This is a genomic window from Citrobacter sp. MGH104, assembly GCF_001034485.1.
GTDB lineage: Bacteria > Pseudomonadota > Gammaproteobacteria > Enterobacterales > Enterobacteriaceae > Citrobacter > Citrobacter freundii.
This window is the reverse complement of sequence record NZ_KQ089818.1, coordinates 2,034,320-2,149,662: the sequence shown is the minus strand read 5'-3', so window position 1 is coordinate 2,149,662 and position 115,343 is coordinate 2,034,320. Positions and strand designations below refer to the sequence as shown.

Here is a 115,343-nt window from a genome sequence, read left to right as displayed (position 1 = left end):
CTGTGGAAGTTCACCAAATCCTTTCGCAGGTGTTGCCCCTGCCATTTGCTCAGCAAAAATCTGTTTACCTTCAGTATGTTGAATAACGCCGGGTACGGCATCGAGATTTTGTACGGTAGTGGCAAAAGCTGGGGAGAGCGAGGCCAGTAAAACCAGGGGAACAAACTTTTTCACTATTGCGTCCTTTCAATAAGCAGGGCGATAAGACTCGCCCTTAAATTTATTTCACGCGTGCCATAAAATATGCATCCACGTACTCGCCGTTGCGCAGGCCGTATTTCTTACCTGTCCCTTCGATCTCAAAGCCATGCTTTTTATAGACCGCAACCGCAGGTTCGTTATCCACAAACACTGTTAACTCGATACGGTCGACGCGCAGCCAGTTGTCGCACATGTCGATCATCGTACGGAGAAGCGCGCTGGCAACACCGCGATTCTGCCAGCGGGCATCAACGCAGATACCAAAATCGGCCACGTGGCTGCGGCGCGGGCGCTGCGCGACCTCAATACAGAGATGTCCGACGACGATATCGTCAATGCACGCGACCAGTTGTTTGATTCCGACCCGTTCGGTTAGTCGCTCTTGCCACATCTCCATGGAAGGATGAGGAACCTGTAGCGTGTTGTGATACACCTCTGGCTGGGCATGGATCTGACGAATTGCGTCGTAATCTTTCGGTTCAGCGTGGCGTATCACTATCTCACTCATTCCTTATCTCCTTCAGGGTTAATTGAGTCTTTACCCTCGCTGAGAAAGAAAATTCCGTCAACTGCATTTTTTTGCAAAAAGAAGTAGACAAGTGCGAATGAGAATGATTATTATTGCTCTGCGTTCAGGGGAACCCCTACGGAGAACCTGAAAGCACGACATTGCTCACATTGCTTCCAGTATTACTTTAGCCAGCTTTTGCTGGCTTTTTTTTTTGGGGTTTTGTTTCAGCCTGGCTTACTTGTCATTTTGTCCCCGGGATGATGCCGGATGGCGCTTGCGCTTATCCGGCCTACGGCTGAGACCTGGGTTTTGTAGGCCGGATAAGGCAACGCCGCAACCGGCAAAGAATCCAACATTCAGTCTCCAGCCGCTTTGCGCTATGGTGTAGACAATCACCTTCAAAAGGACTGTCTCATGACCTTACACTGCGCATTTATTGGTTTTGGTAAAAGTACCACTCGCTACCATTTGCCGTACGTCCTCAACCGCAAGAATAGCTGGCATGTCGCGCATATTTTCCGCCGTAACGCCAGGCCGGAAGAGCAGGCCCCGCAGTATTCACATATTCACTTCACCAGCGACCTCGACGAGATCTTAAACGATCCGCAGGTGAAGTTAGTGATCGTTTGTACCCATGCTGACAGCCATTTTGACTACGCCAAACGTGCGCTGGAGGCGGGTAAAAACGTGCTGGTTGAGAAACCGTTCACGCCGACGCTGGCAGAAGCAAAAGTGCTGTTCGAACTGGCGCAAAGCAAAGGGCTGACCGTTACGCCGTATCAGAATCGTCGTTTTGATTCCTGCTTCCTTACCGCCAAAAAGGCGATTGAGAGCGGCAAGCTCGGCGAAATTGTTGAGGTTGAAAGCCATTTCGATTACTACCGTCCCGAGGCGGAAACTAAGCCGGGACTGCCGCAGGACGGCGCATTTTATGGCCTGGGCGTACACACCATGGATCAGATTATCTCGTTGTTCGGACGCCCCGATCATGTGGCCTATGACATCCGCAGCCTGCGTAATAAAGCGAACCCGGACGATACCTTTGAAGCGCAACTGTTCTACGGTGACCTGAAAGCCATTGTTAAAACCAGTCATCTGGTGAAAATCGACTATCCGAAGTTTATCGTCCATGGCACCAAAGGCTCGTTTGTGAAGTACGGCATCGACCAGCAGGAAACCAGTCTGAAGGCCAATATCATGCCAGGTGAGCCAGGTTTCGCTGCTGATGATTCCATCGGAATGCTGGAGTATGTCAACGATGACGGCATCACAGTAAAAGAAGAGGTGAAGCCGGAGGTGGGGGATTACGGTCGCGTCTATGATGCGCTGTACCAGACGCTGACCGCCGGTACGCCTAATTACGTCAAGGAATCTGAAGTTCTAACTAACCTGGAGATTCTCGAACGCGCCTTCGAACAGGCATCTCCGGCGACGATAACCCTCGCCAAATAGCCTGCACAGACTCCTCTGGGTTTATTCATATTTTTTGAACAGAGGAGTCAATTTTCACCCTCTATGATCCCAGGCGGATTGAGTCCACACTTACTCCATCGAAAACATCTGGGGGTGAACACAATGATCTATTTACGCAAAGCTAACGACCGCGGTCATGCGAATCATGGCTGGCTCGATTCCTGGCATACCTTCTCTTTTGCCAACTACTATGACCCGAACTTTATGGGGTTCTCGGCACTGCGCGTGATTAACGATGACGTGATTGACGCAGGCCAGGGCTTTGGCACTCACCCCCATAAAGACATGGAAATCCTGACCTACGTGCTGGAAGGCGCGGTGGAACATCAGGACAGCATGGGCAACAAAGAGCAGGTTCCGGCCGGAGAGTTTCAGATTATGAGCGCCGGGACGGGGATCCGTCACTCGGAGTACAACCCGAGTAATACTGAGAAGCTGCATCTGTATCAGATCTGGATCATGCCGCAGGAAAACGGTATTACGCCGCGCTATGAACAGCGCCGTTTCGATGCCGCTCAGGGTAAACAACTGGTGCTGTCGCCTGATGCCCGCGATGGCTCACTGAAAGTGTACCAGGATATGGAGCTGTACCGTTGGGCGCTGGTCAAAGATGAGCAGTCGGTACATCAGATTGCCGCTGAACGTCGCGTCTGGATCCAGGTCGTTAAAGGCAACGTCACCATTAACGGAACCAAAGCGACCACCAGTGACGGTCTGGCAATCTGGGATGAACAGGCAATTTCTATTCATGCCGACAGCGACAGCGAAGTGTTATTGTTTGATCTGCCGCCAGTCTAACGTGCTGTAACCTGATGTAGGCCGGATAAGACGCGAAAGCGTTGCCATCCGGCTTTTCATCGTTTGTCATTAATTCCGTGCGTCCGTGGTAAACTGGGGGAATCTATCCCTTTTTAACGCTTCAGGACGATGAAAAAGAAAAGACCCGTACTTCAGGATGTAGCCGACCGCGTGGGCGTGACCAAAATGACGGTCAGTCGCTTTTTGCGTAACCCGGAGCAGGTCTCCGTGGCGCTGCGGGGCAAAATTGCCGCTGCACTTGATGAGCTGGGTTATATTCCCAATCGCGCTCCTGATATCCTTTCTAACGCCACCAGTCGCGCTATCGGCGTGTTGTTACCGTCTCTCACTAACCAGGTTTTTGCTGAAGTGTTACGCGGCATTGAGGCCGTCACCGACGCCCATGGTTATCAAACTATGCTCGCGCACTACGGCTATAAGCCAGAGATGGAACAAGAGCGCCTGGAATCGATGCTGTCGTGGAATATCGATGGCCTGATCCTCACCGAACGTAGCCATACGCCTCGTACGCTGAAAATGATTGAGGTCGCCGGTATCCCGGTGGTTGAGCTGATGGACAGCCAGTCCCCGTGCCTGGATATCGCCGTCGGTTTCGACAACTTTGAAGCCGCGCGCCAGATGACTGCCGCTATCATCGCCCGCGGGCACCGTCATGTTGCCTATCTTGGCGCACGTCTTGATGAACGTACTATCATCAAACAGAGAGGCTACGAGCAGGCAATGCGCGATGCCAACCTGGTGCCGTACAGCGTGATGGTGGAACAGTCTTCTTCCTACTCCTCCGGTATTGAACTCATCCGTCAGGCGCGGCGCGAATACCCGCAGCTCGACGGCATTTTCTGTACCAACGATGACCTGGCGGTAGGGGCGGCCTTCGAATGCCAGCGTTTAGGGCTGAAAATCCCGGATGACATGGCGATTGCCGGATTCCACGGTCACGACATCGGACAGGTGATGGAGCCGCGTCTGGCGAGCGTGCTCACGCCGCGTGAACGCATGGGCAGCATTGGTGCTGAACGCCTGCTGGCGCGCATCCGTGGTGAAGCAGTCACACCTAAAATGTTAGATTTAGGTTTCACCTTGTCACCGGGCGGATCTATTTAAGCCAACAAGTTTGAAGTAGCTCACACTTATACACTTCGAGCACGAATGGATATTGCTTCTCTATTTATCCGGCTGGACAATGTTACCGATAACAGTTACCCGTAACAATTTCCAGATTCTTGTACCAGTGGGGGCAACGCTTTGAGCACGACTAATCATGATCACCACGTTTACGTTCTGATGGGCGTATCGGGCAGCGGTAAATCTGCTGTCGCCAGCGAAGTGGCGCATCAACTGCAGGCCGCGTTTCTTGATGGCGATTTTCTCCATCCGCGCAGCAACATCATGAAAATGGCTTCCGGTGAGCCACTCAACGATGATGACCGTAAACCGTGGTTACAGGCGCTGAATGACGCCGCTTTTGCGATGCAGCGTACCAACAAGGTTTCGCTGATCGTCTGTTCCGCTCTGAAAAAAGTCTATCGCGACCAGCTACGCGACGGTAACCCGAACCTCTCTTTCATCTATCTGAAAGGGGATTTTGACGTTATCGAAAGCCGTCTGAAAGCGCGTAAAGGCCACTTCTTCAAAACGCAGATGCTGGTGACCCAGTTTGAAGCGCTGGAAGAACCAGGTGCGAATGAAAACGATGTACTGGTGGTCGATATCGATCAACCACTGGACGGTGTGGTCGCCAGCACCATTGAGGTTATTAACCAGGGCAGTAAGTAGTGAGTACATTAACGCTTGTTTTAACAGCAGTAGGGTCCGTTTTATTACTGCTGTTTTTAGTGATGAAGGCGCGTATGCACGCCTTCCTTGCTTTGATGGTGGTGTCTATTGGTGCAGGTCTCTTTTCCGGTATGCCGCTCGATAAAATCGCCGCGACTATGGAAAAAGGGATGGGAGGCACGCTCGGTTTCCTGGCGATTGTTGTGGCGTTGGGGGCGATGTTCGGCAAGATTTTGCATGAGACCGGCGCAGTCGATCAAATTGCCGTCAAAATGCTGAAATCCTTCGGCCACAGCCGCGCACATTACGCGATTGGCCTGGCCGGGCTTATCTGTGCGCTACCGCTGTTCTTTGAGGTGGCGATTGTGCTGCTGATCAGCGTGGCGTTCTCGATGGCGCGTCACACCGGTACCAACCTGGTTAAATTAGTCATTCCGTTGTTTGCAGGCGTAGCGGCGGCTGCGGCGTTTTTACTGCCGGGGCCAGCGCCGATGTTGCTGGCTTCGCAGATGCACGCTGACTTTGGCTGGATGATCCTGATTGGCCTGTGTGCCGCGATTCCGGGCATGATTATCGCCGGACCACTGTGGGGTAATTTCATCAGCCGTTACGTTGAGCTGAACATTCCTGATGACATTACCGAGCCGCATCTGGGCGAAGGTAAAATGCCGTCCTTCGGCTTTAGCTTGTCGCTGATCCTGCTGCCGCTGGTATTGGTTGGTCTGAAAACCATCGCCGCGCGCTTTGTGCCGGTTGGTTCTTCAACTTACGAATGGTTTGAGTTTATCGGTCACCCGTTTACCGCGATTCTGGTTGCTTGTCTGGTGGCGATTTACGGTCTGGCGATTCGCCAGGGTATGCCAAAAGACAAAGTGATGGAGATCTGCGGTCATGCGCTGCAACCGGCGGGGATTATCCTGCTGGTGATTGGTGCAGGTGGCGTGTTTAAACAAGTGCTGGTTGATTCCGGCGTCGGTCCGGCGCTGGGCGAAGCGTTAACCGGAATGGGCCTGCCGATTGCCATTACCTGCTTCGTGCTGGCGGCAGCGGTGCGTATCATTCAGGGTTCCGCGACTGTGGCCTGCTTAACGGCGGTCGGTCTGGTGATGCCGGTGATTGAACAGTTAAACTTCTCCGGCGCACAGATGGCGGCACTGTCTATTTGTATCGCAGGCGGCTCGATCGTGGTCAGCCACGTTAACGACGCCGGTTTCTGGTTGTTCGGTAAATTTACCGGCGCAACGGAAGCACAAACGTTGAAGACCTGGACGATGATGGAAACCATCCTCGGTACGGTCGGCGCGATTGTCGGTATGATTGCTTTCCAGCTGTTGAGCTGAGTCTTGTTGCCCGGTGGCGCTTGCGCTTACCGGGCCTGGAAATGAGCACACATCCACATCGTAGGCCGGGTAAGCGCAAGCGTCACCCGGCTTTTTTACAGCACCATCACACCATCCTCGGTTTTCAACCAACGCGGCGCTTTCAGCGTGTCGGCGAAATAGCCCACCAAATCCTGCAGCAAATCACCCGCTACTCGCTCCATATCATCAGAAAGCGTTTTGCTCATCAGTAAATGCGTCAAAAGCTGGCAGTAACGCCCCATCTGGTCTGTCTCAGGCTCGAAAAGGGGAAAACGGGTCGGGAATGTTTCTACCGTCAGACTGGCCTGCAGATGCTGCGGTACAGGCTCCGTTAAGGTCGGTTGCAATAACGCGAGACAGGCCGACAGACGTGCACAAATCGCCAGTTTTTCAACCGGGTCATGGCATTCAACCAGTCCTTCGACAAAACGCTCGCAGTTATCCGCCAGTTCGGTGAAATCCGTGGCATGGCTAAAGGGCAGGGTAAATAAAGAGTGTGAAAAGAGAGGGGTAGTCGCCATAGGGCAGCCTCCAGTATGTTTTATTTAAACCACCACCGGAGAGGCTAATCTCGCGGGTGGCAGAATCGAGCGGAGTTAGCCTTACCGGTCATACTGGATACCGGCGCGTCTTGCGACGCCCCCGCTCGACCCGCCATTGAGACGAAATCGGTCGCACGACATAGAAGTATATGTCGCCAGTATGATTTTCAGAAGGCTAATTCTGACACCTGATTTTGCAGGTGCAGCGAGAAGATAAGGCTAATCCACGATGCTGACAAGAGGGCATTCCGGAAGGCGCTTCGCAGAAATGAAAATACGTTATATCAGTAACTTAAAAGCATAAGGAATACCTGAAATTACAGCGCAATGCCGTTCAGTTAAACATGTAGGGTGAACATGTGATTATTGCTCAGGTTTCCGTTCACCTCAGTGGTGTCATTTCTCTGAAGCGCTGATACCCGTGAACGTGCAAGGGAGGCTCACCGCCGCCTCCCTTGCAACCCAGGCTCCCGGCGGGAAAATCGTCGCTGCGCGAGTTATTCGTCTTATTCCGTCTGCCTGTCGGGTCGGGGCCGAGCCTGCATCCCTGCAGGCCGTCCCCTCTGCCCGCATCCCTGCGGGCAGCCCCGGTCAGCCGTCAACGCCTCATCGATTTTCAGCCGGACCAGGGTGTCGCTTCAGCGATCTGGCTTTCAGCTATATCCGTTTTGCTGTTCAGAGGTATTCAAGTAAAAGCTCAGGTGGTCAGGTGTGGGCTGGTCCGGCTGAAAATTGCCGACGCGTTTCCGTAAGGCCGGGAGAACCCGCAGGGATGCGGGTTCAGGGCGCGTTTTGCATGGACGCTGCCTCGCGCCCGGCCCGGTAGCCTGGAGGAATAAGTGGAGGGAACCACGAAGTGGCAATTTTCCTGCCGGGAGCCGGGATTGTTAAGGGGGCTGCGTAGCCCCCTTAACACGTTCACTGGTGACGAGATCTCAGAGAAGCAATGAACATAACGTGAACGGAATCGTTCTCTGAAATGCCATGCTCTCCAGCTTCAAAACGGTCACCCCTTCATCCACATCCGTACGCCGTCGAGGAACATCTGGGTGGCCATCATCACCAGAATCAGCCCCATCAGGCGCTCCAGCGCGTTCACCCCTTTCTCCCCCAGCAGACGCAAAAACAGCGACGACTGCAACAGAATCACAAACGTACCGCCCCAGGCGATCAGCAGGGCGATTACCAGATGCCCCATCTGATTAGGATACTGATGCGACAACAGCATTAGTGAAGCCAGGATTGTCGGACCGGCTACCAGCGGGATCGCCAGCGGAACGATAAACGGCTCTTCACCCGCCGGAAGCCCGGTGCTATTCCCGGTGGCGCTGGGGAAAATCATCTTAATGGCGATCAGGAACAAAATGATGCCCCCGGAGATAGAAACGGTTTCCGCGCGCAGGTTAAGAAATGCCAGAATTTTCTCGCCCGCAAACAGGAATATCAGCATCACCAACAGCGCAATGAACAGCTCGCGAATCATAATCGCGCGGCGGCGTTTTGGTTCGGTATGTTTCAATACGGACATGAAAATGGGCAGATTTCCGAGTGGATCCATAATCAGGATCAATAAAACTGCCGCTGAAATGATTTCATTCATAACTCAAATTCCCTGATAATTACCACGGACTTTCTGCTTGCTTGCGCAGCGGGATAAGTCGCATTACTGATGGCTTCGCTATCATTGATTAATTTCACTTGCGACTTTGGCTGCATTTTGTATGGTGAAGGATATGCCACCAGGACACTGGCATACATACACAGCACACATCTCTGCAGGAAAAAAACGCTATGAAAAATGTTGGTTTTATCGGCTGGCGCGGTATGGTCGGCTCTGTTCTCATGCAACGCATGGTTGAGGAGCGTGACTTCGACGCCATTCGCCCTGTTTTCTTTTCTACTTCCCAGCTCGGGCAGGCGGCACCGACATTCGGTGGAACCGCGACCGGCACGCTTCAGGACGCTTTTGATCTGGATGCGCTGAAGGCGCTCGATATCATCGTGACCTGTCAGGGCGGCGATTATACCAACGAAATCTATCCAAAGCTTCGTGAAAGCGGTTGGCAGGGTTACTGGATTGACGCGGCCTCTTCGCTGCGTATGAAAGACGACGCCATCATTATTCTCGATCCGGTTAACCAGGATGTCATCACCGATGGCCTGAATAAAGGTATTAAGACCTTTGTCGGCGGTAACTGTACCGTTAGCCTGATGCTGATGTCCCTTGGTGGCCTGTTTGCCAATGACCTGGTCGACTGGGTCTCCGTGGCGACCTATCAGGCGGCTTCCGGCGGCGGCGCGCGTCATATGCGCGAGCTGTTGTCTCAGATGGGTCATCTGTATGGCCATGTGGCCGAGGAGCTGGCGACCCCTTCCTCTGCTATTCTCGACATTGAACGTAAAGTGACGACCCTGTCCCGTAGCGGTGAACTGCCGGTTGATAACTTTGGCGTACCGCTGGCCGGTAGCCTGATTCCGTGGATCGACAAACAGCTCGATAACGGTCAGAGCCGTGAAGAGTGGAAGGGACAGGCGGAAACCAACAAAATTCTCAACACGTCTTCCGTGATCCCGGTTGATGGTCTGTGCGTGCGCGTCGGCGCGCTGCGCTGCCACAGCCAGGCGTTCACCATCAAACTGAAAAAAGATGTGTCTATTCCGACCGTGGAAGAACTGCTGGCGGCGCACAACCCGTGGGCGAAAGTAGTACCAAACGATCGTGAAATCACCATGCGTGAGTTAACCCCGGCGGCCGTTACCGGCACGTTGACCACGCCAGTAGGTCGTCTGCGTAAGCTGAATATGGGACCGGAGTTCCTGTCAGCCTTTACCGTAGGTGACCAGCTGCTTTGGGGTGCTGCGGAGCCATTGCGCCGCATGTTACGTCAACTGGCGTAATGGTTTGTTAATGATCAAAGGGTGCTGAGTCACCCTTTTTTTTGCGTAATACAGGAGTAAGCGCAGATGTTTCATTTTTTACCAGGAGTAAGATAAAGCATTGGCTATTCTTTAAGGGTGACTTAGTACCGGAGGTATTAAGTTGTTGCCTGAAGGTGGGACGACGCAGAGAGGATGCACAATTGTGCTGCGCCGTTCAGGTCAAAAAAAGTGTCGCTACCTGATGTCGAAAATCAGTTGGAAGGGGTGACACCATAAAACAGGATGACAACCATGTCCGTTCGTATCGATAGAGACGTGATTAATGCGCTAATTGCAGGCCATTTTGCGGATCCTTTTTCCGTACTCGGTATGCACCAAACTGACGCTGGACTTGAAGTCCGCGCCCTATTACCTGACGCCACCGAAGTGTGGGTGATCGAACCCAAAACCGGACGCAAAGTCGGCAAGCTGGATTGCCTCGACTCTCGTGGTTTTTTCTGTGCAGTACTTCCCCGCCGTAAAAATTTCTTTCGCTATCAGTTGGCCGTTGTCTGGCATGGACAGCAGAATCTGATTGATGACCCTTATCGTTTTGGCCCATTGATCCAGGATATGGATGCCTGGCTGCTATCTGAAGGTACGCACCTGCGACCTTACGAAACGCTGGGCGCGCATGCGGATACCATGGATGGCGTAACCGGCACGCGCTTCTCCGTCTGGGCGCCTAACGCTCAACGCGTGTCAGTGGTTGGGCAGTTCAACTACTGGGATGGCCGTCGCCACCCGATGCGCCTGCGCAAAGAAAGCGGTATCTGGGAGCTGTTTATCCCCGGCGCGCAGCATGGCCAGCTGTATAAATATGAGATGATCGATGCCAACGGTAAGCTGCGAATCAAAGCGGACCCTTACGCCTTCGAAGCGCAAATGCGCCCGGAAACCGCGTCGCTTATCTGTGGTCTGCCGGAAAAAGTGGTGCAAAGCGAGGAGCGTAAAAAAGCCAACCAGTTTGATGCGCCAATATCTATCTATGAAGTGCACCTGGGTTCATGGCGTCGTCATACCGATAACAACTTCTGGCTGAGCTACCGCGAGCTGGCGGATCAGCTGGTGCCTTACGCCAAGTGGATGGGCTTTACCCACCTTGAACTGTTGCCGATTAACGAGCATCCGTTCGACGGTAGCTGGGGTTACCAACCTACCGGCATGTATGCGCCGACCCGTCGATTTGGTACGCGCGATGACTTCCGCTATTTTGTGAATGCCGCGCATCAGGCGGGGCTGAACGTCATTCTTGACTGGGTGCCGGGCCATTTCCCGTCGGACGACTTTGGTCTGGCAGAGTTTGATGGCACCAGGCTGTATGAGCACAGCGACCCGCGAGAAGGGTATCACCAGGACTGGAACACGCTGATCTACAACTACGGTCGCCGTGAAGTCAGCAACTATCTGGTGGGCAACGCCCTGTACTGGATTGAGCGCTTTGGTATCGACGCGCTGCGCGTGGATGCCGTGGCATCGATGATTTATCGCGACTACAGCCGTAAAGAAGGTGAATGGATCCCAAATGAATTTGGCGGTCGTGAAAACCTCGAAGCCATTGAGTTTTTACGCAATACCAACCGTATTCTTGGCGAACAGGTGCCTGGTGCGGTGAGCATGGCGGAAGAGTCCACTGATTTTGCTGGCGTTTCAAGACCGCAGGACATGGGCGGTTTAGGGTTCTGGTATAAGTGGAACCTCGGCTGGATGCACGACACGCTGGACTACATGAAGCTGGATCCGGTTTATCGCCAACATCACCACGATAAGCTGACCTTCGGCATGCTGTACAACTACACCGAGAACTTTGTCCTGCCGTTGTCGCACGATGAAGTGGTGCACGGCAAGAAATCGATTCTCGACCGCATGCCGGGCGATGCGTGGCAGAAGTTTGCCAACCTGCGCGCCTACTACGGCTGGATGTGGGCCTTCCCAGGCAAGAAACTGCTGTTTATGGGCAACGAGTTTGCGCAGGGACGTGAATGGAACCATGACGCGAGCCTCGACTGGCACCTGCTGGAAGGCGGTGATAACTGGCATCACGGCGTACAGCGTCTGGTGCGTGATCTGAACCTCACCTATCGTCATCACAAAGCGCTGCACGAGCTCGACTTTGACGCCTATGGCTTTGAGTGGCTGGTGGTGGATGACAAAGAACGTTCGGTGCTGGCTTTCGTGCGTCGTGACAAGGTCGGCAATGAAATCATCGTGGTCAGTAACTTTACGCCTGTGCCCCGCCACGGCTATCGCTTCGGTATCAATCAGCCGGGGAAATGGCGTGAGATCCTCAATACCGATTCGATGCATTACCACGGCAGCAATACTGGCAACGGCGGTGCGGTGCACAGTGATGAAATCGCCAGTCATGGTCGTCAGCATTCACTGAGTCTCACGTTGCCGCCGTTGGCAACGATCTGGCTGGTTCGGGAGGGGGAATGACGCAACTGGCAACCGGCAACGCCACCCCCCATGGTGCAACGTATGACGGCCATGGCGTTAATTTTACTCTCTTCTCAGCCCACGCTGAACGCGTTGAATTATGCGTATTTGACGAGGACGGTTGCGAACTCCGCTACGACCTGCCGGGGCGTAGCGGCGATGTCTGGCACGGCTATCTGGCCAACGCCCGGCCCGGTCTGCGCTATGGCTATCGCGTCCATGGCCCATGGCAACCGCAGCAGGGCCACCGGTTTAACCCAGCCAAGCTGCTGCTCGACCCTTGCGCCCGTCGGGTGGATGGCGAGTTAAAAGATAACCCGCTGCTGCACGGCGGGCTAAATGAACCGGATCACCATGATAATGCCACTATCGCGCTGAAGGGCGTGGTGGTGTCCGACCATTATGACTGGGAGGATGATGTCCCGCCGCGCACGCCGTGGGGCAATACCGTGATTTACGAAGCGCATGTCAAAGGGTTGACGTATTTGCATCCTGACCTGCCGGAAGAGATTCGCGGAACCTATAAAGCGCTGGGTCATCCGGTGATGATCGACTATTTCAAGCGTCTCGGCATTACCGCGCTGGAGCTGCTGCCGGTGGCGCATTTTGCCAGCGAACCGCGACTTCAGCGGCTGGGCCTGTCGAACTACTGGGGCTACAACCCGGTGGCCATGTTCGCGCTGCATCCGGCCTATGCCTGCTCGCCGGAGAGCGCGCTTGATGAGTTTCGCGACGCGGTAAAAGCGCTGCACAAAGCGGGGATTGAGGTCATTCTCGATATCGTTTTGAACCACAGCGCCGAGCTGGATCTCGAAGGGCCTGTCTTCTCGCTGCGCGGAATTGATAACCGTAGCTATTATTGGATCAGGGACGATGGTGATTACTACAACTGGACCGGTTGTGGGAACACCCTCAATTTGAGCCATCCTGGCGTTGTGGAATACGCATGTGAATGCCTGCGCTATTGGGTTGAAACCTGCCATGTAGATGGTTTTCGTTTTGATTTGGCTTCCGTCATGGGGCGTACACCTGCGTTTCGTCAGGATGCGCCGCTGTTTACCGCGATCCAAACCTGTCCGCTGCTCTCACGCGTGAAGCTGATTGCGGAACCGTGGGATATTGGTGAAGGCGGGTATCAGGTGGGGAATTTCCCCCCTCCGTTTGCCGAGTGGAATGACCATTTCCGCGATGCGACGCGGCGCTTTTGGCTCCAGCGTAATCTCTCGTTGGGCGAGTTTGCCGGGCGTTTTGCCGCATCCAGCGATGTGTTTAAACGCCAGGGCCGCAAACCCAGCGCCACGGTCAATCTGGTGACCGCGCACGACGGTTTTACGCTACGCGACTGTGTGTGCTTCACAAATAAGCACAATGAAGCGAATGGTGAGGAAAATCGCGACGGCACTAGCAATAACTACAGCGACAATCATGGTAAAGAAGGATTAGGCGGCACGCTGGACCTGATTGAGCGGCGGCGCGACAGCATTCATGCGCTGTTAACCACGCTGTTGCTCTCCCAGGGGACGCCGATGTTGCTGGCGGGCGATGAGCATGGTCATAGCCAGCACGGCAACAATAACGCTTATTGTCAGGATAACGCCTTAACGTGGCTGGACTGGCAGCAGGCAAACAGTGGGCTAACCACATTTACCGCCGCGCTGATTCATCTGCGCCGGCAAATCCCAGCATTAACAGGGGATTGTTGGTGGGAAGAGGGCGATGGCAATGTTCGTTGGCTGAATAAGTACGCACAACCCTTAAGTGCGGATGAGTGGCAAAACGGCCCGAGGCAGATGCAAATCCAGCTTTCAGACCGTTTTCTGATTGCAATAAACGCCACGCTTGAGGTGACAGATATCGTTTTACCTGAAGGGGAATGGCATGCCATTCCCCCATTTGCCGGAGAGGATAATCCGGTGCTTACGGCTGTCTGGCAGGGACCTGCGCACGGACTGTGTGTGTTCCAGAGAAGATAAAAAAGGAGTTAGTCATGGTGAGTTTAGAGAAGAACGATCGTGTAATGTTGGCGCGCCAGCTGCCATTAAAATCTGTTGCCCTGATCCTGGCCGGTGGCCGCGGTACCCGCTTAAAAGATTTGACCAACAAACGTGCCAAACCTGCTGTGCACTTTGGCGGTAAGTTCCGCATTATCGATTTTGCCTTATCCAACTGTATTAACTCCGGGATCCGCCGTATTGGCGTGATCACCCAGTACCAGTCCCATACGCTGGTGCAGCATATTCAGCGCGGCTGGTCGTTCTTTAGCGAAGAGATGAACGAGTTTGTCGATTTGCTGCCTGCCCAGCAGAGAATGCAGGGTGAAAACTGGTATCGCGGTACGGCGGATGCGGTGACCCAAAACCTGGACATCATTCGACGCTATAAAGCGGAATACGTGGTGATCCTCGCGGGCGATCATATTTATAAGCAGGACTACTCACGCATGCTGATCGACCACGTCGAGAAGGGCGCGCGTTGCACCGTGGCCTGTATGCCAGTGCCTATTGAAGAGGCCAGCGCGTTTGGCGTGATGGACGTGGACGACACCGATAAAATTATCGAGTTCGTTGAAAAACCCGCCAATCCGCCAGCCATGCCAGGCGACCCGACCAAATCTCTTGCCAGTATGGGGATCTACATTTTCAACGCCGATTATCTGTATGAACTGCTGGCGGAAGATGATCTCGATGAAAAATCCAGTCACGATTTTGGCAAAGACATTATCCCGAAAATCACCGAAGCTGGCATGGCGTATGCACATCCATTCCCGTTGTCCTGCGTGCAGTCTGACCCGGAATCCGAACCGTACTGGCGCGATGTGGGGACGCTGGAAGCCTACTGGAAGGCGAACCTTGATCTGGCTTCGGTGACGCCTGAACTGGATATGTACGACCAGGACTGGCCAATCCGAACGCACATGGAATCGCTGCCACCGGCGAAATTTGTGCAGGACCGTTCCGGTAGCCACGGAATGACGCTGAACTCGCTGGTTTCTGGCGGATGCATAATTTCAGGTTCGGTGGTGGTGCAGTCCGTTCTGTTCCCGCGAGTGCGGGTGAATTCATTCTGTAACATTGATTCGGCAGTGTTGTTACCTGAAGTGTGGGTGGGACGTTCGTGCCGCTTACGTCGTTGCATTATCGACCGCGCCTGCGTTATTCCTGAAGGCATGGTGATAGGTGAAAACGCGGAAGAAGATGCGCGTCGTTTCTACCGTTCAGAGGAAGGCATTGTGCTGGTCACGCGTGAAATGCTGCGCAAACTGCAGATCAAACAGGAGCGATAATGCAGGTTTTACACGTTTGTTCAGAGATGTTCCCCCTGTTAAAAACTGGGGGACTGGCGGATGTTATTGGGGCGTTACCTGCCGCGCAAATTGCGGACGGCGTGGATGCCCGCGTGTTGCTCCCGGCGTTTCCAGATATTCGTCGCGGCATTCCCGATGCACAGGTCGTGACGCGTCGCGATACCTTCGCTGGACGTATCACGCTGCTTTTCGGGCATTTCAACGGCGTGGGTATTTACCTGATTGACGCGCCGCATCTTTACGACCGTCCCGGTAGCCCGTATCACGACACCAACCTGTTCGCTTATACCGATAACGTCCTGCGTTTTGCGTTGCTTGGCTGGGCCGGATGTGAAATGGCCTGCGGCCTTGACCCATTCTGGCGCCCGGATGTGGTGCATGCGCACGACTGGCATGCCGGTCTGGCCCCAGCGTATCTGGCGGCGCGCGGCCATCCGGCGAAATCGGTGTTCACCGTACACAACCTGGCTTATCAAGGCATGTTTTATGCAAAGCATATGGATGACATCCAATTGCCATGGTCGTTCTTTAATGTGCACGGGCTGGAGTTTAACGGCCAGATTTCGTTCCTGAAGGCAGGGTTGTACTACGCAGACCACATTACGGCAGTGAGTCCAACTTACGCGCGGGAGATTACCGAGCCGCAGTTTGCCTATGGTATGGAAGGTCTGTTGCAGCAGCGTCATCGGGAAGGACGGCTTTCCGGCGTGCTGAACGGTGTGGATGAAAAAATCTGGAGCCCGGAAACCGACCTGCTGCTGGCGTCGCGCTATACGCGTGACACGCTGGAAGAAAAGGCGGAGAACAAACGTCAGCTACAGATCGCGATGGGACTTAAGGTTAACGACAAAGTGCCTCTGTTTGCCGTAGTCAGCCGTCTGACCAGTCAGAAAGGGTTGGATCTGGTGTTGGAGGCTCTGCCGGGTCTGTTAGAGCAGGGGGGGCAACTGGCGTTACTTGGCGCGGGCGACCCAGTATTACAGGAAGGTTTCCTCGCCGCGGCGGCGGAACATCCGGGCCAGGTGGGCGTGCAGATTGGCTATCACGAAGCCTTCTCGCACCGCATCATGGGTGGGGCCGATGTGATATTGGTTCCCAGCCGTTTTGAGCCATGTGGCTTAACGCAATTGTATGGACTGAAGTACGGCACGCTGCCGCTGGTGCGGCGCACCGGTGGGCTGGCTGATACGGTCTCTGACAGTTCGCTGGAAAACCTGGCGGACGGTATCGCCAGTGGGTTTGTATTTGAAGATAGTAATGCCTGGTCGCTACTACGTGCGATCCGGCGTGCTTTCGTATTGTGGTCCCGGCCTTCGCTGTGGCGGTTTGTACAACGCCAGGCCATGACCATGGATTTTAGCTGGCAAGTCGCGGCGAAGTCATACCGTGAGCTTTACTATCGCTTGAAATAGTTATCCAGGAATCACCTATATGAATGCTCCATTTACTTATGCATCGCCCACACTCAGCGTAGAGGCACTTAAGCATTCTATCGCCTACAAGCTGATGTTCACGATTGGTAAGGACCCGGTCATTGCCAATAAACATGAGTGGCTGAACGCCACATTGTTCGCGGTGCGCGATCGTCTCGTGGAGCGCTGGCTGCGTTCTAACCGTGCGCAATTGTCACAGGAAACTCGACAGGTTTATTACCTGTCTATGGAGTTTTTGATTGGCCGCACGCTTTCCAATGCACTGTTATCGTTGGGTATTTATGACGATGTCAAAAATGCGCTGGAAGGTATGGGGTTGGATCTTGAAGATCTGATCGATGAAGAAAACGACCCAGGCCTAGGCAACGGTGGCCTCGGGCGCCTGGCGGCCTGCTTCCTGGACTCACTGGCAACGCTGGGACTGCCGGGACGCGGCTACGGTATTCGTTATGACTACGGCATGTTCAAGCAAAACATTGTTGATGGCCGACAGAAAGAGTCGCCGGACTACTGGCTGGAATACGGTAACCCATGGGAGTTCAAACGCCACAATACGCGCTACAAAGTGCGCTTTGGCGGGCGTATACAGCAGGAAGGCAAGAAAACGCGCTGGATAGAAACCGAAGAGATCCTCGCGGTTGCCTACGACCAGATTATCCCCGGTTACGACACCGATGCCACCAACACGCTGCGCCTGTGGAATGCCCAGGCCAGTAGCGAGATCAACCTCGGTAAATTTAACCAGGGCGACTACTTTGCGGCGGTGGAAGATAAAAACCACTCCGAGAACGTCTCCCGCGTGCTCTATCCGGATGACTCCACCTATTCAGGACGCGAGCTGCGCTTGCGCCAGGAGTATTTCCTGGTCTCCTCCACGGTGCAGGACATTCTGAATCGTCATTATCAACTGCACAAAACCTACGATAATCTGGCGGATAAAATCGCCATTCACCTCAACGACACCCATCCGGTGCTGTCGATCCCTGAGCTGATGCGTCTGTTGATTGATGAGCACAAGTTCAGTTGGGATGATGCGTTTGAAGTGTGCTGTCAGGTTTTCTCGTATACCAACCACACTTTGATGAGCGAAGCGCTGGAGACCTGGCCGGTGGATATGCTGGGCAAAATTCTGCCGCGCCATCTGCAAATCATTTTTGAGATTAACGACTACTTCCTGAAAACGCTGCAGGAGCAGTATCCGAACGATACCGGTCTGCTGGGGCGGACGTCGATTATCGATGAATCTAACGGCCGCCGGGTGCGTATGGCATGGCTGGCGGTCGTGGTGAGCCACAAGGTTAATGGTGTGTCTGAACTGCACTCCAACCTGATGGTGCAGTCGCTGTTTGCTGACTTTGCGAAGATCTTCCCGACCCGCTTCTGCAACGTTACCAACGGCGTGACGCCGCGTCGCTGGCTGGCGCTGGCTAACCCGCCGCTCTCTGAGGTGCTGGATGAGAATATTGGCCGCACCTGGCGTACCGATCTCAGCCAGTTGAGCGAGCTTGAACAGCACTGCGATTTCCCGTTGGTGAACCAGGCGGTACGCCGAGCGAAGCTGGAGAACAAAAAACGTCTGGCCACGCTCATTGCCCAGCAGCTTAACGTGGTAGTGAATCCGAAATCGCTGTTTGACGTACAGATCAAGCGTATTCACGAATACAAACGTCAGCTGATGAACGTGCTGCATGTGATCACCCGCTACAACCGCATTAAGGCCGATCCTGACGCCGAGTGGGTGCCGCGTGTGAATATCTTCGCCGGTAAAGCGGCTTCGGCCTATTACATGGCGAAGCACATCATTCATCTGATCAACGATGTCGCGAAAGTGATCAATAACGATCCGCAAATTGGCGACAAACTGAAAGTGGTGTTTATCCCCAATTACAGCGTCAGCCTGGCGCAGGTGATAATTCCTGCTGCCGACCTGTCTGAGCAGATTTCACTGGCCGGGACCGAAGCCTCCGGGACCAGTAATATGAAATTTGCGCTGAATGGCGCGTTGACCATTGGTACGCTGGATGGTGCCAACGTCGAGATGCTGGAACATGTGGGCGCAGAAAATATCTTTATCTTTGGTAATACGGCGGAAGAGGTTGAGGCTTTGCGTAGTCAGGGCTATAAGCCGCGTGAATATTACGAGAAAGACGAGGAACTGCACCAGGTGCTGACGCAGATCGGCAGTGGCGTATTCAGCCCAGAGGAGCCGGGACGCTATCGCGACCTGGTGGACTCATTGATCAACTTTGGCGACCACTATCAGGTGCTGGCGGATTATCGTAGTTACGTTGATTGTCAGGATAAGGTTGATGAACTGTATCGTCATCCGGAAGAGTGGACTACTAAGTCGATGATTAATATCGCCAACATGGGCTACTTCTCGTCGGACAGGACGATCAAAGAGTACGCCGAAAACATCTGGCATATTGATTCGGTGCGGTTGTAAAACACGAGGCCGGGGGCGCTGCGCTTGCCCGGCCTACGTTTATGCACCTTTGTAGGCCGGATAAGGCGTCGCCGCCATCCGGCATTTTTATCAGGACGCCAGCGACAGCTGGTGCTTCTCAATGTATTCAGCCAGCCACTGGGTCATGCGCGACTGCTGCTCAGCGTTCAGCCACATACCTTCTTTCGTGCGACGCCACAACGCATCTTCCGCACGACGAACCCATTCGTGATCGACCAGATATTTCAGCTCGGCCTCATAAAACTCATGGCCAAAGTCTTCACCTAACTCGGCAAGCGAGGTGGCTTCGCCGATGACCCATTCGGTGTTGCTGCCGTAGGTGCGAGAATAATGGCGCGCCAGCGACTCGGTCAGGAACGGGTAGCGACGGCGCAGTTTGGCCGCGTAGTCTTCGCGATCGCCGCCAATGTCACCGCCTGGCAGAATGCACTCTTTGGTCCACGCCGGACCAATTCCCTGATAGTACGATGCCAGTTTTTCCATCGCGTGTTCAGCCAGCTTACGATAGGTCGTCAGCTTACCGCCAAAGACCGACAGCAGCGGCGCTTTGCCGTTTTCGTCGTGGATATCCAGCGTGTAATCACGGGTGATTGCCTGCGGTGAGTCAGACTCGTCATCGCACAGCGGACGCACGCCCGAGTAAGTCCAGACGATATCATCACGGCCCAGCTGCTTCTTAAAGTGCGCGTTGTAAACCTTCAGCAGGTAATTGATCTCGCTTTCATCAATTTTCACCGCTTTCGGATCGCCTTTGTATTCAACGTCTGTCGTCCCGATGATCGAGAATTCGTCCATCCATGGGATAACAAACACAATGCGTTTATCTTCGTTTTGCAGAATATAAGCTTGCTTCTGGGTATGGACGCGCGGCACCACGATGTGGCTGCCTTTAATCAGACGAATACCGTACGGCGATGGCAGGTGCATACCGTCGTCAAAGAACTCTTTCACCCACGGACCGGTGGCGTTGACTAGGCCACGCGCCTGCCAGGTGTGTTTTTTGCCGGTATCGATATCTTCAGCTTCAACAATCCACAAACCGTTTTCACGGCGAGCAGAGGTGGCGCGAGTGCGGGTTAATACTTCTCCGCCTTTGCGTACGACCATTTGGGCGTTTGCCAAAACCAGTCGTGCATCGTCTACCCAGCAGTCAGAATATTCGAAACCGCGCACAATCTCAGGTTTCATTACAGAATCTGCGCCAAAACGCAAACCGGTAGAACTTGGCAAACTGGTGCGTTTGCCCAGATGATCGTACATAAACAAACCAATCCGGATCATCCACGCCGGACGCAGGTGCGGGCGGTGGGGCAGACGGAAGCGCATCGGGAAGGCGATGTGTGGTGCCATTTTCAACAGCACTTCACGTTCGGCCAGCGCTTCGCTCACCAGACGAAATTCGTAGTGTTCCAGGTAGCGCAGGCCACCGTGGATGAGTTTGGAGCTAGCGGAAGAGGTGGCGCAGGCTAAATCCTGCGCTTCCAGCATCAGCACGGATAAACCGCGTCCAGCGGCATCTGCCGCGATACCGGCACCGTTGATGCCTCCACCTATCACAATCAGATCTTTGGTTTCCATGCTGGCCTCTCGCACTTTCGTTATAGCTCATTAATGTTCGTTATCGAGCATAATAGCAAAGAATCGCGCCATTGGTAACATCGGATAAACAATTTACAGTGATACATATAACATTATGGCGTTTAACTGCCGTCGGGACGTACACTAAGCAGTAACATGTCCGAAAAGCGTCACCTGCCATATAAAGAAGAGAGAGCAATGGATCAGTTTGAATGTATTAATGTCGAAGAAGCGCATCAGAAGCTGCATCAGGGGGCGGCGGTGTTAGTGGATATTCGTGACCCGCAAAGCTATGCAATGGGCCATGCCCCACAGGCATTTCATTTGACGAACGACACGCTGGGATCATTTATGCGCGAGCATGATTTCGACACCGCCGTATTGGTGATGTGTTATCACGGCAACAGCAGTAAAGGCGCGGCGCAATATCTTCTGCAGCAGGGCTATGACGCGGTTTACAGCGTTGACGGCGGCTTCGATGCCTGGCATCGACATTTTCCGGCAGAAGTGGCATACGGTTCGTAAGGCTATACCCAAATTAATTCGAGTTGCATCGCGACGGCGACGCAGCGAATCTCCGGGAGCGTACGAACAGTACGTGACCGGAGTGAGCGAGGAAAGCCAACAAAGATGCAGCTCGAAGTAAGAAGGGTATATATACTGTCCTCTTTTGTGTGGATGAAGCGACAGCAACCATGTTGATGATTACCTCTTTTGCTAACCCCCGCGTGGCGCAGGCATTCGTTGATTATATGGCGACACAGGGCGTTATCCTGACGATTCAACAACATCAGCAAACGGATGTCTGGCTGGCGGATGAGTCCCAGGCTCAGCGCGTGCACGCTGAACTGGTGCGGTTTCTGGAGAATCCGGGCGATCCGCGCTACCTCGCAGCAAGCTGGCAGTCGGGTCAGACCGACAGCGGTCTGCGCTACCAACGTTATCCGTTCCTGGCCACATTGCGCGAACGCGCAGGTCCGGTAACCTGGTTGGTGATGGCCGCGTGTGTGTTGGTGTTTATCGCGATGAACGTGCTGGGCGACCAGGCTGTGATGCTCTGGCTGGCATGGCCGTTTGACCCTTCGCTGAAATTTGAATTCTGGCGTTATTTCACCCACGCTTTTATGCACTTCTCGCTGATGCATATTCTGTTCAACCTGCTGTGGTGGTGGTATCTCGGCGGTGCGGTTGAAAAGCGTCTGGGCAGTGGAAAACTGATTGTTATTACCGTGATCAGCGCCCTGTTGAGCGGTTATGTTCAGCAGAAATTTAGCGGCCCGTGGTTTGGTGGATTGTCTGGCGTGGTATATGCGCTGATGGGCTACGTGTGGTTGCGCGGCGAGCGCGATCCGCAGAGCGGTATTTTCCTGCAGCGTGGTTTGATTATCTTTGCCTTGATCTGGATTGTTGCTGGCTGGTTTGATCTATTCGGCATGTCGATGGCGAATGGTGCTCATATCGCCGGGTTGGCCGTGGGTTTGGCAATGGCGTTTGCCGATACTATAAATGTACGAAAACGAACTTGATTCAAGTTTTGTGGTACCGGAAGGCGGTGTGCGTTTGGACCAATTTGTAGGCCGGATAAGCGTCAGCGCATCCGGCAAAATTTCAGGGAACAATAATGAAGCAAACACAACGACATGACGCGATCATCGAGCTGGTAAAAAAACAGGGATACGTCAGTACTGAAGAGCTGGTGGAGCATTTCTCCGTCAGCCCGCAGACGATTCGCCGCGATCTTAACGATCTGGCCGATCAGAACATGATTTTGCGCCATCACGGCGGCGCGGCGTTGCCATCCAGCTCGGTTAACACCCCGTGGCATGACCGTAAAGCAACGCAGACGGCGGAAAAAGAGCGCATTGCTCGCAAAGTTGCCACGCAGATCCCGAACGGTTCTACGCTGTTTATTGATATCGGAACCACGCCGGAAGCGGTGGCTCACGCGCTGCTCAATCACAGCAATTTACGCATTGTGACCAACAACCTCAATGTGGCGAATACGCTGATGGCGAAAGAGGATTTCCGCATAATCCTCGCCGGTGGCGAACTGCGTAGCCGCGACGGCGGTATTATGGGCGAAGCGACCCTCGACTTTATTTCTCAGTTCCGTCTGGACTTCGGCATCTTAGGCATCAGCGGTATCGACAGCGATGGTTCGCTGCTGGAATTTGATTATCACGAAGTTCGCACCAAACGCGCGATCATTGAGAATTCACGTCATGTGATGCTGGTGGTGGACCACTCGAAGTTTGGGCGTAACGCGATGGTGAATATGGGCAGCATCAGCATGGTGGATGCGGTGTATACCGACACGCTGCCGCCTGCTGGTGTGATGCAGGTGATTGCTGACCATCATATTCAGTTAGAGCTGTGCTAAGGTAATTCCAGGCCTGATAAGCGTCGCGTATCAGGCATTAACTAAACGCCGTATCCCATCATTTTCAGCAGCTTCTGCGCATGTTGCACCGCATCCTGGCGGTGTGCGACGCCGAGCTTTTGGTACAAATTGCGGATGTGCGTCTTGATGGTCGTTGCCGCGACGGCCAGCTCTGCGGCGATCTGCTCGTTGCTGTAGCCCGAATAAATTAGTCCCAGAACCTGCCATTCGCGCTGGGTCAGCGGGCTGGTGCGGATAAGCTCCGGTACTTCCGGGTGAGTCAGCAGACGCTCAACGAACCCTTCATCGAAGTGGGCGAATTTATGGCGATGATGCTGGTTAATTTCACGCAAAATGCGCTGGGCGCGGTGCTGATCGAGTTCCGGTAAGGTATTGAGCTGAATCAGCTGGCGCAGTTGTTGCGCCATGGCCTCGCCTTCGATAACAAAGTGGCTGATAAACCCGGTGCGGTTCGCCAGCTGTAGGGCCTCGAGTAACACACGCTGGGCGTCATTTTTGCGCCCTGCCTGCCAGTAGAGCTGATTAAGCAGCAGCAGGTTACGGTTCAGATCGCTCATCAGGCGCAGATTGCGTGCATTTTCATTCAACTCTTCCAGCACAATTTCAGCCGGCTCAAACTCACCCAACAGGATTTGCGCGCGAGCGATGTTGCGCCACTGGCTTTGCAGGAAGTGGTTATTGGCGAATTCTGGTTTCGGCGTGTGGCGCAGCCAGTTGGCGGCAGAGTTTTTGTCGCTCACCATTTGCCAGTAAATCACCCGCACCTTATCGGCGTTGGAGATCCAGTCGCTGTGATAGTGACCGTTGCCCAGCAGGTTTTCCAGACGGTTGAGCAGGCTGCGAGCGTTATCAAGATCGCCCCGCGCAAGTGAACACTGAACCAGCAGCGCCAGACACTGTAGCTGTTGCTGCGGCTGGAAAGTGGAAAGCAGTTCAATACCGCTACGGGCAGAGGCTTCTGATTCATCCAGACGCGCCCATGCCCACAGTAGCTGCGCACGAATGCGCACCAGGAACTCGTGCATCGGCAGCTGTTCCAGGTGCTGCTCTTTGATCAGCTGGAACGCTTTTTCCTGAGTCTCCCAGGCGGCCTGTAAAAAGCCTTGGGCAAACAAAATTTCGCTTTGCTGGATAAGGCTCCACAGTGCGTAATGCCAGACGTCATGATGACGTGCCATTTGCTCGGTTTGCTGCATTAACGCCAGAGAGCGTGTGAGATCGCCCTTACAGTGTAGGACTTCGCCGTGCACCGAGGTGGCGACGATACGACTATAGAACCAGGCGATGGGTAATTCATCCAGCGCCAGTTTTGCCAGGCGTTCGGCTTCGTCAGGGTTGCCATCGTTAATCGCTACCTGCGCCCGTAAAGCGTTGAATTCGGCGTGCAGCGTTGGCTCCATGTCGCCTTTTATTTCCTGCTCTGCGCGCGCCAGCAGGGTGTTAACCTCTCCGTAGCGGTGCTGGCTCTGCATCAGCCAGGCCTGTAGCAGAACCAGACGCGGATTTTCCAGCAGGCTTTCCCACGGCAGGGCTTTCAGCGACTCTTCCAGTAACGTCAGCTCGCTGTGGTTAAACAGTCCCCACGCATGATTAAGCAGGATATCGCGCAGCATATGGGCGTCACCGGCCGCCAGCGCGTGGTGGATAGCTTCGCTGGGGAAGCCTTGCGCCATCCAGCTTTCGGCGGCGGCGCGGTGTATTTCGGGCAGTTCGTTCGCCAACTCCCATTGGCAGCGCTGGCGTAAAAAGCTGCCAAACAGCGGGTGATAGCTGAACCACTCGCCAACGTCATCCATCCGCTGCAGGAATAACCCCTGGCGCTCAATTTCTTCCAGTCGCATCTGGCCATTTTCTTCCCCGGTAACGCGGACGATCAGCGCATCGTTCATGGAACGCAGAATGGCGCTTTTCAGCAGGAAGTGACGGGTGCCGAGGTCGACGCTGTCCAGCACTTCATCAACCAGATAATCGGACAAATGGCTGGCGTTGATCCCGGCGAGGCGTCGTGCCGACTGGTGAGCAGAGTTATTGTTCTGGCGGGCGGAAAGGGCGATCAGCTGTAACGCTGTGGCCCAGCCAGCAACGTCATCGCACATCCGGCTGCTTTCTGCCGCTTCAATGGGAGAGGACAAACGTCGGTCGAAAAATTGTTTGGCTTCCTGATGGTTAAAGGCCAGCTGTTGGCTGCCTATTTCCAGCAGTTGATCGCGTACCCGCAGGTTGGCAATACCCAACTGCGGCAGGTTGCGCGACAGTACGACCAGCGTGAGGTTTTCAGGTTGGTGGCGCAGGAAGAAACGCATCGCTTCGTGAATAGCCGGATTGGAGATCAGATGATAATCATCCACCACCAGGTAGAGCGGACGGTGCCACTCGGCCAGTTCGATAAATAGCTGGGCAAACAGTGACGTCAGACTGGCGTACTGGCGCTTTTGCACCATCGCTTCGCTGGTGGTGCAATGTCCACCCGTTGCCTGTTGGATGGCGGCGATCAGATAGCTGGCAAAGCGCTCTTGTTGATTATCGCCTTCATCCAGAGAGTACCAGCCTAAGTCGTTCTTCCCCGCCGCCCATTGTGAAACCAGCGTTGTTTTTCCATAACCAGCAGGACTTGTTATCAGGGCAAGCCTGAAATTGTTCACGCCGGAAAGTTTAGCCAACAGGCGCTCACGAACCACCGTATGGTCGAGTCGAACCGGACGACTTAATTTAGACGGAATCAACATAAGTTAGTCACTTCACTGTGTGAAAATAGGGAAGAATGATTTTTTTTGCGCTTCGTAATTAATAGATATAAGGTCGGCCAGATTGGTGTTTTATGCAAGCTAAGCGGACTTTTTGTGTGTCTGATTTTGCACTATGTCACAAATCTATACATCTATTGCAATAATTGTTTTAAAGAGTCGCAACAGGCGTGGCGACTGGATCCGTTGTAATTTTTAATGTGTCGGAAAATCCCTCTGTTTTTATATAGTTACTCAGGCGACTAATCAAAATCGACGAATTTTGTGGCCGACTTAAAATTTTTATGTGAATTATCTTACCCGGCATAGATATTTCAGGTTAGAAACTATTTCTCTATTTACATTTTGTTTCTCATCGTCACTCCATTATTTGAGATTGTGGATTAATCCTTTGTTATTAATGCGTCATCCAAAGGGCGTTATGCACGGTTTGCGCGAATTTACGGGTGATTACGCCCCCTTTAAGTGGCGGAGATCACACTTTTATGCTCATCCCCGCTCCTCCTCCCTCCCTAATCCGTGCCAGGATGAGGAATGTCAACAACGAGCCAGGCAAACTAGCGATAACGTTGTTTTATTACCTAAGGATCTGGAACCCCTATGTCACAGCCTACTTTCAACAAAGATCAATTTCAGGCTGCCCTGACGCGTCAGTGGCAGCGCTTCGGTTTACTGTCGGCTCAAGAAATGACGTCGCGCCAGTGGTGGCAGGCAGTGAGTGGGGCGTTGGCTGAGTTACTCAGCGCCCAGCCTGCGGCGAAACCGGCAAAAAATCAACGTCACGTTAACTACATCTCGATGGAGTTTTTGATTGGCCGTCTGACCGGCAACAACTTACTCAACCTCGGCTGGTATCAGGAGGTGAGCGATGAGCTGAAAGCACATGATGTCAACCTGACCGACCTGCTGGAAGAAGAGACCGATCCGGCGTTGGGTAACGGTGGATTGGGGCGCCTGGCAGCCTGCTTCCTCGATTCGATGGCGACTGTCGGCCAGTCGGCGACGGGCTATGGCCTCAACTACCAGTACGGCCTGTTCCGTCAGTCGTTTGCCGATGGGCAACAGATGGAAGCCCCGGATGACTGGCATCGTGGCAGCTACCCGTGGTTCCGTCACAATGAGGCGCTGGATGTGCAGGTTGGGATTGGCGGTAAGGTCAGCAAAGAAGGCCACTGGGAGCCAGGTTTTACCATCACCGGTCAGGCCTGGGATCTGCCAGTTCTCGGCTACCGTAACGGCGTAGCGCAACCGCTGCGTCTGTGGCAGGCCAGCCACGCGCATCCGTTTAACCTGACCAAATTTAACGATGGTGATTTCCTGCGCGCAGAGCAGCAGGGCATCGATGCCGAAAAACTGACGAAAGTGCTTTACCCGAACGATAACCACACCGCGGGTAAAAAGCTGCGCCTGATGCAGCAGTACTTCCAGTGTGCCTGTTCTGTAGCTGACATTCTGCGCCGCCATCATCTGGCAGGGCGTAAACTTCATGAGCTGGCGGATTTTGAAGTTATTCAGCTCAACGATACTCACCCGACCATTGCCATTCCTGAGCTGCTGCGCGTGCTGATTGATGAGCACCAGATGAGCTGGGACGATGCGTGGGCCATTACCAGCAAAACCTTTGCTTACACCAACCACACCCTTATGCCAGAGGCGCTGGAGTGCTGGGACGAGAAGCTGGTGAAAGCGCTACTGCCGCGCCATATGCAAATCATCAAAGAGATTAACGAGCGCTTTAAGGCGTTGGTCGATAAAACCTGGCCGGGTGATGCTGAAGTCTGGGCGAAGCTGGCGGTGGTGCACAACAAACAGGTGCGCATGGCTAACATGTGCGTGGTCAGCGGCTTTGCGGTTAACGGTGTGGCGGCGCTGCACTCCGATCTGGTGGTGAAAGATCTGTTCCCTGAATATCACCAGCTCTGGCCGAACAAATTCCATAACGTCACCAATGGGATTACCCCACGTCGCTGGATTAAGCAGTGCAACCCGGCGCTTGCCGCACTGCTGGATAAAACGCTGAAAAAAGAGTGGGCCAACGACCTCGACCAGTTGATTAACCTGGAAAAATACGCCGACGACGCGAAGTTCCGTCAGCAGTATCGCGACATCAAGCTGGCGAACAAAGAGCGCCTGGTGAAGTTTATTAAAGCGCGTACCGGTATTGAAATAACGACTAACGCTATCTTTGATATTCAGATTAAACGTCTGCATGAGTACAAGCGTCAGCACCTCAACCTGCTGCATATTCTGGCGTTGTACAAAGAAATCCGTGAGAACCCGCAGGCAGATCGCGTGCCGCGCGTATTCCTGTTTGGCGCAAAAGCTGCTCCAGGTTACTACCTGGCGAAAAATATCATCTTCGCCATCAACCAGGTTGCACAAACTATCAATAACGACCCGAAAGTTGGCGACAAGCTGAAGGTCGTCTTCCTGCCGGATTATTGTGTCTCGGCGGCGGAAATGCTGATCCCGGCGGCGGATATCTCTGAGCAGATTTCAACCGCAGGGAAAGAGGCTTCCGGTACCGGTAACATGAAGCTGGCGCTGAATGGTGCGTTAACCGTTGGTACGCTGGATGGCGCAAACGTCGAAATCGCCGAGAAGGTAGGTGACGAGAATATCTTTATCTTTGGTCATACCGTGGAAGAGGTGAAGGTGCTCAAAGCCAAAGGCTACGACCCGGTGAAATGGCGTAAAAAAGATAAAGTGCTGGATGCTGTCCTGAAAGAGCTGGAAAGCGGGAAATACAGCGACGGCGACAAGCATGCCTTTGACCAGATGCTGCACAGTATCGGCAAGCAGGGCGGCGACCCGTATCTGGTGATGGCGGACTTCGCGGCCTACGTTGAAGCTCAGAAGCAGGTTGACGTGTTGTATCGTGACCAGGAAGCCTGGACCCGGGCGGCGATTCTGAATACCGCACGTTGCGGCATGTTCAGCTCGGATCGCTCCATCCGCGATTATCAGGCTCGTATCTGGCAGGCGAAACGTTAAGGAATCGCGATGGAAAGCAAACGTCTGGATAATGCCGCGCTGGCGGCGGGGATCAGCCCCAATTACATTAATGCCCACGGTAAACTGCAGTCTATTGGTGCCGAAACCAAACGGCGTTTGCTTGACGCCATGCATCGCACCACCGCTGCCACTCAGGTGGCGGTAACTCCGGTGCCGAATGTCATGGTCTACACCGCTGGCAAGAAAATGCCGCTGGCGGTTGAGGGAAGCGGAGAGTTTAACTGGCTGCTGACCACCGAAGAGGGCGTGCAGCACAAAGGGCATGCCGTCGGCGGTAAATCTTTCACTCTTCCGGCGAAGCTGCCGGAGGGGTATCACACGTTGACCCTGACCCAGGGCGAGCTGCGTACCCATTGTCGTATCATCGTGGCGCCAAAGCGCTGCTATGAACCGCAGGCGCTGTTAGCCGGGCAGAAGCTGTGGGGCGCATGCGTTCAGCTCTACACCCTGCGATCAGAAAAGAATTGGGGGATTGGCGACTTTGGCGATCTCCGCGCCATGCTGGTAGATGTGGCGCAACGCGGCGGCGCGTTTATCGGGCTTAATCCTATTCACGCGCTGTATCCGGCTAACCCGGAGAGCGCCAGCCCGTACAGCCCGTCTTCACGCCGCTGGTTGAACGTGATTTATATTGATGTGAACGCCGTAGACGATTTCCGCCTGAGTAAAGAGGCGCAGGCGTGGTGGCAGAAACCCGCGACTCAGCAAGCTCTGCAACGTGCGCGCGATGCCGAGTGGGTTGATTATTCTGCCGTTACTGCACTGAAGATGACGGCGCTACGTATGGCGTGGAAAAGCTTCTCCGCACGTGATGATGAGCAGATGGCGGCATTTCGCCAGTTTGTGTCTCAGGAAGGGGACAGCCTCTACTGGCAGGCAGTCTTTGATGCGCTGCATGCGCATCAGGTGAAAGAGGACGCATTGCGCTGGGGATGGCCGGTGTGGCCGGAAGCTTTCCAGTCAGTGGACTCGCCAGAGGTAAAACGATTCTGCGAAGAACATCGTGACGATGTGGATTTCTACCTGTGGTTACAGTGGCTGGCGTATACCCAGTTTGCTGACTGCTGGAAAACCAGCCAGAGTTTTGCGATGCCGATTGGACTGTATCGCGATCTGGCGGTTGGCGTGGCCGAAGGTGGGGCGGAAACCTGGTGTGACCGCGAGCTGTATTGCCTGAAAGCCTCGGTTGGTGCGCCGCCGGATATTCTCGGTCCACTCGGACAAAACTGGGGGCTGCCGCCGATGGATCCGCACATCATTACGGCACGCGCCTACGAACCGTTTATCGAACTGCTGCGCGCCAATATGCAGAACTGCGGTGCGCTGCGTATCGACCATGTTATGTCGATGCTGCGTCTGTGGTGGATCCCCTACGGTGAAACTGCCGATCACGGCGCTTACGTGCACTATCCGGTCGATGACCTGCTTTCAATTCTGGCGCTGGAGAGTAAACGTCATCACTGCATGGTAATTGGTGAGGATCTGGGTACTGTGCCGGTGGAGATCGTCAGCAAGCTGCGCGACAGCGGCGTGTACTCCTACAAAGTGCTTTATTTCGAGAATGACCATGAGAAAAACTTCCGTACGCCGAAAGCGTACCCGGAACAATCAATGGCAGTCGCGGCGACGCATGACCTTCCTACGCTTAAAGGTTATTGGGATAGCGGCGATTTGACGCTGGGTAAAGCACTGGGCCTGTATCCGGATGAAGTCGTGCTGCGCGGGTTGTATCAGGACCGAGAACTGGCGAAACAGGGGCTGCTGGACGCGCTGCACAAATACGGCTGCCTGCCAAAACGTGCCGGTCACAAGGCATCCCTGATGTCGATGACGCCGATTCTTAATCGCGGCATGCAACGCTACATCGCTGACAGCAACAGTGCGCTGCTGGGCCTACAACCGGAAGACTGGCTGGATATGGCTGAACCGGTCAACATTCCGGGGACCAGCGACCAGTACAAAAACTGGCGGCGTAAGCTCACCGCCACGCTGGAGCAGATGTTTGCCGATGAGAGAGTGAATAAGCTAATTAAGGATTTGGATAAGCGGCGAAAAGCGGCCGCGAAGAAGAAGTAGTGTTATTTTGCCGGATGGCGACGCAGAGTGCGTCTTATCCGGCCTACGATGACAGCGGTAGGCCGGGTAAGCGAAGCGCCACCCGGCACCGTTTTATCAGACCACCATACCCAGCAGCAGACACCCTACCAGACCGCAGACAGAGATAATGGTTTCCAGCATTGACCATGACTTGATGGTTTCACCGATGGTCAGGTTGAAGTACTCCTTGAACAGCCAGAAACCTGGATCGTTCACGTGGGAGAAGATGACAGAACCGGAACCAACCGCAATAACCATCAGCTCAGGGCTTACGCCGGTTGTTGCAATCAGCGGCGCCACTATCCCACCAGCGGTGATCGCTGCAACGGTTGCGGAACCCAATGCGATACGCAGTACTGCAGCGATAGACCATGCCATCAGCAGCGGAGACACGTTAGAGCCGTGCATCATTGAGGCGATGTATTTGTCCACGCCGCTATCAACCAGGACCTGTTTGAAGGCACCGCCGCCGCCGATGATCAACAGCATCATCGCAATGATTTTGATTGAAGACACCAGCGTGTCGTTAATCTGATCCATCGAACGTCCGCGGTTCAGACCAAACGTGAACATCGCAATCAGCACTGCAATCAGCGTTGCCATGACCGGGTCACCGAGGAATTCTGCAACCGTCAGGAAAGCATGACCTTTCGGCAGAATCATCTCCGCCACGGCGCGCATTGCCATCAGAATAACCGGGACCAGAGAGGTCCAGACGCTGACGCCAAAGCCTGGCATCTCTTCTTCAGTGAAGGTTTTTGCGCTGTACAGACCTTCCGGGATTGGCTTATCAATGCCTTTCAGGAAACGTGCGTATACCGGACCGGCGAGAATAACGGTCGGGATTGCCAGAATCGTACCAAACAGCAGGGTTTTACCCATATCTGCGTGGAAAATGGTGGCAATAGCGGTTGGACCCGGGTGCGGTGGCAGGAAGCCGTGCGTTACGGACAGTGCCGCAGCCATTGGCACGCCAACGTACAGCAGCGGGATATTGGCAGCAGCGGCAATGGTGAACACCAGCGGCAGCATCAGTACGAAACCAACTTCGTAGAACAGGGCAAAACCAACGGTGAAGCCGGTTAATACCACCGCCCATTGAATATGTTTTTTGCCGAATTTAGCAATCAGGGTGGTTGCGATGCGCTGTGCGCCGCCGCAGTCCGCCAGCATTTTGCCCAGCATGGCGCCAAAACCCATAATCAGGGCGAGGCTGCCAAGGGTTCCGCCGACGCCGGCTTTAATTGAACCGATGACTTTATCCAGTGGCATCCCTTGCATCAATCCGACAGCAAGCGCCACCAGGACGAGAGCGATGAAGCCGTTCATTTTGAAACGGATCATCAGGAGGAGTAACAAGATTACACCGATAGCAACGATGACTAATGGCATGATTTACCTGGCCTTAACTTTGTTATGGGTAACGTCAGTGTTTAGATGACAAATTCCGATTGTCCCGACCGGGAACAGAGTATTCTCAGCACCAATGCTGGTTGCCTGCAAAACTAATCAGTTTCGCTGGCTATTATGTGTGTGTTAGGTGCTGATACGAATGATACGGGTAACATGTGGCGCTTGAAAATCACCTGGGCAGGCAAAATTTAAATTATGAGAGGCTGGTCAAATTATGCGGGGGATTATTACAGGGTGCGTGCAGAGAAATGTAAGGGCGTAGGCCGGATAAAGCGTTTACGCTGCCATCCGGCATCGATGCCCGGTGGCGACGCGGATGCGTCTTACCGGGCCTACAAGTCTGGCGTTAGTAGTAAGAGTGCTCGCCGCGCTGGTGTTCGGTTAAATCGCGAACGCCTTTCAGTTCAGGGAATTCAGCCAGCAGCTGCTTCTCGATACCTTCTTTCAGCGTCACATCGACCATTGAACAGCCGTTACAGCCGCCGCCAAACTGCAGAATGGCGTAGCCTTCATCGGTGATTTCCATCAGAGATACGCGACCACCGTGACCAGCCAACTGTGGGTTGATCTGCGATTGCAGCATGTACTCCACGCGTTCCATCAGCGGCGCATCATCGGCAACTTTACGCATTTTGGCGTTTGGTGCTTTCAGGGTCAGCTGGGAGCCTAACTGGTCGGTAACGAAATCGATTTCTGCATCTTCCAGATACGGTGCGCTCAGTTCATCAACATATGCGGTCAGCAGGTCAAATTTAATGGCGGTGTCGGTTGCTTCCACGGCGTCCGGCGGACAATAAGAAACGCCGCATTCAGCGTTAGGCGTGCCGGGATTAATCACAAATACGCGGATTTGTGTCCCTTCTTCCTGATTTGCCAGCAGTTTGGCAAAGTGCGCTTGTGCAGCATCGGAAATATGGATCATAGTAATGGCCTAATAGTTGACTATTTTACTTGGTTATAATACGCCCATCATCGAGGCTCTACAAGGTTCGACACAGGCACCATACCTGGACAGTCGCCGCGCCGTTGCGTAAAAGCAGCTGCGCGATTTCCGCGACGGTACTTCCGGTAGTGACGACATCATCCACAATAACCATATGGAGTCCCTGCACCGGCAATTCAAGGCGAAAGGCATTTTTCAGGTTACGTTTACGTAATCGGGCGCTGAGATGGTGCTGTGTGGCGGTTGCCCGAACCCGCGAGACGGTCTGGCTGTCCCAGTCGCAACCCAGCCAGCGTGCAAGCGGACGGCACAGTAAATCGCTCTGATTAAACCCTCTGCGCCAGTGTCGGCGTTGCCAGAGCGGGACGCTGACCAGCCTGTCCGGCAGAGGAAGGGCGCTGACGCGCCGGGCCTGTAGTACCTCCAGCAACAGCAAACGCGAAAGAGCGGAGGCTGTTTCGCTGCGTCGCGAAAACTTGAGCTGGTGGATAAGCCCGCTCAACGGCGGAACATAGTCGCTGACGGTGACCAGCCGCTGCCACGGCGGCGGTTTTTGCAGGCAGCGCCCACAGGGAATGACGGTATGAGCGGCAGGGAGTCCACATTGAGGGCATAGGCTGGCGTGTTGGCGCGTTGCCCGCGTACAGACTGAGCAGATCCCCCAATGCCCTAACGTCAGGGGCATTCGGCATAGCCAGCACAATCCCGGTACTGTTAGCATAGAGGCATCCTTTCAGGCTAAAAGAGAACAATAACTGATGAATGACATCTGGTGGCAGACCCAGGGTTCGGGAAATTGCCATCTTGTGCTGCTGCACGGATGGGGACTGAATGCGCAAGTGTGGCATTGCATAAGCGAGGAACTGAGTTCGCATTTTAAGCTGCATCTTGTCGACTTACCGGGATTTGGTCGTAGCCAGGGTTTCGGTGCAATGTCGCTGGAAGAGATGGCTGAGCGGGTATTGAAACAGGCACCGGAGAAAGCTATCTGGCTCGGCTGGAGTCTGGGCGGGCTGGTCGCGAGTCAGGTAGCCCTAACGCATCCTGAGCGTGTTCAGGCGCTGGTGACCGTCGCGTCTTCCCCTTGCTTTAGCGCGCGGGATGAGTGGCCGGGTATCAAGCCAGAGGTGCTGGCAGGCTTCCAGCAGCAGCTGAGCGAAGATTTCCAGCGTACAGTGGAGCGTTTTCTGGCATTGCAAACGATGGGTACGGAAACCGCGCGTCAGGATGCGCGAGCGTTGAAGAAAACGGTACTGGCTTTACCCATGCCGGACGTCGAGGTGCTTAATGGCGGGCTGGAGATCCTGAAAACGGTCGATCTGCGTGAGCCGCTGTGCACGGTGGAAATGCCTTTCCTGCGGTTGTACGGCTATCTTGATGGGCTGGTGCCGCGCAAAGTCGTCCCGATGCTGGATGCCCTGTGGCCGCAGAGCGAGTCGTTGGTGTTTGCTAAGGCGGCGCATGCGCCGTTTATCTCGCATCCGGCGGAGTTCTGCTCAGCGCTGGTGGCGTTAAAACAACAGCTATAGCCAATGTTGACTTGCCCGGTAGCGTCGCGCTTGCCGGGCCTGAAATTAATGGGGTTGTGCTGGCAGGTCTTCAGCGCTAAGCCCGGTAATTCTGAGTATTGTTAATCTGTCGATACCATCCGCTAGCATGGTTGTCGCGATGCGCAAAGCTTCCTCTCGTTTGCCTTGTTGTAGACCTGTTTGTAACCCCTCTTGTAATCCTTTCCGATGGCCTTCCTGAAGACCATTAAAATGTCCTTCCTGCCGTAGCCTCTCAGCGATTGTCATCAATCTCTCCTTGTGTTGGGGTAAACGTTCGGCGACTTCATGAATAAATTCCCCAAAATGCACGGTGTCTCCGGCTTGCATCAGGTAATTAAACAAGGCTTTCAACTGGTTGTCATTAGCGTGTCCTTTAACAAGCAGGATGGCCAGTTTTTCTACCAGCCCCATCAAATCGCGTTTACGTATATGTTTTTGGATGAGCTCCAGCAGCGCCATCCGGCGGTGCTGCATAATCTCGTCATCGGGCACAACGGTGATATCGATCAGTGGAAACGCGGTGCTATAAAGTTGTCTGGCGGACTCCGGGTCATCAAACTCGTCCAGCCAACAAAGTGAATAGGGATATGGGCTGACGGTACCATGATAAAAAAGTAGGGGGATCACCAACGGTAGTTTCTTATGGCCCGCGTCCAGATGCCTCTGCATTACGGCAATGGCATAGCGCATTAGCCGAAATGCCATGTGAGCATCGGCGCTGCTTTGATGTTCAATAATGGTGTAAATGTAACCATCACCTTCGCGGGTAGCTGGCTGGAGGATAGATCTTTTTTGCTGAAATAATGAAATCTATGTGGAATCCATTACGCAAAAAAGCCGGATATCTGCATAAACGAATTATCCGGCCTGGACGTTTGCATCATTTGTAGGCCGGATAAGCGTAGCGCCATCCGGCAAAGAGCATCTGATTAGCGCAAAGCCCACCACTCGCGCAGGCAGGCTTTACCTTCCGGGCAACTTTTGCAGCTTCCGGAAAGACACCCGTCGGCATCTTCCTGAATCCGCACCGCTTTGCCCATCTTTTCTAACTGATTCAGCATGGCGTCAATCATGGGCTGCGGGGTATGCAGCGTGTGGCTAATTTGTGTTGCCTCCATACGCCCCCGCAAAGCCAATAAATCACGAACCTGAATAAGTGATGCCATTGTCGATAACCTTAGTGGCAATCGCCAGTCGTGCTGGAACAGCAGGAACTCGCCGTTCTGTTGGTTGCCAGCAGTGCGAGGTCCACGCGGCTGCGAGCTCGACGCAGTAGGCCCAGCAACACGATGTTAAACAGGATGACCGCTAAAATGCACACCAGGCTGTAGGTCGGGTGCTCTTTGTAGCTGACCGTCTGATAAAACAGCGTCGACAGAGAGTAGGCGATATTCAGGCCCCACAGAATCGAGAAACTCATCCAGCCACGGCTGGATTCACGTGCGATAGCGCCCATCACTGAAATGCACGGCACATACAGCAGAACAAAGATCAGGTAGCTGTACGCGGCGGCGGCGCTGCCAAATTTCTCGCCCATCACGCCCATTGCGCCCGTCGCCATTTCGCCGTCGCCCTTGCTGGCTTCGATAGGGTTAGCCAGTACGCTCAGGCTGAAGGTGTCTTTCAGGCTTTGCCAGGTTTCATCCACTGCGCCGAGCAGCTCGTCACCGAGGTGGAAATCTGCCGGGTTGAACTCTTCTTCCTGAATGTTTTCCGCGGTATAGAGCGTGTTCAGCGTACCCACCACCACTTCTTTCGCCATCGCGCCGGTGAACAAACCTACGGTTGCCTGCCAGTTATCTTCGTGAACGCCAATCGGTTTAAACACAGGAGTAATAACACGGCTAACGGAGGCCAGAGCAGAGTCGTTGATGTTATCGACGATTTTCCCGCTCAGCGAGAAACTGTTAAACGCGCTGAGGAAAATGCTGACGATGATGATGACTTTACCTGCACGCAGAACGAAGCCTTTCAGGCGTTGCCAGGTCTGAATAATCAGACTCTTGATGTGCGGCACGTGGTATACCGGCAGCTCCATCACGAACGGCGTTGCTTCACCACGCATGATGGTGTGTTTGAGCATCAGGCCCGTCAACACCGCCATCACGATACCCAGTACGTACAGCGAGAAGACCGCCAGTGCGCCGTTCTGACCAAAGAACGCCGCGGCAAAGACGGCGAAAATCGCCAGACGTGCGCCGCAGGACATAAACGGCGCCATCATGATGGTCATCAGACGCTCACGCGGGGCGTCCAGCGTACGTGCGCCCATCACGGACGGTACGTTACAGCCAAAGCCGACGATCAGCGGGACGAACGATTTGCCCGGCAGTCCCAGCGCCTGCATCAGACGGTCCATCACAAACGCGGCGCGCGCCATGTAGCCGGAGTCTTCAAGGAAGGAGAGGAACAGGTACATCATGCCGATTTGCGGTACCAGCGGCAGCACGGTGTTAATCCCGCCGCCAAGGCCCTGGGCCAGGAAGATAGTGAGCCAGTCCGGGAAGTGCAGCGTGTAGCCAATCCACTGAATACCATGGATAAAGAGTGCTACGGAGCCGACGTCAAACAATGGTTGCAGCGCGCCGCCGATGTTAATGGCGAGCAGGAACATCAGGTACATCACGAACAGGAAAATCGGTAGCCCGAGGAAGCGGTTGAGAACGATTTTATCTACCGCGGTGGTGAAACGGCTCGGTTCTGCCGTCAGAGTATTGCTGACGGTATCGCAGATAGCGGCAATGCACTGATAGCGCGCATCGGCGATATGCAGCGCCGGATCGTCCATTGTCTCGCTCAGGCGTGCGATAGAGGCATCGAGATTTTGCGCGGCATCACCCGCATAGGCGCGGCTGTAGATATCGCCTTCCAGCATCTGCAGGCCAAGCCAGCGGCGCTGTTTGAGCGGCATATCTTTGGCCATCGCGTCGGCGAGGGAGTCCGCTTCCTGCAGCAACGGCTGGGCATAATGGACCAGCTCGACGGTGTCGTTTTCTTTGTAGCGATCGATCGCCAGCTTCAGCGCTTCAATGCCGCGGGCGCGGGTGGAAACCAGCGGAACCACCGGGCAGCCAAGACGTGCTGAGAGGGCGTCGATATCAATACGGATTTGCTGCTTTTCAGCGATATCCAGCATATTCAACGCGACGATGCAGGGGATGCCCAACTCAAGCAGTTGCAACGTCAGGTAGAGGTTGCGTTCAAGGTTTGAAGCATCGACCACGTTGATCAACAGATCCGCGTCGCCGCTTAAAATATAGTGGCAGGCAATCTGCTCATCGAGAGAGGTCTGGGATGAGATTGTCGTCAGAGAATAGGTGCCGGGTAAATCCACCAGCGTGACCTGATGGTCCGTTGTGGCGAAATGACCTTCTTTACGCTCAACGGTAACGCCAGCCCAGTTACCTACACGCTGGCGCGCGCCGGTGAGCTGGTTGAATAAAGTTGTCTTGCCGGAATTAGGATTACCAATTAAACCAATGGTTAGTTTTTTCATTTTTATAGACTCACTGTATTAACAGGAAACCGCTTCCACTTCTAATAACGCCAAATCCTTTTTACGCAATACCAGACTTACGCGACGCGTTTCGATATGGATAGGATCGCCGAGCGGGGCGACGCGTACTACGTTGAAGGAGGAGCCGGGCAGCATGCCAAGTGACAACAGTTTCTGACGATAAGCCGGGCTGATTTCACGGGCAAAGCCGGTAATTTTCCACGCACTGTCAGGAGTGAATTGCATAGGGACCTACTTATATCTCGCTAACTGGATGATTACCTCATGGGGCGACAGGGCGGCATGAGACCAGATGATTAGCCAACGTAAGGAAAGAGTAAATAATCAACAAAACAATGATAATGAGAATGGTTTCTATCATCAATAGAATAAATGTGACGGAATGTACAATTGGATAATAATTTGAGCCAATTTTGATATTCCTCAATATTTATTCTTGTAGGGAAAGAATGGTTCGCGGAGGTAATTATTGAGAATCTTAATGTTTAATTAAGGTTTCATCTGTTAATAAAGTGATAAATATATTGTGGTGAAAAGCGGGGCATATATTAAATATGCCGGATAAGGTATTGATTCCGTCATCCGGCACACGGTTTAAACTTAGCGCTTTTTACCCATTGCCGCCGCCAGCGCATCCATCATCGCGCTGTTGCCCGCAGGCTGGGCGTCACGGCCACGCGGTTTCGCCGCTTTTGGCGCCGGGCGATTGCCCTGAGTGCGATCGTTATTCCCGCCGCCGCGACGCGCATTGGTTTCACCCGGCTGCTCGTCCAAACGCATGGTCAGCGCGATACGCTTACGTTGCAGGTCCACTTCCAGCACTTTCACCTTCACAATGTCGCCCGCTTTCACTACGGTGTGTGGATCGTCGACGAACTTATTCGACAGCGAAGAGATATGCACCAGACCATCCTGATGAACGCCGATATCAACAAACGCGCCGAAATTGGTGACGTTGGTGACCGCCCCTTCCAGGATCATTCCCGGCAGCAGATCGTTCATGGTTTCGACGCCATCGGCAAACTGCGCGGTTTTAAATTCAGGACGCGGATCGCGGCCCGGTTTTTCCAGCTCTTTGATGATGTCGGTGACGGTCGGCACCCCGAAGCGTTCGTCAGTAAAATCGGCGGCTTTCAGATTGCGCAGTTCGTTGCTGTTGCCCATCAGGTCACGCAGCGATTGCTCGGTAGCGGCCAGAATGCGTTCCACAATCGGATAGGCTTCCGGGTGAACGGTGGAGGCATCCAGTGGGTTATCGCCATGGTTGATGCGCAGGAAGCCTGCACACTGTTCAAAGGCTTTTGGCCCCAGACGGCTGACTTTCAGCAATTGCTGACGGTTCTGGAACTGACCGTTCTCATCACGCCAGGCAACGATATTTTGCGCCATCATGCGTGTCAGGCCGGCCACGCGGGTCAACAGCGGAACGGAAGCGGTATTGAGATCGACGCCGACGGCGTTCACACAGTCTTCCACCACCGCGTCCAGCTTACGCGCCAGTTGTGTTTGACTAACGTCGTGCTGATACTGGCCCACACCGATCGATTTCGGATCGATTTTCACCAGCTCAGCCAGCGGATCCTGCAAACGACGGGCGATAGACACTGCGCCACGCAATGAAACGTCGAGATCCGGGAACTCCTGCGCCGCCAGCTCGGAAGCCGAGTAAACCGATGCCCCGGCTTCGCTGACGATCACTTTCTGCGCGGTGACTTTCGGGAACTGTTTCTGCACGTCGAGGAAGAAGCGCTCGGTTTCGCGCGACGCTGTACCGTTACCAATCGCCACCAGCTCAACGTTGTATTTTTCACACAGCGCCGCAACGGCAACGGCGGCTTTGGCGGCCTGACCGGTGTGTGGATAAATGGTGTCGGTCGCGACCAGCTTACCGGTACCGTCAACAACCGCCACCTTCACGCCGGTACGCAGGCCGGGATCGAGGCCCATGGTGGCGCGCAGGCCGGCCGGAGCCGCCATCAGCAGGTCATGCAGGTTACGGGCAAAGACGTTGATTGCTTCATCTTCTGCGCGTTCGCGCACGGTGCCCATCAGTTCGGTTTCGAGGTGCATCAGCACTTTGATGCGCCAGGTCCAGCTCACAACGCCTTTACGCCAGCTGTCTGCCGGTGCGTTATTCAGGCGCAGTCCCAGGTGGTTCTGGATAATCTGTTCGCCGTGGCTCTCTTTTGGCGGCTCATCGAATTGCGGATCGGCATTCAGCGAAAGCTGCAGCACGCCTTCGTTACGGCCACGGAACATGGCCAGCGCACGGTGGGATGGCACGGTAGAGATCGGTTCGTGGTGATCGAAGTAGTCGCGGAATTTCGCGCCTTCCTCTTCTTTACCGCTTACCACGGTGGAAACCAAATGCGCGTTCTTCCACAGATAGTCACGCACTTTCGCCAGCAGCGCGGCATCTTCAGCGAAGCGTTCCATCAGGATGTAACGTGCGCCGTCGAGGGCCGCTTTGATATCCGCCACGCCGTTGTCGGCGTTGAGATATTTAGCGGCTTCTGTTTCCGGGTCGTGAGACGGTTCGTTCCACAGCAGGTCTGCCAGCGGCTCAAGGCCTGCTTCAATGGCGATCTGCCCACGGGTACGGCGCTTAGGTTTGTACGGCAGATAGAGATCTTCGAGTTCGGTCTTACTTAACGTGCCGTTGATCGCTTTCGCCAGGTCGTCGGTCAGTTTGCCTTGCTCGCCGATAGATTTCAGGATTGCCTGACGGCGGTCTTCCAGTTCACGCAGATATCCCAGACGGGTTTCCAGATTACGCAGTTGCGTATCGTCCAGACCGCCGGTGATTTCCTTACGATATCGTGCGATAAACGGCACGGTGTTCCCTTCGTCAAGCAGGCGAACGGCAGCTTCTACCTGTTCAGCACGAGCCTGAATTTCACCTGCGATAATGCGGCAGAAAGAATCATTCATCATGGATAGCTTCGTCTATAGGATAAAAAATCAGGGGATAGTTATACGGATTGACTGACAAAAATGCCAGCCATCTGCCGGGGCTTCGGATTGTTCCGGTCTCACTTAACGTATTCAATCTCGTTCACGTACCAGCTGGCTTCGCCACCAGGAGTGTTTACTACTGCGAGATCGCCGACTTCTTTTTTCAGCAGCGCTCGCGCCATTGGTGAGTCGATAGAGATGTAATCTTTACGACCGAAGATCTCATCGTAGCCAACAATACGGAATTTGCGGATGTCGCCATCGTCATTTTCAATCTCAACCCATGCGCCAAAGAAGACTTTGCCCTCCTGCTGCGGGGAGTAATCGACGATTTTCAGATTCTCCATGCACTTGGTCAAATATCGGACGCGACGGTCGATCTCACGCAGGCGCTTTTTATTATACTGGTAGTCGGCATTTTCGCTGCGGTCACCCAGACTCGCGGCCCAGGTTACTTTTTTGGTGACTTCCGGGCGCTCTTCACGCCAGAGATAATTCAGCTCTTGTTTGAGTTTTTCATACCCTTCACGGGTTATCAGGGGCGTTTTCATCTTATTGTTTTACCTTCGACTCTGTGATGATGCGCACAATTAGTATTACGTGAGCATATCAACAGAATAAATAATGTATTGCGAGAAACATTGTATACTTAAGCTGCTGTTTAATATGCTTTGTAACAATTTAGCCTGGAATTCATACCAGAATTCGCTGGTGACTCACGTTAGCTTTCTTAAGAATATACACTTAATTGTTGCGAACCTTTGGGAGTAATAACAATGCAAGAGAACTATAAGATTCTGGTGGTCGATGACGACATGCGCTTACGTGCGCTTCTGGAGCGTTATCTGACCGAGCAGGGCTTCCAGGTTCGAAGCGTCGCAAACGCTGAGCAGATGGATCGTCTGCTGACCCGTGAGTCTTTCCACCTGATGGTGCTGGATTTAATGCTGCCGGGAGAAGATGGCCTGTCTATTTGCCGTCGCCTGCGCAGCCAAAGCAACCCGATGCCGATCATTATGGTCACGGCGAAGGGCGAAGAAGTGGACCGTATTGTAGGACTGGAAATCGGCGCTGACGATTACATTCCGAAACCGTTTAACCCGCGTGAGCTACTGGCACGTATTCGCGCAGTCCTGCGCCGTCAGGCGAATGAACTGCCGGGCGCGCCTTCTCAGGAAGAAGCAGTCATTGCGTTTGGTAAGTTCAAACTGAACCTCGGTACGCGTGAAATGTTCCGTGAAGATGAGCCTATGCCGCTCACCAGCGGTGAGTTTGCGGTGCTGAAAGCACTGGTCAGCCATCCGCGTGAGCCGCTGTCCCGCGACAAGTTGATGAACCTGGCCCGTGGTCGTGAATATTCTGCGATGGAACGTTCTATCGACGTCCAGATTTCCCGTTTGCGTCGCATGGTGGAAGAAGACCCGGCGCATCCACGCTACATTCAGACCGTATGGGGTCTGGGCTACGTCTTTGTTCCGGACGGTTCTAAAGCATGAGGCGAATGCGCTTCTCGCCACGAAGTTCGTTTGCCCGCACGTTATTGCTCATCGTCACCTTGCTGTTTGCCAGCCTGGTGACGACTTACCTGGTAGTGCTGAACTTCGCGATTCTGCCGAGCCTCCAGCAGTTTAATAAGGTCCTGGCCTACGAAGTTCGTATGCTGATGACCGATAAACTACAGCTGGAGGACGGTACGCAACTGGTGGTGCCGCCCGCATTCCGTCGGGAAATTTATCGTGAGCTGGGTATTTCCCTCTATTCCAACGAGGCCGCTGAAGAAGCCGGACTGCGTTGGGCGCAACACTATGAATTCTTAAGCCATCAGATGGCGCAGCAGTTGGGTGGCCCAACGGAAGTCCGCGTTGAGGTAAACAAAAGCTCGCCGGTTGTGTGGCTGAAAACCTGGCTGTCGCCCAACATCTGGGTACGTGTGCCGCTTACGGAAATTCATCAAGGCGATTTCTCACCGCTGTTCCGCTATACGCTGGCGATTATGCTGCTGGCTATCGGTGGCGCGTGGCTGTTTATCCGTATCCAGAACCGACCGTTGGTGGATCTTGAACATGCGGCGCTGCAGGTGGGGAAAGGTATCATTCCACCGCCGTTGCGTGAGTATGGCGCTTCAGAGGTGCGCTCCGTAACCCGAGCCTTTAACCATATGGCCGCAGGTGTGAAGCAGTTGGCCGATGACCGTACGCTGTTAATGGCGGGCGTGAGCCACGATTTACGTACTCCGCTGACGCGTATTCGTCTGGCAACGGAAATGATGGGCGAAGAGGACGGTTATCTTGCGGAGTCCATCAATAAGGACATCGAAGAGTGTAACGCCATCATCGAGCAGTTCATCGATTACCTGCGTACCGGTCAGGAGATGCCGATGGAGATGGCGGATCTGAACTCGGTGCTGGGTGAAGTGGTTGCGGCAGAAAGCGGCTATGAACGTGAAATCGAAACTGCGCTGCAGCCTGGCGCCATTCAGGTGAAGATGCACCCGCTGTCGATCAAGCGTGCGGTTGCCAATATGGTGGTTAACGCCGCCCGCTACGGCAACGGCTGGATTAAGGTCAGTAGCGGTACGGAGACGCATCGCGCCTGGTTCCAGGTAGAAGATGATGGTCCTGGCATCAAGCCGGAGCAGCGTAAGCACCTGTTCCAGCCATTTGTCCGCGGCGACAGCGCGCGCAGTACCAGCGGCACGGGGCTGGGTCTGGCGATTGTGCAACGTATTATCGATAACCATAACGGCATGCTGGAGATTGGTACCAGTGAACGTGGTGGGTTGTCGATTCGTGCATGGCTTCCGGTTCCTTTCACTCGCGCGCAGGGTATCACGAAAGACGTATAAGAAAGGGAGGCGAAATGCCTCCCTTTTTGTTGCTGTAGGCCGGATATGTGGCAACCGCCATCCGGCATTTTTCGTTACAGCTTCGGTCCGGCGCTAACCAGCGCTTCACCCGCAGGGGTGTCGGTGTATTTCTCGAAGTTCTCGATAAACAGTTTCGCCAGTGCATTGGCTTTTTCTTGCCACTGCTCTGGAGACGCGTAGGTATTACGCGGATCGAGAATGCGCGTATCCACGCCCGGCAACTCGGTCGGGATAGCCAGGTCAAACATCGGCAGACGGAACGTTTCTGCGTCATCCAGCGAACCGTTCAGGATGGCGTCAATAATCGCACGGGTATCTTTGATAGAGATACGTTTGCCAGTACCGTTCCAGCCGGTGTTAACCAGATACGCCTGCGCACCTGCCGCCTGCATACGTTTCACCAGCACTTCTGCATACTGCGTTGGGTGCAGAGACAGGAATGCTGCGCCGAAGCAGGCAGAGAAGGTTGGGGTCGGTTCGGTAACGCCGCGTTCGGTACCGGCCAGTTTGGCGGTGAAGCCAGACAGGAAATGGTACTGAGTTTGGTCTGCGGTCAGGCGAGAAACCGGCGGCAGCACGCCAAATGCGTCGGCAGTCAGGAAGATAACCTTCGTTGCATGACCCGCTTTTGACACTGGCTTAACGATATTATCGATGTGATAAATCGGGTAGGAAACGCGGGTGTTTTCAGTTTTGGAACCGTCGTCGAAGTCGATGGAACCATCTTCGCGCACGGTGACGTTTTCCAGCAGCGCGTCACGACGAATTGCGTTGTAGATTTCTGGCTCGGCATCTTTAGACAATTTGATGGTCTTCGCGTAGCAACCGCCTTCGAAGTTAAATACGCCGTCGTCATCCCAGCCGTGTTCGTCATCGCCAATCAGGCGGCGTTTCGGATCGGTGGACAGCGTTGTTTTACCGGTACCGGACAGGCCAAAGAAGACTGCCACATCACCTTTTTCCCCGACGTTTGCCGAGCAGTGCATGGAGGCAATGCCTTTCAGCGGCAGCAGGTAGTTCATCACGGAGAACATACCTTTCTTCATTTCGCCGCCGTACCAGGTGCCGCCAATCAGCTGGATACGCTCAGTCAGGTTGAAAGCCACGAAGTTTTCAGAGTTCAGACCCTGCTCTTTCCATTGTGGGTTGGTGCACTTAGCGCCGTTCATCACGATGAAATCCGGTTTAAAATCAACCAGCTCTTCGTCGCTTGGGCGGATGAACATGTTTTTGACGAAATGCGCCTGCCAGGCAACTTCGGTAATGAAGCGCACGGAAAGACGGGTATCGGCGTTAGCGCCGCAGAATGCATCAATGATAAACAGGCGCTTGCCGGAAAGTTGCTGGGTAACTAATCCTTTCAGATGCTGCCAGGTTTCCGGGGAGAGCGGTTTGTTGTCGTTCTTACCTTTACCTTTGTCGGACCACCAGAGCGTGTCGCGCGTGGTGTCGTCACGGACAATGTACTTATCCTTTGGCGAACGTCCGGTAAAGATACCGGTATCAACGGCAACGGCGCCCAGATTCGTTAACACGCCACGTTCATAACCTTCCAGGTTTGGATCAAGTTCTTCCTGGAAAAGCGTGTCGTAGTCTGGATTGTAAACGATATCCTGAACGTCATTGATACCATAAGCCTTGAGATCTTGCGGGGTTAAACTGTTGTTCACACGCATTTCACTGCTCCTTAGCCAATATGTATTACCTGGAATAGTAAGGTTTTTTAGGGATTGCTAACCGCGACAAGGCTCATAGATTTACGCATCCGGGAAAATCACGGGTTACCGAATACGCTGCGACTCCTGTCACAAAGAGGCGGATATTATGGCAGGAAACCCTTTTTTGTTGTGGAAAATGTTCTTAAAACGTTAATGAAGAGTGTTTTTGGCGGGAATCTTGTGAGTGTAATCGCATTCACGTAAGAAAATAACGTAACTCATACATATACAATATCGATTCACTTCCCGTCGCGTTAGTCTGAAATCAGCCTACCAATGCTCAAAATTGTGAAGTTGATGCGATAATTAGCTTTTCCCTTCATTCTGGAAACTAACATGGATAGTGCTGAAATTTCACGTACAACGCGTTTGGGCATGATATTTATCGGCCTGCTGCAGGGGGCATTATGCTACCTGCTGATGACATATCTGGTGCCCCATAACGACGGCTGGCTGTTCTATGGCATGCCTGCGACGATTGCGATCACCTCGGCACTTTTGCTTACTGTCGTTTCTTTCAAACAACGCGCGCTGTGGTATTGGATGGCGCTGATCTTTGTTGTGGTGCTGGCGATGAGCGTCTGGCTAAAGTGGCAAGTCGAGGACAGTGATAAGTGGCGGCAACATGAAGTTTTTATGTTCTACGGTTGGCGCTTACTGCTGATGGCGATGCTTGCCTTGCCCTGGATTCAGTACTCGCTTCATGTCTCTCGTGAGCAGGCGCGTTACCCGCATTTTTATCGGCAATTGTGGCTTAATGCGTTGACGTTGCTGATTGTCTTTGTCGCCAACGGTCTGTTCTGGCTGGTGCTCCTGCTATGGAGCGAGATGTTTAAGCTGGTCGGTATTCCCTTCTTCAGCACGCTCTTCTTTGATACCGACTGGTTTGGCTATGTGGCCTTTGGTCTGATTACCGCACTGGCAGTGGTACTGGCTCGTACACAGTCGCGTTTGGTCACGGCGGTACAAAAATTACTGACGTTTATTGCCACCGGTCTGTTACCTCTGGTCGCGCTGTTGGCGCTGATGTTCATACTGACCTTGCCCTTCACCGGACTGGAGGCTATTTCGCAACGCGTGTCTGCGGCCGGGTTGATGTCAACGCTGACGCTGCTCCTGTTGCTGTTGATGGCTATCGTGCGTGAACCGCAAAAAGAGGCGTTACCCTATCCTGGCGCGTTACGCTACCTGATCAAATGCTCTCTGATTGTCGCGCCCATCTATATGCTGATTGCCGGTTGGTCACTGTGGGTGCGAATACAGCAGTACGGTTGGACGCCTGAGCGTTTGTATGGCGTGCTGGTGGTCGTGGTACTGCTGGTATGGTCGTTTGGCTATCTGGCCAGCATTTTACGCCGCGGGCGCAATCCGCTTGAGCTTCAGGGGCCGGTCATTCTTGGCGTTTCGTTGCTGGCATTGGGGCTGTTGGTTCTGCTGTCGTCGCCGGTTATTGATGCCTGGCGTATCAGCGTTAACAGCCATATGGGGCTGTATCACAGCGGGAAAATCAAACCGGATCAGGTCAGCCTGTATATGTTGGATCACAGCGGAAAACCGGGGCGCGCAGCGTTGGAAGCATTACAAAAAGATGTGGCGTTTAATCAAGACAGTAAGCGCAGACGCGACTTGAATTCTCTGCTGCAAGGGAGCCGGGATCCGGTTAAAGAGCTAACCGCAACACAGTTAGTATCGAAGGTTGTGATTGCTCCGGGGAGCGAGAAGCCAGACGATGCGTTCTGGACGTTTGTCAAAGCACAGGGGTATCGCATCACCTCTTGTGCTGAGCAGAATGCGTGCGTATTGGTGAGTCAGGACCTCAATGCGGATGGTCATCCTGAGCAGGTGCTATATGCTTTTGGCGATGGGGAGAGTCTGGTCTTCGGCATGCAGAAAAACAAATGGGATTTGTTAGCTGTTGCCAGGCTACCTGAAGGATTCAATAAGGATAAATTGCTGCAGGCGGTGGCGAATCAGCAACTGGGTTCAGCCCCCAGAATCTGGCGGGATATCACTATTGATGGCAAAAGACTGCGATGACTTATTACACCGAGTGAGTGTGTTGCCGACCGCGTTTTTGCCGGATAGCGGCGCGAACGCCTTATCCGGCCTACGACAGTTTTTCCGTAGGCCTGATAAGCGCCTTCAGGCAAGACGGTGATTAATGCACCTGTGGATCGGCAGGGGAGGCGTTGCTGCGGATCTCTGCAATATCCATGGCGTTAAACAGATAGTGGCTACCGCAGTAATCGCAGTGCATATCGATCTCGCCTTCTTCCGCCAGAATGCTGTCAACTTCTTCGTCCGGCAACGTTTTCAGTGCGCCTGCGCAGCGTTCGCGTGAACAGGTGCATTTGAACTCAACGTCCTGCGGATCGTAGAGAGTAACCTCTTCTTCGTGGTATAAGCGCCACAGCACTTCGTTGGCCGGCAGCGTCAGCAACTCTTCGGCCTTGATGGTTTCGGTCAGGGCGGTCAGGTGATCGAAATCATCTGCCTGTGCGTTTTGCGCCGGCATCACTTGCAGCAGCATTCCGCCAGCAGCGGGTTTGCCATCAACGTCGCCAGTGCGGATGAACAGGCGTGTCGGCAGCTGTTCGGAACGCATGAAGTAGTCTTCCAGACAGGCTGCCAGCGTGTCACCTTCCAGACCGACCACGCCCTGATAACGCTCGCCTTCTTCCGGGGTAATGGTGATCACCAGGTAGCCGTTGCCCACCAGGGTTTTCAAATCGGCATCTTCAGGAATATCACCCTGCATGCGGGCCACGCCGCGCATCTGCTGATTGTTGTTACCGTTGATGACGGCCAGGCTCAGCGGACCATCACCCTGCAACTGCACAGTGATATCACCGGCAAACTTCAGCGTAGCGGTGAGCAGGCTGGTGGCAACCAGCAGCTCAGCCAGTACGTTTTTGACCGGCTGCGGGTAAGTATGATTTTCGAGGATCTGTTGCAGGGTTTCCGAAACGGTCACCAGCTCGCCGCGCACGGCAAAGTTTTCAAACAGATAACGATGTAATTGGTCATGTTGCGGCATAATCATCTCTCTTGCAGGTGACAGTCACTCGCTGTCGCCATGTTTAAATCGTAACAGGTCGCGGCGCTCTTTCTTGTCCGGTCGTCTGTCCGGGTGCGGCATGGTTAACGCGTTAAGTTTACGCGCCAGCGCCATTTTTTCGCGTTTTTCCACGCTTTCCGCGGTTTCTTCATACAGCGTAACGGCTTCCGTTGCCGGGCGACGCTGCTCGGTTATGGCCTTGATAATGACCGTTCGCTCGTCATTTCCCTGGCGAAGGGTGAGGGTGGCGTTCAGCTCGACAATCTTGCTCGGCTTACTGCGCTGGCCGTTGTAGTGCACCTTACCGCCTTCAACCATTTCGCGGGCTAGCGCACGCGTTTTGTAAAAGCGTGCAGCCCACAGCCATTTATCCAGCCTGACTTCAGCAGAGGGCTTTTCTTTCATGGCGTCTCCTTCACATCAGTGAGGGGATCAGTCGGCGGTAGTCATTCAGTGACGGATGGCGTGCGTACTGCTTTTCGGCGATGCCGGAGTCGGGATTGGTCACGCCGAGGCAGTAACGAATACCGTACAGAGCAGCGGCGTCGAGAATGGGTTCGCTGTCGTCAATAAACAGCGTCTTCTCTGCACTCATTCCCGTTTCTTCAGCCACAGCGTGCCATAACCGCTGATCCTCTTTGGGATAACCAAATGTGTGGGTGGAAAGTAATAAATCAAGGTGTGAGGCCAGACCGGTATGCTCCAGCTTCACCGCCAGATTATGCGGATGCGCGTTGGTGAGCAAAATACGGCGCTTGCCGCTGGCTTTTAAAGCATCAAGAAACGGTACGGTATCTTCACGCAAAACGGCGCGCGGTCCCTGTTCCGTTGTCATGGCGCAAATATCCAGATCCAGGCACTCGCTCCAGTAATCCAGGCAGTACCAGTTTAGCGTATGCTGCACGGCATGATACTGCTGACGAATATAGTCCTGGGCCTCCTGGGGAGAGATACCCTGCTTCGCGCCATAGGTTTCCGGCACCAGTTTTTGCCAGAAATAGTTATCGAATGCCAGGTCGAGCAGCGTGCCGTCCATATCTAACAACACGGTGTCGACATCCTGCCAGGCAATATTGATATGCATGGAAACTCCCCACAAGAAAACATGATGCGCGACAGAGTAGCATATCCTGTCGTGCGAGCGTGTTATCGAATCAGGCTTTCCGTGTCGTCAATCAGCGTTGGATTCAGGCAACTTTCGTAGTAGCTCTGAATTTCCGCGATGCGGGTGCGGTGACGCTGGTAGCGTCTGAATGCCTGCACGCTGTTGTAGACAGCGCATCCGAGCATGGAGAACATCAGCAGCGTCGTGCCAAGGTAGCGCCATAACCCTGAACGATCCGGGATACGGTGCAGGCCAATGTGCTGGGTGCCATTGGCGTCAGTCGAAATATTGGTGACGATCCCCTCTGCGCGAAATGGTGTCTGCATCAGCATCTGCGCCAGGCGCTGGAAGGCGTTCCACTGTTCCTGGGGAGGATAGTCATATAGCGAGGTCGTCGGCCACGGCTGATCGACCAGATCGCTGCCTTCATCGCTGATAATCAGGAAACCGCCGGGAGCAGGGCTATTCAGCGCCTGGGCCGCTCGCGCAGTCTCGCGTGAAATAAATGGTGCCGTAGAGGTATTCACCAGATTATCTAACGACTCAGCGCTTACCGGACGCAGCAGCACGTTCACCCCATCCAGTTTGCCTGCGTTCGCTCGCTTTACCAGCGCGGCCCAGTCTTTGCTGTTACCGAGGTTAACCAGCGCATTCTTTAAGCGTACACATTCATCTTTGGCTGCACACAGATCGGCCGTTTTCAGGACAATCTCACCAAAATCGTCCAGTAACACCATGCCGGACTTTTGGATTGCCGAGCGTAGCGATGCGCTGACGCGAGAGTCATCGTCAGGTTTGGGATGCAGCTGGCGGTTCACGGCCTGCGTGAGCGCAGTGGCCTTATTCACCAGATCGGATTCGGGCAGCGGTAATGCGCGTGCGTCATTCCAGATAATTTGCGAGCAATCGAAAGGCATAAACGGCGTGGTGGGCTGCGCATTCCAGCTCCCTTGGGTATGAATATTACACATACCCGTACCGCTCAGGTGCAGCGTGTCACCCACACGAACGCCCGCGTTTTCGAGCTGTTTAACGCTGGTGGCTTCGATAGTTTGCGCGCCCTTCATCCAGGAAAGCGTGACCTTTATCGGCATATCCAGCGGGATCCAAAACAGCAGCATCAGCAGTACCAGCAACGAGCCGCCCGCGATGACGGCGTTGCGCAGCCAATGTTGCAACGGGAAATTTTTGACTTCATCGTGCAGAGATAAAAAACGCCCCTGGCGGACAACGTGGCGATCGAGATAAATATCGATATCCGTTTGCTGGCCAAGGTCTTGGGCGATGTAAGGTTGCCAGTGAGGTGGGTAGATCAGATCGATAATACCCAGCGAGATATTATTAATATGCTCCTGGTCGTTTTCGCCAAACAACCCCCAGCGACGCGGCGTACCGCGCAAACAATGAATTTCCCGCAGGGCGGTTTTGGACGGCGGGGCGAATAATCCCCACAGGCCCGCAGCTAACAGCAACACCGCGCCACCGACTGCCCATGGAACAAACGTATTCGGGATAACCAAACAGAAAAAGAACAGCAGGAATGATGCGGTTATCAGCAACGCCTCGCGCAATCCCGAAGGGCGGCTGAGCGCATATTCTTCATGGGTTTCCTGGCGAATATTCAGCAGTTCAATCTGCTCACTTTCTTCACCACGAATGGATGCCTGGGTAGAAGCGGTGTGCTGCAACGCATAGCCACGCGCTTCCTGCATATATTCCTGCAGCGTATGGCCGTTCAACGAGATAACCAGCGGTATTGTATTGGTATGGATTATCTCAACGCTATTTTCGTCATTGATGTATTGTTCCCAGAAAGGGGGAAGGTGTACCTCAACGGAATCAAGATAGTAGCGCCATTTGTTAGGATCGTCGGTAGTGATGCCGTAACGTGTAATCGAACGAGTAAGCACGATGACGCTATTACTTTGGGCATTCAACGTTAATGAGACTGGCGCAGAACTGGCTCCAGTTGGACCAGGTACTTGCTGAATTTGACTAAGGCTTTCGAGATAGTTTTCGACGGCAGTGCGTTCTTCAGGCGCGAGTTTACGTTTCGAGGCGTCTGAGAAGACGCTGCTCAAGGGTAAATTTTTCTGCCTGGATTTTGATTTGAGTAGCCATCCTGCAAGCAATGAGCAGGCCAGCAAAGCAGCTAAAAAAATCAGAATGGTGCTCATGCTTTCCCCATCTTACTTAGTCTGTCAGGCGTGGTCAGTCGCACCCTGTTCAATATTCGTGATTCTGTGGTTGGCTATCGGCAAGTGTGGAGTCGAACTTGAGCATCTTTAAGTACAGCCCAGTAAAAGCGAATCATAGCAAAATCACTAAAAATGGAATATCAGCAAATTCCTGGAGTTATTTCAACCTATTGACTTTTAATTTGAAATAGGGATTAACTTTTAGTACGTTACATAAATGTAAATAAACGGCAATTCACATTGCCGAAACCGTGCGGTATATCGCACAATAACCCCAGATTTCACAGCAAAGATCCTCACAATGAGCAAATCATTACAGAAACCCACGATTTTGAAAGTGGAAACCGTCGCCCAATCCCGGCTGTTTAAAGTCGAAAGCGTGGACCTTGAGTTCAGCAATGGCGTACGCCGCGTTTATGAACGTATGCGTCCATCCACGCGTGAAGCGGTAATGATTGTGCCGATTGTTGACGACCACATGATCCTCATCCGCGAGTACGCAGTCGGGACCGAATCTTACGAACTGGGTTTTTCTAAGGGATTAATCGATCCTGGCGAAAGCATTTTTGAGGCGGCGAATCGGGAGCTGAAAGAAGAGGTGGGGTTTGGCGCAAAAGATCTGACGTTTTTAAAGAAACTCAGCATGGCACCATCTTATTTCTCCAGCAAGATGAACATCGTGGTGGCAGAAGATTTATATCCTGAATCGCTGGAGGGTGATGAACCTGAGCCATTACCGCAGGTGCGCTGGCCGCTGGCGCATTTGATGGACCTGCTGGAAGATCCTGATTTTCACGAAGCGCGTAATGTCAGTGCGTTGTTCCTCGTACGCGAATGGCTGAAAGGGCAGGGGCGGCTTTAATTTCTCTGCAGCTAATACACGAACAACAAAAAAGGCGCCTAAGCGCCTTTTTTGATCAGAACAGTTCGTGCGTCTCACCATTATCGATAATGGTCGTCCCCACTTCATGCACCGCCTGTTGCGTCGGCTGAGTGCCTTCAATGAAGTACTCTGCGCGGCTATTGCCACCGCTTGCCAGTTGTCCTGTGCTGCGATCGATATTGACCGTTACGATACCCGGTGGCGGCGTCAACGGCTGTTCAGGCACGCCTTCCAGCACGGACTTCATGTAGGCATCCCATGCTGGCTGCGCACTCTTCGCACCGCCTTCGTAGCCGGAGATTTGGTCTTTGATCGCGCCGGAAGCTGTCGTATGACCAAGGTTGCGGCGATGATCATCAAAGCCGATCCATACTGACGTCACCACGCCTGGTCCGTAACCGGAGAACCACGCATCTTTAGAGCTGTTGGTGGTTCCGGTTTTCCCGCCGATATCATGACGCTGTAAATCGCGACCTGCGCGCCAACCGGTTCCCATCCAGCCTGGTTCACCAAATATATTGGTGTTCAGCGCGCTTTTAATCAGGAAGGCCAGCGGTGTGTTGATCACGTGCGGAGCGTATTCCTGTGTGCCGCTTTGCGCGACCAGTGCCTGGTTAGCCTGCTCAAGCTGTGGCATAGGCACGGCAGCATTCTGCTGTTCCTGCGAGACAGCGACATCTTCTACGTTACTGTTTTCCAGCACGTTAGATTTCTGGGTATCGCCGTAAATCACCGGAATATCGCATTCCGGGCAGGCAATTTTCGGCTTCGCTTCGAAGATAACGCCGCCCATATCGCTTTCGATCTTACTGATGAAATACGGATCGACCAGGAAGCCGCCGTTAGACATCACTGCGTAACCGCGCGCCACCTGCAACGGTGTGAACGAAGCCGAACCCAGCGCCAGTGACTCGGTATGCACAATGTTCTGTGCCGGGAAACCGAAACGTTGCAGATACTCTGCCGCGTAATCCACGCCCATGGCGCGCATGGCGCGTACCATCACCACGTTTTTCGACTGACCCAGCCCCTGACGTAAGCGGATAGGACCGGCGTACTGCGGCGGGGAGTTCTTCGGCTGCCAGTCGGAACCAGCACCGGCATCCCAGCGGGAGATTGGCACGTCGTTGAGCATGCTCGCCAGCGTCAGACCTTTATCCATCGCGGCGGTATACAGGAATGGCTTGATGTTAGAACCCACCTGGCGTAACGCCTGCGTTGCACGGTTAAACTTGCTCTGGTTGAAGTCAAAACCACCAACCAGTGCCAGCACCGCGCCGTTTTGCGGATTGATGGAGACCAATGCGGAGTTGACGTCTGGCACTTGCGCCAGCCACCAGGCATCGCCCACCTGGCGTACCCAGATTTGCTGGCCGGCCTGTACTACGTCGGTCACTTTACGCGGCGTTGGGCCTTGTTGAGTATCCGAGCGGTAAGGACGCGCCCAGCGCATACCATCCATGCGTAATGACACTGACGTACCATCCGCCAGCGCGGCAATGGCTTCCTGAGGATTGGCACTGGTAACAACCGCCGGTAACAGCGGTCCATAAGTCGGCAGCGCTTTCAGCGTATCGGTGATTTTTTTGCTGTCCCAACTGCTTTCGCCCACTTTCCACAGCACGTTCGACGGGCCGCGGTAGCCGTGGCGCATGTCGTAATCCATCACGTTGTTGCGTACTGCCTGCTGAGCTGCCTGCTGTACTTTGCGTGTAATGGTGGTGGTGATGCGATACCCGTCTTCATAGGCTTTTTCACCATAACGGTTATACATCTCCTGGCGCACCATTTCAGACAGATACGGTGCAGAGAAAGCGATTTCCGGCGCGTGGTAGTTGGCGTCAATGGCCTCGCCGCGCGCCTGATCGTACTGGGCCTGCGTGATGTAGTTTTCGCTCAACATACGCGACAGTACAACGTTACGTCGCGCGGTTGCCCGGTCCATCGAATAGAGAGGGTTGAAGGTTGACGGCGCTTTTGGCAGACCGGCAATCACCGCAATTTCACTTAAGCTGAGTTGATCCACCGTTTTACCGAAATAGACCTGCGCGGCAGCACCCACGCCATAGGCGCGATACCCAAGGTAAATCTTGTTCAGATACAGCTCGAGGATCTCGTCTTTACTCAGCAGTTGTTCAATGCGGATCGCCAGGAACACTTCTTTGATCTTACGCATCAGCGTACGTTCCGGGCTCAGGAAGAAGTTTCTCGCCAACTGCTGGGTAATGGTACTCGCCCCTTGCGACGCGTGACCAGAGAACAATGCTACGCTGGCCGCACGGAAGATCCCCACCGGGTCCACCCCGTGGTGCTCATAAAAGCGGCTGTCTTCTGTGGCGATAAAGGCTTTAACCATTACCGGCGGCATCTGATCCAGCGTGACCGGGATTCGACGTTTCTCGCCATACTGCGCGATTAGCTCGCCGTCAGCGCTGTAAACCTGCATCGGGATCTGTAAACGCACATCTTTGAGCGTCGCGACGTCAGGTAATTGCGGCTCGATATAGCGATAAAGGCCATAAATCGAGCCTGCTCCCAGCAGGATGCAACATACTGCAAGGATTAATAAATACTTTACGAACTTCACTGGAGATTTCCCATTTAGTGGCATTTGGGCAGTTTATAAACAAACGCGCGGTAGTATAAAGGCAAGCCAGACGCATTGATATACCCGTTAAAGCGACGGGTGATAAGGAGATCATCAGCAATGGCTTTCAATATCTGGAAAATTGGTCTGCATATTCAGCAACATGAAGTGCTGGCTGTCGCTATCGTTCGCGAAGCATCAGGTTGGTATCTGCAACGCTGGTGGCGTATTCCGCTGACGCCTCAGGTTATCGTCGATGGTCACATTCGCGAGCCTGAACAGCTGGTCGCCGCGCTACTGTCGTGGAGTCGGGAGCTCCCTCGCCGACACCATATTCATCTCTCTTTTCCCGCCAACAGGACGTTACAAAAAAAGTTTCCTCGTCCGACAATGACGTTACGCGAGCCAGAGCAAACCGCATGGTTGTCCGGTTCGATGGCGCGTGAACTGGATATGGCGCCGGATGCGCTGCATTTTGATTATAGCGAAGACACGTTGAGCCCGGCGTTTAACGTCACTGCTGCGCAAAGCAAAGAGATTTCAGCGCTTCTGACGCTTATCCAAACCCTTAAGGTGCAGGTTACGGCGATTACCCCGGACGCCAGCGCGTTACAGCGATTTATTCCCTTCCTGCCGGAGCATCACCAGTGTCTGGTATGGCGTGATGATGCCCAGTGGTTATGGGCGACCCGTTCAGCATGGGGACGTAAATCAACGGGCGATATTAGCTGTATCGAGGAGCTTGCCACGACATTATCTCTGCCCACGACAGCCATTGCGCAATGCTCCCCCGGCGGCTTCGATCCTTTAAGCGCCGTGTTTGTACGCCAGCCGCCCATTCCAACGCAAAGCCATCACTTCGCCATTGCGCTGGGACTCGCTATGGGGGGCGTGTACTGATGATTGCGACCATTAATCTTCTGCCCTGGCGTCAGGCTCGGCGTTACGCTTGCCTGCGCTTCTGGGGCATCTTATTTAGCGCTTCACTCTTGCTTAGTATTGGCGTGTTGTTGCGCTATTACAGCGCTTTGAGTGTAGAAAATCGGGCTGAATTGTTGCTGGCAGACGCCGAAAAGACGCGGGCCGAGGTCCTCATGGCGCTGAAGCCGCGTATGCAACAGCGCCAGCAACGATGACAGCAGGTTCAGGCGCGGAACAAACAGCGTGAGCAGACCCGAAGCTGGCAGCGGGCTTTGCAAGGGCTGGCGGAATTACTGCCGGAGCAGGCGTGGTTAACAAAAATGACCTGGCAGGAGGACACGCTGGAACTGACGGGAAACACACTGAACTTTGCCGCATTGAAGGCATTGGAAGCGCAATTACGCCAGTTGCCGTTGTTTATGTTGAACAGCCCTGGAGAAACGCAGCAGGATGCGCAGGGACGCTGGCAATTCCACTTTCGACTGACACGGAGCGGTGCGCATGATAACGCTCTGTGATGTCTGGTTAGCGCAGTCGCCACGCTTTCGAATCATATGCTGGTGCGGCTGGATGTTGGGGTTACTCATACTGGTGACGCTATGTCTTTACCCCGTAGCGCGGGAGCGGACTATGCAACGCGAGTCGCTGGTCCAGCAACGTGCGGCTATTCAGATGCAATGGCGAGATGTATATCTGCTGGCGGCATCACCAGCAGAGCCTGAAGAGAAACTGACCCTGTTCTCCCCGCTGCTGTTTCAGAATTCACTTACCCGTCTTATCCACTGGCAACCCTCAGCTCAGGGGGGAGAGATGGCGCTGATATCGGCCTGGGATGCTATCCCGCTGACGTTTGTCCAGTTGGCGGCTCAGGGGATGAACGTCAGCCGATTTTCGCTTACCGCAGAAGGCACGGAGTTGCTGCTAACGCTACAGCTGGAGCGCCTGAATGATGGTTGAGCGCTGGCTGTTGATATGCGTAAGCGTACTGATGCTTACCGGTATGCGTAATCCCTTCCTGCCGCCGGAGGACCGTTGTCAAATTGCTGAGCTGTCGACATGGCGTTTTCAGGGCATGGTGAGTCAGGGCACGCGACCCATCGGCATTGTTCAGGATAGCCAGAAAAAATGGCGGCGGGTTAAGCGAAATGACGTCCTGAAAAACGGTTGGACGATTATGCAGATAACGGCCCAGAACATAACCCTCGACACAGAAAAAAACTGCGAACCGCCGCGGTGGCAGTGGCAGCGACAAGGAGCGGTAAATGAAGCGATGGATAGCGTTGATAGTAATGGTACTGGCGGTCGGGATAACAAGCGCGCTGGCGACGAAACCGCAAAACGTGACGCTGGTAGTCGATGATGTGCCGGTTACGCAGGTATTGCAGGCGCTGGCTGAACAGGAACAAAAAAACCTGGTGGTTTCGCCGGATGTCAGCGGTGTGCTGTCGCTGCATTTGACGGATGTCCCCTGGAAGCAGGCATTGCAGACGGTGGTGAAAAGCGCCGGTCTGGTATTACGCCAGGAGGGCAATATTCTGCATGTGCATTCTGTTCAATGGCAGAGTGAAAATGCGGCTCGTCAGGAAAACGAGCAGGCGCGGATTCAGGCTAGTCTTCCGCTGGAACATCGCAGCATCATTTTGCACTATGCTGATGCCACCGAGCTGGTAAAAGCCGGAGAAAAGCTGCTCAGTGCCAAAGGAAGCATGACGGTGGATAAACGAACCAACCGCTTACTGCTGCGTGACAATCGTGTTGTTCTCAACACCCTGGAAACGTGGGTGGCGCAAATGGATTTGCCGGTTGCCCAGGTTGAACTGGCGGCGCATATCGTCACCATTAATGAGAAAAGTTTGCGTGAGCTGGGGGTGAAGTGGTCACTGGCTGACGCACAACAACCGGGGGCGGTTGGGAATGTCACAACGCTTGCCAGCGATCTCTCTGCAGCCACCGCCACATCCCGTGTGGGATTTAACATTGGCCGTATTAACGGTCGTTTACTGGAACTGGAGTTGTCTGCGCTGGAGCAAAAACAGCAACTGGATATCATTGCCAGTCCACGATTACTGGCATCTCACCTGCAACCTGCCAGTATTAAGCAGGGCAGTGAGATCCCTTATCAGGTTTCCAGCGGTGAAAGCGGTGCGACATCCGTCGAGTTCAAGGAAGCGGTACTGGGGATGGAGGTGACGCCAACGGTGTTGCAGAAAGGGAGAATCAGGCTGAAACTGCATATCAGCCAGAATGTTCCGGGACAGGTTCTACAGCAGGCTGATGGCGAAGTGTTGGCTATCGACAAGCAAGAGATTGAAACGCAGGTCGAGGTAAGAAGCGGCGAGACGATTGCGCTTGGCGGGATTTTTTCACATAAGAATAAATCCGCAGCCGACAGCGTGCCGCTATTAGGCGACATTCCCTGGCTTGGCTCTCTTTTTCGCCATGATGGTAAAGAAGATGAACGGCGCGAATTAGTGGTCTTTATAACGCCCAGACTGGTTTCAACGGAATAACTTATGCATGAAAAGCCATTGTTTTTGCACTGAACACGTTTCAGGGATTTGACGTGAGGGTGTATTTAGCATACAAGGAGTACCGATTTGAGCGTCGGTACTTTTCTTTACTTATGCGGCAGTGAATACGCTTTGCCTTTCCGGTGGTGTGCCATAGGCTTATTGGGTGTCATTTGGCTGCGCGATACGTCGCCAGGTCTGATGTTTGCAGGGTAGCAAGCCTGCCACGACCAGAAATGCGTTAGGTTTGGTGATTTATTCAGTTGCCAAACCCGCTTGAGTATTGAGATAATTTTCAGTCTGACTCTCGCAATATCTTATGAGGTTTCAGTTCATGTCCTGCTGCGCTGGGTGTCTGCGAAGCGGGTTTACCATTAACGAATAGTCTTAGTAGTACCGAAAAAATGGCAGAGAAACGCAATATCTTTCTGGTTGGGCCTATGGGTGCCGGAAAAAGCACTATTGGGCGCCAGTTAGCTCAACAACTCAATATGGAATTTTACGATTCTGATCAAGAGATTGAGAAACGAACCGGAGCTGATGTGGGCTGGGTCTTCGATGTAGAAGGTGAAGACGGCTTCCGTGATCGCGAAGAAAAAGTCATCAACGAGTTGACGGAAAAACAGGGTATTGTGCTGGCAACTGGCGGTGGCTCTGTAAAATCACGTGAAACACGTAACCGTCTTTCCGCGCGTGGCGTCGTGGTCTATCTTGAAACGACAATTGAAAAACAACTTGCGCGTACTCAACGTGACAAGAAACGCCCGTTGCTGCAGGTAGAATCACCGCCTCGTGAAGTTCTGGAAGCGTTGGCTGACGAACGCAATCCTCTGTACGAAGAGATTGCTGACGTGACCATTCGAACCGACGATCAGAGCGCAAAAGTCGTAGCAAACCAGATTATTCATATGTTGGAAAGCAACTAATTCTGGCTGAATACACACTCGTCTGCGGGTACATGTAACTAAGGTGGATGTCGCGTAATGGAGAGGATCACAGTCACTCTCGGGGAACGTAGTTACCCTATCACCATCGCGGCTGGTTTGTTCAATGAGCCAGCTTCATTCTTACCGCTGAAATCGGGCGATCAGGTTATGTTGGTGACCAACGAAACCCTGGCCCCCCTTTATCTCGATAAGGTTCGCGGCGTACTTGAACAGGCGGGTGTTAACGTTGATAGCGTTATCCTTCCCGATGGCGAGCAGCATAAAAGCCTGACGGTTCTGGATACGGTTTTCACCGCGTTACTGCAAAAACCGCACGGTCGTGATACCACGTTAGTTGCCCTTGGCGGCGGCGTGATTGGCGATCTGACCGGTTTTGCGGCAGCCAGCTATCAACGTGGTGTTCGTTTTATTCAAGTCCCGACAACCCTGTTGTCGCAGGTCGACTCCTCCGTTGGCGGCAAAACCGCCGTAAACCATCCCCTCGGTAAAAACATGATTGGCGCGTTTTACCAACCGGCCTCCGTGGTGGTGGATCTCGATTGTCTGAAAACGCTTCCTGCGCGTGAGCTGGCATCGGGGCTGGCGGAAGTGATCAAATACGGCATCATTCTTGACGGTGAATTTTTCAGCTGGCTGGAAGACAATCTGGATGCGTTGTTGCGTCTGGACGGTCCGGCGATGGCGTACTGTATTCGTCGTTGTTGTGAGCTGAAAGCAGAAGTTGTCGCAGCAGACGAGCGCGAAATGGGCTTACGTGCTTTACTGAATCTGGGGCACACGTTTGGCCATGCGATCGAAGCTGAAATGGGTTATGGCAATTGGTTACATGGTGAAGCAGTTGCAGCAGGTATGGTAATGGCTGCCCGTACGTCTGAACGTTTGGGTCAGTTCACCTCCGCTGATACGCAGCGCATCATTACGCTGTTACAGCGAGCAGGCTTACCGGTGAATGGGCCGCGTGAAATGTCCACTGAGGCTTATCTGCCGCACATGCTGCGAGATAAAAAAGTGTTAGCGGGAGAGATTCGTTTGGTGCTTCCGCGAGCGATAGGGAAGAGTGAAGTGCGCGGCGGAGTGTCGCACGAGGTGGTTCTTAACGCTATTGCTGATTGCCAGCAGGCGTAACAACAAGAAAGGTCAGGCTTACGTTGCGAAACGTAGGTCTTTTAGCTTCAGGTTATGTGCAAAGTCGTAAGCATTAACCTTTGAGTGGGGTGTTAAATGGATGAATTCAAACCAGAAGACGAGCTGAAACCCGATCCCAGCGATCGTCGTACTGGTCGTTCTCGTCAATCGTCTGAACGCGATAATGAGCCGCAAATCAATTTTGATGATGTTGATCTGGATGCTGACGATCGCCGTCCTGCGCGCGCACGCAAAGAGCGTGATGAAGAGCAGAACATTGAAGAAGAGTATGAATCTGATGACGATACCGTGGATGAAGAGCGTGTAGAACGTCGTCCGCGCAAGCGTAAGAAAGCCGCCAGCAAGCCTGCCTCCCGCCAGTATATGATGATGGGCGTAGGGGTTCTGGTACTGCTGCTGCTGATTATCGGCATTGGTTCTGCGCTGAAAGCCCCCTCATCTTCTTCCAATGAGCAGGCAGCATCTGGTGAGAAGAGCATCGATCTCTCTGGCAGCAATGCAACGAATCAGGCGAGTGCAACGACACCTGCAACGGGCGCAGAGCAGACTGCTGGCAATACCCAGCAGGATGTTTCCCTGCCACCGATTTCCTCTACCCCGACTCAAGGTCAGGCACCTGCGGCAACTGAAGGGCAGCAGCGTGTTGAAGTGCAGGGCGATTTGAACAACGCTCTGACACAACCGCAAGGCCAGGAGCAAGTTAACAACGCTGTGGTTAACTCTACGCTGCCGACCGAACCTGCGACCGTTGCGCCGATGCGTAATGGTAATGCTGCGCGCCAGACTGCGAAAACGGAAACGACTGAACGTCCTGCGGCTACGCATCAGGAACGTAAACAGGCCGTAATTGAGCCGAAGAGCAAACCGCAAACTACGGTGAAAGCGACGCCGACAGAGCCGAAACCTGTTGCCCAGGCAAAACCAACCGCAACTGCGCCGACTACCACAACCAAAGCGCCTGTGGTAACCGCTACGCCGAAAGCGACCGCTGAGCCGAAAGCAACCACGACGGCGCCAGCACAGACCGCAACGCTTGCGCCAACGGCGACAGCAACAACGACAACACCTGTTGCTGGCGGAGCGAAAAGTGCAGGTAACGTTGGAGCGTTAAAATCTGCGCCGTCCAGCCATTACACGCTGCAGCTCAGCAGTTCTTCTAACTACGACAATCTGAACGGTTGGGCGAAGAAAGAAAACCTGAAGAACTATGTGGTGTACCAGACGACGCGTAACGGTCAACCGTGGTATGTTCTGGTGACAGGCGTGTATGCGTCTAAAGAAGATGCGAAACGTGCAGTGTCTACGTTACCCGCTGATATTCAGGCGAAAAACCCGTGGGCAAAACCGCTGCACCAGGTTCAGGCCGATTTGAAGTAAGATAGGATATGTTCTGCAATGGTTTGCTGTTTCGCCCAATTGCGGGACAAAGACTAAAGCGCAGGATGCTGTCGGAGCTTTCTCCACAGCCGGAGAAGGTGTAATTAGTTAGTCAGCATGAAAAAAAATCGCGCTTTTTTGAAATGGGCAGGGGGGAAATACCCCCTGCTTGATGATATCAAACGGCATTTACCTCAGGGTGAGTGCCTGATTGAACCTTTCGTGGGTGCCGGGTCGGTGTTTCTCAACACCGACTTTTCTCGTTATATTCTTGCCGATATCAACAGCGACCTTATCAGTCTCTATAACATCGTGAAGACGCGTACCGATGAGTATGTGCAGGCTTCTCGTGAGCTGTTTATGCCTGAAACCAATCAGGCTGAGGTGTACTATCGGTTCAGAGAAGAATTTAATGCCAGCCAGGATCCGTTCCGCAGAGCAGTGCTGTTCTTGTATCTGAACCGTTTTGGTTACAACGGATTATGCCGTTATAACCTGCGCGGCGAGTTTAACGTCCCGTTTGGGCGTTATAAAAAACCTTACTTCCCGGAAGCCGAGTTGTACCATTTTGCTGAGAAAGCGCAGAATGCGGAGTTCCATTGCCTCTCCTATGAAGAGTGCATGGACCGTGCGGATAGCAACTCTGTGGTCTATTGCGACCCGCCTTATGCACCACTTTCGGCGACGGCAAATTTCACTGCGTATCACACCAACAGCTTTAGCCCGAAAGAACAGGCGCATTTGGCCGAGATGGCAGAAAAGCTGGTCAGTAAGCAGATCCCAGTGTTAATTTCGAACCATGACACGCCCGATACCCGTGAATGGTACCGAGCGGCGAAACATTTTCAGGTCAAAGTGCGGCGCAGCATAAGCAGCAATGGCGGCACGCGTAAAAAGGTGAACGAACTGCTGGCACTGTATAAACCAGGAGTCGTAACGCCTGCGAAGAAATAAATCTCAAGGAGAAGCGGATGAAACAGTATTTGATCGCCCCCTCAATTCTGTCGGCTGATTTTGCCCGCCTGGGTGAGGACACCGCGAGAGCACTGACTGCCGGTGCCGACGTTGTGCACTTCGACGTCATGGACAATCACTACGTACCGAACTTGACCATCGGACCGATGGTACTGAAATCGCTGCGTAAATATGGCATCACTGCCCCGATTGATGTTCACCTGATGGTGAAACCGGTCGATCGTATTGTCCCGGACTTCGCCGCCGCCGGTGCCAGCATCATTACTTTTCACCCGGAAGCCTCCGAGCATGTCGATCGCACTTTACAGCTGATCAAAGAGCATGGCTGTAAAGCGGGCCTGGTGTTCAACCCGGCAACGCCGCTGAGCTATCTGGACTACGTCATGGATAAGCTTGATGTGATCCTGCTGATGTCCGTTAACCCAGGCTTTGGCGGGCAGTCCTTCATCCCACAAACGCTGGATAAACTGCGCGAAGTGCGTCGTCGCATTGATGAATCTGGCTACGATATCCGCCTCGAAGTGGACGGCGGTGTCAAAGTGAACAACATTGGCGAAATTGCCGCGGCAGGCGCAGATATGTTTGTCGCAGGCTCCGCGATTTTCGACCAACCAGACTACAAAAAAGTCATTGATGAAATGCGCAATGAACTGGCGAAGGTAAGTCATGGATAAGTTTCAGGATATTCGGGGCGCTGCATTTGACCTCGACGGCACGCTGGTCGACAGCGCGCCGGGATTAGCCGCAGCGGTGGATATGGCGCTGTATGCGCTGGAATTGCCGGTTGCCGGAGAAGAACGCGTTATCACCTGGATTGGTAACGGTGCAGATGTACTGATGGAGCGCGCGCTGGCGTGGTCTCGTCAGGAGCGCGCGACATTACGTAAAACGATGGGTAAACCGCCCGTTGATGATGATATTCCCGCTGAGGAACAGGTACGTATTTTGCGTAAGCTGTTCGACAGATACTACGGTGATGTCGCAGAAGAGGGGACATTCCTGTTCCCTGATGTTGCCGACACGCTGGGCGCGCTGCATGCGAAAGGATTGCCGCTGGGTCTGGTGACCAACAAACCGACCCCGTTTGTCGCGCCATTACTCGAAGCATTAGATATCGCCAAATACTTTAGCGTGGTCATCGGTGGTGACGACGTGCAGAATAAAAAACCGCATCCGGATCCGCTGCTGCTGGTGGCAAGCAAGCTTGGCATCAAGCCTGAGCAAATGCTCTTCGTAGGGGATTCACGCAATGATATTCAGGCGGCAAAAGCTGCTGGCTGTCCGTCCGTTGGCCTGACCTATGGCTACAACTACGGTGAGTCGATCGCGCTGAGCCAGCCCGACGTTATTTACGACCGTATTAATGAACTACTGCCCGCTCTCGGGCTTCCGCATAGCGAAAATCAGGAATCAAAAAATGACTAAGCCCATCGTTTTTAGTGGCGCACAGCCCTCAGGTGAATTGACCATTGGCAACTATATGGGTGCGCTGCGTCAGTGGGTGAGCATGCAGGATGACTACCATTGCATCTACTGCATCGTTGACCAACATGCCATCACCGTTCGTCAGGATGCTCAGCAGCTGCGTAAAGCAACGCTCGATACGCTGGCGCTGTACCTGGCATGCGGTATCGATCCTGAAAAAAGTACAATTTTCGTGCAGTCTCACGTACCGGAGCATGCACAGTTAGGTTGGGCACTGAACTGCTACACCTACTTCGGCGAGCTGAGCCGTATGACCCAGTTCAAAGATAAATCCGCACGCTATGCGGAGAACATCAACGCCGGCCTGTTTGATTATCCGGTACTGATGGCGGCAGACATTCTGCTGTATCAGACCAACCAGGTACCGGTTGGCGAAGATCAGAAACAGCATCTGGAACTGAGCCGCGATATCGCCCAGCGCTTCAACGCCCTGTATGGCGAGATCTTCAAAGTGCCTGAGCCGTTCATCCCTAAATCCGGCGCGCGCGTAATGTCGCTGCTGGAGCCGACGAAGAAAATGTCCAAGTCGGATGACAACCGCAACAACGTGATCGGTCTGCTGGAAGATCCGAAATCTGTGGTTAAGAAAATCAAACGCGCGATGACCGACTCTGAAGAGCCGCCTGTTGTACGCTACGACGTGCAGAACAAAGCGGGCGTTTCCAACCTGCTGGATATCCTCTCTGCGGTTACCGGCCAGAGCATTCCGGAGCTGGAACAGCACTTCGAAGGCAAAATGTATGGTCATCTGAAAGGTGAAGTCGCAGAGGCCGTTTCCGGTATGCTGACCGAGCTTCAGGAGCGTTATCACCGTTTCCGTAACGATGAAGCTTTCCTGCAGAAAGTGATGAAAGACGGTGCGGAAAAAGCCAGCGCACGTGCGTCTGTTACGCTGAAAGCCGTTTACGAAGCGATTGGTTTTGTCGCCAAGCCGTAATGCGCTCTGTGTTGTTGAAGAAACCGGGTTACGCCCGGTTTTTTTTCGCCTGTTGGTTTGTGAACCTCAAAAAATGTGAAGCGCCTCGCCGTTTGCATATTTCCTCATTGCGTTATATCTTCAATTTAATGAAGATATAAATATTCAATTTACTGAAAATATAAAATGCGTCGGACATTTATCAAGAAAGAGGGGGTTGTGCTGACAACCCTGGCCCGTTACCTGCTCGGTGAGAAGTGCGGTAACAGATTGAAAACTATTGATGAACTGGCAGCCGAGTGTCACTCATCGGTAGGGTTAACCCAGGCTGCGTTGAAAACGCTGGAATCCTCTGGGGCAATCCGTATTGAGCGTCGTGGGCGCAACGGTAGCTATCTGGTGGAGATGGATAACCGTACGCTGCTAAAGCATGTGGATATTAATAACGTGGTCTGTGCGATGCCGCTGCCTTACACCCGTTTATATGAAGGGCTGGCGAGTGGGCTGAAAGCGCAGTTCGATGGGATCCCGTTTTATTACGCACACATGCGTGGGGCTGATATTCGCGTGGAATGCCTGCTAAACGGCGTCTACGACATGGCGGTGGTTTCTCGTCTGGCGGCGGAAAGTTACCTTGCTCAGGACGGGCTGCGCATCACGTTGGCGCTGGGACCGCATACCTACGTTGGCGAGCATCAGCTAATTTGTCGCAAGGGCGAATCTGCAGTTGTAAAACGTGTCGGGCTCGATAACCGTTCGGCGGATCAGAAAATCATGACCGAGGCCTGTTTTGGCAACCGTAACGTTGAATTGATCGATATGCCTTATCACGAAAGCTTGCAGCGCATCGCGAAAGGGGATGTGGATGCGGTTATCTGGAACGTGGTTGCAGAGGCCGAGCTGGCGGTACTGGGGTTAGAAGCCACGCCGCTCACCAACGACCCGCGATTTCTGCAGGCCACGGAGGCCGTGGTACTTACCCGCGCAGAGGATTATGCGATGCAGCAGCTACTGCGCGCCGTTGTTAACAAAGAGGCGCTGCTTGCCCACCAACAACGTGTGGCGAACGGTGAACAGGAACCCAGTTATTAAGTGAAGGCAAACGACATGGAAAACAGGCTTAACCTGCTGTGTGAAGCAGGCGTTATCGACAAGGATATTTGTAGCGGCATGCTGCAAGTGGTCAGGCGGTTGGATGAAGAGTGGCGTTTGCCGATTCACAGCGAGCAAGGAACCATGGCGATGACCCATATGGCGAGTGCGTTAATGCGCAGCCGCCAGGGCGAAGTGATTGAAGCGCTGGATGGCGAGTTGCTGGAGGAGTTGGCGCAATCTCATCTCTGGCCAACTATTTTGCTGGTACATCAGGCGCTGATGAAAGAGTTTACGGTGGCGCTGCACGCGAATGAAGAAGGCTATATGCTGGCGAACTTGTATGGATTGTGGATGGCGGCGAACGAAGGCGTCTGAAATCAATGGGGAATGAGCTTATTGCATCTTAAATATTCAAAAAAATGAATATTTAACTGAAGGATTAGAAACGAGGCAGAGAAATGTTTATAGACGCATTGAAACGCCAGAACCCCGCGCTAATCTCCGCCGCTATCGCGTTATGGCAGCAGGGAAAGATCGCCCCTGACAGTTGGGTCATTGATGTTGACCAGGTCATTGAGAATGGCAAACGTCTGCTGGATGTCGCGGGGCAACATGGTATCTCGCTGTATCTGATGACCAAACAGGTTGGACGTAACCCGTGGCTGGCGGAGAAACTGTTGCAGCTTGGCTATGAAGGCATCGTGGTTGTCGATTACAAGGAGAGTCGCGTCATGCGCCGTGCCGGGTTGCCGGTTGCGCATCAGGGACATCTGGTGCAGATCCCGTCGCGACTGGTCAATGAGGCTGTAGCGCAAGGTACTGAAGTCATCACATTGTTCTCACTGGAGAAAGCGCGCGAAGTTTCCGCTGCTGCGGTGAAGGCCGGCTGTGAACAGAACGTGATGCTGAAGGTGTACGACAAAGATGATTTTCTCTACCCGGGGCAGGAAAGCGGATTTCCGCTGATGTATCTGACGGATGTGGTCAATGAAATCCGCAGGCTGCCGGGCCTGCGCCTGAGCGGCCTCACCCATTTCCCCTGCCTGTTATGGGATGAAAACTCCGCGCAGACGATGCCGACGCCTAATCTGCATACGCTGGTAAATGCCCGACGTCAGTTGGTTGAGGCCGGGATTGCCATTGAGCAGCTTAATGCGCCGTCAGCCAGTAGCTGTTCGTCACTCCCCCTGCTGGCGGAATATGGCGTCACCCATGCGGAGCCGGGTCATGCGTTGACCGGCACCATTCCTTCCAATCAAAAAGGCGACCAGCCGGAACGCATTGCGATGCTGTGGTTGAGCGAGATATCGCACAATTTTCGCGGAGACAGTTATTGCTACGGCGGGGGCTATTATCGTCGCGGCCATGCGCAAAATGCGCTGGTCTTTACGCCAGAAAATGACGCGCCTATAGCCGCGAAACTAAAACCCGTGGACGACAGCAGCATTGACTACTACCTGCCTGTGGCAGGTGAGTTTCCGGTGAGCAGCGCGGTGATCTTCTGTTTTCGCACCCAGATCTTCGTGACGCGTAGCGACGTGGTACTGGTGTCGGGCATTCAGCGCGGCGTAGCTGAAATCGTCGCGCGATACGACAGTCTCGGCAATATTCTGGAGGACTAATGGCCCGATTCGTGGTGTTAGTAATCGACAGTTTTGGCGTTGGCGCAATGAAAGACGTCACGCGGGTCAGGCCGCAGGATGCCGGAGCGAATACCTGTGGTCATATCCTGGGCGAACTCCCGCAGTTACGGCTGCCAACGCTTGAGAAGTTGGGGCTGATTAACGCTCTGGGCTTTGCGCCGGGCGTGATGAAACCTTCGGAATCGGCAGTCTGGGGCGTTGCGGAGCTGCAGCATGAAGGGGGAGATACCTTTATGGGCCATCAGGAGATTTTAGGCACACGGCCTCAGGCACCGCTGCGGATGCCATTTAGCGACGTTATTGATCGCGTTGAGCAAGCGCTGAAAGTCGCGGGCTGGCAGGTGGAACGTCGCGGCGGCGACCTGGCGTTTCTTTGGATCAACGATGCGGTTGCAGTGGGCGATAACCTCGAAGCGGATTTAGGTCAGGTCTACAACGTCACTGCCAACCTGTCCGCCATTGCGTTTGATGAGGTGCTAAAGATTGGCCGCGTAGTGCGTGAACAGGTTCAGGTCGGGCGCGTCATAACCTTTGGCGGCCAGCTTGCGAACAGCCAGCGCATTCTGGATGCCGCCGAAACGATGGAAGGGCGCTTTGTCGGCATTAATGCCCCACGCTCCGGCGCGTATGAAAGCGGTTTTCAGGTCAGGCATATGGGCTTTGGCGTAGATGAGCAGGTACAGGTACCGCAAAAACTGCATGACGCCGGAATCCCTACCGTGCTGGTCGGTAAAGTGGCGGACATCGTTGGCAATCCGCACGGGCGCAGCTGGCAAAACCTGGTGGATAGCCAGCAGATTATGGATATCACGCTTAACGAATTTAACGCGGAATCGACGGTATTTATCTGTACCAACATTCAGGAAACCGATCTCGCCGGACACGCTGAAGACGTCGCACGTTATGCCGAACGGCTGCAGCTTGTTGATCTTAATCTTTCACGCCTTCTGACCGCTATGGAGCCAAATGACTGTCTGGTGGTCATGGCCGATCACGGCAACGATCCGACCATAGGGCACAGCCACCATACCCGGGAAGTTGTGCCGGTATTGGTGTATCAACAGGGGCTGGAGCCTGCGCAATTAGGCATCCGGGCGACGTTATCCGATGTTGGCGCTACGGTGTGTGAATTTTTCGGCGCGGCGGCGCCACAAAACGGCTGTTCTTTTCTCTCGGCATTGCGCCTTACAGGAGACACCTTATGAACTTTGATCCGACGGGCTACACCTGGGTCCACGAACATCTGCATATCGATCTCTCCGGATTTAAGAATAACCTCGACTGCCGGTTAGATCAGTACGATCTCATTTGTCAGGAAATGAAGGATCTCCGGGCGTTAGGCGTCAGCAACATTATTGAGATGACCAACCGCTATATGGGACGTAATCCGCAATTCATGCTCGACCTGATGCGCGATACCGGAATTAACGTCGTGGCCTGCACAGGCTATTACCAGGATGCGTTCTTCCCTGAACATGTTGCGGCCCGAAGCGTGGAACAGCTCGCGCAGGAGATGGTCGATGAGATAGTCATCGGTATTGATGGTACTGAATTGAAGGCCGGAATTATCGCGGAAATCGGCTCTAGTGAAGGCGTGATTACGCCGCTTGAAGAGAAGGTGTTTATCGCCGCGGCACGGGCACACATCGAAACCGGACGCCCCATCTCAACCCATACCTCTTTTAGCACGATGGGAGTGGAACAGCTGGTGTTGCTACAGGCGCACGGCGTCGACCTTTCCCGCGTAACCGTTGGTCACTGCGACCTGAAAGATAATCTCGACAATATCTTACGCATGATCGAGCTCGGCGCGTATGTGCAATTCGATACCATCGGAAAAAACAACTATTACCCGGACGAGAAACGCATCGCCATGCTGCACGCGATACGCGATCGCGAACTGCTTAGCCACGTCATGCTCTCTATGGACATTACCCGCCGCTCGCATTTAAAAGCCAATGGCGGCAATGGCTACGACTATCTGTTAACCACCTTTATCCCACAGCTGCGCCAGTCAGGATTCAGTCAGGCCGATGTGGACATGATGTTACGTGATAACCCCTCAAAATTTTTCCAATAAGGACAGAATCATGAAAAAGATTGGCGTTGCTGGCTTACAGCGTGAGCAGATTAAAAAAACCATCGAAACCGCAGCACCGGGCTGCTTTGAAGTCTCCATTCATAACGATATGGAAGCGGCGATGAAGGTGAAATCCGGACAACTGGATTACTACATCGGCGCTTGTAACACCGGCGCGGGTGCAGCACTGTCGATTGCCATCGCGGTGATTGGCTACAACAAAAGCTGCACTATCGCCAAGCCGGGTATTAAGGCGAAAGACGAACATATCGCAAAAATGGTTGCGGAAGGGAAAGTGGCGTTTGGTCTCTCCGTCGAACATGTTGAACATGCGATTCCGATGCTGGTTAACCACCTGAAATAAAAGGCATGACTATGGATCTGTATATTCAGATTGTGGTGGTGGCCTGCCTGACCGGCATGACGTCACTTCTGGCACACCGCTCGGCGGCCGTCTTTCATGACGGCATCCGCCCGATCCTGCCGCAGCTGATCGAGGGGTACATGAACCGCCGGGAGGCGGGAAGTATCGCGTTTGGTCTGAGTATCGGCTTTGTCGCGTCGGTGGGGATCTCCTTTACCCTGAAAACCGGCTTGCTCAACGCCTGGCTGCTGTTCCTGCCGACGGATATTCTCGGCGTGCTGGCAATGAACAGCCTGTTGGCGTTCGGTCTGGGCGCTATCTGGGGCATATTGATTCTGACCTGCCTGCTGCCGGTGAACCATTTGCTCACGGCGCTGCCGGTTGATGTACTGGGCAGCCTCGGTGAGCTGAGTTCTCCGGTGGTTTCCGCATTCGCACTCTTCCCGCTGGTGGCGATTTTCTACCAGTTTGGCTGGAAACACAGCATTATCGCGGCAGTAGTGGTACTGATGACCCGCGTGGTGGTGGTGCGTTACTTCCCGCATCTGAACCCGGAATCAATTGAGATTTTTGTGGGGATGATGATGCTGCTGGCGATCGCCATTACGCATGATATTCGTCATCGTGGCGATGAAGAGATGGATGCCAGCGGGCTATCGGTCTTTGAAGAACGAACCTCACGGATTATTAAAAACCTGCCGTATATTGCCATCGTTGGCGCGCTGATTGCCGCCGTTGCCAGTATGAAAATTTTTGCTGGTAGCGAGGTCTCAATTTTTACGCTGGAAAAAGCCTATTCAGCGGGGATTACGCCTGAGCAATCGCAGACGCTGATTAACCAGGCGGCGCTGGCGGAATTTATGCGTGGGTTGGGTTTTGTGCCGTTGATTGCCACCACCGCGCTGGCAACCGGTGTATACGCGGTAGCGGGCTTCACCTTTGTTTATTCCGTTGGTTATCTGGCACCGAACCCGTGGATAGCGGCAATCCTTGGCGCTATCGTGATTTCCGCGGAAGTGTTGCTGCTGCGCTCAATTGGCAAATGGCTGGGGCGTTATCCGTCAGTGCGTAACGCATCGGACAATATTCGTAATGCGATGAATATGCTGATGGAAATGGCGCTGCTGATAGGCTCGATTTTTGCCGCCATTAAGATGGCTGGCTACACCGGTTTCTCGATTGCGGTGGCGATTTACTTCCTTAACGAATCGATAGGGCGTCCGGTGCAGAAGATGGCGGCCCCGGTCGTGGCGGTGATGATTACGGGTATTGTGCTGAATATTCTCTACTGGTTTGGTCTGTTTGTTCCGGCCTGAGGAGGCGTAAAACATGAAGACGTTCCCTCTGCAAAGTCTTACGCTCGCGCAAGCACAACAAAAGCAGTTTGCGCTGGTGGATACGCTCTGCCGTCACTTTCCTGGCGCTGACTTTCTGGCCGGTGGCGATTTGGGGCTGGCCCCGGGGCTGAATCAGCCCCGGGTCACGCAGCGTGTGGAAAAGGTGCTGGCCGAGGCGTTTCATGCTGAAGCCGCCGTGCTGGTTCAGGGTGCTGGCACCGGGGCTATTCGCGCCGGGCTGGCCGCACTGCTCAAACCCAGGCAGCGGCTGCTGGTACACGACGCACCTGTGTATCCTACAACACTGGTGATCATCGAGCAGATGGGCATCACCCTGGTCAGGGCTGATTTCAACAGCCCCTCGGCAATCATGCGGGCTATTACGCAGTATCGCCCTGATGCCGCGTTGGTACAGCATACGCGGCAGCAACCGCAGGACCATTACGTTTTAGCGGATGTGTTGGCGGAAATAACACAATGCGGCGTACCGACATTAACCGATGATAACTACGCGGTGATGAAAGTAGAGGGTATCGGCTGCGAGTGTGGGGCGACGCTGTCCACCTTTTCCTGCTTTAAGCTCTTCGGCCCGGAAGGCGTAGGGGCGGTTGTCGGCAAGGCAGAGGTCATCGCTAAAATTCGTAGCACCCTCTATTCCGGCGGCAGCCAGATCCAGGGAGCGCAGGCGCTCGAGGTACTTCGCGGTCTGGTTTTCGCTCCGGTGATGCATGCGGTGCAGGCTGGCGTTTCTGAGCGTCTGCTGAATCTGCTCGATAGTGGAGCGATACCTGAGGTGAAAAAAGCGGTTATTGCTAATGCCCAGTCGAAGGTGCTGATCGTGGAGTTTCACCAGCCGATTGCCGCCCGTGTGCTGAAAGCGGCGCAAGAGAGAGGTGCGCTACCGTATCCGGTAGGAGCGGAGTCGAAATATGAAATCCCGCCGCTGTTTTATCGCCTCTCCGGGACCTTCCGTGAAGCGAATCCAGAGCTGAGCGACTATGCGATTCGTATTAATCCCAATCGCAGTGGCGAGGACACGGTGCTGCGGATTTTGCGGGAAAGCGTGAGTGCATGTGAGTGAGCGTAAATCTAAAATGAAAAAACCGGGAAATTCCCGGTTTTTTGTATCTGCGCAATCGCGTATATTATTGATTTGCAGCCGGGCCGCAGCCACCAATAATTTTAGAAATTGAAATCGCCGGATGGAATAAATAATCGTAGCTACAGTTGTTTTTTGTGTTTTCAATATGACCAGTACATGCGGTCAGCGTAGCCAGTACACCTGCCACGATGGTGATTTTTGCAAATTTAAACATGATAAAATCCTTGTAAGATATCTATTTTTTAAATGGATGAAATCCATTTCCCGGCGGTTAAGATATCAACTAAGGAAGATTTTAAATAGTCCGAATAAGGACGTGATAATGTTAGGGTAAATTATATTTTTAATGAATTAAAATGCTATGAAATGTATCTATTTTTAATAAATTGATGAATACTATGGATGATATTTTATTTAGATTAAATATTAACTTTTGTGAATCATAAATAAATGCCCTGAATATCAGGGCATTTATTAGCATTCAATTAATGATTCGAGAACCAGTTCAGCTTATCGCGTAGTCCAACCACGCGACCGACGATAATCAGCGCCGGACTTTCAACCTGCTGTGCCAGCTCACCGAGCTGCGTTAGTACTCCGTTGACGACGCGTTGCTTCACGGAAGTCCCGTTCTCTACCAGCGCGACGGGCATATCAGGCTGCATGCCAAACTCGATCAATTTTTCCTGGATGGTAGCAGCCTGGTTCAGTCCCATATAGAACACCAGCGTCTGTTTCTCGGCCGCCAGGTTTTCCCAATCCAGCTCACCGCCGGTTTTCAGGTGTCCGGTAACCAGACGCACGCTCTGAGCGTAATCACGATGGGTCAGTGGAATGCCGGAATAGGCAGAACAACCAGAGGCTGCGGTAATACCAGGCACTACAGAGAATGGAATACCGGCATGGCACAGCGTTTCCAGCTCTTCGCCACCACGGCCAAAGATGAACGGGTCGCCACCTTTCAGTCGTACCACGCGCTTGCCCTGTTGTGCTTCACGCAGCAGGATCTGATTGATCTCTTCCTGCGGTACGCAGTGATAGCCCGCACGTTTGCCGACGAACACTCGGTCTGCATCGCGGCGGACAAGGTTCATGATGTCGTCAGAAACCAGGCGGTCATAAACCACGACATCCGCTTGCTGGATCTGCTGTAACCCTTTCAGCGTCAGCAGGCCGGCATCGCCAGGACCGGCGCCAACCAGTACCACTTCACCACGGTGATCCAGCGGTTCGCTGAGCATTTGCTCGGTGGTTTCCTCGACGGCTTTCAGGTCATTGTTCGCCAGCGACTGCGCCAGGCGGTCATTCACGAACAATTTTTCCCAGAAGCGGCGACGTTCACCCATGCTGGCAAACTGTTTCTTCACCCGGGAGCGCAACTTGCCGGCATATTGTGCGACCTGGCCCAAATGCTGAGGCAGTACGGATTCAAGCCTTTCACGCAGCAGACGGGCAAGCACCGGCGATGTCCCGCCGGAGGAGACCGCCACCATCAGCGGCGAGCGGTCGATAATGGAGGGCATGATAAAACTGGCTGCTTTTGGCGCGTCGACCACGTTGCAGAAGATACGACGTGACTCCGCGGCGGTGCTGACGCTTTGGTTGACGGCATCGTCATCGGTGGCGGCAATAGCCAGCCAGCAGGTGTTGAGCAGGGACTCATCGAACGGTCCCTCAACCAGCGTCAGCATGCCTTCATCTGCCCATACTTTGAACTGCGGAATAAACGCCAGTGCATTAACCGTTAAACGGGCGCCCGCTTCCAGCAGTAACCGCGCTTTGCGTTCTGCGACATCACCACCGCCGACGATCAAGCAGTCGCGGTCACGTAGTTGACAAAATATAGGCAAATGGTCCACGACATTACCCCTTAATTAATTATTAGCAGCCGCCTCTGGCTGGTTGATTTTTGCCGGAGCCGGACGCTCCGATTTTGGCGTAGCATACCAATAACCTAATCCCATGAATACGACACCGGACAAAGTATTACCGAGTGTCACCCACAGCAGGTTATGACCAATTCCTGACAGGGTATAAGCTTCGCTGTGATGACCGAACCAGGAGAGGGCAAACAGCGTCATGTTGGCCACCGAGTGCTCGTAGCCTGAAGCGATAAACGCCAGCAGACACCACCAGATAGCAAGGAATTTTGCCGCGCCTTCGGTACGGATTGCCATCCATATTGCCAGACAAACCAACCAGTTACACAGTGCGCCTTTAAAGAACAGCACCGTTGCAGGCGCGGTGGTTTTCGCCAGCGCGACCGAATGGACGATGCTGGTATCGACCGGCAGCAGACTGCCGCCTCCCCAGCTATAAAGCAGGGCGACAAACACGGATCCGACCAGATTTCCCAGCCAGGTTTGCGGCAGGATAGCCCACATTTGGCCGTGGCTGATGGTGCCCGCTTTGACGCCGAGCGTCAGGAACATGGTGTGACCGGTAAACAGTTCTGAACCGGCAATAATAACCAGCGTTAAGGCGATACCAAAGGTTGCACCCATCACCAGCGGACGTACGGACGGGTCGAGCAGGTTACCGAGGGTAAAAATAAGGATGATGCCGAGGCCAACGTAGGCCCCTGCCATTGCCGAACTGACCCAGAACCCGAGCGGGTTATTTGCCGACAGGCGTGCGATGCGCGCAGCGTTAGCCGCACACTTATTGATAGTGTCTGTGAACATGTGTTGATTATCCTTGAAGTACAAAAATAAAAAGAAATCGTAACCGTAGGCCGGATAAGGCATTTATGCCGCCATCCGGCAATGTGCTTTTGCAATTGCCTGATGGCGCTACGCTTATCAGGCCTACCAATAAAAGACCTACAAATACGTCAAAAAAGGGGAGGCGTTGCGCCTCCCAAAAATTTATTAACCGCGCAGTTGCACCGTGCCGTCTTTCACTCGCGCTTCGTAATGTTTCACGGAGAACTGTTCGTCTTCCATGCACAGTCCGTCGCTTAAACGAAAACGCTGTTTTTTCAGCGGGCTGGCAACCCACAATTCGCCCTGATGTTCAGCAATAAGCCCACGAGAAAGCACGCTGGACTCAAAGAACGGGTCGATGTTGCTGATCGCAAACACCTGGTCGCTGTGATACGGGCGGAAAATTGCAACCTGCTCGTTACCTAACAGGGCGCAGACGCCTGTTGCAGGCAGAATGTCATCGATTTCGCAGATGTTTTTCCACTGGCTCATGCGTTTTCCTCCACCAGAGTCACCGGGATACGCTCATAAGGCGTGGCCGGACGATGTTGTTCACGTTCAGGCACAACCTGGACATTCGGATCGCGTTTATCGCTGTTGATAAAGTGTTTGAAGCGAACCTGCGCGGATGGGGTGTTAACGGTTTCTGTCCACTCGCAGACCACCGCTTCACGCAGACGGGCCATCTCTTCTTCAAGATGCTGGTTCAGGCCCAGCTTGTCGTCGATGATGACGGACTTCAGATACTCGATACCTCCTTCCAGATTGTCTAACCACGGTGCGGTACGGGTCAGTTTGTCGGCGGTACGGATGTAGAACATCATGAAACGATCAAGATACTTGAGCAGCGTTTCGCGATCGATATCTGCTGCCAGCAGGTCTGCATGGCGAGGTTTCATCCCGCCGTTACCGCAAACGTACAGGTTCCAGCCTTTCTCAGTGGCGATGATACCTACGTCTTTGCCCTGAGCTTCCGCACATTCGCGGGTACAACCGGAGACGCCGAATTTCATTTTGTGCGGGGTACGAATGCCTTTGTAGCGATTTTCCAGCTCCACGCCGAAGCCGACGCTATCGCCGACGCCATAACGACACCAGGTGCTACCTACGCAGGTTTTCGCCATACGCAGCGCTTTGGCATACGCGTGGCCAGTTTCAAAACCCGCTTCAATCAGCTGACGCCAGATTTCCGGCAGGTCATCTTTCTGCGCGCCGAACAGACCGATACGCTGAGAACCGGTAATTTTGGTGTACAGGTTAAACTCACGCGCGATACGGCCCACGGCCACCAGGCCTTCAGGGGTAATTTCACCGCCCGCAGAGCGCGGGATCACGGAGTAAGTACCGTCTTTCTGGATGTTAGCCAGGAAGTTGTCGTTGGTGTCCTGCAGCGGCGTGTGCTGTGGTTTGAGGATGTACTCATTCCAGCAGGACGCCAGCAGGGAACCCACGGTAGGTTTACACACTTCGCAGCCGTAACCTTTACCGTGTTTAGCCAGCAACTCTTCGAAAGTTTTAATGCCTTCTACGCGGATCAGGTGGAACAGTTCCTGACGTGAGTACGGGAAGTGTTCGCACAGGTTGTTATTCACTTCGATACCCTGTTTCGCCAGTTCGGCGTTCAGGACCTGCGTTACCAGCGGGATACACCCGCCACAGCCGGTACCGGCTTTGGTTTCCGCTTTCAGCGCCGCAACGGTATGGCAGCCTTTGTTGATAGCGGTAACCAGCATGCCTTTGGTGACGTCAAAGCAGGAGCAAATCTGCGCGCTGTCCGGCAGTTTATCGACACCGATAGATGGCTTACCGCTGCCCGCGTGTGCTGGCAGAATTAGTGAATCCGGATTTTCCGGCAGTTCAATGGCGTTCAGCACCAACTGCAGCAGATTGCCGTAATCGCTGGTGTCGCCAACCAGAACCGCGCCGAGCAGGGTTTTGTTATCTTCGCTAACGATCAGGCGTTTGTAGACTTCTTTGCTTTCGTCGAGATAGACATAGCTACGTGCGCCCGGCGTGCGAGCATGCGCGTCACCAATACCGCCGACGTCAACGCCGAGCAGCTTCAGCTTGGCGCTCAGGTCCGCACCTTCAAAGGCGTTTTCAGTTTCGAGAATATGGTCAACGGCAACCTGCGCCATTTTGTAGCCAGGAGCGACCAGACCATACACGCGGTTGTTCCAGCTTGCGCATTCGCCGATGGCATAGATGTCCGGGTCAGAAGTCTGGCAGGTGTCGTTAATGACGATACCGCCGCGTGGCGCGACGTCAAGGCCGCACTGGGTAGCCAGTTTGTCGCGTGGACGAATACCGGTAGAGAAGACGATGAAATCGACTTCCAGTTCGCTACCGTCGGCAAAACGCATGGTTTTGCGCGCTTCGGTGCCTTCCTGAACGATCTCTTTAGTGTTTTTGCTGGTGTGCACACGCACGCCCATGCTTTCAATTTTGCGACGTAACTGCTCGCCACCCATATGATCCAGCTGTTCAGCCATCAGCATTGGGGCGAATTCAATCACGTGGGTTTCAACGCCGAGGCTTTTCAGCGCACCAGCGGCTTCCAGGCCCAGCAGGCCACCGCCGACCACGGCACCGCGTTTGCTACGGCGCGCGCAAGACTCAATCGCGTTGAGGTCTTCGATGGTGCGGTAAACGAAGCAGTCCTGGGTTTCCGAACCTTTAATCGGTGGGATCCACGGGTAAGAGCCCGTCGCCATGATTAGCTTATCGTAGTAAACCGTACGACCTGCGCTGGAGTGGATTACTTTCTCCTGGCGGTTAATGGTAATTGCGCGCTCGCCCACTAACACCTTAACGCCATGCTTCTCGTAGAATCCTTCACGCACCAGAGAAAGCTCTTCGGCGGTGTGGTGGGAGAAGTAGGAAGACAGGTGTACGCGGTCGTATGCTTTGCGGGGTTCTTCACAGAAGACGGTAATATCAAAATTGGCAGCGTCGGATTTATCAAGAAGATCCTCAATAAAGCGATGGCCGACCATACCATTACCGATAATAGCGAGTCTGACTTTGCTCATTTTTGCCTCGATTTCTTTTCTATTACTGCCTACCTTAACGATTCAGCAACCGCACTTATTGATGCAAATCAAATTCGCCCTTATATACTCCTTAAGAGGTATATAACTGATTTGTCAGCATTTTTATAAGTGACGGAATTATTTGAGTTTTCGTGTTTGTATAAATAGCGTACAAATTAAGGGGTTTTTGTAAGAATTGGCCTACATGACCAGTGAAAGAAGAGAGGAGGCGAAAATATGCCGGATGATGTGGATACCATCCGGCAGTGTGTAGGCCGGGCTAGCGAAGCGCCCCCGGCACTGAGATTAATGCATTGCTGGCGCGTTATGCTGGCGATGACGCGTGACGAAGCCAAGAATAAAGCACATTACGAATACAACCGCATACAAGCCGTTAGCCGTCTGCAATGCCGCCTGTGGGCCGCTGTGTGCCACAATAGGGCCGGTTACCACGAAGGTGAGCATAGTACCGATGGTGCCGCAGGTCAGAACGAAGTTAACCAGTTTGGGTGAGGCGACCTTCGTCTGCTGGGAGCCAAGGGTAATGATGGTGGTATAAATCGCGCTGGAGAAGAAGCCCAGCGTTAGAATGAACCACGGCATATGTTCCGGCGTACCCGTGATAAACAGATACATCAGTACGGTGGCCAGACCCGCCAGTACGGTCAGGATGCGTTGCAAATCGAAGAAACGCAGAATGAAGCTAAACGCCCACATGCCAACCATGTAAGACATCCAGAAGTCGCTGACCAGTTTACCTGCGTCGTTCAGGCTCATACCCAGGCTTTTGGCGTATTCCGGAACCCAGGAGATAAAGCCCAACTGACCGAGGATGTAGCACAGCGCGGCGATCGCCAGAAACAGCACGCCAATCCCCCATTTTTCTTTTACTACCGGCGCGTCTGACTGCTGAGCGTGTTTACCCAGTGCCGGAAATTCACAACCGAAGGTCAGCAGGAAAATAGCGACGTATACCAGGCCGATGCAGGCATAGACCCAATACCATTCGATGCTGCGCGCTAACAGGAACGCGGCAACCATCGGGAAAATCATACCGGCCATGCTGAAGAAGGAGTCAGTAAACAGCAGGCGTGAACCGCGCTGGCGACCTTCGTACATTTGAGTTACCAGGAACGTACCAATCGACATGGTTATACCGCTCACAAGACCCAATACAAACATGGCGGCAGAGAACAAGGCCAGGCTATGGCTGAGCATCAGTCCGGCGACTGCCAGTACCATCAGGATAAAGCCGAAGCGCAACTGGGTTTTCAGGGGCACGATTTCCATTAGCCATGCATTTAGAAAGATAGAGATCAGAATGCCGGCATTCAGGAAGGTGAAGGTGTTACTCATGCTGGAAACGGGCAAATGGAAGTAATCTGCGATGTTTCCCATCACCATCCCGGTGACAATTACCAACGCACCTGTCAGGGCGTAGGAGAGAAAGCTAATCCATGTGAGCTTGATGCGATTGCTGTTAGTCATGACTGGCCTGTATAGAAGTGTAAGGCGCATTGACTGCGCCGTGAGCGGGCAGATTTTAGGCGCTTTTGTGATGTATTTAAATATTTATTGGTAATGACTTTGTTTATTACATTTTTGTATGTGATCTAAATCACATTGATTCATGCGGCAGTAAGGTTACATTTGTTTCAAGTACGTAAAATTAGGTAAAGGGATGGCCTTGTCCTTGAAGGCTCTTTAGAATCAATTCACTTGCTTCATTTCTGCTCTTGTTAAGGAATTCTCATGCTCAAATCGACTCTGGCGGCTGTTGCAGCTGTTCTCGCTCTTTCTGCTCTCTCTCCCGCAGCACTGGCAGCAAAAGGTGACCCTCATGTTCTGCTGACAACCTCTGCTGGTAACATTGAGCTGGAGCTGAACAGTCAGAAAGCCCCGGTTTCAGTGCAAAACTTTGTCGATTATGTCAACAGCGGTTTCTATAACAACACTACGTTCCACCGTGTGATCCCTGGCTTCATGGTGCAGGGCGGCGGTTTTACCGAGCAGATGCAGCAGAAGAAACCTAACCCGCCCATCAAGAATGAAGCCGATAACGGACTGCGTAACACCCGCGGCACGATTGCTATGGCGCGTACAGCGGATAAAGACAGCGCGACCAGCCAGTTCTTTATCAACATTGCAGACAACGCTTTCCTCGATCACGGCCAGCGCGACTTTGGCTATGCTGTCTTCGGAAAAGTTGTGAAAGGTATGGATGTCGCGGATAAGATCTCTCAGGTACAGACCCATGATGTCGGTCCATACCAGAATGTTCCGTCAAAACCGATTGTTATCCTTTCTGCTAAAGTTCTGCCGTAATCGTATCTCGCGCGGGTAGTTCTTGCCCGCGTTCCCCCCTCTCTCTGCGTAACCCGAAATTGCTGCTTATACTTGTGGCAAGTGTCGGCTCATTCAGGGAGGTCACGTGAAAAAACTCACCGATAAACAAAAGTCCAGGCTGTGGGAACAGCGGCGAAACGCCAATTTCCAGGCCAGCCGACGGCTGGAAGGCGTAGATATTCTACGGGTTACTCTGAGTGCTGAAGACGCTCTGGCGCGTCTTGAAGAGCTGAGGAGGCACTATGAGCGATAAATTCGGTGATGGTCGCGACCCGTATTTATATCCGGGCCTGAATGTCATGCGTAACCGTCTGGGGATTCATCAGGCGCAGCGTTTGGCGCAGGCGGCTTATGAACTGACGGCGCTGCGTGCGGCGACTATCGAATTGGGGCCGCTTAAACGGGGCTTACCGCACCTGTGCGCCATTCATCGCCAGCTGTATCGGGATATTTTTGACTGGGCGGGACACCTGCGCGAAGTCGATATTTACCAGGGCGATACTCGCTTTTGCCATTTCGCCTATATCGAGAAAGAGGGCAATGCACTGATGCAGGACCTGGAAGATGAGTCCTGGCTGGTGGGATTACCGGAAGACAAGTTTGTCGATCGTCTTGCGCACTATTATTGCGAAATCAATGTGCTGCATCCGTTTCGCATTGGTAGCGGTCTGGCGCAGCGTATTTTCTTCGAACAGTTAGCGATTCATGCAGGGTATGTGCTGAGCTGGGATGGCATTCCGGTTGAGGAGTGGAATCAGGCTAATCAGAGCGGGGCGATGGGTGACCTGTCTGCACTGCGGGCGATATTTCGTAAAGTGGTAAGCGAAGCACCGGAAACTGAGTAGAATAGCGCGGTTCTTATGTACCGGAGCCGCCATGATCCTGCTTATCGATAACTATGACTCTTTCACCTGGAACCTGTACCAATACTTCTGCGAACTGGGGGCTGATGTCCTTGTCAGGCGCAACGACGAGCTGACGCTGGCGCAAATTGACGCGCTGAGCCCGCAAAAAATCGTCATTTCCCCGGGACCCTGTACGCCGGATGACGCCGGTATTTCGCTGGAGGTTATTCGCTATTACGCAGGGAAGATCCCACTGCTGGGCGTTTGTCTGGGGCACCAGGCGATGGCACAGGCCTTTGGCGCGACCGTGGTTCGGGCGGCGAAAGTGATGCATGGTAAAACGTCGCCGATTACGCATAACGGGCAGGGCGTTTTTCAGGGGCTCGCCAATCCATTAACGGTAACGCGCTACCATTCTCTGGTGGTCGCTCCCGAAACCCTTCCTGACTGCTTTGAGGTGACCGCCTGGAGTGAAACACAGGAGATCATGGGTATTCGCCACCGGGAGTGGGATATGGAAGGGGTGCAGTTTCACCCGGAGAGCATTCTCAGCGAACAGGGGCATCAGCTGCTGGCTAATTTCCTCAACCGGTGATTTGTGGTTGCTATTCAGTGATTTTTTATTCATATTTTGTGATTATAATTTCACTAGCATTTCTGCTTAACAGGGTGGTAATGACATGGCAACTGAACAAACTGCAATTACACGCGCGACATTCGATGAAGTGATTCTGCCGATTTATGCACCGGCTGAGTTTATCCCGGTAAAAGGGAAAGGGAGTCGAGTATGGGATCAACAGGGTAAAGAGTATGTTGATTTCGCGGGCGGCATTGCAGTTACCGCGTTAGGGCATTGTCATCCTGCGCTGGTTGAGGCGTTAAAAACCCAGGGTGAAACCCTGTGGCATACCAGCAACGTTTTCACCAACGAACCGGCGTTACGCTTAGGTCGTAAACTCATTGATGCGACTTTCGCCGAACGCGTACTGTTCATGAACTCCGGTACCGAAGCTAACGAAACCGCCTTTAAGCTGGCGCGCCACTATGCCTGCGTGCGTCATAGCCCGTTCAAAACCAAAATCATTGCCTTCCATAACGCGTTTCATGGTCGCTCGCTGTTTACCGTATCCGTCGGCGGGCAGCCGAAATATTCCGACGGCTTTGGACCAAAGCCGGCAGATATCATCCATGTCCCGTTTAACGATCTGCATGCGGTCAAAGCGGTGATGGACGATCACACCTGCGCGGTGGTGATCGAGCCTATTCAGGGCGAGGGTGGCGTTACTGCGGCAACGCCGGCATTCCTGCAAGGCTTGCGTGAGCTCTGTGATCAGCACCAGGCGCTGTTGGTATTTGATGAAGTACAGAGCGGGATGGGGCGTACTGGCTCACTGTTTGCCTATATGCACTACGGCGTGACGCCTGATATCCTCACCAGCGCCAAGGCGCTCGGTGGCGGTTTCCCGGTGAGCGCGGTGCTGACCACCCAGGAGATTGCCTCCGCGTTCCACGTGGGTTCACACGGCTCCACATACGGCGGTAACCCGCTGGCCTGCGCGGTTGCGGGAGCTGCGTTTGATATCATCAACACGCCGGAAGTGCTGGAAGGTATTCAGGCCAAACGCCAGGCGTTTGTTCAGCATTTGCAGAAAATTGACCAGCAGTTTGACATTTTCAGCGACATTCGCGGTATGGGACTGCTGATTGGCGCCGAACTGAAGCCGCAATTTAAAGGCCGGGCGCGTGATTTCTTGTACGCCGCGGCGAATGAAGGCGTGATGGTATTGAACGCCGGACCGGACGTGATGCGTTTCGCGCCGTCGCTGGTGGTGGAGCAGACTGATATCGATGAAGGGATGCAGCGCTTCGCGCAGGCCGTGGCGAAAGTGATGGGTTGACGGATTGCCGGATGGCGCTACGCTTATCCGGCCTACGAATCACACCTTACTCTGTAGGCCGGATAAGGCGTTTACGCCGCCATCCGGCAACTCTCTTAACCTTTCATGTCCCGCAACCGGCGGCTCAGCCAGATCCCATGGTGCGGTCGCTGACGCCATGCTACCGACGAAATGGTATGCATGGTGTTCAGATGCCCTAAAACCCGCTGCAGATGCTGCTCAAGGGTGCTTAAAGGCCCATGGGACAGCATCTCTGGCGCTTCGAGAATATTCACATCGCCGGAGCTTCCGGGACCGTCATATTCTAGCCGCTGCTGACAGCGCTGGATCGCAATTTCACAGGACTCCAGATACCGCTGCGCCAAATCCGGCGTCAGCATCGTATGTTCCCTTGCCAGCGTAGTCATTGCGTTGATGTGTTCGACGATGAACTGGCTATGCGTAACCCACAGTTTCATGTCCGCCAGATAGTGCGAGTTGAACCCAGGCTCCTGCATCGCCTGGTTAAGTGAGTTGAACAGCGTGTTATGCGCCTGGTTGACCCGCATGCGTTGATACGCCAGTGGTGTGGCCTGGGGATCGTTGCTAAGAATCAGGCGAATGGCCTCCTGATCGGCTTCTAACGCATCGTGGGCGTTTTTACGCAGTAAACCGCTCTGCCACTGCGGCCACAGCCAGAGCATCCCGCCAAAAGCGATCAGGCAGCCAGTGACCGTATCGATAAACCGCGGCACGATAAACTGTTCCCCGTTCAGTGTCAGCAGTTGCAGGGTATATACCGCGGTGACGGTAAAGCCGACGGTAGCCCAGCCGTAGTTTTTGCGGATGGTCAGATAACTCACCAGGGTTATCAGTAGCATGCCTGCCAGCGTGTAACCTTCCTGAATATGAAAGTGCAGCGTGACGCCGGCGATCACCAGACCGACGAGCGTCCCTACTGAACGGTGTAAGATACGTACCCGGGTTGCCCCGTAGCCATTTTGCGTGACAAACAGGATTGTCATCAAAATCCAATAGGGTTTTGGCAGGTGTAAGGCGCTGCCCATCAGGCTGGCAATGCTCAACATGACGCTGATGCGTCCGGCATTACGCAGCGCCGGGGATTTCAACGACAGATAGCTTTTCAGGGCAGGGATCAGCGGCAGCCGACGCTGCTTGTCAGCCATTAAATCACGGGCATACAGTGGCCGCTGGGTGCGTAGCACACGGGCAATACGGCTGAAGTGCCAGTAGCAAAATTGACCCACCGGATTGTCCGGATGCTGGTTGGCGATTTTCTCCAGCGTGCCAATCTGCTTTTCCATTGAGAAACGGGTCGGTAAGCGGTGATACAAAATATCATCGGCCAGTACGCGAAGGCGTTCGGCGACGGTGCGCGCATTCCAGCGAATCACTTGTTCGGCGTGGCTACGTTCGACCAGCTTTTGCACCTCTTCCGGCTGGTGGAGGCTAACGGAAATATGTTCCTGTAAATCGAGCGCCTCCTGAAAGGCACGTAGCAGGCGCTTATAATCGTTGTTGCGATGCGCCGACAGCATATGCATTTGCTGATAGCACTGGGTAATTAAATCCACCGCTTTTTGCTGGCGCACCAACAGGGGAGGCAGCGCTTTTTCTGGGTCGGCATGCTGAGTCAGCATGCTGTACTTGGCCTCACAGTAATCGGCTAATTCGCGGTACAACAAGCTGAGCGACTCACGCAGCGGCTGCTCGCGCCACATCCAGAACCAGAACCAGTTGAACAGGCCATACCACAATGTGCCCAGTGCGTAGATTAGCAGCGGCTCCCAGACGGGCATGTTACCTGCCAGACTGAGTGTGAAAATTGCCGCGATAAGCGAGGCAGGTAGTAGTCGCGCATGCAGAGGGCCTAATTCTGCGGTTACACCAAGAATCAGCGTCAGGCCGGTGAGGATCAGTGGCAGCGGTATAGTCTGTGCCAGCAGTAATTGCATGATCAGACTGCATCCGGCAAACAAAGACGCGCCAATCACTAAGCGTTTGAAAAAGCGCTTATGCGGGGTATCAAGACCGGCAATATTGCAGCAGGCAGGGACGAGGGAAAAGAGGAGTCCCAGATGAAGCTGACCGATGATCAGGCCGACGGCCACAGGTAAACATAGCACCAGCGTTTGTCGTAGTGCGTAGTTGATCTCTGGGTGGTATATCAGTCTTCGCCACATCGGAGCAAACAAAAGTGGCGCATTACGGGGTAACGCGCCACTTCGATGGGGTTAACGTGTGCCGTAGACGACGATGGTCTTACCGTGTGCGGAGATCAGGTTCTGATCTTCCAGCATCTTCAGAATACGACCGACGGTCTCACGGGAGCAGCCAACGATCTGGCCGATTTCCTGACGGGTGATTTTAATCTGCATGCCGTCCGGGTGGGTCATCGCATCAGGCTGTTTCGCCAGATTCAGCAGAGTCTGCGCGATACGACCGGTAACGTCGAGGAAGGCAAGGTTGCCCACTTTTTCAGACGTGACCTGCAGACGGCGAGCCATCTGAGAGGACAGGCGCATCAGAATATCTGGATTGACCTGGATTAATTGGCGAAATTTTTTGTAGGAAATTTCAGCGACTTCACATGCAGTTTTAGCACGGACCCAGGCGCTGCGTTCCTGACCTTCTTCGAAGAGGCCTAATTCACCAATAAAATCGCCCTGATTCAGATAAGAAAGGATCATTTCTTTCCCTTCTTCATCTTTGATCAGCACTGCCACTGAGCCTTTAACGATGTAGTACAACGTTTCCGCTTTTTCACCCTGGTGAATCAGCGTGCTCTTCGATGGGTACTTATGAATATGGCAATGAGACAAGAACCATTCGAGAGTCGGGTCTGTTTGCGGTTTGCCAAGCACCATGCGCGGTTATCCTCTGTTATAAGCTGTCTCCAGAGCCAAAAAACATCCTGTCTCTGGGTTTGCAAAAATGTGCTTCCCGCTACCTGGGAAGGGGGCTGTCAATACGTGCGACGGCCTGTAATGTGATGTCCTCTGCATACATGCAGTACGTCAATGTATTACTGTAGCATCCCGACTGTTTTAGCATAGCTTTCGCCGTGTGTCTCCTGGTGTCTCGCTTCAGCATGACGCAGGTCGCCTTCCGTTGCGAGATTTGTTGTGTGCGCGTAATCTGTCAGGAAAATTGATGCATCGGAGTAATAAAATATGCAAGCACGTGTTAAGTGGGTTGAAGGGCTGACCTTCCTCGGTGAGTCCGCCTCTGGCCACCAGATTTTGATGGACGGTAATTCCGGTGATAAAGCGCCGAGCCCGATGGAAATGGTCTTAATGGCTGCGGGTGGTTGCAGCGCAATTGATGTGGTGTCGATCCTGCAAAAGGGTCGTCAGGATGTGACCAACTGCGAAGTGAAGCTGACCTCCGAGCGTCGTGATGAAGCGCCGCGCCTGTTTACCCATATCAACCTGCATTTCATCGTAACGGGTAACGATCTGAAAGATGCGTCCGTCGCACGTGCGGTCGATCTTTCGGCGGAAAAATACTGCTCCGTGGCGCTGATGCTGGAAAAGGCGGTGAACATTACCCACTCCTATGAAGTGGTTGCCGCGTAATTGCTGATGCCGGATGGCGGCGTTGCCTTATCCGGCCTACAGGGTGATGTTGAGTCGTAGGCCCGATAAGCGAAGCGCCATCGGGCGCTTTCCACATATCACTCTATCTTTTTGCCTTCCATCAGTCGCTGCACCAGCGGCAGCATAATCAATTCCATCGCCAGACCCATTTTTCCGCCCGGTACGACCAACGTATTGATATGAGAAATGAATGAGCCCTGCAGCATGGCCAGTAGCCACGGGAAGTCGATCCCTTCCAGATTACGAAAATGAATAACGACAAAGCTTTCATCGAGTGACGGAATGCTCTTGGCGGCAAAGGGATTAGAGGTATCGACGGTTGGTACGCGTTGGAAGTTGATATGCGTACGGGAAAACTGTGGCGTGATGTAATTGATGTAATCGTCCATTGAGCGCACCACCGAGTCCATCACCGCTTCACGCGAGTGTCCACGCTCGCTGGTATCGCGGGTCAGCTTCTGGATCCACTCCAGGTTCACGATCGGCACCACGCCAACCAGCAGATCGACATGCCGGGCCACATTTTGCTGAGGGGTGACAACGCCGCCGTGAAGTCCCTCATAGAACAGGACATCCGTCGGTTCAGGCAGCGGCTGCCAGGGCGTGAATGTCCCCGGAACCTGATTCCACGGTACGGCCTCATCGTAGGTGTGCAGGTATTTACGCGACTGACCTTTGCCCGTCTGGCCGTATTCAATGAAGGTTTGCTCCAGCAGACCGAAGTCGTTAGCTTCGGGGCCGAAATAGCTGATATGCCGCCCGGCATCGCGTGCTTTGCGAATCGCCATGTCCATTTCCGGACGGGTATAGCGGTGAAAACTGTCACCTTCCACCTCGGCGGCGCGCAGGTTTAACTGCGCGAAAATTTTACGAAACGCGAGGCTGGTGGTGGTGGTCCCCGCGCCGCTGGATCCTGTTACCGCAATCACCGGATGTTTGGCAGACATAACAACTCCATGAAATGGTTGTAATTATAGTAAAGTCGGCCGGCGGCTACGGATTACTCGTGAATCTGCTTCCTCGGCATAATGTTGACCGTTTCATGCAGTTCGGACCACACCAGCACGGCTTCACCTGATTGTAGTTGGCGTTTGACGTCGGCGACTTTTTGTTCGAGCGAGCGTTCATGTTCACCGTAATCGGTGCCTTCACGCAAGACAAAGCTTTCAATCAGATTGTCCAGCGCGTCCGGAGAGATATCTTGCCATGGGATAATCATGATGACGCCTCCAGATACGTTGTCAGCCAGTCCGGGATTCTTGATTCCAGCCACATCTCAGGACGGCGCACTGTGCCACCAATAAATCCGACGTGGCCGCCATGTTCAGTCAACTGATATTCCACCTGCGAAGGCAGATTTTCCGGTTTCGGGATCACGTGATGATCCATAAACGGATCGTCTTTAGCATGGATAATCAGCGTTGGTTTGGCGATCCGATTGAGCAACGGCATGGCGCTGCACTGGCGGTAATAGTCTATAGCATCGGCGAAACCGTGGATTTTGGCGGTGATCAGATCGTCAAAATCGCGAATGCGGCGCAAAGATTTCAACTGGGCCAGGCTTACCGGCAGCGAACCGGGATACGCCTCAAGCTTACGCGAGGCGTTGGCTTTCAATAAATTGAGCAGGTAGCGCTGATAGACACGGGAAAAGCCCTTGTCCATATGGTAGCTACAGGCTTCGAGCACGAAAGGCGCAGAAACGATAACCGCTGCATCTATCGGAATATCGTTGCCTTCTTTTGCCAGCAGACAAGCCAGCATGTTTCCACCGAGTGAATAACCTACCGCGGCGGTCGGTGCGCGACCGAACTCACGATCCAGCCAGTGTAAAAACCAGGTGCCATCTTCTGTTTCACCGGAGTGATAAATACGGTTCAAACGATTGGGCTCACCACTGCAACCGCGAAAATGCATTACCACGCCCAGCCAGCCGCGCTTTTGTGCTGCTTCAATCAGGCCATGTGCGTAGGGGCTGTTCAGACTACCTTCCAGACCGTGAAAAACCACCAGGCGCGGTTTGTGTTTCGCCTGTTGCGGATCTTCACTCCACGCCAGATCGACGAAATCACCGTCGGGCAATTCCAGACGCTGCCAGTGGGCGTCGAACTTCACCTTACGGCGAATTAATCGCGGCAGCATCGTCTGCAGATGGCGGTTACTGATACCGCGCATCGGGCGGAATTCTCGCGAATCGTCGGTAGGTGGGGTCATTTCTGTGGACGTGATTTCAACCATAACACCGGAGCAATTAATAATCGGAAAGAATAACTATACCGCGCACAGCGCGTGCGGGTTAGCCAATATGTGATTTTGTCGCTAGTCAGTCAGCAGGTTACGCGAGAAAAAATGAAAATCGACGTTAGGTTTACGTCGCCACAGGCGGGCTTTACGCGTCCCTGTCGCCACGCTTTCTCCAGTATCTTCAAACATTCCTGACGCTTCAAAGCGACGAATCAGACTTTTACGCTGGATCGACTGACCGAGGATCACCTCAGTGGCTTCGAGTAGTTGCCCATGGGTAAATGTTTCCGGCAAGCAGTACACTGGCAGGAGCGAGTACATCGTTTTTTGCCGCAAGCGATGCAGCGCCGCTGTAATGATTTTCTCGTGATCAAACGCGAGTGAATAGTTTTTCAACTCATCAACCGGCACCCAACGGGCATTGCTGACGCTGGCGATATGGGGCGCGCAGTCTACCCAGGCGATTAGTGCAAACCAGGTGACCGTCAGGCTCCAGCCGCGCGGGTCACGATCAGGCCCAGAAAAGGTATCCATTTGTTCCAGCCACGAAGGCGAAACACCCGTTTTTTCAGTGAGTTTGCGCAGCGCGGTGGCACGGGTTGAATCATCGTTTTCGATATCAATAAAGCCGCCGGGTAATCCCCAACGTCCTTTTTGCGGCTGCTTTGCCCGCTCGACCAGTAATACGCACAGCGCCTGTTGATGCAGGGTAAATAACACACTATCTACCGTCACCAGAGGTGAAGGGAAGCGGCTGGCGTCGTACTGATTCAGGTAGTCGGCTTCGGTGGTCATAAGGTACTCACGATGATTTGTAACGCTGATAAGTGTACCAGCCCGGCAACGGGGGGCAAGGTTCGTTTTTTCTCATTACTTATCAGTGGATTAACTAACAGCTTAAAAATAATTCATTTTCTGCTTGCTTAATATGTGTCTTAGGGACATTATTAATTGTGTCGAAGGGACACAATTAAGGGGTGAGCGCGATGAACATAAAATTGACACTAACTTTGGACGACCAGGTCTATGCCGTTGCCAGCGGTGTTTTTCCTGATGGTGCTGTCTGGTTAAAAGTCACCGATGCGTTGCCAACCTTTGCTCGCCTGATGCGCATCCGTGCCACGGCTATGCGCGATATGAACGATTTTATGCTGCTGGCGCAACTGGTTGAGGCGGTCCGTCATCAGACCGATGTACTGGTCAGCCATCTCGACCTTCCCTGGCTGCCGTGGGCGCGTCAGGACAGACATATGGTATCGGGTGACAGCTTTGCGCTGAAAGTCTTCGCCAGTCAGCTCAATACGTTGAAATTTGACAAGGTCAACGTGCTCGACCCGCACAGTGACGCGGCGGCGGCTGCAATCGACAACTTTGTGGCGATCCCCCAGGAGGTTTGCCTGATGCAAAGCGCGTCATTATCGCGGCTGTTTCAGCAAAACGCGCTGATGTTGGTTGCTCCCGATGCGGGATCGCTGAAGAAGATTGATGCCGTAGCCAGAGCGGCCGGTGTGGAGCAGTACGCCATCCTGAGCAAAAAACGTGATGTGGCAAGCGGCAGCCTGACGGGATTTGCGTTATTGGCCGGAGACGTCAGGGCGAGGGATCTGCTGATTGTCGACGACCTGTGTGATGCTGGCGGCACCTTCATAGGTTCTGCGCAGGTGCTACGTGATGCCGGTGCCCGCAGCGTTAGCCTGTACGTCACCCACGGGATCTTTTCTAAGGGCGTTGAACACCTGTTTGCTAACGGTATTGACGCCATCTACACCACCACTTCTTTAGCTGCCCCGACGCTGGAACATCCGCAGCTTGAACTTATCGATATTGACGCGATTTACCGCGCCTGAGGGAGAGACTGATTATGAAAATGAATCCAATTTTAGCTATCGACGGCTACAAAGTGTCTCACCGCGTGCAGTATCCGCAGGGCACCCGTCGCGTGTATTCCAACTTTACCCCACGCAGCGATCGCTTTTTCTCCTCGCCGTTGGCGGATGGCAAACTGGTATTTTTCGGCCTGCAGGGGTTTATGCAGTGGTTTTTAGTCGACCTGTTTAATGAGGCGTTCTTTGCCCGCCCGGAAGATGAGGTTGTGAGTGAATACAAACAGGTCATGGATAGCTATCTCGGCAAAGATGCAGTGGCGGTGGACCATATTCGTGCATTGCATCAGTTGGGCTATCTGCCGCTGCACATCAAGGCGCTGGATGAAGGTAGCAAAGTCCCAATGACGGTGCCGGTTTTAACCATTATCAACACCAAACCCGAATTTTTCTGGCTGGTGAATTACCTGGAGACCGTCCTGTCGGCGGAATTGTGGAAAGCGTCGACAAACGCCACGATTGCTCACCATTACCGCAAAATCTGCGCACGCTGGGCACAGAAAACCTGTAGCGACCAGACGCATCTTGACTTCCAGTGCCATGACTTTTCATTTCGCGGTATGTCCGGATTACAGGACACCATGCAGGCGGGCAGTGGGCATTTGTTGAGCTTTAAAGGGACCGACAGTATTCCATCTCTGTTGTACGCCCGCGATTACTACACCGACGGCGAGCCCTATTTTATCGGCGCCAGCATTCCAGCTACTGAACACAGCGTGATGTGTATGGGCGAGCGCGAGCATGAGATTGAAACCTTCCGCCGCCTGATTGCCGATCTCTACCCGCAAGGATTTGTATCGATAGTATCTGATACCTGGGACTACTGGCAGGTGCTGACGGAATATACCCGTGAACTGAAGGGCATCATTCTGGCGCGTGAAGGTCGTGTGGTATTCCGTCCGGATAGCGGCAACCCGGTAGAGATTCTGTGCGGTACTGGCGAAGATAACGATACAAGCAGCGATCGTACCGCTCAGGAGAAAGGGTCCGTGGAAGTGCTGTGGGAGATTTTTGGCGGCACGATTAACGCTAAAGGTTACAAGGTGCTCGACCCGCATGTTGGACTGATTTATGGCGACTCCATCACCCTTGAGCGGGCGAATGAGATCCTGCGTCGTCTGGAAGCGAAAGGATTTGCCAGTTCAAACGTCGTGTTTGGCGTCGGTTCCTTTACCTATCAGTACAACACGCGTGACACCTTCGGTTTTGCGATGAAAGCGACGTGGGGAGAAGTCGACGGCAAAGGCCGGATGATTTTCAAAGAGCCGAAAACCGATAATGGCCTGAAGCGTTCAGCCCGTGGTCTGCTTCGCGTCACGCGTGATGAGCAAGGGGAACTGCGTCTGCATGATGAACAAACTTGGAAACAAGAGCAGGAAGGGGAGCTGAAAACTCGTTTTCTCAACGGCAAGCTGTTTAACCGCGAGCATTTCGAAGAAATCCGCCAGCGTCTGGCGATGCAGGGATAATTCGACAAAAATGCCGGATAGGACGTATTGGCGTCAGATCCGGCAATTATGACTACTCGGCGAGCATCTGCTCAAGCTGCTCCTGAGCCTCCAGCCAGGCCATTTCACACTCTTCCAGCCCGGATTTCGCACTGGCCTGCTGCTGCAGACAAGCGGTGAGTTCGGCTTTGCGGCTTTGGTCGTACAGTTCGCTGTCGCCGAGTTTCTCTTCCGCCTGAGCTAACTGCGCGTGCAGTTTCTCCATCTCTTTTTCCAGACGGGTGATCTCTTTGCGCAGCGGTTGCGTCAGAGTGCGCAGTTCCGCTTCACGACGCTTCTGGTCTTTACGTGCCTGGGCGCTGTTAACGCTCTCTTTCGCTGGTTCGTCGCTCTGATTTTCCTGTTTCTGGACATCGCTCAGCCACTGCTGATAATCCTCCAGATCGCCATCAAACGGCTCGACTTTCTTGTCGTGTACCAGATAGAGGTCGTCGGTGGTGGAGCGGATCAGGTGACGGTCGTGCGAGACGACAACCAGCGCGCCTTCAAAATCGATCAGCGCTTCGGTCAGCGCCTGACGCATATCTAAGTCCAGGTGGTTGGTCGGTTCATCGAGCAGCAGCAGGTTAGGGCGCTGCCAGACGATCAATGCCAGCACCAGACGCGCTTTTTCGCCACCGGAGAAGCGGCGAGTCTCTTCGCTGACTTTATCGCCCTGGAAGCCGAATCCACCCAGGTAGTCTCGTAGTTTCTGCTCCAGCTCCTGCGGCGCCATGCGCGCCAGATGCTGAATTGGTGATTCATCGGCGCGTAAAAACTCCAGCTGGTGCTGCGCGAAGTAGCCCAGCTTGATGCCTTTCGCCAGGCCAATCTCGCCGCTGATGGGGGCCAGTTCGCCGGCCAGCAGCTTAATCAGCGTCGATTTACCCGCGCCGTTGCGACCGAGCAGACCGATGCGGGAACCCGGCACCAGGTTCAGTTTGATCGAATCGAGAATGACGCGATCGCCGTAGCCAGCGCTGACCTTTTCCATCTTCAGCAGCGGGTTTGGCAGGCTTTCCGGTTCACGGAAGCTGAAGTGGAACGGGTTGTCCACGTGCGCTGGGGCAATCAGCTCCATGCGTTCCAGCATTTTGATACGACTCTGCGCCTGTTTTGCTTTCGTTGCTTTAGCGCGGAAACGATCGATATAGCTTTGCAGATGTGCCACGCGCTCCTGCTGGCTTTCGTACATTGCCTGTTGCTGCGCGAGGCGGGTCGCACGCTGGATTTCAAACGCGCTGTAGTTGCCGGTGTACTCGAACATGGTTTGCTGTTCGATATGAATAATTTTATCCACCACCGGATCGAGGAAGTCGCGGTCGTGGGAGATCAAGATCAGCGTGCCCTGATAGCTTTTCAGCCATCTTTCCAGCCAGATCACCGCGTCGAGATCGAGGTGGTTGGTAGGTTCATCGAGCAGTAGTAGGTCTGAACGGCAAATCAGCGCCTGGGCCAGGTTGAGGCGCATACGCCAGCCACCGGAGAAGTCGCTGACCGGCCGTTCAAGCTGTTCGTTGGAGAAACCGAGGCCATGCAGCAGGCTGGCGGCGCGTGAACGCACGGTCCAGGCATCGATGGCATCCAGCTTGCCATGGACAGTGGCAATGGCATGTCCATCGTTACGTTCGTTGGCGTCGTTCAACTGCGCTTCCAGTTGACGATATTCGCGGTCACCGTCAATGACGTACTCCAGCGCGGGCTGTGGCAACGCAGGCGTTTCCTGATTCACCCACGCGAGCTGCCAGTTTCCCGGATAGGTAAATCCTCCAGCGTCGGCGCTGAGTTCATTTTTCAGCAATGCCAGCAGGGTAGATTTACCGCAGCCATTTTTACCCACCAGGCCAACCTTCTGCCCTGGATTAATGGTGGCCGTGGCATTGTCCAGCAAGACGCGCACGCCGCGACGAATTTGTAACGATGAGAAAACAATCATAAGGCGCCGTATGTTCAGACTATGTTAATTTATCATTATGATAATGTAATGTGCGGGCCGTTTGCCGCACCGAGGCGCAATGGTAGCCCAAAACGTCGAAAATAGACAAAAGACAAAACCGGGAGGGGGATGATGTTCCAGCCAGCGAAAGTCTTGCTGCTGTATGCCCATCCGGAATCTCAGGACTCGGTCGCGAACCGTGTTCTGCTTAAACCGGCCATGCAGCTCAGCAATGTTACCGTGCACGACCTTTACGCGCACTATCCTGATTTTTTTATCGATATTCCGCATGAACAGGCGCTGCTGCGTGAGCATGATGTGATTGTTTTTCAGCACCCACTCTATACCTATAGCTGTCCGGCGCTGTTAAAGGAGTGGCTTGACCGCGTACTGAGCCGCGGATTTGCCAGCGGTCCCGGAGGGAATCAACTGGCGGGAAAGTACTGGCGTAGCGTTATCACTACCGGAGAACCGGAAAGTGCCTACCGCTATGACGCGCTAAACCGTTATCCAATGAGCGATGTGCTGCGCCCTTTCGAGCTGACGGCCGGTATGTGCCGCATGCACTGGATGAGCCCTATTATCGTTTACTGGGCCAGAAGGCAAACGAAGCAGGAGCTGGACAGCCATGCGAAAGCGTATGGTGACTGGCTGGCGAATCCGATCCCTGTGGGAGGCCGCTGATGGAAGGTTCAGATTTGTTGACAGCCGGAGTGTTGTTTCTCTTCGCGGCGGTGGCGGCGGTACCGTTGGCGTCCAGGTTGGGTATCGGTCCGGTGTTGGGTTACTTGCTGGCGGGTATTGCCATCGGCCCGTGGGGATTAGGGTTCATCAGTGATGTGGATGAAATCCTGCACTTTTCCGAGCTGGGCGTAGTTTTTCTGATGTTCATCATTGGGTTGGAACTTAACCCGGCCAAGCTGTGGCAACTGCGGCGTTCAATTTTTGGCGTCGGCGCCGCGCAGGTGATGCTGAGCGCGGTGGTGTTGGCCGGATTATTGATGCTCACTGCGTTCTCCTGGCAGGCGGCAGTGGTTGGCGGCATTGGTCTGGCGATGTCATCGACCGCGATGGCGCTACAGTTGATGCGTGAGAAAGGCATGAACCGCAGTGAATCCGGGCAGTTGGGTTTTTCGGTGCTGCTGTTTCAGGATCTGGCGGTGATCCCTGCGCTGGCGCTGGTTCCGCTGCTGGCGGGGTCTGCTGACGAACATTTTGACTGGATTAAAGTGGGAATGAAGGTGCTGGCCTTTGCCGGCATGCTGATTGGCGGGCGCTATTTGCTGCGTCCGGTTTTCCGCTTTATTGCGGATTCTGGCGTGCGGGAAGTGTTCACCGCTGCCACGCTGCTGTTGGTGCTGGGTTCTGCTTTATTTATGGATGCGCTGGGGCTGTCAATGGCGCTGGGAACGTTTATCGCGGGTGTGCTGCTGGCGGAAAGTGAATACCGACATGAGCTGGAAACGGCAATCGATCCTTTTAAAGGACTGTTGCTCGGGCTGTTTTTTATCTCCGTTGGCATGTCGCTCAATCTCGGCGTGCTCTACACCCATATTCTGTGGGTGGCAGCGAGCGTGATCGTGCTGGTGGTCGTTAAAATGCTGGTGCTGTATGTACTGGCGCGTCTTAACGGCATGAGAAGCTCTGAACGGATGCAATTTGCCGGGGTTTTAAGTCAGGGCGGTGAATTCGCTTTCGTGCTGTTTTCAACGGCATCCTCGCAACGGCTGTTTCAGGGCGACCAAATGGCGTTGCTGCTGGTGACCGTCACACTGTCGATGATGACCACGCCGCTGGTGATGAAGTTGATTGATAAATGGCTCTCCCGCCAGTTTAACGGCACGGATGAGGAAGACGAAAAACCCTGGGTGGAAGATGATAAACCGCAGGTGATTGTGGTGGGGTTTGGGCGTTTTGGTCAGGTTATTGGTCGCCTGTTGATGGCCAATAAAATGCGTATTACCGTCCTGGAGCGAGATATCAGCGCGGTGAATCTGATGCGCAAATATGGCTATAAGGTCTACTACGGTGACGCCACTCAGGTGGAACTGTTGCGCTCCGCAGGGGCAGAGGCGGCACAGTCTATTGTTATTACCTGTAATGAGCCTGAAGACACAATGAAACTGGTGGAACTGTGCCAACAGTATTTTCCGCATTTGCATATTCTTGCGCGAGCGCGCGGACGTGTAGAGGCGCATGAGTTATTACAGGCCGGTGTGACGCAGTTTTCCCGCGAAACGTTCTCCAGTGCGCTGGAGTTGGGGCGTAAAACGCTGGTTACACTGGGGATGCATCCGCACCAGGCCCAGCGTGCCCAGCTGCATTTTCGTCGGCTGGATATGCGCATGCTGCGGGAACTGATCCCCATGCATACAGATACGGTACAAATCTCTCGAGCCAGGGAAGCACGGCGCGAGCTGGAGGAAATTTTCCAACGAGAGATGCAGCAAGAGCGACGTCAGCTGGATGGCTGGGATGAATTTGAGTAGAGGATAATCATGGCAATTCGTAAACGTTTTATCGCAGGTGCAAAATGTCCGTCCTGCCAGTCGCAGGATACTCTGGCGATGTGGCGTGAAAATAATATCGATATTGTTGAGTGTGTTAAGTGCGGTCATCAGATGCGGGAAGCCGATAAAGAGGCGCGCGAGCACGTTCGCAAAGAAGAGCAAGTGATCGGGATTTTTCATCCGGACTAGCGATATGGCGCAGCTTTTTTTAAGCTAGAGGGTACACGGGTGCAGAATTCCGCTACAATCTGCGCCACTATTCTTTCCATGCTCAGGAGATATCATGAAAGTAGCAAAGGACCTGGTGGTCAGCCTGGCCTATCAGGTACGTACAGAAGACGGTGTGTTGGTTGATGAGTCTCCGGTGAGTGCACCGCTGGACTACCTGCATGGTCACGGTTCCCTGATTTCTGGCCTGGAAACAGCGCTGGACGGTCATGAAGTTGGCGACAAATTCGATGTTGCTGTTGGCGCAAACGACGCATACGGTCAGTACGACGAAAACCTGGTGCAGCGCGTTCCTAAAGACGTCTTTATGGGCGTTGACGAACTGCAGGTTGGCATGCGTTTCCTGGCTGAAACTGACCAGGGTCCAGTACCGGTAGAAATTACCGAAGTGGAAGACGACCACGTTGTGGTTGACGGTAACCACATGCTGGCTGGCCAGAATCTGAAATTCAACGTAGAAGTTGTTGCTATCCGCGAAGCGACCGAAGAAGAACTGGCTCACGGCCACGTTCACGGTGCGCACGGTCACGACCACGATCATGACCACGGTCATGACGGTTGCTGCGGTGGACACGGCCACGACCATGGTCACGAGCACGGCGGCGAAGGCTGCTGCGGCGGTGGCGGTAAAGGTAACGGCGGCGGCTGCGGTTGCCACTAATACCCTTCGTCTTTCAACCCACAGCGGTGTTGGCTGCGCTTTCGAATCCTGGTCACATAGTTATCTATGCTCCCAGGACTTCCTCAAGCTTGCCGCCTTGCTGTGATTTGAAATCCTTTGGGTATATGTGAGTAGATCCGATAAGCGTTAGCGTTTTCGGACACAAAAAAAGCGGGGATATCCCCGCTTTTTTACGTCTCAATAATGTGGCGGAGGGGTCTCTTCAGATTGCGACGCGATGTGGGACGGTTGCGTTGCTTTGAGCTTTTCCGTCAGCAGACGCAGATGGTCGCGCAGTTTGGCCATTTCCAGTTCATGCGCGGTCACCGTCACGTTGAGCTCTTCAATGGTTATCTCCTGAAATGCCAGGCGACTTTCCAGTTCAGCCAGGCGAGTTTCCATTGTTGTATCCTGCATGATTCACCTCTTTCTTTTTTCTCCGGCAGATCGCGGACTGCGGCGAATTCTACTTAACTTTGCCTGTTTGCACAGCACTCAATCTTCGGTAACGAAACTAATTTAAACAAAAAGAGTCTGAAAAGTGGTGATAATAGGGCGTGCCTGTATGTTGATTTGTTCTGCAACGCTTTATAGTACATTTTTATGTTAGTTAACCCTGGGGTGAGATGCCCCGGCCCTGGAGATATGGATGAAATCACTGTTTAAAGTAACGCTGCTGGCGACCACAATGGCTGTTGCTCTGCATGCCCCGATCACCTTCGCTGCTGATGCTGCGAAACCAGCCGCTACTGCTGACAGCAAAGCAGCATTCAAGAATGACGACCAAAAAGCCGCTTACGCGCTGGGCGCGTCCCTGGGTCGTTATATGGAAAACTCTCTGAAAGAGCAGGAAAAGCTGGGCATCAAACTGGATAAAGATCAGCTGATCGCTGGTGTTCAGGATGCGTTTGCAGACAAGAGCAAACTGTCTGACCAGGAAATCGAACAAACTCTGCAGGCGTTTGAAGCGCGCGTGAAGAGCTCCGCTCAGGCAAAAATGGAAAAAGACGCGGCTGACAACGAAGCCAAAGGTAAAGTTTACCGCGAGAAATTTGCTAAAGAGAAAGGCGTTAAAACCTCGGCTACTGGCCTGGTCTACAAAGTAGAGAAAGAAGGTACCGGCGCTGCACCGAAAGACAGCGATACCGTGGTTGTTAACTACAAAGGTACGCTGATCGATGGTAAAGAGTTTGATAACTCTTATACCCGTGGTGAGCCGCTCTCTTTCCGTCTTGACGGCGTGATCCCGGGTTGGACTGAAGGCCTGAAAAACATCAAGAAAGGCGGCAAAATCCAGCTGGTTATCCCACCGGATCTGGCTTACGGCAAAACGGGCGTTCCGGGCATTCCGGCCAACTCTACGCTGGTCTTTGATGTTGAACTGTTAGACATCAAACCGGCACCGAAAGCTGACGCGCAGCCAGATGCTGCACCGGCAGATAAAGCTGCAGACAGCAGCAAAAAATAAGCTAACAGAAACCGCCGCCCACAGGGCGGCGGTTTTTTATTATCGACAGGATATAATTAATACTGGAAAGCGCCTTGTGCGCTGTATTACTTTAGATGCCCCTATAATAGTGATGAGCCTGCCCTGACAACATAACGACAGGCTCCTGAAAAGGAGTGCTTTTTTTCATGTCCAGGTCGCTTTTAACCAACGAAACCAGTGAGCTAGATTTGCTGGATCAACGTCCTTTCGATCAAACCGACTTCGATATCCTCAAATCCTACGAAGCGGTAGTGGACGGGTTGGCGATGCTCATTGGTTCCCATTGTGAAATCGTATTGCACTCTTTGCAGGATTTGAAATGCTCGGCCATCCGCATTGCTAACGGTGAACACACGGGCCGTAAAATTGGCTCACCGATTACTGACCTTGCGTTGCGTATGCTGCATGATATGACGGGTGCGGATAGCAGCGTGTCGAAGTGTTACTTCACACGTGCGAAAAGCGGTGTCTTGATGAAGTCGGTGACGATTGCCATTCGCAACCGTGAGCATCGCGTGATTGGTCTGCTGTGCATCAACATGAACCTTGATGTCCCTTTCTCGCAGATAATGAATACCTTTATCCCACCGGAAACCCCGGAAGTGGGCTCTGCCGTCAACTTTGCTTCTTCGGTGGAAGATCTGGTTACCCAGACGCTGGAATTCACAATCGAAGAAGTGAATGCCGATCGTAATGTTTCCAACAACGCGAAGAACCGCCAGATAGTCCTGAATTTGTATGAGAAAGGCATCTTCGATATTAAAGATGCCATCAACCAGGTCGCCGATCGGCTGAACATCTCCAAACATACGGTCTACCTCTATATTCGTCAGTTCAAAAGTGGCGATTTCCAGGGGCAAGATAAGTAATGCGTTTTGCCATCATGGTGACGGGGCCTGCATACGGCACGCAGCAGGCGAGCAGCGCGTTGCAATTTGCTCATGCGCTACTCAAAGAAGGGCATGAGCTAAGCAGCGTCTTTTTCTATCGTGAAGGTGTGTATAACGCCAACCTACTCACTTCGCCTGCCAGTGATGAATACGATCTGGTACGGGCCTGGCAACAGCTGAACCAACAGCATGGTGTAACACTGAATATTTGCGTGGCTGCGGCGTTGCGACGCGGCGTGGTTGATGAGACTGAGGCAAAGCGGCTGGGGCTGGCAGGAGCTAATTTACAATCAGGTTTTAACCTCAGCGGGCTTGGATCGCTGGCTGAGGCATCCCTGACCTGCGATCGCGTGGTGCAATTCTGATGAAACGTGTTGCTTTTGTTTTTTCTACCGTGCCGCACGGCAGCGCATCTGGCCGTGAAGGGTTAGATGCATTGCTGGCGACCTCTGCATTAACGGAAGACCTCGGCGTGTTTTTTATCGGTGATGGCGTCTTTCAAATCCTTCAGGGACAGCAACCGGATGCCGTGCTGGCGCGAGACTATATCGCGACCTTCAAACTGTTAGGGTTGTACGATATCGATCAATGTTGGCTCTGCGCTGCCTCATTACGCGAGCGGGGCCTTCAGCAGGGGAGTAATTTTGTGATCGATGCGACAGCGCTTGAACCGGAAGATTTACGCCGTGAGTTAGGCAACTATGACGTCATTTTAAGGTTTTGAGACTCTCATGCTGCACACACTACATCGCTCCGCGTGGCTTACCGATTTCTCCTCTCTTCTTCGTCTGATTGATAAAGACGATGAACTTTTATTGCTCCAGGATGGCGTGACGGCAGCAATCGAAGGAAGCCGTTTCCTTGAAAGTCTGCAAAATGCCTCCATTAAGGTCTATGTACTGGAAGAAGACATTAAGGCTCGCGGGTTGAGCGGTCAAATTTCAGACAGTGTCGTCAGGGTTAGCTATACTGACTTCGTCAGACTTACGGTGAAGCATCCCAGCCAGATGTCCTGGTAATTGTGGGATCGTTGTATATTTCTTGACACCTTTTCGACACCGACCTAAAATTCTGCGTCCTCATATTGTATGAGGTCGTTTTATTACGTGTTTACGAAGCAAAAGCTAAAACCAGGAGCTATTTAATGGCAACAGTTAACCAGCTGGTACGCAAACCACGTGCACGCAAAGTTGCAAAAAGCAACGTGCCTGCACTGGAAGCATGCCCGCAGAAACGTGGCGTATGTACTCGTGTATATACTACCACTCCTAAAAAACCGAACTCCGCACTGCGTAAAGTATGCCGTGTTCGTCTGACTAACGGTTTTGAAGTGACTTCCTACATCGGTGGTGAAGGTCACAACCTGCAGGAGCACTCCGTGATCCTGATCCGTGGCGGTCGTGTAAAAGACCTCCCGGGTGTTCGTTACCACACCGTTCGTGGTGCGCTTGACTGCTCCGGCGTTAAAGACCGTAAGCAATCACGCTCCAAGTATGGCGTGAAACGTCCTAAGGCTTAATGGTTCTCCGTTAAGTAAGGCCAAACGTTTTATATTAATGTCAAACTAAACTCTTAGAGTTTTGGACAATCCTGAATTAACAACGGAGTATTTCCATGCCACGTCGTCGCGTCATTGGTCAGCGTAAAATTCTGCCGGATCCGAAGTTCGGATCAGAACTGCTGGCTAAATTTGTAAATATCCTGATGGTAGATGGTAAAAAATCTACTGCCGAAACTATCGTATACAGCGCGCTGGAGACCCTGGCTCAGCGTTCTGGTAAAAACGAACTGGAAGCTTTCGAAGTAGCTCTCGAAAACGTGCGCCCGACTGTCGAAGTTAAGTCTCGCCGCGTTGGTGGTTCTACTTATCAGGTACCAGTTGAAGTCCGTCCGGTCCGTCGTAATGCTCTGGCAATGCGTTGGATCGTTGAAGCTGCTCGTAAACGCGGTGATAAATCCATGGCTCTGCGCCTGGCGAACGAACTTTCTGATGCTGCAGAAAACAAAGGTACTGCAGTTAAGAAACGTGAAGACGTTCACCGTATGGCAGAAGCCAACAAGGCGTTCGCACACTACCGTTGGTAATCCCTTCGGAGTTTTAGTCACCAGGCGGGCGCTTCTAGTAAGCAGCCCGCTTTGGGCTACTTAAATTGAACGCCTAAAAGATAAACGAGGAATCAAATGGCTCGTACAACACCCATCGCGCGCTACCGTAACATCGGTATCAGTGCGCACATCGACGCCGGTAAAACCACTACTACCGAACGTATTCTGTTCTACACCGGTGTAAACCATAAAATCGGTGAAGTTCATGACGGCGCAGCCACCATGGACTGGATGGAGCAGGAGCAGGAACGTGGTATTACTATCACCTCCGCAGCGACTACTGCATTCTGGTCTGGTATGGCTAAGCAGTATGAACCGCATCGCGTAAACATCATCGACACCCCGGGGCACGTTGACTTCACTATCGAAGTAGAACGTTCCATGCGTGTGCTTGATGGTGCAGTAATGGTTTACTGCGCAGTTGGTGGTGTTCAGCCTCAGTCTGAAACCGTATGGCGTCAGGCAAACAAATATAAAGTTCCGCGCATTGCGTTCGTTAACAAAATGGACCGTATGGGTGCGAACTTCCTGAAAGTTGTTGGTCAGATCAAAACCCGTCTGGGCGCGAACCCTGTTCCGCTGCAGCTGGCAATTGGCGCTGAAGAAGCGTTCACCGGTGTTGTTGACCTGGTGAAAATGAAAGCCATCAACTGGAACGAAGAAGATGCAGGCGTAACCTTCACTTATGAAGATATCCCGGCTGACATGCAGGAACTGGCTGAAGAATGGCACCAGAACCTGATCGAGTCCGCTGCAGAAGCTTCAGAAGAGCTGATGGAGAAATACCTGGGTGGTGAAGAACTGACTGAAGAAGAGATCAAAAAAGCTCTGCGTCAGCGTGTTCTGAACAACGAAATCATCCTGGTAACCTGTGGTTCTGCGTTCAAGAACAAAGGTGTTCAGGCGATGCTGGATGCGGTAATTGATTACCTGCCATCCCCAGTAGACGTACCTGCGATCAACGGTATTCTGGACGACGGTAAAGATACTCCTGCTGAGCGTCATGCTAGCGATGACGAGCCGTTTGCTGCTCTGGCATTCAAAATCGCTACCGACCCGTTCGTGGGTAACCTGACCTTCTTCCGCGTGTACTCTGGTGTGGTTAACTCCGGTGACACCATCCTGAACTCCGTGAAAACTGCACGTGAACGTTTCGGCCGTATCGTACAGATGCACGCTAACAAACGTGAAGAGATCAAAGAAGTTCGCGCGGGCGATATCGCTGCTGCTATCGGTCTGAAAGACGTGACCACTGGTGACACTCTGTGTGACCCGGATCACCCGATCATTCTGGAACGTATGGAATTCCCTGAGCCGGTAATTTCCATCGCGGTAGAACCGAAAACCAAAGCTGACCAGGAAAAAATGGGTCTGGCTCTGGGCCGTCTGGCTAAAGAAGACCCGTCATTCCGCGTATGGACTGACGAAGAATCTAACCAGACCATTATCGCTGGTATGGGTGAGCTGCACCTCGACATCATCGTTGACCGTATGAAGCGTGAATTCAACGTTGAAGCGAACGTCGGTAAACCTCAGGTTGCTTACCGTGAAGCGATTCGCGCGAAAGTTACCGATATCGAAGGTAAACACGCTAAGCAGTCTGGTGGTCGCGGTCAGTACGGTCATGTTGTTATCGACATGTACCCGCTGGAGCCGGGTTCAAACCCGAAAGGCTACGAGTTCATCAACGACATCAAAGGTGGTGTAATTCCTGGCGAATACATCCCGGCCGTTGATAAAGGCATCCAGGAACAGCTGAAATCTGGCCCGCTGGCTGGTTACCCGGTTGTTGATCTGGGCGTGCGTCTGCACTTCGGTTCTTACCATGACGTTGACTCCTCTGAGCTGGCGTTTAAACTGGCCGCTTCTATCGCCTTCAAAGATGGCTTTAAGAAAGCGAAACCAGTTCTGCTTGAGCCTATCATGAAGGTTGAAGTAGAGACTCCGGAAGAGAACACCGGTGACGTAATCGGTGACTTGAGCCGCCGTCGTGGTATGCTTCGTGGTCAGGAATCCAACGTCACTGGCGTTGTTATCCATGCTGAAGTTCCGCTGTCTGAAATGTTCGGATATGCAACCCAGCTGCGTTCTCTGACCAAAGGCCGTGCTTCTTACTCCATGGAGTTCCTGAAGTACGACGATGCGCCGAACAACGTTGCTCAGGCCGTTATTGAAGCCCGTGGTAAATAATCCACAGGATTAAAACCTAAGTCCCGTGCTCTCTCCATAGGGGAGAGCACTATAGTAAGGAATATAGCCGTGTCTAAAGAAAAATTTGAACGTACAAAACCGCACGTTAACGTCGGCACCATCGGCCACGTTGACCACGGTAAAACTACCCTGACCGCTGCAATCACTACCGTACTGGCTAAAACCTACGGCGGTGCTGCTCGTGCATTCGACCAGATCGATAACGCGCCGGAAGAAAAAGCTCGTGGTATCACCATCAACACTTCTCACGTTGAATATGACACCCCGACTCGCCACTACGCACACGTAGACTGCCCGGGCCACGCCGACTATGTTAAAAACATGATCACCGGTGCTGCGCAGATGGACGGCGCGATCCTGGTTGTTGCTGCGACTGACGGCCCGATGCCGCAGACTCGTGAGCACATCCTGCTGGGTCGTCAGGTAGGCGTTCCGTACATCATCGTGTTCCTGAACAAATGCGACATGGTTGATGACGAAGAGCTGCTGGAACTGGTAGAAATGGAAGTTCGTGAACTTCTGTCTCAGTACGATTTCCCGGGCGACGACACTCCGATCGTTCGTGGTTCTGCTCTGAAAGCGCTGGAAGGCGAAGCAGAGTGGGAAGCGAAAATCATCGAACTGGCTGGCTTCCTGGATTCTTACATCCCAGAACCAGAGCGTGCGATTGACAAGCCGTTCCTGCTGCCTATCGAAGACGTATTCTCCATCTCCGGTCGTGGTACCGTTGTTACCGGTCGTGTAGAGCGCGGTATCATCAAAGTTGGTGAAGAAGTTGAAATCGTTGGTATCAAAGAGACTGCTAAGTCTACCTGTACTGGCGTTGAAATGTTCCGCAAACTGCTGGACGAAGGCCGTGCTGGTGAGAACGTTGGTGTTCTGCTGCGTGGTATCAAACGTGAAGAAATCGAACGTGGTCAGGTACTGGCTAAGCCGGGCTCTATCAAGCCGCACACCAAGTTCGAATCTGAAGTGTACATTCTGTCCAAAGACGAAGGCGGCCGTCATACTCCGTTCTTCAAAGGCTACCGTCCGCAGTTCTACTTCCGTACTACTGACGTGACTGGTACCATCGAACTGCCGGAAGGCGTAGAGATGGTAATGCCGGGCGACAACATCAAAATGGTTGTTACCCTGATCCACCCGATCGCGATGGACGACGGTCTGCGTTTCGCAATCCGTGAAGGCGGCCGTACTGTTGGTGCGGGCGTTGTTGCTAAAGTAATGAGCTAATTATTGATTAATTAGCTTTGAGCTTAAAAAGGGCGCTTCGGCGCCCTTTTTGCTGCCTGCAATTTAGTAGCTGTCATATTTATTCGCATTTTTTATTCATTCTCCCGCCGCGTAAATAGCGTTGTGCTATTGTAATCATAACTATTCTCATTTACACTTTGCACAGAAATTGAACGGGAGCGATCATGTACGTTTGTTTGTGTAATGCGATAAGTGATAAAAAAATACGTCAGGCTGTTCGCCAGTTTCACCCTCAGTCCTTTCAGCAATTACGTAAATTTATTCCTGTAGGAAATCAATGCGGTAAGTGCATTCGTGCTGCCCGTGAAGTCATGCAGGATGAATTAACGCAAATGCCAGAATTTAAAGAGATCGCCTAAGTCACACTCTTTTTTTTGACATCCCTGTAGCCCCATCTACGCTCTAAGAGTGGAAGCGGAGGGACTATAAAATGAAAGGTGATGTTAAAATCATAAATTATCTCAATAAACTATTGGGAAATGAGCTTGTCGCGATCAACCAGTATTTTCTCCATGCTCGTATGTTTAAAAACTGGGGACTGACTCGCCTCAATGATGTTGAGTACCATGAATCTATCGATGAGATGAAACACGCTGATAAATATATCGAGCGTATTTTATTCTTAGAAGGGCTCCCGAACTTGCAGGATCTTGGCAAGTTGGGTATTGGCGAAGACGTTGAAGAGATGCTGCAATCCGATCTTCGACTCGAGTTGGATGGGGCGAAAGATCTGCGTGAAGCCATTGCCTATGCCGATAGCGTTCATGATTATGTCAGCCGGGACATGATGATCGAGATCCTGACTGAAGAAGAAGGGCATATTGACTGGCTCGAAACTGAGCTGGACCTGATTGCAAAACTTGGCTTGCAAAATTATCTGCAATCGCAAATTAAAGTCAGTGACTAACCGCCCTGTATCAGATTTATCCAGCCAATAACGAAACCCGCAGCCGCCAGATATGGCCCAAAAGGCAGCGGGTTTTTTAGCATCTGTCTCCCGTAACGGACGCAAGAAATCCCGGTGAGACAACATGCCATGCCCGCGGCAAGTAAAACCAACAGTGGTAATGATTCCCAGCGATGCCATGCGCCCAGTGCGGCAAGAAATTTGACATCACCAAAGCCTAATCCTTCCTGTCGGCATATCAAACGATACCCCCAGTAGAACAAAGCAAATACCCAATAGCCCGCTACGGCACCCCAAAGCGCGTCGGATAACTGTGCAGGTCTGCAGCACTGATGATAAATAAGACCGCCCCACAAAAGAGGGCAGGTAAATTTGTCGGGCAGCAACCCGGTACGCAGGTCATGGACTAAGAGCAACCCTGATAGCGAAACATAAATCAGCAGAAAGGGGAGGTCGATGTACATGGGCAAATCTCATTTGGTAAAGAGTTTACCTTCGGGTAAGCACGCCGGCCCTACAAGTCCGGGATGTGAGTTATGGATGCTCTCTTCCAAGGAAAACGCGTTGCATCACAGGGCATACAATCAGAGTGGAAGGAGGCCCGCATTTATGAACGAGTGATTAATTTCTACGCGGCACTTGCTTAAGACTGAGATTTACGTATAATGCGCGGGCTTGTCTAATATTGACAGCGGTTCGATATGAGCCACCGGTACTGCGAAAGCAATACCAGACAATGTTCCCAATCGGGGAACTCTGTAAGAACGGTTACACTCTCCCATCAATCGTAATGGGTTTGAGGAGTAACTATTTCGTCTATAAAATAATTGGAGCTCTGGTCTCATGCAGAACCAAAGAATCCGTATCCGTTTGAAAGCGTTTGATCATCGTCTGATCGATCAATCAACCGCGGAAATCGTCGAGACTGCCAAGCGCACTGGTGCGCAGGTTCGTGGTCCGATCCCGCTGCCGACCCGCAAAGAGCGTTTCACCGTTCTGATCTCCCCGCACGTCAACAAAGACGCGCGTGATCAGTACGAGATCCGTACTCACAAGCGTCTGGTTGACATCGTTGAGCCAACTGAAAAAACCGTTGATGCTCTGATGCGTCTGGACCTGGCTGCCGGTGTAGACGTGCAGATCAGCCTGGGTTAATCAGGTCATCGAGCGATTGAGAGGTTGATACAATGATTGGTTTAGTCGGTAAAAAAGTGGGTATGACCCGCATCTTCACTGAAGATGGCGTATCTATCCCAGTAACCGTTATCGAAGTTGAAGCAAACCGCGTTACTCAGGTTAAAGATCTGGCTAACGATGGCTATCGCGCTGTTCAGGTTACCACCGGTGCTAAAAAAGCTAACCGCGTAACTAAGCCGGAAGCTGGCCACTTTGCTAAAGCTGGCGTAGAAGCTGGCCGCGGCCTGTGGGAGTTCCGTCTGGCAGATGGTGAAGAATACACCGTTGGTCAGAACATTAGCGTTGAACTGTTTGCTGACGTTAAAAAAGTTGACGTAACCGGTACCTCTAAAGGTAAAGGTTTCGCTGGTACCGTTAAGCGCTGGAACTTCCGTACCCAGGACGCTACTCACGGTAACTCCTTGTCTCACCGCGTTCCGGGTTCTATCGGTCAGAACCAGACTCCGGGCAAAGTGTTCAAAGGCAAGAAAATGGCAGGTCAGCTGGGCAACGAACGTGTAACCGTTCAGAGCCTGGACGTAGTACGTGTTGACGCTGAGCGCAACCTGCTGCTGGTTAAAGGTGGTGTTCCGGGTGCGACCGGTTGCGACCTGATCGTTAAACCAGCTGTGAAGGCGTAAGGGGATAGCAATGGAATTAGTATTGAAAGACGCGCAGAGCGCGCTGACTGTTTCCGAAACTACCTTCGGTCGTGATTTCAACGAAGCGCTGGTTCACCAGGTTGTTGTTGCTTATGCAGCTGGTGCTCGTCAGGGTACTCGTGCTCAGAAGACTCGTGCTGAAGTAACTGGTTCAGGCAAAAAGCCGTGGCGCCAGAAAGGTACCGGCCGTGCGCGTTCAGGTTCTATCAAGAGCCCGATCTGGCGTTCAGGTGGCGTGACCTTCGCTGCTCGTCCACAGGACCACAGTCAAAAAGTTAACAAAAAGATGTACCGCGGCGCGCTGAAAAGCATTCTGTCCGAACTGGTACGTCAGGATCGTCTGATCGTTGTCGAATCATTCTCTGTAGAAGCGCCTAAAACTAAGCTGCTGGCACAGAAACTGAAAGACATGGCTCTGGAAGATGTGCTGATCATCACCGGTGAGCTGGACGAAAACCTGTTCCTGGCTGCGCGCAACCTGCACAAGGTTGACGTACGCGATGCAACTGGTATCGACCCGGTTAGCCTGATCGCCTTCGACAAAGTCGTAATGACTGCTGATGCTGTTAAGCAAGTTGAGGAGATGCTGGCATGATTCGTGAAGAACGTCTGCTGAAAGTGCTGCGCGCACCGCACGTTTCTGAAAAAGCGTCTACTGCGATGGAAAAAACTAACACCATCGTTCTCAAAGTTGCTAAAGACGCGACCAAAGCAGAAATCAAAGCTGCTGTGCAGAAACTGTTTGAAGTCGAAGTCGAAGTCGTTAACACCCTGGTAGTTAAAGGGAAAGTTAAACGTCACGGACAGCGTATCGGTCGTCGTAGCGACTGGAAAAAAGCTTACGTCACCCTGAAGGAAGGCCAGAATCTGGACTTCGTCGGCGGCGCTGAGTAAGTCGGAGGAGTAATACAATGGCAGTTGTTAAATGTAAACCGACATCTCCGGGTCGTCGCCACGTTGTTAAAGTGGTCAACCCAGAGCTGCACAAGGGCAAACCTTTTGCTCCGCTGGTTGAAAAAAACAGCAAATCCGGTGGTCGTAACAACAATGGCCGTATCACCACTCGTCACATCGGTGGTGGTCACAAGCAGGCTTATCGTATTGTTGACTTCAAACGCAACAAAGACGGTATCCCGGCAGTTGTTGAACGTCTTGAGTACGATCCGAACCGCTCCGCGAACATCGCGCTGGTTCTGTACAAAGACGGTGAACGCCGTTACATCCTGGCCCCTAAAGGCCTGAAAGCTGGCGACCAGATTCAGTCTGGCGTTGATGCTGCAATCAAAGCAGGTAACACCCTGCCGATGCGCAATATCCCGGTTGGTTCTACCGTTCATAACGTAGAAATGAAACCAGGTAAAGGCGGTCAGCTGGCACGTTCCGCTGGTACTTACGTTCAGATCGTTGCTCGTGATGGTGCTTATGTCACCCTGCGTCTGCGTTCTGGTGAAATGCGTAAAGTCGAAGCAGACTGCCGTGCAACTCTGGGCGAAGTTGGCAATGCTGAGCATATGCTGCGCGTTCTGGGTAAAGCAGGTGCTGCACGCTGGCGTGGTGTTCGTCCTACCGTTCGCGGTACTGCGATGAACCCAGTCGACCACCCACATGGTGGTGGTGAAGGTCGTAACTTTGGTAAGCACCCGGTAACTCCGTGGGGCGTTCAGACCAAAGGTAAGAAGACCCGCAGCAACAAGCGTACTGATAAATTCATCGTACGTCGCCGTAGCAAATAATTTTAGAGGATAAGCCATGCCACGTTCTCTCAAGAAAGGTCCTTTTATTGACCTGCACTTGCTGAAGAAGGTAGAGAAAGCGGTGGAAAGCGGAGACAAGAAGCCCCTGCGCACTTGGTCCCGTCGTTCAACGATCTTTCCTAACATGATCGGTTTGACCATCGCTGTCCATAATGGTCGTCAGCACGTTCCGGTATTTGTTTCCGACGAAATGGTCGGTCACAAACTGGGTGAATTCGCACCGACTCGTACTTATCGCGGCCACGCTGCTGATAAAAAAGCGAAGAAGAAATAAGGTAGGAGGAAGAGATGGAAACTTTAGCTCAACATCGCCATGCTCGTTCTTCTGCTCAGAAGGTTCGCCTTGTTGCAGACCTGATTCGCGGTAAGAAAGTGTCGCAGGCTCTGGATATTCTGACCTACACCAATAAGAAAGCGGCTGTACTGGTTAAGAAAGTCCTGGAATCTGCCATTGCTAACGCTGAACACAACGATGGCGCTGACATTGACGATCTGAAAGTTACGAAAATTTTCGTAGACGAAGGCCCGAGCATGAAGCGCATTATGCCGCGTGCAAAAGGTCGTGCAGATCGCATCCTGAAGCGCACCAGCCACATTACTGTGGTTGTGTCCGATCGCTGAGACTCTGGAGACTAGCAATGGGTCAGAAAGTACATCCTAATGGTATTCGCCTGGGTATTGTAAAACCATGGAACTCAACCTGGTTTGCGAACACCAAAGAATTCGCTGACAACCTGGACAGCGATTTTAAAGTACGTCAGTACCTGACTAAGGAACTGGCTAAAGCGTCTGTATCTCGTATCGTTATCGAGCGTCCGGCTAAGAGCATCCGTGTGACCATTCACACCGCTCGCCCGGGTATCGTTATCGGTAAGAAAGGCGAAGACGTAGAAAAACTGCGCAAAGTCGTAGCGGATATTGCTGGCGTTCCTGCTCAGATCAATATCGCCGAAGTGCGTAAGCCTGAACTGGACGCAAAATTGGTTGCTGACAGCATCACTTCTCAGCTGGAACGTCGCGTTATGTTCCGTCGTGCTATGAAGCGTGCTGTACAGAACGCAATGCGTCTGGGCGCTAAAGGTATCAAAGTTGAAGTTAGCGGCCGTCTGGGCGGCGCGGAAATCGCACGTACCGAATGGTACCGCGAAGGTCGCGTACCGCTGCACACTCTGCGTGCTGACATCGACTACAACACCTCTGAAGCGCACACCACTTACGGTGTAATCGGCGTTAAGGTATGGATCTTCAAAGGCGAGATCCTGGGTGGTATGGCTGCTGTTGAACAACCGGAAAAACCGGCTGCGCAACCTAAAAAGCAGCAGCGTAAAGGCCGTAAATAAGGAGCGTCGCTGATGTTACAACCAAAGCGTACAAAATTCCGTAAAATGCACAAAGGCCGTAACCGCGGTCTGGCTGCTGGCGCGGATGTTAGCTTCGGCAGCTTCGGTCTGAAAGCTGTTGGCCGTGGTCGTCTGACTGCCCGTCAGATCGAAGCAGCACGTCGTGCTATGACCCGTGCAGTTAAGCGTCAAGGTAAGATCTGGATCCGTGTATTCCCGGACAAACCGATCACTGAAAAGCCGCTGGCAGTGCGTATGGGTAAAGGTAAAGGTAACGTGGAGTATTGGGTTGCCTTGATTCAGCCGGGTAAAGTCCTGTATGAAATGGACGGCGTACCGGAAGAGCTGGCCCGTGAAGCATTCAAGCTGGCAGCAGCGAAACTGCCGATTAAAACCACCTTTGTAACTAAGACGGTGATGTAATGAAAGCAAAAGAGCTGCGTGAGAAGAGTGTTGAAGAGCTGAACACCGAGCTGCTGAATCTGCTGCGTGAGCAGTTCAACCTGCGTATGCAGGCTGCAAGTGGCCAGCTGCAACAGTCTCACCTGTTGAAGCAAGTGCGTCGTGACGTCGCACGCGTTAAGACTTTACTGACTGAGAAGGCGGGTGCGTAATGACCGATAAAATCCGTACTCTGCAAGGTCGCGTTGTTAGCGATAAAATGGAGAAATCCATCGTTGTTGCTATCGAACGTTTTGTGAAACACCCGATCTACGGTAAATTCATTAAGCGTACGACCAAACTGCACGTACATGACGAGAACAACGAATGCGGTACTGGTGACGTGGTTGAAATCCGCGAATGCCGTCCGCTGTCCAAGACTAAGTCCTGGACGCTGGTTCGCGTTGTAGAGAAAGCCGTTCTGTAATACAGTAGGCATTCTCAACGAATAAACGGCTCAGCGATGAGCCGTTTATTTTTTCTACCCATATCGTTGAAGCGGTGTTATAATGCCGCGCCCCCGATATGGGGCTTTTTTAACGACCTGATTTTCGGGTCTCAGTAGTAGTTGACATTAGCGGAGCACTAAAATGATCCAAGAACAGACTATGCTGAACGTCGCCGACAACTCCGGTGCACGTCGCGTAATGTGTATCAAGGTTCTGGGTGGCTCGCACCGTCGCTACGCAGGCGTCGGCGATATCATCAAGATCACCATCAAGGAAGCAATTCCGCGTGGTAAGGTCAAAAAAGGTGATGTGCTGAAGGCGGTAGTGGTGCGCACCAAGAAGGGTGTTCGTCGCCCGGACGGTTCTGTCATTCGCTTCGATGGTAATGCATGCGTTATTTTAAACAATAACAGCGAGCAACCTATCGGTACGCGTATTTTTGGGCCGGTAACTCGTGAACTTCGTAACGAGAAGTTCATGAAAATTATCTCTCTGGCACCAGAAGTACTCTAAGGAGCGAATCATGGCAGCGAAGATCCGTCGTGATGACGAAGTTATCGTGTTAACCGGTAAAGATAAAGGTAAACGCGGTAAAGTTAAGAATGTCCTGTCTTCCGGCAAGGTCATTGTTGAAGGTATTAACCTGGTTAAAAAACATCAGAAGCCGGTTCCGGCCCTGAACCAACCAGGCGGCATCGTAGAGAAAGAAGCAGCTATTCAGATCTCTAACCTTGCTATCTTCAACGCGGCAACCGGCAAGGCTGACCGTGTAGGCTTTAGATTCGAAGACGGCAAAAAAGTCCGTTTCTTCAAATCTAACAGCGAAACTATCAAGTAATTTGGAGTAGTACGATGGCGAAACTGCATGATTACTACAAAGACGAAGTAGTCGCTAAACTCATGACTGAGTTTAACTACAATTCTGTCATGCAAGTCCCTCGGGTCGAGAAGATCACCCTGAACATGGGTGTTGGTGAAGCGATCGCTGACAAGAAACTGCTGGATAACGCAGCAGCTGACCTGACAGCAATCTCCGGTCAAAAACCGCTGATCACCAAAGCACGCAAATCAGTTGCAGGCTTCAAAATCCGTCAGGGCTATCCGATCGGCTGTAAAGTAACTCTGCGTGGCGAACGCATGTGGGAGTTCTTTGAGCGCCTGATCACTATTGCTGTTCCACGTATCCGTGACTTCCGTGGCTTGTCCGCTAAGTCTTTCGACGGTCGTGGTAACTACAGCATGGGTGTCCGTGAGCAGATCATCTTCCCAGAAATCGACTACGATAAAGTCGACCGCGTGCGTGGTTTGGATATTACCATTACCACTACTGCGAAATCTGACGAAGAAGGCCGTGCTCTGCTGGCTGCCTTTGACTTCCCGTTCCGCAAGTAAGGTAGGGTTACTGAATGGCTAAGCAATCAATGAAAGCACGCGAAGTAAAGCGCGTAGCTTTAGCTGATAAGTACTTCGCAAAACGCGCTGAACTGAAAGCTATTATCTCTGATGTGAACGCGACCGA

111 protein-coding genes and 6 pseudogenes (2 of these 117 running past the window's edge) are annotated in these 115,343 nt (G+C 53.1%); 80 read left to right on the top strand and 37 right to left on the bottom strand.

Going from position 1 to position 115,343, the window contains the following annotated elements:
- Together SK34_RS10105 and yhhY are read right to left on the bottom strand one after the other, a co-directional pair.
- Nucleotides 1-174 carry the 5' portion of a hypothetical protein gene (locus SK34_RS10105; protein ID WP_032937247.1) on the bottom strand. 711 nt of this gene lie to the left of the window's left edge, so the window shows 174 of its 885 coding nt (coding positions 1-174); its start codon is at nt 172-174; its stop codon lies beyond the left edge, outside the window.
- Nucleotides 175-220: 46 nt separating this feature from the next.
- Nucleotides 221-709 carry an N-acetyltransferase gene (gene yhhY / locus SK34_RS10100; RefSeq protein ID WP_003023469.1) on the bottom strand — a complete coding sequence of 163 codons (489 nt, stop codon included), beginning with the start codon at nt 707-709 and terminating at the stop codon, nt 221-223.
- A 417-nt stretch (nt 710-1,126) separates the two neighbouring features.
- On the opposite strand from yhhY, the gene SK34_RS10095 reads away from it, so the two are divergent.
- The 5 genes from SK34_RS10095 to gntU all read left to right on the top strand — a co-directional run bounded on the left by SK34_RS10095 (nt 1,127) and on the right by gntU (nt 6,120).
- The gene (locus tag SK34_RS10095; protein ID WP_003837856.1) at nt 1,127-2,164 is read left to right on the top strand and encodes an oxidoreductase; all 1,038 of its coding nucleotides are present in this window, start codon (nt 1,127-1,129) and stop codon (nt 2,162-2,164) included.
- Nucleotides 2,165-2,287: 123 nt separating this feature from the next.
- Nucleotides 2,288-2,983, top strand: coding sequence for a quercetin 2,3-dioxygenase (yhhW, locus tag SK34_RS10090; RefSeq protein ID WP_003023472.1), 696 nt, complete (start codon nt 2,288-2,290; stop codon nt 2,981-2,983).
- A 129-nt stretch (nt 2,984-3,112) separates the two neighbouring features.
- Complete coding sequence (gene gntR, locus SK34_RS10085) at nt 3,113-4,108, top strand: gluconate operon transcriptional repressor GntR (RefSeq protein ID WP_003023473.1); 996 nt, start codon at nt 3,113-3,115, stop codon at nt 4,106-4,108.
- A 141-nt stretch (nt 4,109-4,249) separates the two neighbouring features.
- Nucleotides 4,250-4,780, top strand: coding sequence for a gluconokinase (gene gntK / locus SK34_RS10080; RefSeq protein ID WP_003023475.1), 531 nt, complete (start codon nt 4,250-4,252; stop codon nt 4,778-4,780).
- The gene (gntU, locus tag SK34_RS10075; RefSeq protein WP_003023477.1) at nt 4,780-6,120 is read left to right on the top strand and encodes a gluconate transporter; all 1,341 of its coding nucleotides are present in this window, start codon (nt 4,780-4,782) and stop codon (nt 6,118-6,120) included. The genes gntK and gntU overlap by 1 nt, the downstream gene beginning before the upstream one ends.
- Here gntU and SK34_RS25180 read toward each other — a convergent pair.
- The 3 genes and pseudogenes from SK34_RS25180 to yhgN all read right to left on the bottom strand — a co-directional run.
- Nucleotides 6,043-6,222 (bottom strand): annotated as a pseudogene (locus SK34_RS25180) (MarC family protein); the annotation flags it as partial. The gene gntU and the pseudogene SK34_RS25180 sit on opposite strands and share 78 nt — an antisense overlap.
- Complete coding sequence (locus tag SK34_RS10070; protein WP_003023478.1) at nt 6,216-6,662, bottom strand: lipoate--protein ligase family protein; 447 nt, start codon at nt 6,660-6,662, stop codon at nt 6,216-6,218. The gene SK34_RS10070 and the pseudogene SK34_RS25180, both read right to left, overlap by 7 nt.
- 1,027 nt (nt 6,663-7,689) lie before the next feature.
- Nucleotides 7,690-8,283, bottom strand: coding sequence for an NAAT family transporter YhgN (yhgN, locus tag SK34_RS10065; protein WP_003023480.1), 594 nt, complete (start codon nt 8,281-8,283; stop codon nt 7,690-7,692).
- 191 nt (nt 8,284-8,474) lie between these two features.
- On the opposite strand from yhgN, the gene asd reads away from it, so the two are divergent.
- The 6 genes from asd (at nt 8,475) to glgP (ending at nt 19,224) form a co-directional block, all read left to right on the top strand.
- Nucleotides 8,475-9,581 (top strand): aspartate-semialdehyde dehydrogenase, encoded by a 1,107-nt coding sequence (gene asd / locus SK34_RS10060; protein WP_003837862.1) that lies wholly within the window; start codon nt 8,475-8,477, stop codon nt 9,579-9,581.
- A 273-nt stretch (nt 9,582-9,854) separates the two neighbouring features.
- Complete coding sequence (gene glgB, locus SK34_RS10055; protein WP_016151109.1) at nt 9,855-12,041, top strand: 1,4-alpha-glucan branching enzyme; 2,187 nt, start codon at nt 9,855-9,857, stop codon at nt 12,039-12,041.
- Complete coding sequence (glgX, locus tag SK34_RS10050) at nt 12,038-14,014, top strand: glycogen debranching protein GlgX (protein ID WP_048232936.1); 1,977 nt, start codon at nt 12,038-12,040, stop codon at nt 14,012-14,014. Before glgB ends, glgX begins: the two co-directional genes overlap by 4 nt.
- Before the next feature lie 14 nt (nt 14,015-14,028).
- The gene (gene glgC, locus SK34_RS10045; RefSeq protein WP_003023489.1) at nt 14,029-15,324 is read left to right on the top strand and encodes a glucose-1-phosphate adenylyltransferase; all 1,296 of its coding nucleotides are present in this window, start codon (nt 14,029-14,031) and stop codon (nt 15,322-15,324) included.
- A complete protein-coding gene (glgA, locus tag SK34_RS10040) occupies nt 15,324-16,757 on the top strand; it encodes a glycogen synthase GlgA (RefSeq protein ID WP_003023490.1) in 1,434 nt (477 codons plus the stop codon). Before glgC ends, glgA begins: the two co-directional genes overlap by 1 nt.
- Nucleotides 16,758-16,776: 19 nt before the next feature.
- A complete protein-coding gene (gene glgP, locus SK34_RS10035) occupies nt 16,777-19,224 on the top strand; it encodes a glycogen phosphorylase (RefSeq protein WP_003023492.1) in 2,448 nt (815 codons plus the stop codon).
- Between the two features lie 90 nt (nt 19,225-19,314).
- Here the strand turns inward: glgP and glpD are convergent, their stop codons facing one another.
- Nucleotides 19,315-20,823, bottom strand: a complete 1,509-nt coding sequence (gene glpD, locus SK34_RS10030; RefSeq protein WP_003023494.1) for a glycerol-3-phosphate dehydrogenase — start codon at nt 20,821-20,823, stop codon at nt 19,315-19,317.
- A 198-nt stretch (nt 20,824-21,021) separates the two neighbouring features.
- Between glpD and glpE the strand changes: the two genes are divergently transcribed.
- From glpE to SK34_RS10015, 3 genes are all read left to right on the top strand, one after another.
- The gene (gene glpE, locus SK34_RS10025; protein ID WP_003023495.1) at nt 21,022-21,348 is read left to right on the top strand and encodes a thiosulfate sulfurtransferase GlpE; all 327 of its coding nucleotides are present in this window, start codon (nt 21,022-21,024) and stop codon (nt 21,346-21,348) included.
- A 170-nt stretch (nt 21,349-21,518) separates the two neighbouring features.
- Nucleotides 21,519-22,349 (top strand): rhomboid family intramembrane serine protease GlpG, encoded by an 831-nt coding sequence (gene glpG / locus SK34_RS10020; protein ID WP_003023496.1) that lies wholly within the window; start codon nt 21,519-21,521, stop codon nt 22,347-22,349.
- Nucleotides 22,350-22,444: 95 nt separating this feature from the next.
- Nucleotides 22,445-23,203 carry a DeoR/GlpR family transcriptional regulator gene (locus SK34_RS10015; protein WP_003023499.1) on the top strand — a complete coding sequence of 253 codons (759 nt, stop codon included), beginning with the start codon at nt 22,445-22,447 and terminating at the stop codon, nt 23,201-23,203.
- Between the two features lie 41 nt (nt 23,204-23,244).
- Here the strand turns inward: SK34_RS10015 and malT are convergent, their stop codons facing one another.
- Nucleotides 23,245-25,950 carry an HTH-type transcriptional regulator MalT gene (gene malT, locus SK34_RS10010; protein WP_003848003.1) on the bottom strand — a complete coding sequence of 902 codons (2,706 nt, stop codon included), beginning with the start codon at nt 25,948-25,950 and terminating at the stop codon, nt 23,245-23,247.
- 618 nt (nt 25,951-26,568) lie between these two features.
- On the opposite strand from malT, the gene malP reads away from it, so the two are divergent.
- Nucleotides 26,569-28,962: a maltodextrin phosphorylase gene (malP, locus tag SK34_RS10005; RefSeq protein WP_046671277.1), complete on the top strand. Its 2,394-nt coding sequence runs from the start codon at nt 26,569-26,571 to the stop codon at nt 28,960-28,962.
- A 9-nt stretch (nt 28,963-28,971) separates the two neighbouring features.
- Complete coding sequence (gene malQ / locus SK34_RS10000; RefSeq protein WP_048232934.1) at nt 28,972-31,059, top strand: 4-alpha-glucanotransferase; 2,088 nt, start codon at nt 28,972-28,974, stop codon at nt 31,057-31,059.
- A gap of 96 nt (nt 31,060-31,155) precedes the next feature.
- Here malQ and gntT read toward each other — a convergent pair whose 3' ends face one another.
- From gntT to gntX, 3 genes are all read right to left on the bottom strand, one after another.
- Nucleotides 31,156-32,472, bottom strand: coding sequence for a gluconate transporter (gene gntT / locus SK34_RS09995; RefSeq protein WP_003023507.1), 1,317 nt, complete (start codon nt 32,470-32,472; stop codon nt 31,156-31,158).
- 367 nt (nt 32,473-32,839) lie between these two features.
- Nucleotides 32,840-33,415: a Fe-S biogenesis protein NfuA gene (gene nfuA / locus SK34_RS09990; RefSeq protein ID WP_003023509.1), complete on the bottom strand. Its 576-nt coding sequence runs from the start codon at nt 33,413-33,415 to the stop codon at nt 32,840-32,842.
- 58 nt (nt 33,416-33,473) lie between these two features.
- Entirely contained in the window at nt 33,474-34,157 is a 684-nt protein-coding gene (gene gntX / locus SK34_RS09985; protein ID WP_003023511.1) for a DNA utilization protein GntX, read from the bottom strand.
- Nucleotides 34,158-34,194: 37 nt separating this feature from the next.
- Between gntX and bioH the strand changes: the two genes are divergently transcribed.
- Nucleotides 34,195-34,965, top strand: coding sequence for a pimeloyl-ACP methyl ester esterase BioH (gene bioH, locus SK34_RS09980; RefSeq protein WP_048232932.1), 771 nt, complete (start codon nt 34,195-34,197; stop codon nt 34,963-34,965).
- A 45-nt stretch (nt 34,966-35,010) separates the two neighbouring features.
- Here the strand turns inward: bioH and SK34_RS09975 are convergent.
- The 6 genes and pseudogenes from SK34_RS09975 to greB all read right to left on the bottom strand — a co-directional run.
- Nucleotides 35,011-35,754, bottom strand: a pseudogene (locus SK34_RS09975) (Rpn family recombination-promoting nuclease/putative transposase); the annotation flags it as partial.
- A gap of 161 nt (nt 35,755-35,915) precedes the next feature.
- Nucleotides 35,916-36,152 carry a [Fe-S]-dependent transcriptional repressor FeoC gene (gene feoC / locus SK34_RS09970; protein WP_003023516.1) on the bottom strand — a complete coding sequence of 79 codons (237 nt, stop codon included), beginning with the start codon at nt 36,150-36,152 and terminating at the stop codon, nt 35,916-35,918.
- Between the two features lie 11 nt (nt 36,153-36,163).
- A complete protein-coding gene (feoB, locus tag SK34_RS09965) occupies nt 36,164-38,482 on the bottom strand; it encodes a Fe(2+) transporter permease subunit FeoB (protein ID WP_003023518.1) in 2,319 nt (772 codons plus the stop codon).
- An 18-nt stretch (nt 38,483-38,500) separates the two neighbouring features.
- Nucleotides 38,501-38,728 (bottom strand): ferrous iron transporter A, encoded by a 228-nt coding sequence (gene feoA, locus SK34_RS09960; RefSeq protein ID WP_003023519.1) that lies wholly within the window; start codon nt 38,726-38,728, stop codon nt 38,501-38,503.
- A 375-nt stretch (nt 38,729-39,103) separates the two neighbouring features.
- Nucleotides 39,104-41,437, bottom strand: coding sequence for a Tex family protein (locus tag SK34_RS09955; RefSeq protein ID WP_048232925.1), 2,334 nt, complete (start codon nt 41,435-41,437; stop codon nt 39,104-39,106).
- Between the two features lie 98 nt (nt 41,438-41,535).
- Complete coding sequence (gene greB, locus SK34_RS09950; protein ID WP_003023524.1) at nt 41,536-42,009, bottom strand: transcription elongation factor GreB; 474 nt, start codon at nt 42,007-42,009, stop codon at nt 41,536-41,538.
- A 225-nt stretch (nt 42,010-42,234) separates the two neighbouring features.
- Between greB and ompR the strand changes: the two genes are divergently transcribed.
- Both ompR and envZ read left to right on the top strand, forming a co-directional pair.
- Nucleotides 42,235-42,954, top strand: coding sequence for an osmolarity response regulator transcription factor OmpR (gene ompR / locus SK34_RS09945; RefSeq protein WP_001157751.1), 720 nt, complete (start codon nt 42,235-42,237; stop codon nt 42,952-42,954).
- A complete protein-coding gene (gene envZ / locus SK34_RS09940; RefSeq protein WP_003837891.1) occupies nt 42,951-44,303 on the top strand; it encodes a two-component system sensor histidine kinase EnvZ in 1,353 nt (450 codons plus the stop codon). The genes ompR and envZ overlap by 4 nt, the downstream gene beginning before the upstream one ends.
- Nucleotides 44,304-44,377: 74 nt before the next feature.
- On the opposite strand, the gene pckA is transcribed toward envZ, so the two are convergent.
- Nucleotides 44,378-46,000: a phosphoenolpyruvate carboxykinase (ATP) gene (gene pckA / locus SK34_RS09935; RefSeq protein WP_003023529.1), complete on the bottom strand. Its 1,623-nt coding sequence runs from the start codon at nt 45,998-46,000 to the stop codon at nt 44,378-44,380.
- 378 nt (nt 46,001-46,378) lie between these two features.
- Between pckA and SK34_RS09930 the strand changes: the two are divergent.
- Nucleotides 46,379-48,096: pseudogene (locus tag SK34_RS09930) on the top strand (DUF4153 domain-containing protein).
- Nucleotides 48,097-48,200: 104 nt separating this feature from the next.
- Here SK34_RS09930 and hslO read toward each other — a convergent pair.
- From hslO to igaA, 4 genes are all read right to left on the bottom strand, one after another.
- Nucleotides 48,201-49,079: an Hsp33 family molecular chaperone HslO gene (gene hslO, locus SK34_RS09925; RefSeq protein WP_003023531.1), complete on the bottom strand. Its 879-nt coding sequence runs from the start codon at nt 49,077-49,079 to the stop codon at nt 48,201-48,203.
- Nucleotides 49,080-49,103: 24 nt separating this feature from the next.
- Complete coding sequence (gene hslR, locus SK34_RS09920; protein WP_003837900.1) at nt 49,104-49,505, bottom strand: ribosome-associated heat shock protein Hsp15; 402 nt, start codon at nt 49,503-49,505, stop codon at nt 49,104-49,106.
- A gap of 10 nt (nt 49,506-49,515) precedes the next feature.
- Nucleotides 49,516-50,184, bottom strand: a complete 669-nt coding sequence (gene yrfG / locus SK34_RS09915) for a GMP/IMP nucleotidase (protein ID WP_003023533.1) — start codon at nt 50,182-50,184, stop codon at nt 49,516-49,518.
- Between the two features lie 62 nt (nt 50,185-50,246).
- On the bottom strand, nt 50,247-52,382 hold the full coding sequence (gene igaA / locus SK34_RS09910; RefSeq protein ID WP_048232923.1) for an intracellular growth attenuator protein IgaA: 2,136 nt from the start codon (nt 52,380-52,382) through the stop codon (nt 50,247-50,249).
- A gap of 322 nt (nt 52,383-52,704) precedes the next feature.
- Here igaA and nudE point away from each other — a divergent pair, with 322 nt between their 5' ends.
- Nucleotides 52,705-53,265, top strand: coding sequence for an ADP compounds hydrolase NudE (gene nudE / locus SK34_RS09905; RefSeq protein WP_003023537.1), 561 nt, complete (start codon nt 52,705-52,707; stop codon nt 53,263-53,265).
- 55 nt (nt 53,266-53,320) lie between these two features.
- Here nudE and mrcA read toward each other — a convergent pair whose 3' ends face one another.
- Entirely contained in the window at nt 53,321-55,873 is a 2,553-nt protein-coding gene (gene mrcA / locus SK34_RS09900; protein ID WP_003837905.1) for a peptidoglycan glycosyltransferase/peptidoglycan DD-transpeptidase MrcA, read from the bottom strand.
- 120 nt (nt 55,874-55,993) lie between these two features.
- Here mrcA and SK34_RS09895 point away from each other — a divergent pair, with 120 nt between their 5' ends.
- From SK34_RS09895 to SK34_RS09800, 20 genes and pseudogenes are all read left to right on the top strand, one after another.
- Complete coding sequence (locus SK34_RS09895) at nt 55,994-56,773, top strand: type IV pilus biogenesis protein PilM (RefSeq protein WP_003847992.1); 780 nt, start codon at nt 55,994-55,996, stop codon at nt 56,771-56,773.
- Nucleotides 56,773-57,312 (top strand): annotated as a pseudogene (locus SK34_RS09890) (PilN domain-containing protein). Before SK34_RS09895 ends, SK34_RS09890 begins: the two are co-directional and overlap by 1 nt.
- Nucleotides 57,296-57,751, top strand: a complete 456-nt coding sequence (locus tag SK34_RS09885) for a HofO family protein (protein ID WP_048232921.1) — start codon at nt 57,296-57,298, stop codon at nt 57,749-57,751. The pseudogene SK34_RS09890 and the gene SK34_RS09885 overlap by 17 nt, the downstream one beginning before the upstream one ends.
- Complete coding sequence (locus SK34_RS09880; protein ID WP_032948200.1) at nt 57,741-58,154, top strand: HofP DNA utilization family protein; 414 nt, start codon at nt 57,741-57,743, stop codon at nt 58,152-58,154. The genes SK34_RS09885 and SK34_RS09880 overlap by 11 nt, the downstream gene beginning before the upstream one ends.
- A complete protein-coding gene (gene hofQ / locus SK34_RS09875; protein ID WP_048232919.1) occupies nt 58,057-59,304 on the top strand; it encodes a DNA uptake porin HofQ in 1,248 nt (415 codons plus the stop codon). Before SK34_RS09880 ends, hofQ begins: the two co-directional genes overlap by 98 nt.
- 404 nt (nt 59,305-59,708) lie before the next feature.
- Nucleotides 59,709-60,230 (top strand): shikimate kinase AroK, encoded by a 522-nt coding sequence (gene aroK, locus SK34_RS09870; RefSeq protein ID WP_003023552.1) that lies wholly within the window; start codon nt 59,709-59,711, stop codon nt 60,228-60,230.
- 57 nt (nt 60,231-60,287) lie between these two features.
- Nucleotides 60,288-61,376: a 3-dehydroquinate synthase gene (gene aroB, locus SK34_RS09865; protein ID WP_003837915.1), complete on the top strand. Its 1,089-nt coding sequence runs from the start codon at nt 60,288-60,290 to the stop codon at nt 61,374-61,376.
- 96 nt (nt 61,377-61,472) lie between these two features.
- Nucleotides 61,473-62,774, top strand: a complete 1,302-nt coding sequence (damX, locus tag SK34_RS09860) for a cell division protein DamX (RefSeq protein ID WP_048232917.1) — start codon at nt 61,473-61,475, stop codon at nt 62,772-62,774.
- Between the two features lie 117 nt (nt 62,775-62,891).
- Entirely contained in the window at nt 62,892-63,728 is an 837-nt protein-coding gene (dam, locus tag SK34_RS09855) for an adenine-specific DNA-methyltransferase (protein ID WP_003023558.1), read from the top strand.
- Between the two features lie 17 nt (nt 63,729-63,745).
- Nucleotides 63,746-64,423 (top strand): ribulose-phosphate 3-epimerase, encoded by a 678-nt coding sequence (gene rpe, locus SK34_RS09850; RefSeq protein ID WP_003023561.1) that lies wholly within the window; start codon nt 63,746-63,748, stop codon nt 64,421-64,423.
- Nucleotides 64,416-65,174: a phosphoglycolate phosphatase gene (gph, locus tag SK34_RS09845; RefSeq protein WP_003837920.1), complete on the top strand. Its 759-nt coding sequence runs from the start codon at nt 64,416-64,418 to the stop codon at nt 65,172-65,174. The genes rpe and gph overlap by 8 nt, the downstream gene beginning before the upstream one ends.
- Nucleotides 65,167-66,171, top strand: a complete 1,005-nt coding sequence (gene trpS / locus SK34_RS09840) for a tryptophan--tRNA ligase (RefSeq protein WP_003023564.1) — start codon at nt 65,167-65,169, stop codon at nt 66,169-66,171. Before gph ends, trpS begins: the two co-directional genes overlap by 8 nt.
- Nucleotides 66,172-66,336: 165 nt before the next feature.
- Nucleotides 66,337-67,242 carry a GntR family transcriptional regulator YhfZ gene (gene yhfZ / locus SK34_RS09835; RefSeq protein WP_003837923.1) on the top strand — a complete coding sequence of 302 codons (906 nt, stop codon included), beginning with the start codon at nt 66,337-66,339 and terminating at the stop codon, nt 67,240-67,242.
- A 15-nt stretch (nt 67,243-67,257) separates the two neighbouring features.
- Nucleotides 67,258-67,620 carry a hypothetical protein gene (locus tag SK34_RS09830; protein WP_003023568.1) on the top strand — a complete coding sequence of 121 codons (363 nt, stop codon included), beginning with the start codon at nt 67,258-67,260 and terminating at the stop codon, nt 67,618-67,620.
- 83 nt (nt 67,621-67,703) lie between these two features.
- Nucleotides 67,704-68,867, top strand: coding sequence for a YhfX family PLP-dependent enzyme (locus tag SK34_RS09825; protein WP_003023571.1), 1,164 nt, complete (start codon nt 67,704-67,706; stop codon nt 68,865-68,867).
- Entirely contained in the window at nt 68,867-70,093 is a 1,227-nt protein-coding gene (locus SK34_RS09820) for a phosphopentomutase (protein WP_046671291.1), read from the top strand. Before SK34_RS09825 ends, SK34_RS09820 begins: the two co-directional genes overlap by 1 nt.
- Nucleotides 70,090-70,968 (top strand): phosphotriesterase-related protein, encoded by an 879-nt coding sequence (locus SK34_RS09815; protein ID WP_048232915.1) that lies wholly within the window; start codon nt 70,090-70,092, stop codon nt 70,966-70,968. Before SK34_RS09820 ends, SK34_RS09815 begins: the two co-directional genes overlap by 4 nt.
- A gap of 10 nt (nt 70,969-70,978) precedes the next feature.
- On the top strand, nt 70,979-71,332 hold the full coding sequence (locus tag SK34_RS09810; RefSeq protein WP_003023576.1) for a DUF2620 domain-containing protein: 354 nt from the start codon (nt 70,979-70,981) through the stop codon (nt 71,330-71,332).
- 11 nt (nt 71,333-71,343) lie between these two features.
- A complete protein-coding gene (locus tag SK34_RS09805; protein WP_032937265.1) occupies nt 71,344-72,648 on the top strand; it encodes a YhfT family protein in 1,305 nt (434 codons plus the stop codon).
- 13 nt (nt 72,649-72,661) lie between these two features.
- Nucleotides 72,662-73,750 (top strand): aminotransferase class I/II-fold pyridoxal phosphate-dependent enzyme, encoded by a 1,089-nt coding sequence (locus tag SK34_RS09800; RefSeq protein WP_048232913.1) that lies wholly within the window; start codon nt 72,662-72,664, stop codon nt 73,748-73,750.
- 64 nt (nt 73,751-73,814) lie between these two features.
- Here SK34_RS09800 and SK34_RS23700 read toward each other — a convergent pair whose 3' ends face one another.
- The 6 genes from SK34_RS23700 to tsgA form a co-directional block, all read right to left on the bottom strand.
- Nucleotides 73,815-73,985: a YhfL family protein gene (locus SK34_RS23700; RefSeq protein WP_003837939.1), complete on the bottom strand. Its 171-nt coding sequence runs from the start codon at nt 73,983-73,985 to the stop codon at nt 73,815-73,817.
- Nucleotides 73,986-74,256: 271 nt separating this feature from the next.
- Nucleotides 74,257-75,630, bottom strand: a complete 1,374-nt coding sequence (gene cysG, locus SK34_RS09790; RefSeq protein ID WP_003023586.1) for a siroheme synthase CysG — start codon at nt 75,628-75,630, stop codon at nt 74,257-74,259.
- Nucleotides 75,631-75,645: 15 nt separating this feature from the next.
- Complete coding sequence (gene nirC, locus SK34_RS09785; RefSeq protein WP_003023587.1) at nt 75,646-76,455, bottom strand: nitrite transporter NirC; 810 nt, start codon at nt 76,453-76,455, stop codon at nt 75,646-75,648.
- 186 nt (nt 76,456-76,641) lie between these two features.
- Nucleotides 76,642-76,968, bottom strand: coding sequence for a nitrite reductase small subunit NirD (gene nirD / locus SK34_RS09780; RefSeq protein WP_048232912.1), 327 nt, complete (start codon nt 76,966-76,968; stop codon nt 76,642-76,644).
- Nucleotides 76,965-79,508: an NADPH-nitrite reductase large subunit gene (gene nirB / locus SK34_RS09775; protein ID WP_048232910.1), complete on the bottom strand. Its 2,544-nt coding sequence runs from the start codon at nt 79,506-79,508 to the stop codon at nt 76,965-76,967. Before nirB ends, nirD begins: the two co-directional genes overlap by 4 nt.
- A gap of 306 nt (nt 79,509-79,814) precedes the next feature.
- On the bottom strand, nt 79,815-80,996 hold the full coding sequence (gene tsgA, locus SK34_RS09770; protein ID WP_003847955.1) for an MFS transporter TsgA: 1,182 nt from the start codon (nt 80,994-80,996) through the stop codon (nt 79,815-79,817).
- A gap of 264 nt (nt 80,997-81,260) precedes the next feature.
- Here tsgA and ppiA point away from each other — a divergent pair, with 264 nt between their 5' ends.
- The 6 genes and pseudogenes from ppiA to SK34_RS25175 all read left to right on the top strand — a co-directional run.
- On the top strand, nt 81,261-81,833 hold the full coding sequence (gene ppiA, locus SK34_RS09765) for a peptidylprolyl isomerase A (protein WP_003023595.1): 573 nt from the start codon (nt 81,261-81,263) through the stop codon (nt 81,831-81,833).
- A 106-nt stretch (nt 81,834-81,939) separates the two neighbouring features.
- Nucleotides 81,940-82,107, top strand: a complete 168-nt coding sequence (locus SK34_RS23695; protein ID WP_003023597.1) for a YhfG family protein — start codon at nt 81,940-81,942, stop codon at nt 82,105-82,107.
- Nucleotides 82,097-82,699, top strand: coding sequence for a putative adenosine monophosphate-protein transferase Fic (locus SK34_RS09760; protein WP_003023599.1), 603 nt, complete (start codon nt 82,097-82,099; stop codon nt 82,697-82,699). The genes SK34_RS23695 and SK34_RS09760 overlap by 11 nt, the downstream gene beginning before the upstream one ends.
- A 31-nt stretch (nt 82,700-82,730) precedes the next feature.
- Nucleotides 82,731-83,294, top strand: a complete 564-nt coding sequence (pabA, locus tag SK34_RS09755; protein WP_003847954.1) for an aminodeoxychorismate synthase component 2 — start codon at nt 82,731-82,733, stop codon at nt 83,292-83,294.
- A gap of 85 nt (nt 83,295-83,379) precedes the next feature.
- On the top strand, nt 83,380-84,597 hold the full coding sequence (gene argD, locus SK34_RS09750) for a bifunctional acetylornithine/succinyldiaminopimelate transaminase (RefSeq protein WP_003847953.1): 1,218 nt from the start codon (nt 83,380-83,382) through the stop codon (nt 84,595-84,597).
- Nucleotides 84,598-84,601: 4 nt separating this feature from the next.
- A pseudogene (locus SK34_RS25175) lies at nt 84,602-84,700 on the top strand (hypothetical protein); the annotation flags it as partial.
- Here the strand turns inward: SK34_RS25175 and SK34_RS09745 are convergent.
- Complete coding sequence (locus SK34_RS09745) at nt 84,693-86,780, bottom strand: YccS/YhfK family putative transporter (RefSeq protein ID WP_003023605.1); 2,088 nt, start codon at nt 86,778-86,780, stop codon at nt 84,693-84,695. The pseudogene SK34_RS25175 and the gene SK34_RS09745 overlap by 8 nt on opposite strands.
- 51 nt (nt 86,781-86,831) lie before the next feature.
- Nucleotides 86,832-87,464 (bottom strand): cAMP-activated global transcriptional regulator CRP, encoded by a 633-nt coding sequence (gene crp / locus SK34_RS09740; protein ID WP_000242758.1) that lies wholly within the window; start codon nt 87,462-87,464, stop codon nt 86,832-86,834.
- A 306-nt stretch (nt 87,465-87,770) separates the two neighbouring features.
- Here crp and SK34_RS09735 point away from each other — a divergent pair, with 306 nt between their 5' ends.
- Entirely contained in the window at nt 87,771-88,175 is a 405-nt protein-coding gene (locus SK34_RS09735; protein WP_003023611.1) for an OsmC family protein, read from the top strand.
- A 98-nt stretch (nt 88,176-88,273) separates the two neighbouring features.
- Here SK34_RS09735 and SK34_RS09730 read toward each other — a convergent pair whose 3' ends face one another.
- The 4 genes and pseudogenes from SK34_RS09730 to SK34_RS09715 all read right to left on the bottom strand — a co-directional run bounded on the left by SK34_RS09730 (nt 88,274) and on the right by SK34_RS09715 (nt 91,235).
- Nucleotides 88,274-89,143: a phosphoribulokinase gene (locus tag SK34_RS09730; RefSeq protein WP_003827751.1), complete on the bottom strand. Its 870-nt coding sequence runs from the start codon at nt 89,141-89,143 to the stop codon at nt 88,274-88,276.
- 53 nt (nt 89,144-89,196) lie between these two features.
- Entirely contained in the window at nt 89,197-89,415 is a 219-nt protein-coding gene (locus SK34_RS09725; protein WP_003023615.1) for a YheU family protein, read from the bottom strand.
- A pseudogene (locus SK34_RS09720) lies at nt 89,412-90,480 on the bottom strand (hydrolase). Before SK34_RS09720 ends, SK34_RS09725 begins: the two are co-directional and overlap by 4 nt.
- 35 nt (nt 90,481-90,515) lie before the next feature.
- Complete coding sequence (locus tag SK34_RS09715; RefSeq protein ID WP_048232908.1) at nt 90,516-91,235, bottom strand: NUDIX hydrolase; 720 nt, start codon at nt 91,233-91,235, stop codon at nt 90,516-90,518.
- A 191-nt stretch (nt 91,236-91,426) separates the two neighbouring features.
- Here SK34_RS09715 and prs point away from each other — a divergent pair, with 191 nt between their 5' ends.
- A complete protein-coding gene (gene prs / locus SK34_RS09710; RefSeq protein ID WP_048217089.1) occupies nt 91,427-92,287 on the top strand; it encodes a ribose-phosphate diphosphokinase in 861 nt (286 codons plus the stop codon).
- A gap of 14 nt (nt 92,288-92,301) precedes the next feature.
- On the top strand, nt 92,302-93,792 hold the full coding sequence (locus SK34_RS09705; RefSeq protein WP_048217090.1) for a nicotinate phosphoribosyltransferase: 1,491 nt from the start codon (nt 92,302-92,304) through the stop codon (nt 93,790-93,792).
- A 52-nt stretch (nt 93,793-93,844) separates the two neighbouring features.
- Here the strand turns inward: SK34_RS09705 and SK34_RS09700 are convergent, their stop codons facing one another.
- The gene (locus SK34_RS09700; RefSeq protein WP_003023627.1) at nt 93,845-95,746 is read right to left on the bottom strand and encodes an ABC transporter ATP-binding protein; all 1,902 of its coding nucleotides are present in this window, start codon (nt 95,744-95,746) and stop codon (nt 93,845-93,847) included.
- A gap of 132 nt (nt 95,747-95,878) precedes the next feature.
- Between SK34_RS09700 and kefG the strand changes: the two genes are divergently transcribed.
- From kefG to slyD, 4 genes are all read left to right on the top strand, one after another.
- The gene (gene kefG, locus SK34_RS09695; protein ID WP_003023629.1) at nt 95,879-96,430 is read left to right on the top strand and encodes a glutathione-regulated potassium-efflux system ancillary protein KefG; all 552 of its coding nucleotides are present in this window, start codon (nt 95,879-95,881) and stop codon (nt 96,428-96,430) included.
- Nucleotides 96,430-98,235: a glutathione-regulated potassium-efflux system protein KefB gene (gene kefB / locus SK34_RS09690; protein WP_003023630.1), complete on the top strand. Its 1,806-nt coding sequence runs from the start codon at nt 96,430-96,432 to the stop codon at nt 98,233-98,235. The genes kefG and kefB overlap by 1 nt, the downstream gene beginning before the upstream one ends.
- Before the next feature lie 9 nt (nt 98,236-98,244).
- Entirely contained in the window at nt 98,245-98,445 is a 201-nt protein-coding gene (locus SK34_RS09685) for a YheV family putative zinc ribbon protein (protein WP_003023632.1), read from the top strand.
- A 94-nt stretch (nt 98,446-98,539) separates the two neighbouring features.
- Nucleotides 98,540-99,145: a peptidylprolyl isomerase gene (gene slyD / locus SK34_RS09680; RefSeq protein WP_003023634.1), complete on the top strand. Its 606-nt coding sequence runs from the start codon at nt 98,540-98,542 to the stop codon at nt 99,143-99,145.
- A gap of 198 nt (nt 99,146-99,343) precedes the next feature.
- Here slyD and SK34_RS09675 read toward each other — a convergent pair whose 3' ends face one another.
- Entirely contained in the window at nt 99,344-99,562 is a 219-nt protein-coding gene (locus tag SK34_RS09675; RefSeq protein ID WP_003023639.1) for a protein SlyX, read from the bottom strand.
- Nucleotides 99,563-99,794: 232 nt separating this feature from the next.
- On the opposite strand from SK34_RS09675, the gene fkpA reads away from it, so the two are divergent.
- The 11 genes from fkpA (at nt 99,795) to bfr (ending at nt 108,002) form a co-directional block, all read left to right on the top strand.
- Nucleotides 99,795-100,613 carry an FKBP-type peptidyl-prolyl cis-trans isomerase gene (gene fkpA, locus SK34_RS09670; protein ID WP_003023641.1) on the top strand — a complete coding sequence of 273 codons (819 nt, stop codon included), beginning with the start codon at nt 99,795-99,797 and terminating at the stop codon, nt 100,611-100,613.
- 167 nt (nt 100,614-100,780) lie between these two features.
- Entirely contained in the window at nt 100,781-101,503 is a 723-nt protein-coding gene (locus SK34_RS09665) for a helix-turn-helix transcriptional regulator (protein ID WP_003023643.1), read from the top strand.
- Nucleotides 101,503-101,889, top strand: a complete 387-nt coding sequence (tusD, locus tag SK34_RS09660; protein ID WP_003023646.1) for a sulfurtransferase complex subunit TusD — start codon at nt 101,503-101,505, stop codon at nt 101,887-101,889. Before SK34_RS09665 ends, tusD begins: the two co-directional genes overlap by 1 nt.
- Nucleotides 101,889-102,248 carry a sulfurtransferase complex subunit TusC gene (gene tusC, locus SK34_RS09655; RefSeq protein WP_003837966.1) on the top strand — a complete coding sequence of 120 codons (360 nt, stop codon included), beginning with the start codon at nt 101,889-101,891 and terminating at the stop codon, nt 102,246-102,248. The genes tusD and tusC overlap by 1 nt, the downstream gene beginning before the upstream one ends.
- A 7-nt stretch (nt 102,249-102,255) precedes the next feature.
- Nucleotides 102,256-102,543, top strand: coding sequence for a sulfurtransferase complex subunit TusB (gene tusB / locus SK34_RS09650; RefSeq protein WP_003023651.1), 288 nt, complete (start codon nt 102,256-102,258; stop codon nt 102,541-102,543).
- A 125-nt stretch (nt 102,544-102,668) separates the two neighbouring features.
- Nucleotides 102,669-103,043 carry a 30S ribosomal protein S12 gene (gene rpsL / locus SK34_RS09645; protein ID WP_003023654.1) on the top strand — a complete coding sequence of 125 codons (375 nt, stop codon included), beginning with the start codon at nt 102,669-102,671 and terminating at the stop codon, nt 103,041-103,043.
- A gap of 95 nt (nt 103,044-103,138) precedes the next feature.
- Nucleotides 103,139-103,609, top strand: a complete 471-nt coding sequence (rpsG, locus tag SK34_RS09640; protein WP_003023657.1) for a 30S ribosomal protein S7 — start codon at nt 103,139-103,141, stop codon at nt 103,607-103,609.
- Nucleotides 103,610-103,705: 96 nt separating this feature from the next.
- Complete coding sequence (fusA, locus tag SK34_RS09635) at nt 103,706-105,820, top strand: elongation factor G (RefSeq protein WP_003023659.1); 2,115 nt, start codon at nt 103,706-103,708, stop codon at nt 105,818-105,820.
- A gap of 69 nt (nt 105,821-105,889) precedes the next feature.
- Entirely contained in the window at nt 105,890-107,074 is a 1,185-nt protein-coding gene (gene tuf / locus SK34_RS09630; protein WP_003031109.1) for an elongation factor Tu, read from the top strand.
- Nucleotides 107,075-107,259: 185 nt separating this feature from the next.
- Entirely contained in the window at nt 107,260-107,454 is a 195-nt protein-coding gene (gene bfd / locus SK34_RS09625; RefSeq protein ID WP_003031111.1) for a bacterioferritin-associated ferredoxin, read from the top strand.
- 71 nt (nt 107,455-107,525) lie between these two features.
- Nucleotides 107,526-108,002, top strand: a complete 477-nt coding sequence (bfr, locus tag SK34_RS09620) for a bacterioferritin (protein WP_003031113.1) — start codon at nt 107,526-107,528, stop codon at nt 108,000-108,002.
- On the opposite strand, the gene SK34_RS09615 is transcribed toward bfr, so the two are convergent.
- The gene (locus SK34_RS09615; protein ID WP_003842090.1) at nt 107,999-108,466 is read right to left on the bottom strand and encodes a prepilin peptidase; all 468 of its coding nucleotides are present in this window, start codon (nt 108,464-108,466) and stop codon (nt 107,999-108,001) included. The two genes, bfr and SK34_RS09615, sit on opposite strands and share 4 nt — an antisense overlap.
- 379 nt (nt 108,467-108,845) lie before the next feature.
- Between SK34_RS09615 and rpsJ the strand changes: the two genes are divergently transcribed.
- The 15 genes from rpsJ to rpsN form a co-directional block, all read left to right on the top strand.
- The gene (rpsJ, locus tag SK34_RS09610; RefSeq protein WP_001181005.1) at nt 108,846-109,157 is read left to right on the top strand and encodes a 30S ribosomal protein S10; all 312 of its coding nucleotides are present in this window, start codon (nt 108,846-108,848) and stop codon (nt 109,155-109,157) included.
- 32 nt (nt 109,158-109,189) lie between these two features.
- Nucleotides 109,190-109,819, top strand: coding sequence for a 50S ribosomal protein L3 (rplC, locus tag SK34_RS09605; protein WP_003031117.1), 630 nt, complete (start codon nt 109,190-109,192; stop codon nt 109,817-109,819).
- Nucleotides 109,820-109,829: 10 nt separating this feature from the next.
- A complete protein-coding gene (gene rplD / locus SK34_RS09600; protein WP_003031119.1) occupies nt 109,830-110,435 on the top strand; it encodes a 50S ribosomal protein L4 in 606 nt (201 codons plus the stop codon).
- Nucleotides 110,432-110,734, top strand: a complete 303-nt coding sequence (rplW, locus tag SK34_RS09595; RefSeq protein ID WP_000617546.1) for a 50S ribosomal protein L23 — start codon at nt 110,432-110,434, stop codon at nt 110,732-110,734. The genes rplD and rplW overlap by 4 nt, the downstream gene beginning before the upstream one ends.
- 17 nt (nt 110,735-110,751) lie before the next feature.
- On the top strand, nt 110,752-111,573 hold the full coding sequence (gene rplB, locus SK34_RS09590) for a 50S ribosomal protein L2 (protein ID WP_000301869.1): 822 nt from the start codon (nt 110,752-110,754) through the stop codon (nt 111,571-111,573).
- A 16-nt stretch (nt 111,574-111,589) separates the two neighbouring features.
- On the top strand, nt 111,590-111,868 hold the full coding sequence (gene rpsS / locus SK34_RS09585; protein ID WP_001138115.1) for a 30S ribosomal protein S19: 279 nt from the start codon (nt 111,590-111,592) through the stop codon (nt 111,866-111,868).
- Nucleotides 111,869-111,882: 14 nt separating this feature from the next.
- Nucleotides 111,883-112,215, top strand: coding sequence for a 50S ribosomal protein L22 (gene rplV / locus SK34_RS09580; RefSeq protein ID WP_000448832.1), 333 nt, complete (start codon nt 111,883-111,885; stop codon nt 112,213-112,215).
- A 17-nt stretch (nt 112,216-112,232) separates the two neighbouring features.
- Nucleotides 112,233-112,934 (top strand): 30S ribosomal protein S3, encoded by a 702-nt coding sequence (rpsC, locus tag SK34_RS09575; RefSeq protein WP_000529945.1) that lies wholly within the window; start codon nt 112,233-112,235, stop codon nt 112,932-112,934.
- Nucleotides 112,935-112,946: 12 nt separating this feature from the next.
- Complete coding sequence (rplP, locus tag SK34_RS09570; RefSeq protein WP_000941208.1) at nt 112,947-113,357, top strand: 50S ribosomal protein L16; 411 nt, start codon at nt 112,947-112,949, stop codon at nt 113,355-113,357.
- Entirely contained in the window at nt 113,357-113,548 is a 192-nt protein-coding gene (gene rpmC, locus SK34_RS09565; protein WP_000644742.1) for a 50S ribosomal protein L29, read from the top strand. The genes rplP and rpmC overlap by 1 nt, the downstream gene beginning before the upstream one ends.
- Nucleotides 113,548-113,802, top strand: coding sequence for a 30S ribosomal protein S17 (rpsQ, locus tag SK34_RS09560; RefSeq protein ID WP_003031120.1), 255 nt, complete (start codon nt 113,548-113,550; stop codon nt 113,800-113,802). The genes rpmC and rpsQ overlap by 1 nt, the downstream gene beginning before the upstream one ends.
- A gap of 163 nt (nt 113,803-113,965) precedes the next feature.
- Nucleotides 113,966-114,337 (top strand): 50S ribosomal protein L14, encoded by a 372-nt coding sequence (rplN, locus tag SK34_RS09555; RefSeq protein WP_000613954.1) that lies wholly within the window; start codon nt 113,966-113,968, stop codon nt 114,335-114,337.
- A gap of 10 nt (nt 114,338-114,347) precedes the next feature.
- A complete protein-coding gene (gene rplX / locus SK34_RS09550; RefSeq protein WP_003031122.1) occupies nt 114,348-114,662 on the top strand; it encodes a 50S ribosomal protein L24 in 315 nt (104 codons plus the stop codon).
- Nucleotides 114,663-114,676: 14 nt separating this feature from the next.
- Entirely contained in the window at nt 114,677-115,216 is a 540-nt protein-coding gene (rplE, locus tag SK34_RS09545; protein WP_003031123.1) for a 50S ribosomal protein L5, read from the top strand.
- A gap of 14 nt (nt 115,217-115,230) precedes the next feature.
- Nucleotides 115,231-115,343: the 5' end (the start) of a 30S ribosomal protein S14 gene (rpsN, locus tag SK34_RS09540; RefSeq protein WP_003031125.1), read on the top strand. Its footprint extends 193 nt past the window's final position; the window shows 113 of its 306 coding nt (coding positions 1-113); its start codon is at nt 115,231-115,233; its stop codon lies beyond the right edge, outside the window.

Coding starts and splice junctions, on each gene's coding strand:
- yhhY (WP_003023469.1), bottom strand. CDS start 709: ATGAGTGAGATAGTGATACGCCACGCTGAACCGAAAGATTACGACGCA.
- SK34_RS10095 (WP_003837856.1), top strand. CDS start 1,127: ATGACCTTACACTGCGCATTTATTGGTTTTGGTAAAAGTACCACTCGC.
- yhhW (WP_003023472.1), top strand. CDS start 2,288: ATGATCTATTTACGCAAAGCTAACGACCGCGGTCATGCGAATCATGGC.
- gntR (WP_003023473.1), top strand. CDS start 3,113: ATGAAAAAGAAAAGACCCGTACTTCAGGATGTAGCCGACCGCGTGGGC.
- SK34_RS10070 (WP_003023478.1), bottom strand. CDS start 6,662: ATGGCGACTACCCCTCTCTTTTCACACTCTTTATTTACCCTGCCCTTT.
- yhgN (WP_003023480.1), bottom strand. CDS start 8,283: ATGAATGAAATCATTTCAGCGGCAGTTTTATTGATCCTGATTATGGAT.
- asd (WP_003837862.1), top strand. CDS start 8,475: ATGAAAAATGTTGGTTTTATCGGCTGGCGCGGTATGGTCGGCTCTGTT.
- glgB (WP_016151109.1), top strand. CDS start 9,855: ATGTCCGTTCGTATCGATAGAGACGTGATTAATGCGCTAATTGCAGGC.
- glgX (WP_048232936.1), top strand. CDS start 12,038: ATGACGCAACTGGCAACCGGCAACGCCACCCCCCATGGTGCAACGTAT.
- glgC (WP_003023489.1), top strand. CDS start 14,029: ATGGTGAGTTTAGAGAAGAACGATCGTGTAATGTTGGCGCGCCAGCTG.
- glgA (WP_003023490.1), top strand. CDS start 15,324: ATGCAGGTTTTACACGTTTGTTCAGAGATGTTCCCCCTGTTAAAAACT.
- glgP (WP_003023492.1), top strand. CDS start 16,777: ATGAATGCTCCATTTACTTATGCATCGCCCACACTCAGCGTAGAGGCA.
- glpD (WP_003023494.1), bottom strand. CDS start 20,823: ATGGAAACCAAAGATCTGATTGTGATAGGTGGAGGCATCAACGGTGCC.
- glpE (WP_003023495.1), top strand. CDS start 21,022: ATGGATCAGTTTGAATGTATTAATGTCGAAGAAGCGCATCAGAAGCTG.
- glpG (WP_003023496.1), top strand. CDS start 21,519: ATGTTGATGATTACCTCTTTTGCTAACCCCCGCGTGGCGCAGGCATTC.
- SK34_RS10015 (WP_003023499.1), top strand. CDS start 22,445: ATGAAGCAAACACAACGACATGACGCGATCATCGAGCTGGTAAAAAAA.
- malT (WP_003848003.1), bottom strand. CDS start 25,950: ATGTTGATTCCGTCTAAATTAAGTCGTCCGGTTCGACTCGACCATACG.
- malP (WP_046671277.1), top strand. CDS start 26,569: ATGTCACAGCCTACTTTCAACAAAGATCAATTTCAGGCTGCCCTGACG.
- malQ (WP_048232934.1), top strand. CDS start 28,972: ATGGAAAGCAAACGTCTGGATAATGCCGCGCTGGCGGCGGGGATCAGC.
- gntT (WP_003023507.1), bottom strand. CDS start 32,472: ATGCCATTAGTCATCGTTGCTATCGGTGTAATCTTGTTACTCCTCCTG.
- nfuA (WP_003023509.1), bottom strand. CDS start 33,415: ATGATCCATATTTCCGATGCTGCACAAGCGCACTTTGCCAAACTGCTG.
- gntX (WP_003023511.1), bottom strand. CDS start 34,157: ATGCTAACAGTACCGGGATTGTGCTGGCTATGCCGAATGCCCCTGACG.
- bioH (WP_048232932.1), top strand. CDS start 34,195: ATGAATGACATCTGGTGGCAGACCCAGGGTTCGGGAAATTGCCATCTT.
- feoC (WP_003023516.1), bottom strand. CDS start 36,152: ATGGCATCACTTATTCAGGTTCGTGATTTATTGGCTTTGCGGGGGCGT.
- feoB (WP_003023518.1), bottom strand. CDS start 38,482: ATGAAAAAACTAACCATTGGTTTAATTGGTAATCCTAATTCCGGCAAG.
- feoA (WP_003023519.1), bottom strand. CDS start 38,728: ATGCAATTCACTCCTGACAGTGCGTGGAAAATTACCGGCTTTGCCCGT.
- SK34_RS09955 (WP_048232925.1), bottom strand. CDS start 41,437: ATGATGAATGATTCTTTCTGCCGCATTATCGCAGGTGAAATTCAGGCT.
- greB (WP_003023524.1), bottom strand. CDS start 42,009: ATGAAAACGCCCCTGATAACCCGTGAAGGGTATGAAAAACTCAAACAA.
- ompR (WP_001157751.1), top strand. CDS start 42,235: ATGCAAGAGAACTATAAGATTCTGGTGGTCGATGACGACATGCGCTTA.
- envZ (WP_003837891.1), top strand. CDS start 42,951: ATGAGGCGAATGCGCTTCTCGCCACGAAGTTCGTTTGCCCGCACGTTA.
- pckA (WP_003023529.1), bottom strand. CDS start 46,000: ATGCGTGTGAACAACAGTTTAACCCCGCAAGATCTCAAGGCTTATGGT.
- hslO (WP_003023531.1), bottom strand. CDS start 49,079: ATGCCGCAACATGACCAATTACATCGTTATCTGTTTGAAAACTTTGCC.
- hslR (WP_003837900.1), bottom strand. CDS start 49,505: ATGAAAGAAAAGCCCTCTGCTGAAGTCAGGCTGGATAAATGGCTGTGG.
- yrfG (WP_003023533.1), bottom strand. CDS start 50,184: ATGCATATCAATATTGCCTGGCAGGATGTCGACACCGTGTTGTTAGAT.
- igaA (WP_048232923.1), bottom strand. CDS start 52,382: ATGAGCACCATTCTGATTTTTTTAGCTGCTTTGCTGGCCTGCTCATTG.
- nudE (WP_003023537.1), top strand. CDS start 52,705: ATGAGCAAATCATTACAGAAACCCACGATTTTGAAAGTGGAAACCGTC.
- SK34_RS09895 (WP_003847992.1), top strand. CDS start 55,994: ATGGCTTTCAATATCTGGAAAATTGGTCTGCATATTCAGCAACATGAA.
- SK34_RS09885 (WP_048232921.1), top strand. CDS start 57,296: ATGATAACGCTCTGTGATGTCTGGTTAGCGCAGTCGCCACGCTTTCGA.
- SK34_RS09880 (WP_032948200.1), top strand. CDS start 57,741: ATGATGGTTGAGCGCTGGCTGTTGATATGCGTAAGCGTACTGATGCTT.
- hofQ (WP_048232919.1), top strand. CDS start 58,057: ATGAAGCGATGGATAGCGTTGATAGTAATGGTACTGGCGGTCGGGATA.
- aroK (WP_003023552.1), top strand. CDS start 59,709: ATGGCAGAGAAACGCAATATCTTTCTGGTTGGGCCTATGGGTGCCGGA.
- aroB (WP_003837915.1), top strand. CDS start 60,288: ATGGAGAGGATCACAGTCACTCTCGGGGAACGTAGTTACCCTATCACC.
- damX (WP_048232917.1), top strand. CDS start 61,473: ATGGATGAATTCAAACCAGAAGACGAGCTGAAACCCGATCCCAGCGAT.
- dam (WP_003023558.1), top strand. CDS start 62,892: ATGAAAAAAAATCGCGCTTTTTTGAAATGGGCAGGGGGGAAATACCCC.
- rpe (WP_003023561.1), top strand. CDS start 63,746: ATGAAACAGTATTTGATCGCCCCCTCAATTCTGTCGGCTGATTTTGCC.
- gph (WP_003837920.1), top strand. CDS start 64,416: ATGGATAAGTTTCAGGATATTCGGGGCGCTGCATTTGACCTCGACGGC.
- trpS (WP_003023564.1), top strand. CDS start 65,167: ATGACTAAGCCCATCGTTTTTAGTGGCGCACAGCCCTCAGGTGAATTG.
- yhfZ (WP_003837923.1), top strand. CDS start 66,337: ATGCGTCGGACATTTATCAAGAAAGAGGGGGTTGTGCTGACAACCCTG.
- SK34_RS09830 (WP_003023568.1), top strand. CDS start 67,258: ATGGAAAACAGGCTTAACCTGCTGTGTGAAGCAGGCGTTATCGACAAG.
- SK34_RS09825 (WP_003023571.1), top strand. CDS start 67,704: ATGTTTATAGACGCATTGAAACGCCAGAACCCCGCGCTAATCTCCGCC.
- SK34_RS09820 (WP_046671291.1), top strand. CDS start 68,867: ATGGCCCGATTCGTGGTGTTAGTAATCGACAGTTTTGGCGTTGGCGCA.
- SK34_RS09815 (WP_048232915.1), top strand. CDS start 70,090: ATGAACTTTGATCCGACGGGCTACACCTGGGTCCACGAACATCTGCAT.
- SK34_RS09810 (WP_003023576.1), top strand. CDS start 70,979: ATGAAAAAGATTGGCGTTGCTGGCTTACAGCGTGAGCAGATTAAAAAA.
- SK34_RS09805 (WP_032937265.1), top strand. CDS start 71,344: ATGGATCTGTATATTCAGATTGTGGTGGTGGCCTGCCTGACCGGCATG.
- SK34_RS09800 (WP_048232913.1), top strand. CDS start 72,662: ATGAAGACGTTCCCTCTGCAAAGTCTTACGCTCGCGCAAGCACAACAA.
- SK34_RS23700 (WP_003837939.1), bottom strand. CDS start 73,985: ATGTTTAAATTTGCAAAAATCACCATCGTGGCAGGTGTACTGGCTACG.
- nirC (WP_003023587.1), bottom strand. CDS start 76,455: ATGTTCACAGACACTATCAATAAGTGTGCGGCTAACGCTGCGCGCATC.
- nirD (WP_048232912.1), bottom strand. CDS start 76,968: ATGAGCCAGTGGAAAAACATCTGCGAAATCGATGACATTCTGCCTGCA.
- nirB (WP_048232910.1), bottom strand. CDS start 79,508: ATGAGCAAAGTCAGACTCGCTATTATCGGTAATGGTATGGTCGGCCAT.
- tsgA (WP_003847955.1), bottom strand. CDS start 80,996: ATGACTAACAGCAATCGCATCAAGCTCACATGGATTAGCTTTCTCTCC.
- ppiA (WP_003023595.1), top strand. CDS start 81,261: ATGCTCAAATCGACTCTGGCGGCTGTTGCAGCTGTTCTCGCTCTTTCT.
- SK34_RS09760 (WP_003023599.1), top strand. CDS start 82,097: ATGAGCGATAAATTCGGTGATGGTCGCGACCCGTATTTATATCCGGGC.
- pabA (WP_003847954.1), top strand. CDS start 82,731: ATGATCCTGCTTATCGATAACTATGACTCTTTCACCTGGAACCTGTAC.
- argD (WP_003847953.1), top strand. CDS start 83,380: ATGGCAACTGAACAAACTGCAATTACACGCGCGACATTCGATGAAGTG.
- SK34_RS09745 (WP_003023605.1), bottom strand. CDS start 86,780: ATGTGGCGAAGACTGATATACCACCCAGAGATCAACTACGCACTACGA.
- crp (WP_000242758.1), bottom strand. CDS start 87,464: ATGGTGCTTGGCAAACCGCAAACAGACCCGACTCTCGAATGGTTCTTG.
- SK34_RS09735 (WP_003023611.1), top strand. CDS start 87,771: ATGCAAGCACGTGTTAAGTGGGTTGAAGGGCTGACCTTCCTCGGTGAG.
- SK34_RS09730 (WP_003827751.1), bottom strand. CDS start 89,143: ATGTCTGCCAAACATCCGGTGATTGCGGTAACAGGATCCAGCGGCGCG.
- SK34_RS09725 (WP_003023615.1), bottom strand. CDS start 89,415: ATGATTATCCCATGGCAAGATATCTCTCCGGACGCGCTGGACAATCTG.
- SK34_RS09715 (WP_048232908.1), bottom strand. CDS start 91,235: ATGACCACCGAAGCCGACTACCTGAATCAGTACGACGCCAGCCGCTTC.
- prs (WP_048217089.1), top strand. CDS start 91,427: ATGAACATAAAATTGACACTAACTTTGGACGACCAGGTCTATGCCGTT.
- SK34_RS09705 (WP_048217090.1), top strand. CDS start 92,302: ATGAAAATGAATCCAATTTTAGCTATCGACGGCTACAAAGTGTCTCAC.
- SK34_RS09700 (WP_003023627.1), bottom strand. CDS start 95,746: ATGATTGTTTTCTCATCGTTACAAATTCGTCGCGGCGTGCGCGTCTTG.
- kefG (WP_003023629.1), top strand. CDS start 95,879: ATGTTCCAGCCAGCGAAAGTCTTGCTGCTGTATGCCCATCCGGAATCT.
- kefB (WP_003023630.1), top strand. CDS start 96,430: ATGGAAGGTTCAGATTTGTTGACAGCCGGAGTGTTGTTTCTCTTCGCG.
- SK34_RS09685 (WP_003023632.1), top strand. CDS start 98,245: ATGGCAATTCGTAAACGTTTTATCGCAGGTGCAAAATGTCCGTCCTGC.
- slyD (WP_003023634.1), top strand. CDS start 98,540: ATGAAAGTAGCAAAGGACCTGGTGGTCAGCCTGGCCTATCAGGTACGT.
- SK34_RS09675 (WP_003023639.1), bottom strand. CDS start 99,562: ATGCAGGATACAACAATGGAAACTCGCCTGGCTGAACTGGAAAGTCGC.
- fkpA (WP_003023641.1), top strand. CDS start 99,795: ATGAAATCACTGTTTAAAGTAACGCTGCTGGCGACCACAATGGCTGTT.
- SK34_RS09665 (WP_003023643.1), top strand. CDS start 100,781: ATGTCCAGGTCGCTTTTAACCAACGAAACCAGTGAGCTAGATTTGCTG.
- tusD (WP_003023646.1), top strand. CDS start 101,503: ATGCGTTTTGCCATCATGGTGACGGGGCCTGCATACGGCACGCAGCAG.
- tusC (WP_003837966.1), top strand. CDS start 101,889: ATGAAACGTGTTGCTTTTGTTTTTTCTACCGTGCCGCACGGCAGCGCA.
- tusB (WP_003023651.1), top strand. CDS start 102,256: ATGCTGCACACACTACATCGCTCCGCGTGGCTTACCGATTTCTCCTCT.
- rpsL (WP_003023654.1), top strand. CDS start 102,669: ATGGCAACAGTTAACCAGCTGGTACGCAAACCACGTGCACGCAAAGTT.
- rpsG (WP_003023657.1), top strand. CDS start 103,139: ATGCCACGTCGTCGCGTCATTGGTCAGCGTAAAATTCTGCCGGATCCG.
- fusA (WP_003023659.1), top strand. CDS start 103,706: ATGGCTCGTACAACACCCATCGCGCGCTACCGTAACATCGGTATCAGT.
- bfd (WP_003031111.1), top strand. CDS start 107,260: ATGTACGTTTGTTTGTGTAATGCGATAAGTGATAAAAAAATACGTCAG.
- bfr (WP_003031113.1), top strand. CDS start 107,526: ATGAAAGGTGATGTTAAAATCATAAATTATCTCAATAAACTATTGGGA.
- SK34_RS09615 (WP_003842090.1), bottom strand. CDS start 108,466: ATGTACATCGACCTCCCCTTTCTGCTGATTTATGTTTCGCTATCAGGG.
- rpsJ (WP_001181005.1), top strand. CDS start 108,846: ATGCAGAACCAAAGAATCCGTATCCGTTTGAAAGCGTTTGATCATCGT.
- rplC (WP_003031117.1), top strand. CDS start 109,190: ATGATTGGTTTAGTCGGTAAAAAAGTGGGTATGACCCGCATCTTCACT.
- rplD (WP_003031119.1), top strand. CDS start 109,830: ATGGAATTAGTATTGAAAGACGCGCAGAGCGCGCTGACTGTTTCCGAA.
- rplW (WP_000617546.1), top strand. CDS start 110,432: ATGATTCGTGAAGAACGTCTGCTGAAAGTGCTGCGCGCACCGCACGTT.
- rplB (WP_000301869.1), top strand. CDS start 110,752: ATGGCAGTTGTTAAATGTAAACCGACATCTCCGGGTCGTCGCCACGTT.
- rpsS (WP_001138115.1), top strand. CDS start 111,590: ATGCCACGTTCTCTCAAGAAAGGTCCTTTTATTGACCTGCACTTGCTG.
- rplV (WP_000448832.1), top strand. CDS start 111,883: ATGGAAACTTTAGCTCAACATCGCCATGCTCGTTCTTCTGCTCAGAAG.
- rpsC (WP_000529945.1), top strand. CDS start 112,233: ATGGGTCAGAAAGTACATCCTAATGGTATTCGCCTGGGTATTGTAAAA.
- rplP (WP_000941208.1), top strand. CDS start 112,947: ATGTTACAACCAAAGCGTACAAAATTCCGTAAAATGCACAAAGGCCGT.
- rpmC (WP_000644742.1), top strand. CDS start 113,357: ATGAAAGCAAAAGAGCTGCGTGAGAAGAGTGTTGAAGAGCTGAACACC.
- rpsQ (WP_003031120.1), top strand. CDS start 113,548: ATGACCGATAAAATCCGTACTCTGCAAGGTCGCGTTGTTAGCGATAAA.
- rplN (WP_000613954.1), top strand. CDS start 113,966: ATGATCCAAGAACAGACTATGCTGAACGTCGCCGACAACTCCGGTGCA.
- rplX (WP_003031122.1), top strand. CDS start 114,348: ATGGCAGCGAAGATCCGTCGTGATGACGAAGTTATCGTGTTAACCGGT.
- rplE (WP_003031123.1), top strand. CDS start 114,677: ATGGCGAAACTGCATGATTACTACAAAGACGAAGTAGTCGCTAAACTC.